Origin of the sequence: Kistimonas asteriae, assembly GCF_018263925.1 — a bacterium.
GTDB lineage: Bacteria > Pseudomonadota > Gammaproteobacteria > Pseudomonadales > Endozoicomonadaceae > Kistimonas > Kistimonas asteriae.
In genome coordinates, this window is record NZ_JAEVHF010000011.1 from 57,672 (window position 1) to 173,014 (window position 115,343).

The 115,343-nt window shown below is 52.1% G+C and carries 113 protein-coding genes (2 of these 113 cut by a window edge); 29 read left to right on the forward strand and 84 right to left on the reverse strand.

Annotated elements, in window-relative coordinates; translation table 11 throughout:
* The 10 genes from KHS78_RS13240 to KHS78_RS13285 form a co-directional block, all read right to left on the reverse strand.
* A protein-coding gene (locus tag KHS78_RS13240) for a D-alanyl-D-alanine carboxypeptidase family protein (protein ID WP_246506465.1) crosses the window boundary here: on the reverse strand, nucleotides 1-97 show its beginning. The gene continues 1,064 nt to the left of window position 1, outside the view; 97 of the gene's 1,161 nt are visible here — the first part of the coding sequence; the start codon lies at nucleotides 95-97; its stop codon lies beyond the left edge, outside the window.
* Between the two features lie 246 nt (nucleotides 98-343).
* Complete coding sequence (locus KHS78_RS13245) at nucleotides 344-1,192, reverse strand: septal ring lytic transglycosylase RlpA family protein (protein ID WP_211828952.1); 849 nt, start codon at nucleotides 1,190-1,192, stop codon at nucleotides 344-346.
* A 20-nt stretch (nucleotides 1,193-1,212) separates the two neighbouring features.
* Nucleotides 1,213-2,331, reverse strand: a complete 1,119-nt coding sequence (gene mltB, locus KHS78_RS13250) for a lytic murein transglycosylase B (protein ID WP_211828953.1) — start codon at nucleotides 2,329-2,331, stop codon at nucleotides 1,213-1,215.
* Between the two features lie 298 nt (nucleotides 2,332-2,629).
* The gene (gene rodA / locus KHS78_RS13255) at nucleotides 2,630-3,775 is read right to left on the reverse strand and encodes a rod shape-determining protein RodA (RefSeq protein WP_211828954.1); all 1,146 of its coding nucleotides are present in this window, start codon (nucleotides 3,773-3,775) and stop codon (nucleotides 2,630-2,632) included.
* On the reverse strand, nucleotides 3,772-5,640 hold the full coding sequence (gene mrdA / locus KHS78_RS13260; protein WP_211828955.1) for a penicillin-binding protein 2: 1,869 nt from the start codon (nucleotides 5,638-5,640) through the stop codon (nucleotides 3,772-3,774). The genes rodA and mrdA overlap by 4 nt, the downstream gene beginning before the upstream one ends.
* Before the next feature lie 14 nt (nucleotides 5,641-5,654).
* On the reverse strand, nucleotides 5,655-6,122 hold the full coding sequence (gene rlmH, locus KHS78_RS13265) for a 23S rRNA (pseudouridine(1915)-N(3))-methyltransferase RlmH (protein ID WP_211828956.1): 468 nt from the start codon (nucleotides 6,120-6,122) through the stop codon (nucleotides 5,655-5,657).
* On the reverse strand, nucleotides 6,122-6,466 hold the full coding sequence (gene rsfS, locus KHS78_RS13270) for a ribosome silencing factor (RefSeq protein ID WP_211828957.1): 345 nt from the start codon (nucleotides 6,464-6,466) through the stop codon (nucleotides 6,122-6,124). Before rsfS ends, rlmH begins: the two co-directional genes overlap by 1 nt.
* Nucleotides 6,467-6,582: 116 nt before the next feature.
* Nucleotides 6,583-7,821 (reverse strand): glutamate-5-semialdehyde dehydrogenase, encoded by a 1,239-nt coding sequence (locus KHS78_RS13275; protein ID WP_211829069.1) that lies wholly within the window; start codon nucleotides 7,819-7,821, stop codon nucleotides 6,583-6,585.
* 278 nt (nucleotides 7,822-8,099) lie between these two features.
* Nucleotides 8,100-9,665, reverse strand: a complete 1,566-nt coding sequence (locus KHS78_RS13280; protein WP_211828958.1) for an ATP-binding response regulator — start codon at nucleotides 9,663-9,665, stop codon at nucleotides 8,100-8,102.
* 94 nt (nucleotides 9,666-9,759) lie between these two features.
* Nucleotides 9,760-13,503, reverse strand: a complete 3,744-nt coding sequence (locus KHS78_RS13285; RefSeq protein ID WP_211828959.1) for a PAS domain S-box protein — start codon at nucleotides 13,501-13,503, stop codon at nucleotides 9,760-9,762.
* 194 nt (nucleotides 13,504-13,697) lie between these two features.
* On the opposite strand from KHS78_RS13285, the gene KHS78_RS13290 reads away from it, so the two are divergent.
* Nucleotides 13,698-14,579 (forward strand): SDR family oxidoreductase, encoded by an 882-nt coding sequence (locus KHS78_RS13290; RefSeq protein ID WP_211828960.1) that lies wholly within the window; start codon nucleotides 13,698-13,700, stop codon nucleotides 14,577-14,579.
* Nucleotides 14,580-14,659: 80 nt separating this feature from the next.
* Here the strand turns inward: KHS78_RS13290 and KHS78_RS13295 are convergent, their stop codons facing one another.
* Nucleotides 14,660-15,367: an OmpW/AlkL family protein gene (locus tag KHS78_RS13295; protein ID WP_246506466.1), complete on the reverse strand. Its 708-nt coding sequence runs from the start codon at nucleotides 15,365-15,367 to the stop codon at nucleotides 14,660-14,662.
* 241 nt (nucleotides 15,368-15,608) lie between these two features.
* On the opposite strand from KHS78_RS13295, the gene KHS78_RS13300 reads away from it, so the two are divergent.
* The 10 genes from KHS78_RS13300 (at nucleotide 15,609) to KHS78_RS13345 (ending at nucleotide 25,725) form a co-directional block, all read left to right on the forward strand.
* On the forward strand, nucleotides 15,609-16,391 hold the full coding sequence (locus tag KHS78_RS13300) for a DUF3450 family protein (protein ID WP_211828961.1): 783 nt from the start codon (nucleotides 15,609-15,611) through the stop codon (nucleotides 16,389-16,391).
* The gene (locus KHS78_RS13305; protein ID WP_211828962.1) at nucleotides 16,388-17,743 is read left to right on the forward strand and encodes a MotA/TolQ/ExbB proton channel family protein; all 1,356 of its coding nucleotides are present in this window, start codon (nucleotides 16,388-16,390) and stop codon (nucleotides 17,741-17,743) included. The genes KHS78_RS13300 and KHS78_RS13305 overlap by 4 nt, the downstream gene beginning before the upstream one ends.
* Nucleotides 17,737-18,285: a MotA/TolQ/ExbB proton channel family protein gene (locus tag KHS78_RS13310; protein ID WP_211828963.1), complete on the forward strand. Its 549-nt coding sequence runs from the start codon at nucleotides 17,737-17,739 to the stop codon at nucleotides 18,283-18,285. Before KHS78_RS13305 ends, KHS78_RS13310 begins: the two co-directional genes overlap by 7 nt.
* 15 nt (nucleotides 18,286-18,300) lie before the next feature.
* Nucleotides 18,301-18,711, forward strand: a complete 411-nt coding sequence (locus tag KHS78_RS13315) for an ExbD/TolR family protein (RefSeq protein ID WP_211828964.1) — start codon at nucleotides 18,301-18,303, stop codon at nucleotides 18,709-18,711.
* Nucleotides 18,708-19,334 carry an energy transducer TonB gene (locus KHS78_RS13320; protein ID WP_211828965.1) on the forward strand — a complete coding sequence of 209 codons (627 nt, stop codon included), beginning with the start codon at nucleotides 18,708-18,710 and terminating at the stop codon, nucleotides 19,332-19,334. Before KHS78_RS13315 ends, KHS78_RS13320 begins: the two co-directional genes overlap by 4 nt.
* Nucleotides 19,331-20,590, forward strand: coding sequence for a tetratricopeptide repeat protein (locus tag KHS78_RS13325; protein ID WP_211828966.1), 1,260 nt, complete (start codon nucleotides 19,331-19,333; stop codon nucleotides 20,588-20,590). The genes KHS78_RS13320 and KHS78_RS13325 overlap by 4 nt, the downstream gene beginning before the upstream one ends.
* Nucleotides 20,591-20,603: 13 nt before the next feature.
* Nucleotides 20,604-23,156, forward strand: coding sequence for an ATP-dependent helicase HrpB (gene hrpB, locus KHS78_RS13330; protein ID WP_211828967.1), 2,553 nt, complete (start codon nucleotides 20,604-20,606; stop codon nucleotides 23,154-23,156).
* A gap of 129 nt (nucleotides 23,157-23,285) precedes the next feature.
* Nucleotides 23,286-23,849 carry a DNA-3-methyladenine glycosylase I gene (locus tag KHS78_RS13335; RefSeq protein WP_211828968.1) on the forward strand — a complete coding sequence of 188 codons (564 nt, stop codon included), beginning with the start codon at nucleotides 23,286-23,288 and terminating at the stop codon, nucleotides 23,847-23,849.
* Nucleotides 23,850-24,249: 400 nt separating this feature from the next.
* Nucleotides 24,250-24,711 carry a hypothetical protein gene (locus tag KHS78_RS13340; protein ID WP_211828969.1) on the forward strand — a complete coding sequence of 154 codons (462 nt, stop codon included), beginning with the start codon at nucleotides 24,250-24,252 and terminating at the stop codon, nucleotides 24,709-24,711.
* A 552-nt stretch (nucleotides 24,712-25,263) separates the two neighbouring features.
* Nucleotides 25,264-25,725, forward strand: a complete 462-nt coding sequence (locus tag KHS78_RS13345; protein ID WP_211828970.1) for a hypothetical protein — start codon at nucleotides 25,264-25,266, stop codon at nucleotides 25,723-25,725.
* A 96-nt stretch (nucleotides 25,726-25,821) separates the two neighbouring features.
* Here the strand turns inward: KHS78_RS13345 and KHS78_RS13350 are convergent, their stop codons facing one another.
* Nucleotides 25,822-26,607, reverse strand: coding sequence for a ParA family protein (locus KHS78_RS13350; protein WP_211828971.1), 786 nt, complete (start codon nucleotides 26,605-26,607; stop codon nucleotides 25,822-25,824).
* A gap of 197 nt (nucleotides 26,608-26,804) precedes the next feature.
* Here KHS78_RS13350 and KHS78_RS13355 point away from each other — a divergent pair, with 197 nt between their 5' ends.
* Together KHS78_RS13355 and KHS78_RS13360 are read left to right on the forward strand one after the other, a co-directional pair.
* Nucleotides 26,805-27,590: a threonine/serine exporter family protein gene (locus KHS78_RS13355; protein WP_211828972.1), complete on the forward strand. Its 786-nt coding sequence runs from the start codon at nucleotides 26,805-26,807 to the stop codon at nucleotides 27,588-27,590.
* Nucleotides 27,587-28,096 (forward strand): threonine/serine exporter family protein, encoded by a 510-nt coding sequence (locus KHS78_RS13360; RefSeq protein WP_211828973.1) that lies wholly within the window; start codon nucleotides 27,587-27,589, stop codon nucleotides 28,094-28,096. The genes KHS78_RS13355 and KHS78_RS13360 overlap by 4 nt, the downstream gene beginning before the upstream one ends.
* A gap of 2 nt (nucleotides 28,097-28,098) precedes the next feature.
* Here KHS78_RS13360 and KHS78_RS13365 read toward each other — a convergent pair whose 3' ends face one another.
* Nucleotides 28,099-28,569 (reverse strand): methylglyoxal synthase, encoded by a 471-nt coding sequence (locus tag KHS78_RS13365; RefSeq protein ID WP_211828974.1) that lies wholly within the window; start codon nucleotides 28,567-28,569, stop codon nucleotides 28,099-28,101.
* Nucleotides 28,570-28,632: 63 nt separating this feature from the next.
* Entirely contained in the window at nucleotides 28,633-29,892 is a 1,260-nt protein-coding gene (locus KHS78_RS13370; protein WP_211828975.1) for a 6-phosphofructokinase, read from the reverse strand.
* Between the two features lie 390 nt (nucleotides 29,893-30,282).
* Here KHS78_RS13370 and KHS78_RS13375 point away from each other — a divergent pair, with 390 nt between their 5' ends.
* A complete protein-coding gene (locus KHS78_RS13375; protein WP_211828976.1) occupies nucleotides 30,283-31,482 on the forward strand; it encodes a hypothetical protein in 1,200 nt (399 codons plus the stop codon).
* Between the two features lie 91 nt (nucleotides 31,483-31,573).
* On the opposite strand, the gene KHS78_RS13380 is transcribed toward KHS78_RS13375, so the two are convergent.
* Entirely contained in the window at nucleotides 31,574-32,392 is an 819-nt protein-coding gene (locus tag KHS78_RS13380; protein ID WP_211828977.1) for a hypothetical protein, read from the reverse strand.
* A gap of 190 nt (nucleotides 32,393-32,582) precedes the next feature.
* Between KHS78_RS13380 and KHS78_RS13385 the strand changes: the two genes are divergently transcribed.
* Nucleotides 32,583-33,824 carry an NAD(P)/FAD-dependent oxidoreductase gene (locus tag KHS78_RS13385; RefSeq protein WP_211828978.1) on the forward strand — a complete coding sequence of 414 codons (1,242 nt, stop codon included), beginning with the start codon at nucleotides 32,583-32,585 and terminating at the stop codon, nucleotides 33,822-33,824.
* A 216-nt stretch (nucleotides 33,825-34,040) separates the two neighbouring features.
* Nucleotides 34,041-35,495, forward strand: a complete 1,455-nt coding sequence (locus KHS78_RS13390) for a pectin acetylesterase-family hydrolase (protein ID WP_211828979.1) — start codon at nucleotides 34,041-34,043, stop codon at nucleotides 35,493-35,495.
* A gap of 60 nt (nucleotides 35,496-35,555) precedes the next feature.
* On the opposite strand, the gene KHS78_RS13395 is transcribed toward KHS78_RS13390, so the two are convergent.
* The 4 genes from KHS78_RS13395 to KHS78_RS13410 all read right to left on the reverse strand — a co-directional run bounded on the left by KHS78_RS13395 (nucleotide 35,556) and on the right by KHS78_RS13410 (nucleotide 39,831).
* Complete coding sequence (locus KHS78_RS13395; protein ID WP_211828980.1) at nucleotides 35,556-36,179, reverse strand: hypothetical protein; 624 nt, start codon at nucleotides 36,177-36,179, stop codon at nucleotides 35,556-35,558.
* 168 nt (nucleotides 36,180-36,347) lie between these two features.
* A complete protein-coding gene (gltS, locus tag KHS78_RS13400) occupies nucleotides 36,348-37,547 on the reverse strand; it encodes a sodium/glutamate symporter (protein WP_211828981.1) in 1,200 nt (399 codons plus the stop codon).
* 343 nt (nucleotides 37,548-37,890) lie between these two features.
* A complete protein-coding gene (locus KHS78_RS13405; RefSeq protein WP_211828982.1) occupies nucleotides 37,891-38,853 on the reverse strand; it encodes a Tim44 domain-containing protein in 963 nt (320 codons plus the stop codon).
* Between the two features lie 114 nt (nucleotides 38,854-38,967).
* Nucleotides 38,968-39,831, reverse strand: a complete 864-nt coding sequence (locus KHS78_RS13410; protein ID WP_246506468.1) for a tetratricopeptide repeat protein — start codon at nucleotides 39,829-39,831, stop codon at nucleotides 38,968-38,970.
* Between the two features lie 324 nt (nucleotides 39,832-40,155).
* Here KHS78_RS13410 and mpl point away from each other — a divergent pair, with 324 nt between their 5' ends.
* Both mpl and KHS78_RS13420 read left to right on the forward strand, forming a co-directional pair.
* Nucleotides 40,156-41,523, forward strand: coding sequence for a UDP-N-acetylmuramate:L-alanyl-gamma-D-glutamyl-meso-diaminopimelate ligase (gene mpl, locus KHS78_RS13415; protein ID WP_211828983.1), 1,368 nt, complete (start codon nucleotides 40,156-40,158; stop codon nucleotides 41,521-41,523).
* Nucleotides 41,520-42,140, forward strand: a complete 621-nt coding sequence (locus tag KHS78_RS13420) for a flavin prenyltransferase UbiX (RefSeq protein ID WP_211828984.1) — start codon at nucleotides 41,520-41,522, stop codon at nucleotides 42,138-42,140. The genes mpl and KHS78_RS13420 overlap by 4 nt, the downstream gene beginning before the upstream one ends.
* A gap of 13 nt (nucleotides 42,141-42,153) precedes the next feature.
* Here KHS78_RS13420 and gap read toward each other — a convergent pair whose 3' ends face one another.
* From gap to KHS78_RS13465, 9 genes are all read right to left on the reverse strand, one after another.
* Complete coding sequence (gene gap / locus KHS78_RS13425; protein ID WP_211828985.1) at nucleotides 42,154-43,161, reverse strand: type I glyceraldehyde-3-phosphate dehydrogenase; 1,008 nt, start codon at nucleotides 43,159-43,161, stop codon at nucleotides 42,154-42,156.
* An 81-nt stretch (nucleotides 43,162-43,242) separates the two neighbouring features.
* Nucleotides 43,243-44,175, reverse strand: coding sequence for a hypothetical protein (locus KHS78_RS13430; RefSeq protein ID WP_211828986.1), 933 nt, complete (start codon nucleotides 44,173-44,175; stop codon nucleotides 43,243-43,245).
* Nucleotides 44,176-44,181: 6 nt separating this feature from the next.
* Nucleotides 44,182-44,523, reverse strand: a complete 342-nt coding sequence (locus KHS78_RS13435; protein ID WP_211828987.1) for a cupin domain-containing protein — start codon at nucleotides 44,521-44,523, stop codon at nucleotides 44,182-44,184.
* Between the two features lie 88 nt (nucleotides 44,524-44,611).
* On the reverse strand, nucleotides 44,612-44,923 hold the full coding sequence (locus KHS78_RS13440) for a hypothetical protein (protein WP_211828988.1): 312 nt from the start codon (nucleotides 44,921-44,923) through the stop codon (nucleotides 44,612-44,614).
* A 97-nt stretch (nucleotides 44,924-45,020) separates the two neighbouring features.
* Nucleotides 45,021-45,356 carry a tRNA-binding protein gene (locus KHS78_RS13445; protein WP_211828989.1) on the reverse strand — a complete coding sequence of 112 codons (336 nt, stop codon included), beginning with the start codon at nucleotides 45,354-45,356 and terminating at the stop codon, nucleotides 45,021-45,023.
* Between the two features lie 155 nt (nucleotides 45,357-45,511).
* A complete protein-coding gene (locus KHS78_RS13450) occupies nucleotides 45,512-46,570 on the reverse strand; it encodes a polysaccharide deacetylase family protein (RefSeq protein WP_211828990.1) in 1,059 nt (352 codons plus the stop codon).
* Nucleotides 46,571-46,800: 230 nt separating this feature from the next.
* On the reverse strand, nucleotides 46,801-47,664 hold the full coding sequence (tesB, locus tag KHS78_RS13455) for an acyl-CoA thioesterase II (RefSeq protein WP_211828991.1): 864 nt from the start codon (nucleotides 47,662-47,664) through the stop codon (nucleotides 46,801-46,803).
* Between the two features lie 59 nt (nucleotides 47,665-47,723).
* Nucleotides 47,724-48,455 carry a tRNA (guanosine(18)-2'-O)-methyltransferase TrmH gene (trmH, locus tag KHS78_RS13460; protein ID WP_246506471.1) on the reverse strand — a complete coding sequence of 244 codons (732 nt, stop codon included), beginning with the start codon at nucleotides 48,453-48,455 and terminating at the stop codon, nucleotides 47,724-47,726.
* 48 nt (nucleotides 48,456-48,503) lie between these two features.
* Nucleotides 48,504-49,478, reverse strand: coding sequence for a D-alanine--D-alanine ligase family protein (locus tag KHS78_RS13465; RefSeq protein WP_211828992.1), 975 nt, complete (start codon nucleotides 49,476-49,478; stop codon nucleotides 48,504-48,506).
* 75 nt (nucleotides 49,479-49,553) lie between these two features.
* On the opposite strand from KHS78_RS13465, the gene KHS78_RS13470 reads away from it, so the two are divergent.
* The gene (locus KHS78_RS13470; RefSeq protein WP_211828993.1) at nucleotides 49,554-49,937 is read left to right on the forward strand and encodes a DUF4870 family protein; all 384 of its coding nucleotides are present in this window, start codon (nucleotides 49,554-49,556) and stop codon (nucleotides 49,935-49,937) included.
* A 133-nt stretch (nucleotides 49,938-50,070) separates the two neighbouring features.
* On the opposite strand, the gene KHS78_RS13475 is transcribed toward KHS78_RS13470, so the two are convergent.
* On the reverse strand, nucleotides 50,071-51,648 hold the full coding sequence (locus tag KHS78_RS13475) for a hypothetical protein (RefSeq protein ID WP_211828994.1): 1,578 nt from the start codon (nucleotides 51,646-51,648) through the stop codon (nucleotides 50,071-50,073).
* Nucleotides 51,649-51,958: 310 nt separating this feature from the next.
* On the opposite strand from KHS78_RS13475, the gene KHS78_RS13480 reads away from it, so the two are divergent.
* Complete coding sequence (locus KHS78_RS13480) at nucleotides 51,959-53,239, forward strand: alpha/beta fold hydrolase (RefSeq protein WP_211828995.1); 1,281 nt, start codon at nucleotides 51,959-51,961, stop codon at nucleotides 53,237-53,239.
* A 27-nt stretch (nucleotides 53,240-53,266) separates the two neighbouring features.
* Here KHS78_RS13480 and KHS78_RS13485 read toward each other — a convergent pair whose 3' ends face one another.
* Nucleotides 53,267-54,136: a class I SAM-dependent methyltransferase gene (locus tag KHS78_RS13485; protein WP_211828996.1), complete on the reverse strand. Its 870-nt coding sequence runs from the start codon at nucleotides 54,134-54,136 to the stop codon at nucleotides 53,267-53,269.
* 144 nt (nucleotides 54,137-54,280) lie between these two features.
* Here KHS78_RS13485 and KHS78_RS13490 point away from each other — a divergent pair, with 144 nt between their 5' ends.
* Entirely contained in the window at nucleotides 54,281-55,639 is a 1,359-nt protein-coding gene (locus KHS78_RS13490; RefSeq protein ID WP_211828997.1) for a bifunctional DedA family/phosphatase PAP2 family protein, read from the forward strand.
* A 9-nt stretch (nucleotides 55,640-55,648) separates the two neighbouring features.
* Here the strand turns inward: KHS78_RS13490 and KHS78_RS13495 are convergent, their stop codons facing one another.
* The 7 genes from KHS78_RS13495 to KHS78_RS13525 form a co-directional block, all read right to left on the reverse strand.
* Entirely contained in the window at nucleotides 55,649-56,449 is an 801-nt protein-coding gene (locus tag KHS78_RS13495; RefSeq protein ID WP_211828998.1) for an SDR family oxidoreductase, read from the reverse strand.
* Nucleotides 56,450-56,528: 79 nt separating this feature from the next.
* Nucleotides 56,529-57,266: a ferredoxin--NADP reductase gene (locus tag KHS78_RS13500; protein WP_211828999.1), complete on the reverse strand. Its 738-nt coding sequence runs from the start codon at nucleotides 57,264-57,266 to the stop codon at nucleotides 56,529-56,531.
* A gap of 76 nt (nucleotides 57,267-57,342) precedes the next feature.
* Nucleotides 57,343-59,478, reverse strand: coding sequence for a two-component system response regulator (locus tag KHS78_RS13505; protein WP_211829000.1), 2,136 nt, complete (start codon nucleotides 59,476-59,478; stop codon nucleotides 57,343-57,345).
* A 7-nt stretch (nucleotides 59,479-59,485) separates the two neighbouring features.
* The gene (locus KHS78_RS13510) at nucleotides 59,486-60,061 is read right to left on the reverse strand and encodes a chemotaxis protein CheB (protein ID WP_211829001.1); all 576 of its coding nucleotides are present in this window, start codon (nucleotides 60,059-60,061) and stop codon (nucleotides 59,486-59,488) included.
* Nucleotides 60,058-60,990 carry a CheR family methyltransferase gene (locus KHS78_RS13515; protein ID WP_343216915.1) on the reverse strand — a complete coding sequence of 311 codons (933 nt, stop codon included), beginning with the start codon at nucleotides 60,988-60,990 and terminating at the stop codon, nucleotides 60,058-60,060. The genes KHS78_RS13510 and KHS78_RS13515 overlap by 4 nt, the downstream gene beginning before the upstream one ends.
* Nucleotides 60,991-61,039: 49 nt before the next feature.
* The gene (locus KHS78_RS13520) at nucleotides 61,040-65,230 is read right to left on the reverse strand and encodes a response regulator (RefSeq protein WP_211829002.1); all 4,191 of its coding nucleotides are present in this window, start codon (nucleotides 65,228-65,230) and stop codon (nucleotides 61,040-61,042) included.
* A gap of 122 nt (nucleotides 65,231-65,352) precedes the next feature.
* The gene (locus KHS78_RS13525; protein ID WP_211829003.1) at nucleotides 65,353-65,655 is read right to left on the reverse strand and encodes a hypothetical protein; all 303 of its coding nucleotides are present in this window, start codon (nucleotides 65,653-65,655) and stop codon (nucleotides 65,353-65,355) included.
* Between the two features lie 122 nt (nucleotides 65,656-65,777).
* On the opposite strand from KHS78_RS13525, the gene KHS78_RS13530 reads away from it, so the two are divergent.
* From KHS78_RS13530 to oppF, 5 genes are all read left to right on the forward strand, one after another.
* Nucleotides 65,778-67,421 (forward strand): ABC transporter substrate-binding protein, encoded by a 1,644-nt coding sequence (locus KHS78_RS13530; RefSeq protein ID WP_211829004.1) that lies wholly within the window; start codon nucleotides 65,778-65,780, stop codon nucleotides 67,419-67,421.
* Between the two features lie 110 nt (nucleotides 67,422-67,531).
* Nucleotides 67,532-68,455, forward strand: coding sequence for an oligopeptide ABC transporter permease OppB (oppB, locus tag KHS78_RS13535; protein WP_211829005.1), 924 nt, complete (start codon nucleotides 67,532-67,534; stop codon nucleotides 68,453-68,455).
* Between the two features lie 6 nt (nucleotides 68,456-68,461).
* On the forward strand, nucleotides 68,462-69,400 hold the full coding sequence (gene oppC / locus KHS78_RS13540) for an oligopeptide ABC transporter permease OppC (protein ID WP_211829006.1): 939 nt from the start codon (nucleotides 68,462-68,464) through the stop codon (nucleotides 69,398-69,400).
* Nucleotides 69,401-69,411: 11 nt separating this feature from the next.
* On the forward strand, nucleotides 69,412-70,386 hold the full coding sequence (gene oppD / locus KHS78_RS13545; RefSeq protein ID WP_211829007.1) for an oligopeptide ABC transporter ATP-binding protein OppD: 975 nt from the start codon (nucleotides 69,412-69,414) through the stop codon (nucleotides 70,384-70,386).
* Nucleotides 70,383-71,387 (forward strand): murein tripeptide/oligopeptide ABC transporter ATP binding protein OppF, encoded by a 1,005-nt coding sequence (gene oppF, locus KHS78_RS13550; protein WP_211829008.1) that lies wholly within the window; start codon nucleotides 70,383-70,385, stop codon nucleotides 71,385-71,387. The genes oppD and oppF overlap by 4 nt, the downstream gene beginning before the upstream one ends.
* A gap of 55 nt (nucleotides 71,388-71,442) precedes the next feature.
* Here oppF and KHS78_RS13555 read toward each other — a convergent pair whose 3' ends face one another.
* From KHS78_RS13555 to ssb, 4 genes are all read right to left on the reverse strand, one after another.
* On the reverse strand, nucleotides 71,443-74,673 hold the full coding sequence (locus tag KHS78_RS13555; protein WP_211829009.1) for a PAS domain S-box protein: 3,231 nt from the start codon (nucleotides 74,671-74,673) through the stop codon (nucleotides 71,443-71,445).
* Between the two features lie 140 nt (nucleotides 74,674-74,813).
* Nucleotides 74,814-76,433 carry a long-chain-fatty-acid--CoA ligase gene (locus KHS78_RS13560; protein ID WP_211829010.1) on the reverse strand — a complete coding sequence of 540 codons (1,620 nt, stop codon included), beginning with the start codon at nucleotides 76,431-76,433 and terminating at the stop codon, nucleotides 74,814-74,816.
* A 178-nt stretch (nucleotides 76,434-76,611) separates the two neighbouring features.
* Complete coding sequence (focA, locus tag KHS78_RS13565; protein ID WP_211829011.1) at nucleotides 76,612-77,475, reverse strand: formate transporter FocA; 864 nt, start codon at nucleotides 77,473-77,475, stop codon at nucleotides 76,612-76,614.
* 207 nt (nucleotides 77,476-77,682) lie between these two features.
* The gene (ssb, locus tag KHS78_RS13570; RefSeq protein ID WP_211829012.1) at nucleotides 77,683-78,243 is read right to left on the reverse strand and encodes a single-stranded DNA-binding protein; all 561 of its coding nucleotides are present in this window, start codon (nucleotides 78,241-78,243) and stop codon (nucleotides 77,683-77,685) included.
* Nucleotides 78,244-78,708: 465 nt separating this feature from the next.
* Here ssb and KHS78_RS13575 point away from each other — a divergent pair, with 465 nt between their 5' ends.
* A complete protein-coding gene (locus tag KHS78_RS13575) occupies nucleotides 78,709-79,767 on the forward strand; it encodes a mannan-binding protein (protein ID WP_211829013.1) in 1,059 nt (352 codons plus the stop codon).
* Nucleotides 79,768-79,837: 70 nt separating this feature from the next.
* Here KHS78_RS13575 and KHS78_RS13580 read toward each other — a convergent pair whose 3' ends face one another.
* From KHS78_RS13580 to KHS78_RS13615, 8 genes are all read right to left on the reverse strand, one after another.
* Nucleotides 79,838-81,214 (reverse strand): ADP-ribosylglycohydrolase family protein, encoded by a 1,377-nt coding sequence (locus KHS78_RS13580; protein WP_211829014.1) that lies wholly within the window; start codon nucleotides 81,212-81,214, stop codon nucleotides 79,838-79,840.
* A complete protein-coding gene (locus tag KHS78_RS13585) occupies nucleotides 81,211-82,158 on the reverse strand; it encodes an ABC transporter permease (protein WP_211829015.1) in 948 nt (315 codons plus the stop codon). The genes KHS78_RS13580 and KHS78_RS13585 overlap by 4 nt, the downstream gene beginning before the upstream one ends.
* The gene (locus KHS78_RS13590) at nucleotides 82,142-83,227 is read right to left on the reverse strand and encodes an ABC transporter permease (protein ID WP_211829016.1); all 1,086 of its coding nucleotides are present in this window, start codon (nucleotides 83,225-83,227) and stop codon (nucleotides 82,142-82,144) included. Before KHS78_RS13590 ends, KHS78_RS13585 begins: the two co-directional genes overlap by 17 nt.
* Nucleotides 83,224-84,774 carry an ABC transporter ATP-binding protein gene (locus tag KHS78_RS13595; RefSeq protein ID WP_211829017.1) on the reverse strand — a complete coding sequence of 517 codons (1,551 nt, stop codon included), beginning with the start codon at nucleotides 84,772-84,774 and terminating at the stop codon, nucleotides 83,224-83,226. Before KHS78_RS13595 ends, KHS78_RS13590 begins: the two co-directional genes overlap by 4 nt.
* 65 nt (nucleotides 84,775-84,839) lie before the next feature.
* Nucleotides 84,840-85,898, reverse strand: coding sequence for a BMP family lipoprotein (locus KHS78_RS13600; RefSeq protein ID WP_211829018.1), 1,059 nt, complete (start codon nucleotides 85,896-85,898; stop codon nucleotides 84,840-84,842).
* A 207-nt stretch (nucleotides 85,899-86,105) separates the two neighbouring features.
* The gene (locus KHS78_RS22595) at nucleotides 86,106-86,699 is read right to left on the reverse strand and encodes a GNAT family N-acetyltransferase (RefSeq protein WP_211829019.1); all 594 of its coding nucleotides are present in this window, start codon (nucleotides 86,697-86,699) and stop codon (nucleotides 86,106-86,108) included.
* 162 nt (nucleotides 86,700-86,861) lie between these two features.
* Complete coding sequence (locus tag KHS78_RS13610; protein WP_211829020.1) at nucleotides 86,862-88,214, reverse strand: MFS transporter; 1,353 nt, start codon at nucleotides 88,212-88,214, stop codon at nucleotides 86,862-86,864.
* Between the two features lie 78 nt (nucleotides 88,215-88,292).
* Nucleotides 88,293-89,918: an inositol phosphate phosphatase SopB gene (locus KHS78_RS13615; protein WP_211829021.1), complete on the reverse strand. Its 1,626-nt coding sequence runs from the start codon at nucleotides 89,916-89,918 to the stop codon at nucleotides 88,293-88,295.
* 347 nt (nucleotides 89,919-90,265) lie between these two features.
* On the opposite strand from KHS78_RS13615, the gene uvrA reads away from it, so the two are divergent.
* Entirely contained in the window at nucleotides 90,266-93,106 is a 2,841-nt protein-coding gene (gene uvrA, locus KHS78_RS13620) for an excinuclease ABC subunit UvrA (RefSeq protein WP_211829022.1), read from the forward strand.
* Between the two features lie 55 nt (nucleotides 93,107-93,161).
* Here uvrA and KHS78_RS13625 read toward each other — a convergent pair whose 3' ends face one another.
* From KHS78_RS13625 to rpsL, 33 genes are all read right to left on the reverse strand, one after another.
* Nucleotides 93,162-94,340 carry a pyridoxal-phosphate-dependent aminotransferase family protein gene (locus KHS78_RS13625; protein WP_211829023.1) on the reverse strand — a complete coding sequence of 393 codons (1,179 nt, stop codon included), beginning with the start codon at nucleotides 94,338-94,340 and terminating at the stop codon, nucleotides 93,162-93,164.
* A 182-nt stretch (nucleotides 94,341-94,522) separates the two neighbouring features.
* The gene (gene rplQ, locus KHS78_RS13630; protein ID WP_211829024.1) at nucleotides 94,523-94,906 is read right to left on the reverse strand and encodes a 50S ribosomal protein L17; all 384 of its coding nucleotides are present in this window, start codon (nucleotides 94,904-94,906) and stop codon (nucleotides 94,523-94,525) included.
* Between the two features lie 30 nt (nucleotides 94,907-94,936).
* Complete coding sequence (locus KHS78_RS13635) at nucleotides 94,937-95,938, reverse strand: DNA-directed RNA polymerase subunit alpha (RefSeq protein ID WP_211829025.1); 1,002 nt, start codon at nucleotides 95,936-95,938, stop codon at nucleotides 94,937-94,939.
* Nucleotides 95,939-95,968: 30 nt separating this feature from the next.
* Entirely contained in the window at nucleotides 95,969-96,589 is a 621-nt protein-coding gene (gene rpsD / locus KHS78_RS13640; RefSeq protein WP_211829026.1) for a 30S ribosomal protein S4, read from the reverse strand.
* A 16-nt stretch (nucleotides 96,590-96,605) separates the two neighbouring features.
* A complete protein-coding gene (gene rpsK / locus KHS78_RS13645) occupies nucleotides 96,606-96,995 on the reverse strand; it encodes a 30S ribosomal protein S11 (RefSeq protein WP_211829027.1) in 390 nt (129 codons plus the stop codon).
* Between the two features lie 44 nt (nucleotides 96,996-97,039).
* The gene (gene rpsM, locus KHS78_RS13650) at nucleotides 97,040-97,396 is read right to left on the reverse strand and encodes a 30S ribosomal protein S13 (protein WP_211829028.1); all 357 of its coding nucleotides are present in this window, start codon (nucleotides 97,394-97,396) and stop codon (nucleotides 97,040-97,042) included.
* Between the two features lie 150 nt (nucleotides 97,397-97,546).
* Complete coding sequence (gene rpmJ / locus KHS78_RS13655; protein WP_211829029.1) at nucleotides 97,547-97,663, reverse strand: 50S ribosomal protein L36; 117 nt, start codon at nucleotides 97,661-97,663, stop codon at nucleotides 97,547-97,549.
* 33 nt (nucleotides 97,664-97,696) lie between these two features.
* The gene (gene secY / locus KHS78_RS13660; protein WP_211829030.1) at nucleotides 97,697-99,022 is read right to left on the reverse strand and encodes a preprotein translocase subunit SecY; all 1,326 of its coding nucleotides are present in this window, start codon (nucleotides 99,020-99,022) and stop codon (nucleotides 97,697-97,699) included.
* Entirely contained in the window at nucleotides 99,023-99,457 is a 435-nt protein-coding gene (gene rplO / locus KHS78_RS13665; protein ID WP_211829031.1) for a 50S ribosomal protein L15, read from the reverse strand.
* 1 nt (nucleotide 99,458) lies between these two features.
* Nucleotides 99,459-99,644: a 50S ribosomal protein L30 gene (gene rpmD / locus KHS78_RS13670; protein ID WP_211829032.1), complete on the reverse strand. Its 186-nt coding sequence runs from the start codon at nucleotides 99,642-99,644 to the stop codon at nucleotides 99,459-99,461.
* Between the two features lie 7 nt (nucleotides 99,645-99,651).
* A complete protein-coding gene (gene rpsE / locus KHS78_RS13675) occupies nucleotides 99,652-100,155 on the reverse strand; it encodes a 30S ribosomal protein S5 (RefSeq protein WP_211829033.1) in 504 nt (167 codons plus the stop codon).
* Nucleotides 100,156-100,167: 12 nt separating this feature from the next.
* Entirely contained in the window at nucleotides 100,168-100,518 is a 351-nt protein-coding gene (gene rplR / locus KHS78_RS13680; protein WP_211829034.1) for a 50S ribosomal protein L18, read from the reverse strand.
* Nucleotides 100,519-100,532: 14 nt separating this feature from the next.
* The gene (rplF, locus tag KHS78_RS13685) at nucleotides 100,533-101,066 is read right to left on the reverse strand and encodes a 50S ribosomal protein L6 (RefSeq protein WP_211829035.1); all 534 of its coding nucleotides are present in this window, start codon (nucleotides 101,064-101,066) and stop codon (nucleotides 100,533-100,535) included.
* Between the two features lie 12 nt (nucleotides 101,067-101,078).
* A complete protein-coding gene (gene rpsH / locus KHS78_RS13690) occupies nucleotides 101,079-101,471 on the reverse strand; it encodes a 30S ribosomal protein S8 (RefSeq protein ID WP_211829036.1) in 393 nt (130 codons plus the stop codon).
* 26 nt (nucleotides 101,472-101,497) lie between these two features.
* Nucleotides 101,498-101,803, reverse strand: coding sequence for a 30S ribosomal protein S14 (gene rpsN / locus KHS78_RS13695; protein ID WP_211829037.1), 306 nt, complete (start codon nucleotides 101,801-101,803; stop codon nucleotides 101,498-101,500).
* Nucleotides 101,804-101,831: 28 nt separating this feature from the next.
* Nucleotides 101,832-102,371 (reverse strand): 50S ribosomal protein L5, encoded by a 540-nt coding sequence (gene rplE / locus KHS78_RS13700; RefSeq protein WP_211829038.1) that lies wholly within the window; start codon nucleotides 102,369-102,371, stop codon nucleotides 101,832-101,834.
* 11 nt (nucleotides 102,372-102,382) lie between these two features.
* Nucleotides 102,383-102,700 carry a 50S ribosomal protein L24 gene (gene rplX, locus KHS78_RS13705; RefSeq protein ID WP_211829039.1) on the reverse strand — a complete coding sequence of 106 codons (318 nt, stop codon included), beginning with the start codon at nucleotides 102,698-102,700 and terminating at the stop codon, nucleotides 102,383-102,385.
* A 10-nt stretch (nucleotides 102,701-102,710) separates the two neighbouring features.
* A complete protein-coding gene (gene rplN, locus KHS78_RS13710) occupies nucleotides 102,711-103,079 on the reverse strand; it encodes a 50S ribosomal protein L14 (RefSeq protein ID WP_211829040.1) in 369 nt (122 codons plus the stop codon).
* A 53-nt stretch (nucleotides 103,080-103,132) separates the two neighbouring features.
* Complete coding sequence (gene rpsQ / locus KHS78_RS13715) at nucleotides 103,133-103,396, reverse strand: 30S ribosomal protein S17 (RefSeq protein ID WP_211829041.1); 264 nt, start codon at nucleotides 103,394-103,396, stop codon at nucleotides 103,133-103,135.
* Nucleotide 103,397: 1 nt separating this feature from the next.
* Entirely contained in the window at nucleotides 103,398-103,589 is a 192-nt protein-coding gene (gene rpmC, locus KHS78_RS13720; protein ID WP_211829042.1) for a 50S ribosomal protein L29, read from the reverse strand.
* Nucleotides 103,589-104,002, reverse strand: coding sequence for a 50S ribosomal protein L16 (gene rplP / locus KHS78_RS13725; RefSeq protein WP_211829043.1), 414 nt, complete (start codon nucleotides 104,000-104,002; stop codon nucleotides 103,589-103,591). The genes rpmC and rplP overlap by 1 nt, the downstream gene beginning before the upstream one ends.
* A gap of 12 nt (nucleotides 104,003-104,014) precedes the next feature.
* Entirely contained in the window at nucleotides 104,015-104,713 is a 699-nt protein-coding gene (rpsC, locus tag KHS78_RS13730) for a 30S ribosomal protein S3 (RefSeq protein ID WP_211829044.1), read from the reverse strand.
* Between the two features lie 4 nt (nucleotides 104,714-104,717).
* Nucleotides 104,718-105,053, reverse strand: coding sequence for a 50S ribosomal protein L22 (gene rplV / locus KHS78_RS13735; protein WP_211829045.1), 336 nt, complete (start codon nucleotides 105,051-105,053; stop codon nucleotides 104,718-104,720).
* 13 nt (nucleotides 105,054-105,066) lie between these two features.
* Nucleotides 105,067-105,345: a 30S ribosomal protein S19 gene (gene rpsS, locus KHS78_RS13740; RefSeq protein ID WP_211829046.1), complete on the reverse strand. Its 279-nt coding sequence runs from the start codon at nucleotides 105,343-105,345 to the stop codon at nucleotides 105,067-105,069.
* Nucleotides 105,346-105,367: 22 nt separating this feature from the next.
* Nucleotides 105,368-106,189, reverse strand: a complete 822-nt coding sequence (gene rplB, locus KHS78_RS13745) for a 50S ribosomal protein L2 (RefSeq protein WP_211829047.1) — start codon at nucleotides 106,187-106,189, stop codon at nucleotides 105,368-105,370.
* 14 nt (nucleotides 106,190-106,203) lie between these two features.
* Nucleotides 106,204-106,500 carry a 50S ribosomal protein L23 gene (gene rplW / locus KHS78_RS13750; RefSeq protein ID WP_211829048.1) on the reverse strand — a complete coding sequence of 99 codons (297 nt, stop codon included), beginning with the start codon at nucleotides 106,498-106,500 and terminating at the stop codon, nucleotides 106,204-106,206.
* A complete protein-coding gene (gene rplD, locus KHS78_RS13755; RefSeq protein WP_211829049.1) occupies nucleotides 106,497-107,099 on the reverse strand; it encodes a 50S ribosomal protein L4 in 603 nt (200 codons plus the stop codon). The genes rplW and rplD overlap by 4 nt, the downstream gene beginning before the upstream one ends.
* A 13-nt stretch (nucleotides 107,100-107,112) precedes the next feature.
* The gene (gene rplC / locus KHS78_RS13760; protein ID WP_211829050.1) at nucleotides 107,113-107,784 is read right to left on the reverse strand and encodes a 50S ribosomal protein L3; all 672 of its coding nucleotides are present in this window, start codon (nucleotides 107,782-107,784) and stop codon (nucleotides 107,113-107,115) included.
* A 100-nt stretch (nucleotides 107,785-107,884) separates the two neighbouring features.
* The gene (rpsJ, locus tag KHS78_RS13765) at nucleotides 107,885-108,208 is read right to left on the reverse strand and encodes a 30S ribosomal protein S10 (protein WP_211829051.1); all 324 of its coding nucleotides are present in this window, start codon (nucleotides 108,206-108,208) and stop codon (nucleotides 107,885-107,887) included.
* A gap of 178 nt (nucleotides 108,209-108,386) precedes the next feature.
* Nucleotides 108,387-109,580: an elongation factor Tu gene (gene tuf, locus KHS78_RS13770; protein WP_211829052.1), complete on the reverse strand. Its 1,194-nt coding sequence runs from the start codon at nucleotides 109,578-109,580 to the stop codon at nucleotides 108,387-108,389.
* Between the two features lie 33 nt (nucleotides 109,581-109,613).
* A complete protein-coding gene (fusA, locus tag KHS78_RS13775; RefSeq protein WP_211829053.1) occupies nucleotides 109,614-111,728 on the reverse strand; it encodes an elongation factor G in 2,115 nt (704 codons plus the stop codon).
* Between the two features lie 21 nt (nucleotides 111,729-111,749).
* On the reverse strand, nucleotides 111,750-112,220 hold the full coding sequence (gene rpsG, locus KHS78_RS13780) for a 30S ribosomal protein S7 (protein WP_211829054.1): 471 nt from the start codon (nucleotides 112,218-112,220) through the stop codon (nucleotides 111,750-111,752).
* Between the two features lie 141 nt (nucleotides 112,221-112,361).
* Nucleotides 112,362-112,736 carry a 30S ribosomal protein S12 gene (gene rpsL / locus KHS78_RS13785; protein WP_211829055.1) on the reverse strand — a complete coding sequence of 125 codons (375 nt, stop codon included), beginning with the start codon at nucleotides 112,734-112,736 and terminating at the stop codon, nucleotides 112,362-112,364.
* Between the two features lie 365 nt (nucleotides 112,737-113,101).
* Between rpsL and KHS78_RS13790 the strand changes: the two genes are divergently transcribed.
* Entirely contained in the window at nucleotides 113,102-113,446 is a 345-nt protein-coding gene (locus KHS78_RS13790; RefSeq protein ID WP_211829056.1) for a hypothetical protein, read from the forward strand.
* A gap of 1 nt (nucleotide 113,447) precedes the next feature.
* On the opposite strand, the gene KHS78_RS13795 is transcribed toward KHS78_RS13790, so the two are convergent.
* Entirely contained in the window at nucleotides 113,448-114,002 is a 555-nt protein-coding gene (locus KHS78_RS13795; RefSeq protein WP_211829074.1) for a GspH/FimT family pseudopilin, read from the reverse strand.
* A gap of 212 nt (nucleotides 114,003-114,214) precedes the next feature.
* Nucleotides 114,215-115,343, reverse strand: partial view of a DNA-directed RNA polymerase subunit beta' gene (gene rpoC, locus KHS78_RS13800; RefSeq protein ID WP_211829057.1) — the end only. Its footprint extends 3,077 nt past the window's final position; only the last 1,129 of its 4,206 coding nucleotides appear in the window; its start codon lies beyond the right edge, outside the window; it ends in the stop codon at nucleotides 114,215-114,217.

Consider the following 115,343-nt stretch of genomic DNA (forward strand, 5'->3'; position numbering starts at 1 on the left):
TATACCCATCCGCCGCCACTTGAGGGGGAGACGGAATCAGGCCGGCCGGCAGCGCCTGGGCCACACTGGAGAAGGTCAACAGGGCCATGACAGCCATACAGGCTGAAAAAACCTGTCCTTTCCGTAGAAAGTGCAATGAGATCAGGTGTTTCATATTGTTCGCTGTAGATAACTGCGGATGAATAGCCGGGCATTATAACAACAGGTCAAGCCCGCTTTAATACGACATAACCGACTATTGCAGTAAAGTTCAGTAAAATAGTGCCAGACATCAACCTTCTGTCGCCAAAGGCTACTCGCTTGTCGGAACCATAAGGATAAGCGCGATTGTCAGTATTGAAGATTATTCAAATACCAGGTGACCGCGCTCAATACTGGCTTCTGCCAGAAGTTCTCCCACCTTCAACGCATCACTGCGATTGGGTAAGGGACCCACCCTGACACGGTACAGTGCATCGGTCTCATCTTCCACCCGGCTCACCCGTACAGGTTGGGTGATGACCTGCTGCAACCGCTTTTGCAAGGCCTCCGCCCCCGTCCGGGAGCTGAGTGCCGCTACCTGAAGATAAATCGACAACGGCGTTAGCGCAGCCGCTTCATCACTATTTCCTGCTGCAGGAGCTTGGGCGACCTGGCGCACAGGCTGAGTGGTATCAACCGCTTCAATCACGACATTGGCCGTGCCTTTATTCTGGAAACCCAGCTTCTTGGCGGCAGCATAGGAAAGATCAATCACCCGGTTACCATGGAACGGACCACGGTCATTCACCCGCAGCACGACACTGCGACCATTGGTTTTGTTGGTAACCCGGACGTAAGATGGCAATGGCAAAGTCTTATGGGCCGCAGTCATGGCATACATATTATAGGTTTCACCATTCGCGGTTTTGCGACCGTGAAACTTGGTTCCATACCAGGAAGCAACCCCTTCCTGCCGAAAACCTGCCGCAGACGCCAGCGGTTGATAAGACACCCCCGCCAACTGATACGGAGAACTTTTCAGAGGCCCGTAATGCGGCTGTGGCACCGCATCCGGTATCTGGCTGACATCCACATCCTGTGACGGTGCGCCATCACGCACCATGGGCGGGGCAGAGCACCCTGCCAGTAGTATCAGAATCATCCCTGCCAACACAATCCATGGTTTCCCTGTTTCGGCGCCCGTACTGGCGCGTTGTTCAATACTTTCCATTGAACTGCACTGCATACACATCATGGTGTGGTATCGGCCTTTGCCTGCAAGTTATCCTGCGATTGTTCCTGCAACTGCGCCTGGTACTGGGACTGCACCTGCCTGCCCAGCTGATAAACTGCCATTGCATAGAGGTTACTGCGATTATATCGGGTAATGACGTAGAAGTTGTCCAGTGTCAGCCAGTATTCCGACGCATCCTTACCCTGGAGCTTCAAGCCTCGCACCTTTGCAGAAGACGGTACATCCTGCAGAGCCGTCCAGCCCGCCTCTTTGGCACGACTCATCAACATGCCAGGCTTAGGGTTATCCTCAAGAATATCACCAAACTGTTTACCCTTGACCCTGGCCTGCGTCGCTATGGGCTTGCCTTCCGCCCAACCGTGCCGGCTCAGATAGGAGGCAATACTGCCAATCGCATCCGCCGGGGAATCCCAGATATCCGCCTGACCACTGCCATCAAAATCAACCGCATACTCCCGGTAGCTGGATGGCATGAACTGGGGAATACCCATCGCTCCCGCATAAGAACCTGTCAGTGATAATGGATCAAAGCCCTGTTCCCGCGACAGGATTAGAAAAGCTTTCAGCTGCCCCTGAAAATAGGTTGCGCGCCGAGGATAGTTAAAACCCAGTGTCGACAAGGCATCCACCACCCGGAAACCACCACGGAACCGCCCATAATGGGTTTCCACACCCAGAATGCCCAAAATGACATAGGCAGGTACGCCGTAGGTTTTTTCTGCATCTTCCAGAGTTTTCTGGTTCTTCTTCCAGAATTCAACGCCACGCTGAACCACCAGATCACTGATAAAACGGTTGCGGTACTCCCACCACTCCAGGCTGCGCTCTGCCGGACGATCCATCAGTTCAATGATACGGTCCTGATTCTCAACCTGCTTGAACAGGGACTCCAGCGCCTGCTGATCAAACCCTTCATCCTTGACGAGTTCATCAATAAACAGTTTCACTTCGGGCTGACCGGCAATACCGTCAGCCTGCACCGGCATCACCACACTGCTGCCGACCAGCACACCACCCATCAGCCATGTGCGAATACGGTGATCCGTGACCACCGACAATGGCCGGGAAAGACACTTCACAGTCAGGGATAAGCCCCGTGACAGCAACGATTTCATACAATCACTCCTGGCGCTCCTGGCCATCAAAACTGCCGCCGATAATGACTATACCTGTCGGCGGAAGCAGTAACTTCTACAAGAATAACACTCTACGCCAGCCCTCTGGCTACTGTGTTTTTCCGGTAAGGCTCACCATACCTGGATCAATCACTATTCTTCTGTTCGAATTTCAAACTACAGGATCTCATGACATTGTATCGTCATCTGGGGGGCAGAAATATTACAAGATGTTGCAGGCATTCAGGATTTTGTCAGCAGAACGCCTGAAATGTTTCTGGCTATCAATGGGAGAGTATCAGGTATAACGCCCAAGGAAATTCTTGTGGGTGTGTACTGACATCAAGACACCAAAGCCCGCCATCAGGGTCACAATCGAGGTTCCTCCGCGACTGACCAGCGGAAGCGGCACACCGACTACCGGAAGAAGTCCACTCACCATACCGATATTCACGAAGACGTACACAAAAAACGTCAGCGTTATACTACCTGCGATCAAACGCCCATACAGCGTCTGGGCATTCATGGCGATATAAATGCCGCGACCGATAATCAGCGCATAAGCTGCCAGCAAGACTGTCACACCGAGCAGCCCAAACTCTTCTGCAAGAACGGCAATAATAAAGTCGGTATGACTTTCAGGCAGAAAATCGAGGTGCGACTGAGTACCCAACAGCCAACCTTTCCCATAGAGGCCGCCTGAGCCAATCGCGATTTTCGACTGAATAATATTCCAACCGGAGCCCCACGGATCACTTTCCGGGTTAAGAAACGTTAATACCCGCTGTTTCTGATAGCCGTGCATGACAAAGTGCCACATCGCCCAGATCACCGGTATCGCCAGCAACACCGCCGTACCTATGATACGCCAGCGCAGTCCCGCCAGAAGCAGAACAAAGATGCCGGACACTCCAATCAGCAACGCTGTTCCGAGATCAGGCTGCTCCAGAATCAAAACAACCGGTATACCAAGCAATAGCAGACTGACACCAATTTCCTTATACCCAGGCGGCAATGGATGACGGCTTAACCACCCCGCAATCGTCAGAGGCATGACCAGCTTAAGAATTTCAGACGGCTGAAACCGGAACCCAGGGAGGCTGATCCAGCGCTGCGCGCCCTTGGACTCAATACCAACGATCAGTACACCAACCAGCAGCACCACCGCAGCCCCATATGCATAGGGCGTCAAACGCTGCATCAATCGTTGGGGTACCTGGGCTACGACAGCCATCACGACAAACCCGATCGCCAGGTAAGTCGACTGACGCATGATCATGTCCATGTCCCGGCCATTCGCACTGTAGAGTACAAACAACCCTGCCGCGCAAAACATCAGCAGCATTAACAGCAGTACAGGATCCAGTCGGAGACGATTCCATAACGACTGCGTACGGCGTAAGTCATGGTTATCATCCAGCTGACGGATAAAATCACGGCTCATCCATTCCCCTCCTTTACCGCCAGCTTCGCCGATGACTTGCCGGCCTGTTTACCCTGACGCGGCAACAAGTAAGCATCCATGACTTTTTTGGCGATAGTAGAGGCCAGAGACGAATCATTTTCTACCACCACCGCTACCGCAATCTGCGGGTTTTCAACGGGAGCAAAACCAATGAAAAGGCCGTGGTCACGCTGGAACTCTTCAAGCTGTGCGGCATCATACTTTTCACCCTGCGCAATACCGACCACCTGGGCGGTACCGGTCTTACCAGCCATGGAGTATTTCAGATGACGCCCGATACGCCAGTAGGCTGTGCCACGGGGAGAGGCCACCACATCCGTCATGGCGTCAATAATCGCATCCCACTCCTTGGCAGAACGATCCTGAATCACATCCGGCTCCGGCACCAGCTCATCGGGGCCGGGCTTGGCAAGCCGAGGCCTGTGCACCAGCCCACGATTGGCGATCACACTGGTGGCAGCTGCCAGCTGCAATGGGGTTGTCAACATATAGCCCTGACCGATGCCACTGATCACCGTTTCACCCGGGTACCAGGGACGCCCGCGGGCACGCCGTTTCCATTCCGGTGAAGGCATCAGCCCGGGGCGTTCAGACGCTATATCCAACCCCGTGCGATCACCAAAGCCAAAGCGGACCATGTAATCATGGATCGTATCTATTCCCATTTTGACCGCAACGGTATAGAAATACGTATCGTTGGACTCAACGATAGATCGATGCAGATCCACAATACCGTGCCCCTGTCGCTTCCAGTTACGGTATTTGTGATCATCACCAGGAAGTTGGAAATAACCGGGATCATTCACCTTAAAGCGACGATCGACCGCTTTACTGTCCAATGCAGCCAGCCCCATGAAGGGCTTGATCGTTGATGCTGGCGGATACTCACCCAACGTCGCACGGTTATAGAGTGGCCGATGAATACTGTCGCGCAGTTCGCTATAACTCTTGTAATCAATGCCTGTAACAAAAGGGTTGGGATCAAAGGCGGGTGTGCTGACCAGCGCAAGCACGCCCCCTGTATTAGGGTCTATCGCGACAACAGAACCCCGCTTACCAGCCAACGCCTTACCTGCAGCAACTTGCAGATCGAGATCAAGATATAGCTGCAGATCTTTCCCCGGCTCCGGGTCAACCCGCTTCAGTACCCGCAGAATACGCCCACGGGCATTCGTTTCTACTTCCTGGTAGCCCGGCTTACCCAGTAACACTGACTCGTAATACTTTTCCACGCCGGTCTTGCCAATCACATGGGTTCCGCTATACAGCGCCGGATCCAGTGCCGCCAGCTCCCGATCGTTGATACGGCCAACATAACCGATCGCGTGGGCAAACGCTTGATTATAGGGATAGTGACGGATCAGCTGAGCCTCGACTTCCACGCCGGGAAGGCGGAACTGATCGACTGCAATTCTGGCAATATCTTCTTCCGACAAACGGTACTTGAGTGGTACCCCCTCGAACGGACGCCGCTGCCGCAAACGCTGGCGAAATTTATCCAGCTCATTATCAGACAAGGGCAGAATCTCACCGACAGCCTGTAATGTAGCCTCAAGATCCTTCACCCGCTCACGGACAATGGTCAGGGTGTAACTGGGCTGATTTTCAGCCAGCAAACGCCCCTTGGTGTCATAGATCAGTCCACGTATGGGAGGCACAGCCTGCAGGTGAATCCGGTTTTCTTCTGACTGGGTGGCCAGGTCACTGTAATTCATCACCTGCAAGTAAAACATGCGCGCCAGCATGCCGCCGGTCATGATCAACATAACCAGTACGGACAGCCAGAGCCGGAAGTTGACCAAGCGGCGTTCGCTGTAGTGATCCTTGAACGTATCAGGCGCCATGTATCCCTGAACTGTCAGCGGTGATAAGGATGATTATTAAGGATGCTCCATGCCCGATACAACTGTTCTGCGATCAGAACCCGTACCAGGGGGTGGGGAAGCGTCAGTGATGACAGGGACCAGCGGAGATCCGCACGGGCCGATACCTCAGGCAACATCCCTTCCGGCCCTCCGACCAGTAAACTGACATTCTCACCCAGATCATGCCAGCCGCCCAACTGGCCGGCCAGTTTCTCCGTCGACCAGTTTTTGCCATTCACTTCCATGGCAATCACCTTGTCGCGGGGATCAATGGCCGCCAGCATCTGCTCGCCTTCCTTGCGCTGCATCCGGGCAATATCCGCCCCGCGGGTTCGTTTACCCAGCGGGATTTCACGGAGTTCCAGGGAGAAATCGGCCGGCAGACGGCGGGCATATTCGCTATAGCCCTCAGTCACCCAGCCGGGCATCTTCTGGCCGACCGCAATCAGACGAATACGCATCAGGGCGTCGCAATGGCTTCAGGCGCCGATTCCCACAGGCGTTCGATGTCATAGAACTGGCGGGTCGCCGGCAGCATGATGTGAACCACCGCATCGCCAAGGTCAACCAGTACCCACTCGGCCTTGTCGTCACCTTCCACGCCAATCGGACGTAACTGGTTTGCCTTGCAGCGATCCACCACGTTATCCGCGAGAGACTTCACATGACGGTTGGACGTGCCGGAAGCGATAATCATAAAATCGGTGACGCTGGTCAGACCACGGACGTCCAGCACCTTGATATCATTGCCTTTCAGCTCTTCGATGGCGTCAACCACCAGTGCTCTCAATTGTTCAGAACCCATGTAAGCAACACAATCCTCGTTGGGAGAATGAAAAATGACCTGAGTGTATCAGGGACGCTCAGGTCATAAAGCCGTATTCATACGACAATTCGTCGTACTGACACACCGACTGACACTTACTGCCGGACATGCCCATCACCCAGGACAACGTATTTCTCCGATGTCAGCCCCTCCAGCCCGACCGGGCCACGGGCATGAATCTTGTCGGTTGAAATACCGATTTCAGCACCCAGGCCATACTCAAAACCATCCGCAAAACGGGTGGATGCATTGATCATCACAGAACTGGAATCCACTTCACGCAGGAATTTACGTGCCCGAGAGAAATCTTCCGTCACAATAGCATCGGTGTGGTGGGAACCGTAGTGGTTGATATGGGTGATCGCATCTTCCATGCGATCCACTACCTTGATGGACAGCACCGGCGCCAGGTATTCCGTGCTCCAGTCTTCCTCGGTCGCTTCAATCGCGGAAGGGATAATCGACCGGGTACGGGGACAGCCACGCAGTTCAACGCCTTTCTCCGCGTAGGCATTGGCCAGCACGGGCAGGACGCCACCGGCGATATCCTTGTGCACCAGCAGGGTTTCCATGGTGTTGCAGGTTCCATAACGGTGTGTCTTGGCGTTAACGGCGATGCGTTCCGCCTTATCCGGGTCGGCACGATCATCAATATAAACGTGGCAGATGCCGTCAAGATGTTTGATCACTGTCACCCGGGCATCCCGGCTGACTCTCTCAATCAGACCCTTGCCACCACGGGGAACGATGACATCCACATAGTCCGGCATGGTAATGAGTTCACCCACCGCCTCACGATCGGTAATCTCAAGGACCTGCACCGCATCCACCGGCAATCCCGCGGATTCCAGTCCTTCCCGAATGCAGCGGGCAATTGCCTGGTTGGAATGAATCGCCTCGCTACCGCCCCGAAGGATCGTGGCGTTACCAGACTTCAGGCAGAGACTGGCAGCTTCCACCGTCACATTGGGGCGGGATTCATAAATAATACCGATGACGCCCAGCGGCACGCGCATCTTGCCGATCTGAATGCCACTGGGTACGTAATGGAGATCAGAGATATTACCGACCGGATCCGGCAGCGCCGCAACCTGCTTCAACCCTTCAATCATGCCATCAACACGATCTGGCGACAGCGCCAGTCGATCCAGCATGGCATCGTTAAGACCGTTCTGACGAGCGTTCTCCAGATCTTTCTGGTTGGCCACATGGATCTGTGGTCGGGAAGCGTCCAGAACAGCAGCAATCTTCAGCAGCGCAGCATTTTTCTGCCCCGCATCCGCACTGGCGACAACAGTCGCCGCAGCCCGGGCCTGCTGACCCAGACGCTGCATATAGGCTTTTACATCTCCGGACAAGTTCGCCTCCATCATGACAGCGTCAACGCCGGCTGAGCGAATCAACCCACACTTAACTGCTCATTTTGTTGTTCAGATATCGGGCGATTATAACTTGTCCACCAGACAGCGCCATAGCGGACTTTCTTGGTGAGTGACCAATCCGCTCCATTCTTATTGGCTGATACTGAAACAAGGCATACTGTTTTTTTAAACACAATATGCCTTGCCAATGACTGATAAAACAGAAAGATTTTATTTGCGGGTGCTTGTGATTAAATTTCTGCCACCGGAACAGTGAACCAAAACGTGGCTCCTCCCTCCGGGTTTCGAATAAAATTCAACGTACCACCATGAGTCTGGATGATACTATGGCAGACGGATAACCCAATCCCCATACCATCATCCTTGGTTGTATAAAAAGGCGTAAACAACTTCTGTTCAGCGTCATCCGCCAAGCCATAACCTCTATCAATCACAGCGATACGAACGAACTCACGATCCAGCCGCTCTGTACGAACCCAGAGACCGACATTCTTGTCCGGCATATCGCGCATTGCCTCCATGCCGTTTCTGACCAGGTTAAGCGCCACCTGCTGGATCTGTACCGGATCGACTTTAATGGCAGAGATGTCTTCAGCGAGATCCAGGTGGATTTCCATGCCATTATGCCGAGCATCCACTTCCGCGAGTTTAACGACATCCTGCACCAGCCGGTTACAGTCGACAACCTGAAGACAATGATCAGGCTTTTTCACAAAACTGCGAATACGGGCAATGATATCGCCGGCACGCCGTGCCTGAACGCCGATTTTTTCCAGCCCGTCGCGCAAGGATTCCATATTGATAGGATCACGCTGCATCAGGCGCAGGCAGACCTGGGCATAATTATTGATCGCCGTCAGCGGCTGGTTCACTTCATGGGCAAACCCGGACGCCATTTCCCCCATACTGCTCAAACGGGACATATGCATCAGCTTGTCCTTCTGCTCCTGCAATTCGTCCAGCGCGTTCTGCAGTGCATCCTGATGCCGCTTTTTCTCGGTAATATCCCGAAAAACAATCACCGCGCCATCCGCTTCGCCATCACGCATAAAAGGCGTACAGGAATAATCCACAGGGAAGCTGGTTTCATCCCGCCGCCAGAACACATCATCCTCCACGGCCTGGATGATATTTTCTGTTAGCGTCGTATAAAGTGCCGTCTCTTCACGGGGACGGATGGCTCCGTCGGCACAACGGGGCATTAACAGGCCATGGGCGTCAGCGCCAATCAACTCTGCCGCTTCCCAGCCCGTGATCCGGCTGGCCGCCGGGTTGGCAAAGGTAATCTTGCCGTGACCATTGATCCCGACAATCCCTTCCCGCATTGACTCAAGAATATGTTCATTCTCAGCCTCCAGCTGGCGGTTCCTGCGGGCCAGCGCCTGCTCCAGACGATGAATCTTGAGGTGGGTCTCCACCCGGGCAATTACTTCCTCGGCCTGGAAGGGCTTGGCAATGTAATCCACCGCACCGGTTTCCAGCCCACGGACCTTGTCACGGGTATCATCCAGGGCGGAAAGGAAAATGACTGTCACGCCCGAGGTCGCCGGATCATCCTTCAGGCGCTTGCAGACTTCATAGCCGTCAATACCTGGCATCATGATATCCAGCAGCACCAGCGCGGGCCGGACCTTGTGGACAATTTTCAGGGCATTGTCGCCATTTTTGGCTATCAGCAACTTGTAGCCGCGCCCACTGAGTGTCTGCAGCAGCACCTGCAGGTTGGTCGGATTGTCATCGACCAACAGAATTTTTTCTTCCTCGTGATCCGCCGCCAATGGCGCTAACTGCCTCATACCACCACTCTTACTGCTGTCATGTCGAAACCGTGCACCATACGCCGGTTCATCACCAACGCCAACCTTGGCCCGTATTTTTCGTTGCCAGTGGTCAGGCTACATCCTGGGCCTGCCGTCGGAGACTCATCAACAGCGTTTCCAGCTGTCCTACCGCAAAGCTGTCGCACAATGTGTCCAGCCGCTCCCCCCAGGCTTCAATACCAGGCATCGCAGCGTAATGATGCGCCAGCCCACGGATCGCTTCGATATCCCCCATTTCCATCGCATTTTCCAGAGAGTTGGCAAAATCTGTCGCAATATCGGGCGTCAGTATCGGGAGATCAGGCAGGGCTGATGACGATTCACAGTCACTGCAATACTGTAGGCCCAGATGCTTCTGCAAGGTGTCAAAAATCTCATCGGCACGGAACGGTTTACCCACAAAGTCTGTAAACCCATGCAGGTGTACCTTTTCACGCAACTCACTGTAAACACTGGCCGTGACAGCAATGATAGCCGGGGCATGTGTGCCTTCAAGGCTTCGAATGGCATTGGCGGCGTCGAAGCCATCCATGACGGGCATGCGTAAATCCATCAAGATGGCATCAAATGCCTCCTGCTGCGCGCAATCCAGTGCAACCTGCCCGTTTTCTGCCTGCCGGACAGTAAAACCAGAACTCTGCAACAACGTCACCAGAATATCCCGGTTAACGGCATTATCATCCACCACCAGCACTTTCACCTGCTGCCCCGGCGCTAGCACTTTACGACAGTGACCATCATCCGATGGAGAGCCTGACGCCAACACCTGCACTTCGTCATTGCAGCGAATCAGCGGCAAATCAAAATGAAAACAGCTGCCTGTCCCCAGAATGCTTTCCACACGAATCTGCCCACCCATGATTTCGACCAGGCGACGACTGATCGCCAATCCAAGCCCTGTCCCGCCCGCCTGGCGTCCGCCTTCGGTCTGGCGGAAAGGCTCAAAGATAAGCTCAAGGCTGTCTTTATCGATACCGATACCGGTGTCTTCCACCCGGAAACACAGCCGATCGTCCTGATTGTCACCATGGCACTCCAGAGATACTGACAACAACACCTGGCCAGATCGGGTGTATTTGATGGCATTGCCTGCCAAATTGATCAACACCTGTCGCAGGCGCGTACTGTCGAGCCAGATCATACGGGGCAGCGCTGTCTCCAGACTGTCCGGATCAAACTCAACATGATTGATTCTCTGGCCGCCAAGATTCAGCTTGAACTGAATGCCTTTGTTCTGTGCCCGCTGAAACAGCATCTGGTGCACTGACAATACCAGCCGGTACAAATCCACTGGCTCCGTAATCACTTCAAGGCCGCCTGCCTCAATTTTGGCAAGATCCAGGATGTCGTTAATCAAGGTCAACAGGTGCTGGCCACAGTCTTCAATCGCCACCAGGCTGCGGCGATGCTGTGGACTCAACTGTTTATCCCGCAACATAACCTGCGTATAACCCAGTACCCCATTAAGCGGTGTGCGCAACTCATGACTCATGTTAGACAGGAACAGACTCTTGGCATGACTGGCCGCTTCAGCAGCATCCCGGGCGCGGCGAAGATCCTCCTGCGCCTTTTTGTCACTGGTGCGATCCCGGGCAATGCCTTCTACGGCCTTAACCTTGCCGTCACTGCCAAAGGCAGGCACTTCAAGCACTTCCAGTACACTGACCGCACCGTTGCCGCGGTAAATCTTGACTTCATAGCTGGGCCGGATCTGCCCATTGGCCACTCTCTGGGTGTTTTCCTGTACCCAGGTACGCTCATTGTCGTCGTACAGATAATCACGGGAATGTTTCATGAAGTCCGCCGGGCGATACCCCAGAATTCGCTGCACGGAATCCGTGACATAGATATAACTGCCGTCCGGATTCAACGAATAGAAGAAATATTCCTGCTGCAAACCTTCCACCAAACGGCGGAACCGCGCCTCACTCAATCGCAACGCAGCCTCAGCCTGCTTGCGATCCGTGATATCCCGCACTGACACCGAAAAGAGCGTACCTTCCCAGGTTTCCAGTGGACTGAGTGTATACTCGACGGGGAACTCTTCGCCCGAAGCCCGTCGGCAAGCGCCTTCACGCCCCCGGTTGATTTTCAGCGTTGCACGCTGCTCCAGCGGCGTTGTCAGCAATGGAAAGATGCCGGACTGATCATGATCCGGGAAAAGACAAGCGACAGACTGACCGATCAGATCATCCCGCTCCTGTTCAAACAGGGTTTCGGCCCGCTCATTGACGATAAGAATCTGACCCTCAATATCCGTGATGACCATGGCATCCGGCGCAGACTCCAGCAGCCCGCGGAATTTTTCCGTATCGCTCACCCGCGCAGTGATGTCATGAGCCAAACCTTCAATACCGCTGATGCTGCCATCCGGCTCAAACATCGGCACCTTGAAAACTTCGATATAACGCCTGCGACCTTGGCTATCGAACATCTCCACTTCATAACCATTGGCCTGACCTGTCGTCAGTACCTGGTCTGTAATAGTCAATGAGGTGCGGTTTGATTTCTTTCTGGTCTGATGCGTAGTGAAATGCTGGCAATACTCTTCCACCGTGAAACCCAACACATCCGTCACCGAAGGACTGGCTGATGTGATATTGCCGTCCCGATCATGGCTGAAATAGAAATAGCGCCCTTTCAGGCCCTGCACAATGCTGTCAATGGCGAAGTTCTTGGACGCACGCAACGCCTCTTCACGCAGCGCCAGTTGCCCCGTCATTTCTGAAAAATAGCGGGCAAGGCTACCGGTTTCATCCCGGTTGGGAATATGCACACTGGCATTCAAATCACCGGATGCCACTCGGCGTACCGCACGCTCAAGTTGGCGGATGGGACGAGAAATACGCCCTGAGATAAACCAGACACAACCAAAAATCAAAACCAGCGAGATGAGTAGAATCACCGCCTGGGTTACGGCATGTGCACGTAAATCAGCCAGAGCCCGGGAACGCGGTACCGACGCAGCCAGCATCCACCCCGCCGAGCGTACCGGTGCATAAAACAGCCAGTGATCCTCATCCCCCATTTTAAGGCGGATCTTGCCAGACTGACTGCCGGTCATGATATTCGCAAACTTCAGGTAATCCGGATGATTCAGACGCTTTGCGGTATCAAAAACGCTTTCTCCCCGCGCAATGGCATAGGGGGCGTAGATATAGGAACCATCATTGGCAACCACCATGAAATCCATCTCAGATGACGATTTCCAGGACGATACATCATTCAACTGGTTTAGATTGACATCCAGTGCCACCATACCTCGAAGCTGTCCATCCCGATAAATGGGTTCCAGGAATGTTGAGATCTGTTGTGGATGATTAGGATGCTGCTCAGGTGGGCACCACTGCCGCCGCAGGTACGATTTATCGTTCAGCCACGCATCAATCCGGCTCCGAAAATCTGTATCGCTGCCCCGATCCCGAAACAGGACTGAGCCACTGTTTCGCCAGGCCGTTGGCGCAAACAGCGGCTGATCAGGCCCTCTCATGTCCGGCAGGAATATCAGACTGGCGCTGACCAGCATGGGATTATCCGACACGCTGTTTGCCACAAGACGATACAGATGTGCATCATCCAGTCGGGGGCTGATCTCAATAAACCCGGCAATAGAACGGGCAACCTGAGAGGATTCCATCAAGAAGTTGTCAAATTGACCGGCGTATCGCCACGCCGTTTCTGCCATCCGGTTCTCAAGCGCCTGCGACGAACGTTGAACGGATTGATACAGGTTTATTCCGAACAGCAGGTTATAGATGACGGTGACAGGCACCACCGTAAAAAGTATGATTTTCTGCCGTATCGTGGAGGTCACAGTTTACGTTCTTTGAGAAGGGGTTATCAGGTAAGACCCGCTAAGGTAACGTGACTCCGGCAAACGGCTGAATAAGTAATACTTCGTAGCCAACACACCCTTACCGTACCAATGACAGTTGTCGCACATAGTCAGCCTGTCACAATACCGGTATCAGCCAGTGAATCAGCGCACCGTTTCCAGGAAATATACAGATGAAGGTTCTTATCATAGGCGGTAATGGACAGATCGGTTATGAACTCCGGGCACTACTGAAGGGAGCCGGCATCCCTCACTACGCCCCGGGACGTGACCAGCTGGACCTGACCGTCCCACGCCAGATTGAGGAAGTGATTGCCGAATACCGGCCGACGATTGTCGTCAATACCGCTGGCCACCGGAACCCGGCACGGGCAGAAACCGAACCCTCACGCTGCTTTGCCCTGAACCGTGACGCTCCTGCCGCACTGGCCAAAGTCTGCGACCAATACAAATCCGTTCTGATTCATATTTCATCCTGGCGGGTTTTTGATGGCATGAAGCAGGAGGTGTATACCATCAAGGATATCCCCAATCCTTCCGGCGTACTGGGCGGCAGCTTCTGGCAGGGCGAACAACAGATCCGGGAACACTGCTCACGCCATGTCATTCTTCGCCTGTCATGGGTCATCAGCCCCCAGGGACGCAACCGCCTGACAGGCATTCTCAACAGCCTGACCCAGGGTGAACCCGTCCTCGCTTCCGCCAACAGCCGGGGACGTCCGACGCCGGCCGATGATGTTGGCCGGGTGATCTTGGCTATCATGCGACAAATCGATTGTGATGCGCAGGTCTGGGGAACCTATCACTACAATGCGGCGGAAACCGTTGATGAGGAGTCTCTGGCAGAAGTCATACTGGCAGAAGCGTCGCAGTACCGTGATTTCTCCCCCAACACGACAGAGCCGTTTCCGGAATCAAGCAACAACGGTAAAACCGTTAACGCCTGCCTCGACACAACCCATTTGCGCAATACCTTTGGTATTCACAGTAAATCCTGGCGCAGTGGTGTCGCACGACTCGTGAGGGATATTTACGTCACGGGCAAGGAGGAGTGACGTTTAAAGCAGAGAAAATTTATACCCAAGAAACAAAAGTGCAGGCAAACGCCTGCACTTAATCGAACACTAGAAATTTTTTAGAACTTGTAGGCAATGCCAACCATGTAAACCATGGGATCCAGCTCTACATCAACCTTGTACTTATTACCGGCTGTATCCTTAAACTTCGCTTCAGTATCGATATCGACATACCAAACAGCAGCATTCACGCTCCAGTTATCATCGATTCGATAGTCGGCTCCCAGTTGCGCTGCGAGACCCCAAGAATCTTTCAACTCCAATCCACTGTATGTTGCTTTGTGCTGACTCTTAAATTCTTCATCAAAGAACGTAGTGTAATTCAAGCCAAGTCCAACATATGGTTGAAAAGCCGAAGAGCTCTCCATTGGATAGTATTGAAGGGTCAGAGTAGGCGGCAAGTGCTTAACATCAGCCAACTTACCCAGTGCGGGACCCAAGCCACCTTTGGTTTTAATAGTATGCTGGAAAGGCGTTGCAGCAAGTAATTCAATACCAAACTTGTCATCCAACATATAGGTCATTGAAAGACCAAGTTGTGTATCAGAATCGACATCAACGGTCGTTGTTGCACCATTAGTAATATTTGCTACGCCATTGACCTTCAACGCGCCACTATCAACATCCGGATCAACAGTCGCAGCACCGGCACGGACAATCACATCACCGGCCTGGTAAGCCATGACAGGACCAGACAACGCAGCAACGACAGCCATTACCGCAGCAGCAACAGGCAATTTTTTCACAGAAGACCCCTCCAGTTTCATAGAAACCCCCTAACAATTCCTTGTGATTTGTTGTTCATCTGCCGGCCCCTTCAACTATGAAGGGCCGACACGATACTTATTGTCTACTTATGGTAATCCGTACAAACCGAGGGTCTTTTGATCTGGCTCAACAAATCATCCCTTTCACGCCAGTGAATAGTCTTCTTGCACCAGCTATCTGCGGAGCAGCATAATAGACAAGCACTAGCCTATAACGCATTCATCAGAACAAACAATAACAATGCAAGCTATTGTCAGAATCTCTATCGCCATTGTCTTACTGGCTTCATCTCTGCAGGCAAAGGTCATCGCTGCCGATGCTGCCACGCTGGACGATGCCATCAGCCTGCAGAAAGATACCCAGCAGCGCTCAGCCCATTCTCAGCAGGCGATCAACCGTCTGGATGATGATACCCGGCGCATGCTGGCAGAGTACCAGTCGCTTCAGGACGCCATTGATACCCTCCACCAGGAAAATCGTCACCTGGACAATCAACGTCGAAAAATTGCCCAAAAGCGCGCCTCGCTGGAAGCTGACATCCAAAAAACGACACAGCTGCTGGCTACGCTGCCATCCCTGAACCAACAGATTCATGAAATTTATGGCCATTTTATTGCCCTGGATCTCCCCTATCAGGGCAATCGCCGTGAACAGGAACATCGGTTTCTGGGTGAACTGTTGAACGACGCTGACCAGACACCGGTGGAAAACTATCTCGCACTTGTCCGTCAACTACGGGAAACAGCTGAACAGGGACTCCATATTCAACACTGGACCGGCAAACTGTCCGATAAGCGACAGGTCACCTTCTTCCGACTCGGTCACATTGCCCTGTATTACCTGACGCCTGATGGCGAGGAAGGCGGCATCTGGGATCGAACCACAGAAACCTGGTCCACCCTGCCCATGGAAGACCGGCACAAACTGTCACGCGCTATCCGGGTAGCGGCCAAGCACGAGCCGGAAGGCTGGCTTGTCCTTCCGCTACCGACCCATCGTTCGCTACCGGAGGGTGATGCATGAAATCTCTCCTGATCCTGATGGGTACTGTGCTTGCCTTAACCGCACAGACCAGCGCCGCCGAAACAGCAGCCTCCAGTACGCCGCTGGATGAACTGGTAGCCTCTGTACAGGAAGCACGAAAAAAGGAAATCGCACGAAACAGCGAACGGGAACAAAAGTTCCTGAATGCGCACCAGCAACAAAAAGCGCTGCTTAAAGAAGCTCAAGATACATTTTCCGCACTACAGAAAAAAAACAGCAACCTCAAACAATCACTGGCCGAAGACAAGAAAATACTGGCTAAGCTGGAGCAGGAACAACAGACACTGCTACACGAAAGCCGCCTGTTAACGGAAGCTATCAAAGACGAAGCCGGACGCCTGAGTCGCAGCTTCAACCATTCCGTTCTCCCTGCATTCAACGCTGACCGATCAGCGCGTCTCAACCAGCTGGCACTGAACCGCACCGTCCCGTCCCGTGAGCAGCTTTATCAGTATTGGGAAGACCTCAACACCATCCTGGCGGACAGTAGCCGTATAACCCGGACAACAACCACCATCACACGAAGTACCGGTGACCCCATCACTGCCCCTGTCACCTTTATTGGCCCCTTTACAGCCGTCAGTAATGGTAACTTTCTGCGTTACTACCCTGAAACCGGTCAGCTTGGTATTCCGGTCAAACAACCCCGTTTCAATCTTCGAATCGATGCAGAAGGCTTCGAACGGTCTCATGAACCCATGGCATTAATGGCCATTGATCCAGGCCGCGGGAAACTGCTGGAACAGCTGGAAACCAGCCCGTCCATCATTGAACGAATTGACCAGGGCGGCTTTATTGCCTGGCTGATTATCGCTCTTGGGGCTTTCGGTGTCGGGCTTCTCATCACTCGTCACATGAGCCTGATGCGTGAAAATCGTCGTATACAGCAGCAACAGGTGCATATGGACGACCTGAGCCGCAGCAATGCCCTGGGCAGGGTGCTGATGGCCTGGGAAAAACATCGTCAGCAGGGATCACCAGAGAATCTCGAACTCCGCCTAGACGAAGCCATCATGGCGGAAATACCGCGCCTCGAAAGCTGGCAAAGCGCGATCAAACTGATGGCAGCTATTGCCCCCATGCTGGGTCTGCTGGGCACCATTACCGGCATGATCCGAACTTTTCAGGGTATGTCTGGCAATGCGGGTCAGCACCTGATGGCCGTCGGGATATCCCAGGCACTGATCACAACCGCCATTGGCCTGATGGTCGCCATTCCACTGCTGCTGGGACACGCTTTCCTGACCAATCGCAGCCGGCAACTCGTCCTCCTGCTGGATCGTCAGGCGGCAGGACTGATGGCTGAGCACCTGGAGAAAAAGGCATGCTGATCCCCTTGCCGATTCTCGACTACCTCACCCGTGGCGGCTGGGTACTCTGGATCGTGTTCGGACTGACCAGTGTCATGCTGACGCTGCTATCTGAACGCTTTACGTACCTTGCCTGGCACTGGAAAAAGCGTCATCGCAAAATCATTACGCTCTGGCGAACCAGAACAGATCGTTCATCATGGCGCGCGCGCAAGGTACGTGAAACGCTGCTGGCCCGCGAACAGGCCGTAATGGAAGCCGGGTTCCCTGTCATTAAAGGCTTGATTGCCATCTGCCCTTTGACCGGATTGCTGGGAACAGTCTCCGGCATGATCACACTGTTTGAACGGATGGGTTACCACGGCCTCACCGTTGGCCCGATGCTGCTGGAAAGTCTGTCGCGGATAACCCTCCCCACCCTGGCGGGCATTCTGGTCACCATTGTCGGCGTATATGCCTACACCTGGTGCCTGCGACTGGCTGAACGCCGGCAACACCGATTGGCGGATGCGCTCACACTGTCGGATCCAGCCGCAAGCCTTCGTTCGGCCAACGCAGGATAATCAGAGGGATACCGAATGCGTGCCCGACGCCATATCACAACGGACGCTGAAGACACCGGCATCGATATGACGCCAATGCTGGATGTCGTCTTTATCATGCTGATTTTCTTTATCACCACGGCGACGTTTATTCAGCAGTCAGGCATTACGCTGGAGCGTCAGGAAGCCGTGACCGCACAACCTATTCAGGGTCAGGCGACAACGATCAGCCTGACAGAAGCCGCCAGCATCCATATTGATGGCGATACCATCGAACCGACCAACCTGAAACGCTACCTGATCAAACGCCTCCTGCCCGGCACCGCCATTATCATTGATTCTGATCGCAAGGCGCCTGGCGGCCTGTTAATTCAGGTGATCGATATTGTCCGCCAGGCCGGTTTTGACGACATTACGCTGGCGGCAAAACCAGGGCATGTGCAATGAACCATGTGCTGGCCGGGCTGTCCGTGACCCTGCTGCTGTTTCTCATGATGCAGTGGATGGTTGAACCGGACAAATCGGCTGACAGCGGCACTCAAACCGTTTCAGTCAATGCCCCAAGGGTCAATCAGGCGTTGGCAGGAACAACATCGGACAATCACAGGTCTGAGAATCAGGTAAAAAAAGCACCCGATAGCCTGCCACGGCCTGGCTTCACGCCGTCGCTCAGTACGGTCAGCAGCTTGCACTCAGGCGTCAGTGGTAGCCTTTTTGCGCCACCGGACGCCGAATCCCTGCTGAGTACTCTCGAAGCGCCGGGGTTAGCCGGAAAATCCGGAAGCAATATCCCTACCATCAACCCCGACGCCCTGCCACTGGCCAGCCTGGATCCAGACTATCCGCGTCAAGCCGTCAATCAAGATCAAAGCGGCTGGGTGAAAGTCCGTTTTACCGTGACCGAACAGGGAACTGTGGATGACATCCGGATCATTGAAGCCAACCCGAAAGGTGTGTTTGAGCAGGCCGCCCTCAAAGCCGTTCGCGAATACCGTTTCAGGCCCCGTATGGTCAACGGAAAAGCGGTTCCTCAACGGGCAGAGCGAACCATCAGGTTTCAACTGCAATGACTATTTTGGGGATCATTCGAACACTGGTCGTGAATAAGCGCATATCCCTTGTTCGGGCATTCCAGCTCTACATTCTGCTGATACCAGCACTCTCGCTGATCACACCCGAAGCCCATGCTGGTAAGGCGCTACAACAACTGCTGGCTGACATACAGCTTTTCATCACAGCCGGGCGTTACGAGAAGGCACAGATGGATGCGGAAGTCTTGCTGGAACAAACCAAACCCGGCTCACAAAAACGGGCGATGGTACTGCGTACCCTAACCCAGATTGCCATGCTGCAGGGCGACTATACGACAACCAGCAATCATATCCTCGAATTGCTGGATAATTACACGTTGCCCAATGACCTGCGCATTACCCTGGAAACGTCCCTTGCCCAGGCCTGGCTGCAACAGGGCAAGGTGGATAACGTCATTGACCGTTTAACGCCTTTGCTGAATAACGAACAATTGTCTGTTAACAATCCCCTGCCCTGGATGATTCTGGCGTCAGCCCTGGTATCCAAGGAACGTTATGCCGAGGCCCTGCCAACCATGACAAAAGCCATCGCCCTCCATCGTCAACCGCCTATCGCCTGGCATGAATTATTACTCAGTATTCAGTTTCAGCTTGAAGCCTATGAGGACAGTATTGTCACCGTTAAAACCCTACTGGATTACCGCCCGAATCGGGCACGCTACTGGCGTCAACTGGCCAGCCTCTACCTGATGCTTGATCAAACGGATGAAGCCCTGGCCATCATGGAAACAGCAGCATCACATGATCTTCTGAATCGACTGTCTGATATTGGCCAGATGACCTGGCTGCGACAAAGCAATGGCCAACCCTCTGAAGCTGCCAGACACCTTGCCCGCGCCCTTGAAAACGGCACCCTTGCCAACCATGCTCAACACTGGGAGCAACTCGGGGAACTCTGGCTCAGTGCCCGAGAAACTGAGCGGGCTATCAGCGCCTTTGCCAAAGCGGGAGAACACGCCGACAACGGTCAGCCGTGGCAGCGTCAGGCCGAATTACAAATACATATCCAAGACTGGCAGGGTGCTTCTGCCAGCCTTTCCAGGGCCATTGAGAAAGGCGAACTGCAAGATTCTGGCAAAGCGTGGCTACTGCTGGGCTATCTGTATCTCAAGAGTGATAATATTGATCAAGCGACCAAAGCCTTCCAGAACGCCACTGACTGGGAGACCGTGCAGGATGATGCCCGACAATGGCTGACCTGGCTCGCCCAATCCAACGGCCAACCGAACGACTGATAACGATTCCCTGATGAGCAACACCTTGTCCTCCACCTTGCCCTCACTGCCTGTGACCGAGGTACTGCCCGATATTGCCCATGCACTCTCACAGCATGACCGCCTGTTATTAAAAGCGCCTACCGGGGCCGGAAAAACGACACTGGTACCACTTTACCTGCTCGACGCGGCCTGGCGTGGTGACGGCAAGATCCTGATGCTGGAACCCCGCCGACTGGCCACCCGGGCGGCCGCATCCCGCATGGCGCAGCTTCTGAACGAACCGATCGGCAAAACCGTTGGCTACCGCATGCAGCTGGACAGCAAAACCAGTGGCGAAACCCGTATCGAAGTCATCACCGAAGGGATACTGACCCGCATGCTGCAGCATGACCCGGCACTCAGCGGTGTCAGCCTGGTGATCTTTGACGAATTCCATGAACGATCCCTGCAGGCGGATCTCGGACTGGCACTGGCGTTGCAATCCCAGCAAGGCTACCGCGAACCCGACGATCCATTAAAACTGCTGGTCATGTCCGCTACACTGGATACCCCCGGGCTGGCTGAATTGCTGGATTGTCCGGTCATTCACAGTGAGGGCCGGAGCTATCCGGTAACCGTCCACTACAGTGAGCGTCCACTCCCTCCCGGCGATATTCGTGCTGCCTGTGATTGCATGGTGGATACCATTCGCCAGGTAATACATGAAGAAGAAGGTCATCTGCTGGCTTTTTTACCGGGTACTGCAGAAATCCGGAGAGTCGCTGACAGACTTCAGGACTATGGATTACCTGCACATGTCGATGTTTACCCATTACATGGCAGCCTTTCCCAGTCCGAACAGGATCAAGCCATACAACCGTCACCTGCCGGTCGCCGAAAAATCGTGCTGACCAGCGCCATCGCAGAAACCAGCCTGACCATTGAAGGCATCCGCCTGGTGGTGGATGCCGGATTGATGCGCATCCCCCGCTTTGATCCACGTACCGGAATGACCCAGCTGGATACCATCCGGGTATCAAAAGCGAGTGCCGACCAACGCAAGGGCCGTGCCGGACGACTAACATCCGGCAAATGCTACCGTCTGTGGACAGAACAGGAGCACCAGCAGCTCTTACCCTTCTCTCCGCCTGAAATTACCGATGCGGATCTGGCTCCGGTTGTCCTGGAACTACTGAACTGGGGCATGTCGGACTGTGATGAACCGAATTGGGTCACAGCACCACCGAAAGCAGCGGTTGAACAGGGGTATCAATTGCTCGAAACACTCGGTGCGATTGAGCACAAACATCATCGCTTGAGTATCACACCCCATGGACGAGCTATGGTGGAAACAGGACTTCATCCTCGCCTGGCCCATATGGTGTTAATCGCACGCCAACAGGGACAGGATTATCTGGCGGCGCAATTATGTGTACTGCTGACGGAAAAAGATCCTGTCCGAGGTTATGCGTCAGAACGTCCGCTGGACATCCGGTTACGACTGGCACTACTGGATGGTGAGCCCGTTTCCGGCCTCAGTGTTGATCAGCCAGCCGTTAAACAGATGCGACGACTGACTGCCCGCTGGGCACGACGTCTGCAAGCCAAAAGGCCAGCAGCCTACAGAACAGAGACCATTGCGACATTACTGGCATGTGCTTACCCGGATCGCATTGCACGTCGCAGAGCACAATCCGGACAGTTCCTCCTGAGTGCAGGACAAGGCGCTGCTGTGCCCGATCACGATCCACTGTCAGCGTCTGATTACCTCGTCATCCCCGCATTAGGCGGCCAACGGAAACAGAGTAACGCCACAGCCTTTCTTGCCTGTGCACTGCAACCGGAACAGATCTCTGCCCTCTACCCTGATCGTCTTGAAACGCACGATAACATTGGTTGGGATAAATCCACCAAAAGCGTTATCGCGAACAGGGAGATTCGTTTTGGCGCTCTGGTTCTGGAGCGTCAGCCCCTAGCCTCCCCCCCTGCCGAAGCAATGAGTACCGCGCTTATTGAGGGGATACGCCAAACAGGACTTCAGGCCTTACCCTGGACACGCGAAAGCGAACAAATACGGCAGAGAATCTGCTGTGTGGCGCAATTTGAACCTAGCTGGCCTGATGTCACAGAGGCTGCATTGCTGCAGTCGTTGGAAGATTGGCTTGCTCCCTTCCTGACAGGTATGACCAAGCTTGACCATCTGAAAAAAATCGACCTTATCGCCTGCCTGAAAGCGCTGCTGGACTGGTCTTCCCAACAACACCTTGAACAGGAAGCACCTGATCGATTCAAAGTCCCCAGCGGCTCGCAAATCCGTATTGACTACAGCAATCCCGCTGACCCCAGATTATCCGTCAAACTTCAGGAGCTGTTTGGCTTACTGGAAACCCCTGTGATCTGTTCAGGAAAGCTGCCGGTAACCATTGAGTTGCTGTCACCGGCCATGCGTCCGGTACAGACTACGCGGGATTTAAAGAATTTCTGGCACACCACCTACCACGAGGTCAAAAAAGACCTGAAAGGACGCTACCCCAAACATTACTGGCCTGATGACCCATTCACGGCGGTGGCAACACACCGGGTTCATCCTGACAAACAACGGTGAATAGCCATCATGGTGCACCGTTGACACAAACGGAGAGCGCTTCATGCGCTCTTTGGTTTGCCGCCCTTGACCTTATCATGGCAGTTATTATTTACTCTTCGACTCATGCTCAACGATTGGCTGCCACGAATGAACAAACAACGCTGCGAATGGTGCACGTCGGATCCACTGTATCAACACTACCATGATCATGAATGGGGACGCCCTGTGCATGATGATCGCACGCTGTTTGAATTACTGATCCTTGAAGGGGCACAGGCAGGTCTCAACTGGCTGACGGTTCTGAAAAAACGGGAAGGCTATCGGGCAGCATTTGATAATTTTGATGCTGAAAAGATCGCCCGTTATGATCAGGAAAAAATTGAAACACTGATGGCTGATAGCAACATTATTCGTAACCGGCTGAAAATATTGTCAGCGATCAAAAATGCTCGCGCCTTTTTAACCATAGTTGATGAATTTGGCTCATTTAACGACTTCATGTGGCAATTTGTTAATTACGAACCTCGCCTGAACCATTGGAGTACTCAGGCGGAAGTCCCAGTCGTTTCACAAGAGTCAGAAACAATGAGTAAAAAATTGAAGAAGCAGGGATTCAGTTTTATTGGTCCAACAATCTGTTACGCCTATATGCAGTCCAGCGGTATGATAAACGACCATACTCAATACTGTTTTTTATACCATGGCAATTGAAAAGAGGGCGTCACTGGTTATCCAGATAGCATTCTAGACATCAGAACTCTATATATCCCTAAAGATTAGACACAATAAAATAATTGCATTGAAAACTTGATTTGCATGCTAGCCATGCAATATAAATCATGTAAGTAGCATCAATATAATCCTCGTTTTCACGCAGCCAAACCCCAAAATAAATCCCTAAAAATTCATCCTGCAATCTGGCAATATCAACAGCATCACCTACACTCCAGCATCAAGTCGATATTGCGTGAAGTCTAGCCATATCGACTACACCAGCAGACTGCTTACTATATACAAACCTCTCTTTTGGCATGGGTTGAATATAGAAAGCAAGCGGCTTGGGCACGTGCAATGGATTTTGTGTTAATACTGATATTGGGTGAGATGTACCATGAAGATAGTCCGACTATATCCCTTATTTTTTTTCTCGCTGCTTTTGGCCTTATTTTCAAATGCCCACGATGAGCCGATTGAAAAAAGTGCCAATCACAATGACCGAACGCTAGTTCGCCGGGCAGATTTAGCAGAAATTTCAGTAAAATTTTTACCAGGCACTGCTTATTTGGCTTACATCTACGCACGCAACAGTGAAACTGGCGTTCTCCATAATTATGGAACTTATTATGTTAACTCGCACTGGCATACCTTTTTGCCCGTTGGCTCAAGGTTCAAGATCACTGTGCTCGGTGCAGGAAAGCACTGTCGCTTTTTCACTGTAGTCAATCCTACACACTCACAACTTGAGTTTTGGGGATCGTCAGACCATTCAAAATATGAACATGTTTCTGGTGATGCTGTAGTGCTTGATGATTTTTACACAACACACGCTGTTTATGGATGCCCTGATCCGTAAATGGTTATACCAATCACGTGGATACTCTACAATAGCACTCGAACAAACCTCACCTATGTGAGGTTTGTTCATAGCAAGAAAAAGTTATATCCTGCATTTTTTATAATCACATTTCATTCATGAAAAATCAAAAAATAACAGACAGCTGTCATAAATTATGAAATAGATTTATGCAGGCAAAATTGAAGCTATCCCAGAAGATTCCTACCCGCACCACTCTCTTTAATTTTGCAAAAACCCTTTAAACAAAAAAATTCATTTTTGGCAAACCACAATAAAACTCAAGATGCTTTTCCAGCATACAGCATAGTCACGAGCCTGTTTTTTGATATAGACGCAGAAATTGCCTCCTCTCTTCTGGCAATATTAAAGCCATCACCTACACTCCTGCATCAAGCCAATGATATGAACATGGGACACATTGGCTATAGCAGCATTGTGAATTGCACCATTCCAACCCTGTGATTTTCATCCGCATGGCGCGAATGATGCAAACAATAGACTGAACACATGCCGCGGGTTTTTAATCCCAAAATTTGAGTGAGATGTACGATGAAAACAAACCGATTATTTCTATTCTTTTTTTTCTCACTAAACATCGTTTTTTTTGCACACGCTAGCGAGGAAGATATTAATGATGGTAATCACCACGCTTACAAGGTGTCCGGAAACCTCGATGACCGAGCAGAGGTTTCTGTCAAGTTTCTACCCGGTACGGGTTTTGTATCATGGATTCTTACTCGAAACAGTGAAACGGGTGTTTTAGATGACTATGGACGATTTTATGTTGATGACCATTGGACCGGGTATTTGCCAGAAGACTCACGCATTCTCATCGCAATGCGGGGTAATGGCGTAAACTGTTATTATTTCAGAGTCGTCAAACCCACATTTGGCCATGTTGAGCTGGTAGGTGCATCTGGAAGTCCCAGTATTGAAGTTGCCGCAGGTGACGCGCTTGTTATAGAAAGGCTGTATAACACACACAGTGCGGCATGGTGCCCTGATCCGTAAACGCATTGTCCTAAGGTTCACTTTTGGACGAACCGTAGGATTTTCCTTTCATACGGTTCGTCATTAATATGCATAAATGGACTCAATTATGATTTATCAATCGACATTCTCAACGATACCATCAAGACAGCAATGCAACGCTAGATATTGTCGTGATAGTTTGTGGTTAGGCGCTAAAAATACGAGGGGAGTACAAGCATAGTGTGACTCTCTCATTTTGACTGACTGATTGAGATAGGTGGGTAAGACAGGGTACCCTTCCTCAATGAGTTCCTCTATCAGCTGAAGAGGCAGCTTAGCCTGTGGCTGAAACTGATTAACAATAATCCCTTCAATCATCAATTTCTGGTTATGGTCTTCTTTTAGCTCCTGGATTTCCCCCAGAATACCGAACAAAGCCTGACGTGAAAACGCATCACAATCAAAAGGAATCAAACAGCGTTCGGTAGCAATCAAGGCTGAGCGGGTATAGAAGTTCAACGCAGGTGCCGTATCAATGTAAATGCGGTCATACTTAGCCGAGAGACTCTTAAGAGCATCACGCAATTTGTATATTTTATGCTTACTTTCTAACTTATGCTGGAGTTCTTCCAGCTTCTGGCTGGCGGGCATAATATCCAGACTTTCAAACGGTGTTCGATGGACAAAGTCTGTCGGCTCCTTGGCAAAGAGATTAAACGAAAGCGTCTGCTCAAAGAGGTCAGCGACCGTATTTTTTAATACCTCCGCGCCTTTCCCCAACAGATAATGCGTTGCATTTCCCTGAGGATCTAAATCAACGACCAGGGTCTTCAAGCCTTCACTGGCACTAATTGCGGCCAGATTACAAACAATGCTGGACTTTCCAACACCACCCTTTTGATTAAATATCACCCGCCGCATGTTATTCCCCCTGGTTACCTGGCTAAGCCATCGCATGACGTTAACTGCCATGCAGCGGCAATTCAATAGTTTACGACTCCGGACACACTAAAAGCTTCAAGGATTCAGCCGGTAGCTCTACGTATTGTCACGCACAACAAATGGACTAGGATACGTTAGCGAGCCCAACAACAATCAACAGATGTCGTGTTCCAGCCATGCTGCCAACCAATGAGACGGAACCGTTTGCACCGCCACGCGAAACTGCCAACCTGTTACTGGATATTGCCATATTGCAGCTGCGGTGTGGTGCCCATACCGAACGGGTCAATCGTAACGTCAAACGGTTTGCACGTGCCCTGGGGTATGAACCAGAACTGTTCTTTTCCTTTTCCGGCGTCACACTGACCCTGCAAAATCAACAGCACACGATCACCCTGTTTCGTCGCGTCGAAACCCACGGTATCAAATTAAGTGTTCTAGTCGGCATCAGCCGCCTTAGCTGGCGGGCACAGGAAGAAAAGCTGTCCATTGATGAAATCAGGGAAGAAGTCTATCGACTCAAAGAAAGCCCTGCCTATCCATTTCCCCTGATTGTCGCACTGGTCTCCCTGGCCTGTGCCAGTCTGGCGCGTCTTTTCGGTGCGGATGCGTTAGTCATGCTGACAACGGCCGTCGCCACCATGGCCGCGCTGGTTACACGTCATACCCTTCAGCAATGGGGATTCAATATTTTTCTTGTCATTGCCTGTTCCGCCTTTATCGCTGTCACTGTCAGCGGCATGGGGGTTCATCTGGCAATAGGAAGCGTCCCTCATTTGGCCATAGCGACCTCGGTGCTTTTTCTTGTGCCCGGTGCACCACTGATCAATGCTGTTATCGACCAGATCAATGGCCATATTCTGGTGGGTGTTGCCCGGGGCATCATGGGCACGGTGATCGCTTTCGCCATAGCGCTCGGCATGCTGGTAGCGCTTAACCTGCAGGGACTCGGACAACCATGATGCCTGGTTTTGAAGCATTCCTCGAAGCCGCCTTCTGGTCAGCCGCTACGGCCACCGGATTTGCCGTACTGTTTCATGTACCGCATCGTTCACTCCCGCTGGTTGCTCTATTGGGCGCCCTTGGCTATTGCCTGCGAGTGGCGTGGCTGGCGCATGGTGGCAGCATCGTGCCGGGAACACTATTGGCCTCATGCAGCATCGGTGTTGGCAGTATGGTGCTTTCCTATTTCATTCATTCTCCCGCCGTCGTTTACTCCATGCCCGCCGTCATCCCGATGGTGCCTGGCACTTACGCCTATAAAACCATGATTGGTCTGATGCAGATCGCTGATAATGGCGCCACGCTCGACGTGCTGATTAAAACTGTCAACAATGGACTGATTACCGGATTTATCCTGGTTGTGCTGGCGATTGGCGTCTCGATTCCCAACCTGTTACTGAGAGGCAGGAGTATTCGGGAGATTCGCTGGCTGTCAGCCAAAAAATCTGACAGCCCTCCGGTATAACACTATGAGTCCGCGGACAACGCACGCTCTCGCTGATACGCCTCATAATCAGGCACAAGCCGCTCAAATGGCTGGTTAAACAGCGGTGATGAAACGATAAAGTCCGCAGAGGAGGCGTTGCAGGCAACGGGAATATTCCAGACAGCGGCCAGACGCAACAATGCTTTGACATCCGGGTCATGCGGTTGTGAGGACAGCGGATCCCAGAAGAATATCAAGGTATCCAGACGTGATTCGGCAATCATTGCGCCAATCTGCTGGTCGCCGCCCAGCGGGCCGCTCATGAGGGGATGAACCGGCAAATCAAGCTGCTGATTCAATAGCTCTCCCGTTGTACCGGTCGCATAAAGATGATGCGATGCCAGTTGGGCCTTATGGCGCTGGCTCCACGCCAACAGGTCCGGTTTCTTGTTGTCATGGGCAACCAGCGCGATATGCCGACTCTCAGGCATGGTCACAGTTTTATAGCGCATAGCATCGGCTCACATAAACAGGTCGATATAAAAAAGGCTGCCAGATGGCAGCCTTATATTTGCTCAAACATCAAAGGCAGGTAATTTCTTTTCCACACAGGCCCGGTTCAAACGGGTATGCACCGGCACGCCATTTTTGAAGGGAGGATAGTCTTCTCCCATGATCAGAGGCGCGAGGTAACGCCGGCACTCTTCAGTGATATGCAACCCATCCCCACGGATAAAGTGACGGGGCATTTTCATTTCCACGTTGGCGACCATTTCCAGTGGTACTTCACCGATTGACCAGTTGTATTCAGGGCCTTCACCACGAACAATGGTAGGCATAATGCCATTTTTGCCCTGTACGGCATATTCAACCGCCGCCGCGCCAACCGCATAGGCTTGCTCCACATCCACGGCTGAAGCCATGTGACGGGCAGCACGCTGCAGATAATCCACAACCGCCCAGTGATACTTGTAGCCTAGGGAATCCTTGATCATTCGAGCCAGGATCGGTGCTGTCCCCCCCAGCTGAACGTGGCCGAACGCATCGGTGGAACGTGAGGCTGACAGGAAGGTACCGTCACCATAGTGCGTACCTTCTGAGGCGACAACCACACAATATCCATGGTCTTCGACGGTCTGTTCGACCTGAGCAAGGAACGTTTCCCGGCAGAAATCGATCTCCGGGAACAACAGCATATGGGGCGGGTCATTTTCCTTATCCATGGCCAGTGCCGCGGCGGCAGTGATCCAGCCGGCATGGCGCCCCATGACTTCCATGATGAATACCTTGGTCGAGGTTTCATGCATGGATTCAATATCCAGCGAGGCTTCCTTGACCGATGTCGCGATGTATTTCGCGACAGAGCCGAAACCGGGGCAGTTATCCGTTGCCGGGAGATCGTTATCAACGGTTTTGGGAACACCGATACAGGTGATGGGGTACCCCATTTCCTTGCTGTACAGGGAGACCTTATGGGCGGTATCCATGGAATCCCCACCGCCGTTATAAAAGAAATAACCAATATTATGGGCCTTGAAGACTTCAATCAGGCGCTGATATTCGACCGGTTTGTCTTCAGGGGTTGAGAGCTTGTAACGGCAGGATCCAAAAGCACCGCCCGGGGTGTGGCGCAGTCCCGCAATCGCATCAATAGACTCGAGACTGGTATCAATCAACTCTTCCTTCAGGGCACCGAGAATGCCGTTATGGCCGGCGTACACCTTGCCGATCTGATCCGGATACTGGCGAGCGGTTTCAAGGACGCCACAGGCGCTGGCGTTTATGACAGCGGTGACACCTCCGGATTGGGCATAAAAGGCATTTCTGACGGGCATCCAAGACGCTCCTGTTACTTGTGTCTATCCTGTTGGGCAGCACACCATGCTGCAAGGGCTCAATGATGGCGTGGCAATCATACTGGAAAACAGCGGTCTGAGCCAAAGTGATAGCCATGTGGCCGGTCGTTTTTCCTAGTCTGCGATATTTGACAACGGCCTGAACAGAAATATCCTTCTCGCCCGCAGAAATAGCTGAAAACCTTCATGTCCGGAATACACCGAATGATATAACCGGATTCTCACTCAGATGCATTGATCGTTGATTTGACAGACAGGGAGCAAGCTTCTATTTCTTTCTCTGTCCTTTCAGCGGAGGGCTGAAATAAAGTCGTTTCTTTTTCAAAAAGGCCTTCACTGGATTCCCTGTATCCACTGGTGGATGTTGTCATGATTAAATGCGCTGCACGTTTTCTGGTTCTTTGCTGTCTTGTTTCGGCCTCCTACAGTACGGCCTCAACATCCTCTTTTAACTGCGATTCATTTCTCAGCCAGCCTATCGAAAAACAGCGAGCGGAATTCACAAAAGCCAGGGACTTATTCATCCGGAATTTCAGCCAGATAAAAGACGTCGATAATTCTGCCTGGGAGCTTACCAGGCTCCTTCAACAAAAGCGTTTTGACCCGGATATTGAAAAAGGCATCTATCTGGCCCACCTTCCTGGCCACCTGCTGAATTACAACGAAAATATAGACACCATTTTTTTAAAAAACCTGCAACAAGCCATCAACAATCTTGAAGACATCGGTAAATGTTTCCATTACCGAAAAAATAATACTAAAAAGAAAAACCCATTAATGGCGCTAAAACTCTATGAGAATGACAGTGCCCAATCCCAGGATGATGTTTCTCATATTTTCTTTGGCTATACCACCTCTGCAATGCAACAGGGAAATGCTATAAAAGTTGCCCGGGGTGCCGACACCAGAGAATGCTCATTAGCAAATTGTGTTTTCAAAAACATTCCTATTGAAAAGGCCCGTGAGTTTGTAAAATCCCATACGGTCATCCGCCTTGTTCATAGCCCGGTCGAGCTTCAACGCATACAGGCTAATGCCCAGGCACAACCCCATGAAAAACAATTACCGGCCAAAAGCTGGCTGACCGGCGTCAAGCTTTATAAAACCGGGGAGATATTTACCAGTCCTGAAATTTACGTCAACATTGGTTACTATGCAGGAGAACAGCTGATTGGCAAAAATGTCCTGCAATTACCCTGGGTTACCAAGAAAGGCATGAACCGTGGCAACACCTTGCTACTCGACTGGCCCATCGGCAGTGACAAAGCCAAGGTCGTCGTCATGGAAAGTGACGTCGATATTCCCTATGACGTGATGCTGGATGCAGCCTTTGGTATTGGAAAATATTTTACTGACGAAACCTCAACAACCGGTTCTTTGCTGAGCAGTCTACACAGCGCTATTTCCGGCTGGTTCAGTGGTACGGGCTGGGGGGAAGATGACTACATCGGAACCGTTGTGATTGACCGGAATGCGCAGATGCCTGAAATCGCTACGGATGAAGGTTCTGCCATATTGCAACTCCGCCATGAAGTCACCGCGAAACGTTATCCTGTCTATGGTCAATAGATCGCTTCAGAAAGATTAGGTGACATAATTAAAAAAGCAGTACCTCGATGGGTACTGCTTTTTTAGTGTGCAAAATCACTACAAAATGCTTTTAAGCAGCAGATGCAGCTTCAAAGAACGCTTTCATCCTTTCAACATGTCCTTTAAAACTCTCATTGCCCTTGGTCTTAGATACTGTCAGATGCTTGCTGACAGCTTCTTTGACTGGAACTTCAGAAACCGTACGCTCTGACGCAGTTTCATTTTCCATCTGCTCCAAGAAATCGACATCTTCGACACTATCAATAAAAAGGTCAAAATCTTTAATAGCATTTTGTGCACGCGCTCTTGCATCAAATACTGCGACTTCATCTTCCATAGTGAATTCATCATCAGTAATAGCATCTTCAGCATCGTCGAGATCAAGATCAAAAGCCAGTGCGTAATACCCATGTGTCAATGGCATTTTCATGGCATCAACTGTTGCTGTTACTGATAAATCTTCTTTATAGTCACTACATTGTGACGAGCCGGCTTCTTTTGAATAATGCTTCAGATCAATCTCCGCCTTCTCAGCATCTTCTTTTAACTCACGCTCAAGCTTATCGACTTCTTCTGTGATAGTATCCCACGTAACCCAACTTGATTTACTTCCCCCGGGATGAGAAAAGTCATTATTTTCGACAGCTACAGAGCGACTTGTGAGATTTAGATCCATATCACACTCATCACCAGCAGAGACAGTACGCTTTTCAAGTGACGGTGCAACTTTATCAAATTTCAACGCCATTGCTAAAACAGAACCCACACTTACTGGAGTTAAGTATCTACCATTTAGTTCACCCTTAACTTCAGGCTTCGCACTAACAGCACTATCATAAGCCTTAAAGATAGAAAGCTTTTCTTTAAAATTAAGATTTTCTATACTCATCGGAATTCCTCCTTCATTATTGTGAGTTAAAGATACCCTAGCTATTGAAACAGAGAAATTAGACCAACGCTCAATAGTGCAAACAGCTATAATAATTAACTGATTAATTTCCCTATTAAATATTGCTACAACACCAAAATTGATTGAATACCGGTTAGACGCAAACGTTATCAACTAGATCTTCTATATAATGCAAAATAATATTACGGTTCTTGGCGCTGGCATGATAGGCACCTGCTGTGCAATACAGCTGGCAGAACGGGGTTATTCCGTCACGCTGATTGACAGGCAGCGACCCGGGCACGGCACCTCCTATGGCAATGCCGGCCTGATCAACCGGGGCTCTGTGTTTCCGCTGGGTATGAACGAATTGGTACACCACCTGTTTCCAGCCCTGCTTAAGCAGACACCCCATGTTCATGTCCACCTACGCCACCTGCCCACGTATTGGCGCTGGCTCGTCACTTTGATCAAAAACAGCCGTACCCGTTTAGCCTATCAAAACACGGTGATTTCGCTTGATGCACTGTTTCAACATTCTCTGGACGAACATAAGCGATTACTGCTTAAAGCCAACGCCTGGGACATGCTGCTCGAGGGCGGCTGGCTGAAACTCTACCAACATGAAGACGCCTTTCAGGACAGCCATCGCGAAAGAACCTTTTATGATCAGCTGGCCATACAGTACGACATCCTTTCCCCCTCGCAGATTAGCGAGCTAGAGCCCGCCATCCTCCCAAGTTACGCCAAAGGGATACTGATTAAGGACACCGCCTCTTTGTCAGACCCCTGTGCCGTCGTTAACCGTTATGTTGACCTGTTGCTGTCACTGGGGGGCAAATACCTTCAGAGAGACATCCAACGACTGATTCCACACCATCAAGCCTACACAGTGGAAACGACACAGGAAACATTCGAAACCGACCAGGTCATTCTGGCTATGGGCCCATGGAGTGACAACCTGCTTCAGCCACTGGGTTACCACTATCCCATGGCCTGGGAACGAGGTTACCACCAGCACTATCAACCAGAAGATGGTTGTCGTTTGAATCGTCCCATCTACGATGTCGAAGGGGGTTTTGTTATCGCTCCCATGGTACAGGGACTTCGCTTAACCACCGGGATAGAGCTCACCCACCGTGATGCACCCGCCTCTCCCCGCCAACTACAGCAGGCAGCATTGGCAGCACTACGCTGCCTTCCCCTTGGAAACCCGATAGGTGACACATGGCACGGCAGTCGTCCCTCCATGCCTGATAGCTTGCCGGTGATCGGTGCAGCCCCCAAGCATCCCGGCCTGTGGTTTGCGTTTGGCCATGGTCATGTCGGGATTGGCACCGGCGCTCTTACTGGGCGGTTACTGGCAGAACAGATCAGCAACGAAAAACCACTCATCGATATGACACCGTTTTCCCCCTTGCGGTTTCTGTAACCCGCACACCCACTGCTCATTATTTGTGCACCATCGTTCAATTTATATACACTGTGTTAACGATTGGTGCATCGTTCGCCCTGCCGAACACCACAACCGTGCACATCACCCATGATGATTAACCAATCGACGCCGTAGCGATCCGTAATAAAGGAGTAGTCACCCAGCAGTCATTACGAATGAAGTACCCACGATAACAATGAGAGAGGGTATGACATGCAATTCCGCACAAGAGCACTGAGTACAACCATCCTTACACTGCTTATGCTGTTTGGCAGTCTTCCAGCCCATGCCGAAGAGGGCGATTATTCCTGGTGGCGCAGTTTTCTGAATCTGTTTAATCCACCGGGTGCTGACAATCCCGTAAACGACAGTGATACCCAGGGAATGTATCCTTTGGCAAAACCGGAATCCGGTTTCAACGACGGCTATGATCCCAAGCGCTATTATGCGTGGCAAAAAATTGAGGTACCGGTCAGCACCGGAGCAGTCTGTGGGAATGGCTCGCCCTACAAGTTCTTTGTCAGTACGGTGCCCAATACCAAAAACACCCTGATCTACATGGAAGGCGGTGGCGCCTGCTGGGACTACGAGAGCTGCTCCGGACAATCCGGCATACGTGGCGCACGGAATCCCAACGGAATTCCGGATAACTATATGGAAGTGCTGGATCCAACCACCATCATCAATACCGGTTCCATCGCGCAGGTGGCTGTGACACCGTTTATTTTCCGAGCGCATCCCTGGGATCGAGTGAAAACCCAGAACTGGAATCTGGTTTATATCCCTTACTGTACCGGTGATATCTACGTCGGTGACAAGGCGGCGGTTTACCAGGATCCCAAGGGGGAAAAACCCGATCTGGTCTGGCTGCACAATGGAATCAAAAATACCCGCTCAGTGATCACCTGGTTAAAAAATAATTTACCCAGACCAACGCAAATGATGACGGCAGGATGTAGCGCAGGCAGTGTCGGTGCCCTGCTGAACTATATGCACCTGCGTGAGGACATGGCGCCCACCAGAAGCTATCTGTTTGACGACTCCGGCCCTGTATTCCAAGCGCCATACAGCAGCAGCGACTCGGCAACCTATCCACAACTGCCACTCCAGAAAACAATCATTGACGCCTGGACCACATGGACACCAAACGGCGGCCCGATGGATGAAAATCCACTCAATGCGCTTCTGGAGCGTTATTCGGCATTTGATACCAATGACTGGTCGTCCATCTACAGCAGCCTTGCCAATCGCTTCCCATCGGACCGTCTGGGCATGACGCATTTCCTGGATGACGCTAACTATTCCTCTTACTCCTATGAGCGTTTTTATGAGGATATCTACAATGATCCGGATGCCACCTCACGGCTGGAAAAAATCAAGACACTCTGGCAACAGGATACGTTTGACAACCTGATCCCCCTGCTGGATCAGACCCATAACTGGGGATACTACTTCCCGAGATACCGGAACGTGAACGAATCCCACTGCACTTCCATCATTGAATTCGGCAATGCCGATATTCAGGAACAGAATCTGGTTCTGAAGGATTTTGTGAATAACATCATGGACGGTAACGGTCCCCTGATGCGTGCCCATGAAACCGATGAAGTCAGTGATTACCAGAAGCCTTTCAACCTGCTGTACTGGCTGGTAGGTCAACTGCTCTAACGATTGGCTGCCGGACGATAACGTCCGGCACTGCCTGTGCCCTTACCCTCTTATGCCGAACTACTGCGCATACACGTTTTCACGCAACGCCTGCAGTTTCTTCGCCAGATAGCGTGAACGACTTTGCTCATCAGGAAACTGCTCCATGGTCATCACTTCTTTGACCAGTTCTGCTTCCAGTGTCTTATATTCCTGAAACTGTGGATTATCCGTTGGATCCTGTTGTTGCAGTGCTCCGGCCTGAACGGAAGCTTCAATAAGACGGGCGGCTTTTTCCTTGAGAACATCGGTATCAGTTTCTGTCTGGTTCAACCATGCCAGCTTCAGGAACAAGGATTCACCGGCTGAGATTTCAGCGCGCTCTGCCATAGTAGTAATATCGGTCATAACCTGTTCAGCATCGGTCTTTTCACCATTAAAAAAACCGATGACATTGTCATACTGCTGCTGACGCGACATGAGTTGCTGATAAGCCCTTTCCGCTTCTTCCGGGCTGACACCGGCTTCCTGGGCAACCGTTGTCCAGTTAAATGCGACATCGGGGGATTCATCGGCCTCTTCAGATGTCTGACCCCTTTCAACAGTCAGATTGGAAGCATCAAGCGCAGGTTCAGGCAGTAACAACTGCCAGCCCGCTACCATCATCACCAGTAATACCAGAAATCCTGTTATTCTTGTCTTCATTGTCATCTGCCTGCAGGTATCAGATTATTGTTGTTAAGGTAACGAACAGCAATGACAGCATTTATCCACACTACAAAGATCACTGGACAGATGGCAAGTAAGAAATACAAAAGCGGCTATCTTCAGCCGCTTTTCAGGGAAACCGCACAACTCGTTAACGATGCATATTCATACCAGCAGGTCCATAAACAGACGGATCACAACGCTGTTAACAATATCAATAAAGAACGCTCCCGCCAGTGGCACGACGATAAAGGCTTTGGGTGACGCACCGTAGTGTTGTGTCACTGCAGTCATATTCGCCATGGCATTCGGTGTTGCGCCCAGACCGATACCGACCATACCGGAACTCATCACGGCGGCATCGAAATTCCGGCCCAGCAATCGATAAACGACAAACCATGTAAATGTCAGCATCAGGCATGTCTGGACCATTAGCAGGATAAACAATGGCCCAGCCATGCTGGCGAGAGTCCAGAGCTGCATGCTCATTAGCGACATCGCCAGAAACAATCCCAGGCAAACATCACTGATCACCGCCAAGGAAGGCACGGTTGACGACCACTGTTGTTTACGGAAAACCTTGGGAATCAAATTAGTGACCAATATGCCGGCAAACAGACACCCGACAAACTCCGGGATCTGAATTCCCTGACTCACCAGAAAGCGGGCACTTGTCGCACCAGCCACCATGGCCAATACCAACGTAAACAAGGCTAACAGGGTATTTTCCGCATCAATCGGTTCATGTTCCTCGTTATAGCGGCTACCGATCGTGATATGTTCTTTGCTGCTCGACTTAAGGCGATTGATGCGAATCAACCGTTCGGCCAACGGGCCGCCGGTAAATCCACCCAGTACCAGACCAAACGTGGCACAAACGGTGCCCAGCTCCATGGCATTGGTAATCCCGTATTTCTCAAACACCGGCGCCCAGGCGATCGCCGTACCATGCCCGCCACTCAGAGAGACCGAGCCGCTGATCAGCCCAATCAATGGATCAAGCCCCAGCAGGCTGGCAATCGTGACACCGACGGTATTCTGGAACAGCAACGCCAATATCAGCAACCCCAGGAAAATCACCAGTGTTCTGCCACCCTGTACCAGGGTATCCACCTTGGCAGATAGCCCAAGGCTGGTGAAAAACGCCAGCAACAGGGAATCGCGCAAGGTGGTGTCAAACAGAACATCCACCCCTTCAACGGCATGAAACAGACCCAGGATCATGGAGGCAAACAACCCGCCCGTCACCGGCTCGGGAATATCATAATTACGGAAAAAAGGGACGCGTCGGTTAATGAACTTGCCGATAAACAGCACCAGAATTGCAATCAGCAGTGTCCTGTGGGTAGACAGCTCAACTACCAAACCAGACTCCTTTATCAGATGGAAAAGGCTGGTCGTCTGCCAGCACTCCCTCCCGACAGTGTTCAGTCGCCTGCGCAGTCTGGGCGGGCATCACTCATGGGAACACCGAAAGATTGTGCAGATAAACAACGCTCACTGTGCACAAACCATGATCAGGCTCGGGGAATTTACGGGAATGGAAACAAAGTACCAGGAAAAAAGGCTGGCAACGCTAACACACAGTAGGACACGTGTCATTGCTTTCCATGGTAACGACTATAGACCCGTTATCATGGTTTAGCTGGCTTGGACCGCTAAAAAAGCCGGATAAATCCGGCTTTCTCATTGTTTGAATCCGTCAGGATCAGCCTTCGATACCAACAATCAACCAGGGTGCATTGGGCTGATTGATATCCCGCTCCAGGTGCCAGATATCGTGAATATCATCTTCCGTCCCTTCGGCAGTATCCCGATAACGGCCACTGAAACGGATACTGACCTGCGCCTTGCCGGACAGGGTGTCGGCACGCACCAGATCAGCATCCACATACATCACTTCGGTGTACTGGTCACCCGCAAGCGATTGTCTCTCCTGTACCAACTGCTCAAAGAGCTCTGGCGCCAGGTATTCCCGCAGGACGCTCTGGTCATTGCGGTTCCAGGCTTCCTGCAGGGTACGGTAATGCTCACGGGCGCCTTTCAGGAAAGCAGTCAGATCGAAACCCGGCGGCAGGCTCATGGGGACATCACTGTCTGAAAATCCCTGCCCTATTTCGGAAACAGGTGTATTGCTGCCACCCGCCAGTCGCTCGGTATCAAAACTGGCATCCTGAGCGGTATAACGGTTATCCATTGGAGCACCCATCGTGCTGCCAAACGGGCTGGACGGTGTATGTCCGGCGAAAGCCGCACGGCGTTTCATATTCCGGAACAGGACAAAAAGGCCAAATGCCAGCAAACCGATGATCAGGAAATCCATGATCTGCAGTCCGTTAAACGCCCCACCGCCGAATAGCGAGGCCAGCAAACCACCTGCCAGCATACCGCCCAGCAATCCGCCCCACAGGCCGCGATTAGAGGACTTCTGCGTGCCCTGCGCCGACTGCTGCGAAGATTTCTGTGCATTCTGGGTGGTTGTCGATTTCTGGCTATTCTGGGAATTGCCAAACAACCCACTGCCCGGCTGGCTCTTGCTGGGCGCCGGCGCCGTCTTGAACGACTTGCCGAAGCTCTTGCTGCCACCGAATTTCTTGGCTTCCACCATAGGAGCGGAAATCATCAAGGTGGCGGCCAGGAAAACGGTGAACAATGTTGTTATACGCTTCATGGTGCTCTGTTACTCACTGAACCAGAGTCGCCATGCTATGAGGTTTGCATATTTTTTCAACGTTTTTTACAGATAAACGATGTTGACCCGCTCGTCACACACGGAACCCTGCTATCAAGCAACATCCGCATTGAGTAATGCTAAAAATGACGGAACCTCCCGCAAGTTCCTGAATGCATCCTCATTATCCAGTTCGTCTTTCAACGCCGGTGATTTTTCAATAGCGATCGTGATATCACGCACAGCAGCCTCCTGCTGGCCCAGCTCTGCCTCGGCGCAGGCCCGTTGCCAGTAAGCCAGTGGATACTCCGCATCGTGTTCAATGGCCTGATTTGAGAGTGACAACGCCCAGCGGGTTTCGCCCAGGTCCATCAATACATCCGCCTTGTAAGTCAGTGCTTCCACGTCTTCGGGGTGAATTTCCAGAATCTGGTCATAAATGTTGACCTGCTCATGCGGGCTGGATTCCAGCCCCGCCCGCATCCAGAGTGAGTGAATCTGATTCGTTTCCGAGATCTTTTCCTGTGCGGCAATAATCTGATCCGAACGCACCTTGAGTTTGTGCTCCACATCATGCAGCCTTTGCTCATATTCACCGGTCAGTTTGGAGACCTTGCGCTCAACCGTCGCCTCAACGTTTTCCTGGACTTCGCGCAGGGAACGCCAGCCCAGCAAGACCAGAATGGAAGCCGCCCCGGTGATGATAAAAAAGATATTGTTGGTGGTGTCCGTGGTATAGCGCATGGCGCGATCCGAGGCGTCCAGCCGGGCTTCCGCCACTTTTTCCGCCATCTCTGCCCGCATAGACTGCAACTGCTGACGCAACAGTTTCAGCTCATCCAGTATGTAACGCTCAATAAACGGCTTGTAGAGGGGTTCATCAATGGGTTCAACTACAGGAGTTTGCTCTTGTGCATGTACATTACCCAGCGTAATCAGGATAAGCGTCAGGGTTGCCAGCAGAGAGTGTTTGATCATGTCAGGCCTATTCCTTCAGTCCATAAAATACAGCCTAGAACGCCTGTTCAAATTAAAAAGGCTTTTCCTGTCACGGCATGAAGATTAACGTCGTATCTGCCAAAAATTCAGTGTTCGAATCCACCCCTGTTATCTTTTAGTCTCATTTTTAACCTTATCCGTCTAACGTTATCGTGACAGAGAAACACCACGGAACCGGTGCGATATGTCGCACTCTAGTCACGCGAAACCGCTCTGTTCTTGCTGTCACCAGACTGCCCCCGTTAATATCAGCTATGTTTTCGGCCATTTTCATGGTCTGCGATCATTTCCGAGGACGATCTCTTGCACGTACATATTCTGGGTATCTGTGGCACCTTCATGGGCAGCCTGGCGCTCCTGGCCAGGGAGCTGGGCATTCATGTCACCGGTTCGGACCAGAACGTCTACCCCCCCATGAGCACCCAGCTGGAAGAGCAGGGCATTGCACTGGTGGAAGGCTACAACCCGGAACAGTTCAATCCCCGTCCCGACCTCGTTGTGATCGGGAATGCCATGTCCCGCGGCAACCCAGCCGTCGAGTTTGTACTGAACGAAGGGATTCCCTATACCTCCGGCCCCCGGTTCATGGCTGACCATATCCTCAGGGATCGCTGGGTCATGGCGGTTGCGGGCACCCACGGTAAAACCACCACGTCTGCCATGCTGGCTGTCATCCTTGAGCATGCCGGCATGTCACCGGGATTCCTGATTGGCGGCGTACCGGCAGATTTTGGTCTTTCAGCCCGTATGGGAAGTACTCCTTTCTTTGTGATCGAAGCGGACGAATACGACACCGCCTTTTTCGACAAACGTTCCAAGTTTGTGCATTACCGGCCACGCACGGCCATCCTGAATAACCTGGAATTTGATCATGCGGATATCTTTGAGAACCTCGGCGCTATCCAGAAACAGTTCCACCATCTTGTTCGCACCATTCCCGGCAATGGTCTGATCATCAAACCGGCGGATGACGCCAACCTGAATGCCGTCATCGATATGGGCTGCTGGAGCGACGTCAGCAACATGGGGCCAGACAGTGACTGGCAGGCCATTCCCATTGCCGACGATAGCTCTCATTTTGCCATCAGCCATTGCGGCACAACGCAGGGCGAAGTCTGCTGGAGCCATACGGGGCGTCATAACATGCATAACGCACTGGCTGCGATCATTGCCGCACGGCATGTCGGCGTGCAGCCAGCCATTGCCTGCGAGGCTCTGTCGGGATTTCGCGGAGTGAAACGCCGAATGGAATTACTGGCAGAAATCGGCGGTATCTATGTGTATGACGACTTTGCTCACCACCCCACCGCCATTGCCACAACGCTGGAAGGTCTGCGGGCCAAGGTTGGCACAGACACTACGATTCAGGCCGTTATTGAGCCTCGCTCTAACACCATGAAAATGGGTATCCATAAAGGCCACCTGGCAGCAGCGACGGCCACCGCCAGCCATGTCACCTGGTATGAGCCCGAAGGGCTAGGATGGTCATTATCAGACGAAATCGCCCACAGTCCGGTACCGGCTAATGCCGATGCTGATATCGACCATATCGTTGCCACCCTGGCCTCTCAGGCCAAGCCGGGAGATCACTTGGTGATCATGAGCAACGGGGGTTTTGGCGGCCTGCACCAGAAGCTGATTTCCGCACTGAACCAAAAGGCATCCGCATGAGTCAGATGCCCGAACAGCCACACACCGTAACCCTGGCGTTGACCGGTGCTTCCGGTGTGCAATATGGCCTGCGATTGCTGGAATGCCTGATTGCGGCCAATCGACAGGTGTACTTCCTGCTGTCCAAGGCAGCCCGGGTGGTTATTGCCACGGAAACCAAACTGAAACTTCCCTCCAATCGCCAGGAGCTTCAGGCATTCCTGACAGACCGCTACCGGGCCAAACCTGACCAGATTCGTGTACTGGGCAACGAACAATGGATGTCAGCCGTCGCCTCCGGCAGCGGGGCGCCGTCACAAATGGTGGTTTGTCCAGCCAGTACCGGCACACTGTCAGCCATCGCCACTGGCGCCAGTAACAACCTAATCGAGCGCGCTGCTGATGTTGCCCTGAAAGAGCGGCGTCAGTTGATTATCGTGCCCCGGGAAACCCCCTACTCAGCGATACACCTGGAACATATGCTGTCACTGACCCGCATGGGTGCGGTGATTCTTCCGGCCAGCCCCGGTTTTTACAACCAGCCCCAAACCGTGGATGACATGGTGGACTTCATTGTCGCCAGGATAATGAATCATCTGGGAATCGATCATAACCTGATGCCCCGGTGGGGGGAGTAATTCTCGCCCCCCATCAGGCGGCATTGATCAAGGCCAGCGTGTTGTCCAGCATACGAACGGAAAATGCCCATTCATTGTCGTACCAGGCCATCACCTTGACCTGCTGCCCCTGTACCTGTGTCAGGCTCGCGTCAAACACTGACGATGCCGGGTTATGGTTAAAGTCCATGGAGACCAGCGATACGTCATTGACGGCCAGCACAGGGCTTTTCTGACTGCCGCTTCGCACTGCGTCATTCACCTCTTCAACCGTTGTCGTACGGCTGGCGACAAAGCACAAATCCACCAGCGATACATTGATAGTGGGAACCCTCACCGCCAGCCCGTTTATTTTTCCCGCCAGCTCAGGCAGTACCAGGCCAACCGCCTCCGCCGCACCGGTTTTCGTGGGAATCATATTCAATGCCGCGGCCCGTGCGCGATAAAGATCGGAATGGTAGACGTCAGTCAAACGCTGATCATTGGTATAGGCATGAATGGTCGTCATCAGGCCGGACTCAATACCCACGGCATCATGCAATACCGCCGCGACCGGCGCCAGGCAGTTCGTGGTACAGGATGCACAGGAAATAATCCGATGCGCTGATGTGAGTACACTGTCATTCACGCCGTACACAATGGTGGCGTCAGGATCCTTGGCAGGGGCTGAAATAATGACTTTTGAAGCCCCTGCCTCCAAATGCTTTCCGGCACCGGCCTGATCCCGAAACACACCGGTACATTCGTGGACCACCTCAACGCCCAGGGATTGCCAGGGCAAACGGGCAGGATCTTTTTCTGAATAACAACGGATGGGCTCACCATCAACAGTGAGACAATCGCCTTCTACACCGACGCTACATCCAAACCGGCCATGGGTCGTATCATACTGAAGGAGATGCGCATTGATCCGGGCATCACCCAGATCATTGATAGCCACCACCCTGATGCCTTTCTGCCGATAACCGTGCTCATAGACCGCTCTGAGCACATTGCGTCCGATTCTGCCGAAACCGTTAATTGCCAGATTGATTTCGCGCATCTTACACACCTTTTGTCGTTTATTAGCTCACGCAAGCAACAGGTACACCTGGTTGCTTCCTGGCTTTTAAAAGTAGATGACTCAGGGGGAAAGGGCAGGATTTAGTCCCTGGGCAGGATCCAATTGCTTCAGCCAACTGGCGACAGCATCCAGCATCACGGCCAGTGACTGATCTTTCGTGCTACCGGGCGCAACCGTTTCCAGATAAAACCCGTCAGACAGTTCATCACGCACCACCGCATGTTGATAGGCGGCATGGGGCTGTGTAGACACCATCAATACCGAACCTGCGACTGGACGATTCTGCAGCCAGCTCTTGACTGTATCCCGGGTGTTCGGACGGAGCCAATGCTGGTGCTGCCAGGTTCTCGCGGTATCAATAAAATCCACGGGGAGTTTGCGCATGGACTGGGGCAGATCCGCATAAAGGTACAACAACCGCGCGGCTTCTGTTTCATGCATGGGAGCTGCATCACCGGAAAAGTGGGCAACATCGGTTTTCTGCTGGAGAGACTTCATCAATGACTGGAAATGATCGGCGGAGGGATCCAGCGGTCGCTGCCCCGTCAGAAAGACCAGACGGTTGAACCGTACCCCTTCACGCCATAATTCCGCCAGATAGTGAATACGCTCTAACATGCCCGGACTGGTTGCCCCCAGGATAACCCCATACTCATACTGTTCTTTGACAGGTTTGAGCGCCTGAACAAAACCCAGTTGTCGCAGGTCTTCGTGTACTCGGGTTTCTTTATCGGGTGACAAGTCCAGCTCAGCCAGCTCCCAGCGTTCCTGCCCCGGCTTACGCGCCCAGCGTGAAAACGCCTGAGCGGCACCCTGCCAGTCCCGGTTGACTGGCATATCCAGATGTTCCTGTAATGAGACTAGCGCCTCCGGCACTGGCAATTCCTCTGTCATTCCCTGACCTGTAAGGAAGAGTGTGATCAATAGCAGTACCACCGCCATCACGCCGGATTGATAGACCGTTTGATGCCTGTGAATAACTGCTTTCTTCATACGCGTTTACTGCTTGTCTGACACCGCATCCAAATGAAGTGCCAGCCACACGGTTTCCTCTTCGGGTGATGTCCATTCCACCCGATGGCGGCAATGGGCTGGCAGGAGAATATAGTCGCCAGCTTCCATGTTTACCAACGCATCCCGACCGTCAATGCACAGCTGTGCGGCGCCCTTAACGACCATGACCCATTCATCCTGTGCCTGGTCATACCACTCACCTTCTGGCGTGATGTGCCCACGGGACAGGATACGCTCAAGCTTCACGCCCTTGCGTTCCAGCAAAGGCTCGAAATATTCATCATCGGTTTGATACTGGCGTTGCGCAAAGAGGTTTTCGAGTTTCATGGTCTGGTGAAGTTCCGAAACGGCAAATACTGACCTACTGAATTATCAGGTTTGAGACGACACTGGCAAGAAAAGGAATGCGCCCTCTCTATTGAGGGCCATTATGCGGCATCTGCACAGCCTTACCGGCGATCTCGGTGAAATGGGTGTCCAGCTCAGGGAGCGACCAGTCCTCTGGATATTTTTGTGCCAGGGCTTCAAGCAGCGCGGAATACTGTTGAGATGGTTTGTTCAAGAGGTACAGCAGGAAGGTGTAGATCCTGTCCCCCACCTGCTTGTTAAATGCCTGTTTCTGCTCATCGGTAATCGTACCCTTACCGTGAAGCTCATCAACAATGCCATTTTCGAGACAGTTGGCGGCAATGATCAGCGCCAGTTGCTTGACGGTATCTTCGTTCATCCTGAACGCACCTTCCTGATGGTTATATATAAAAGCTAGCTGGAAACCACCGTTGATCAAGCCATCACCGGATATTTCCCAGCCGCATCAAACCGACTCAGGTCACAGGACAACCGGCCGCCATGGATTGTTCAGGCATCAAAAGGCGACATTGGCTGCCATCCTCGGTTTCCGCACACAACAACATGCACTCAGACAGCTCGCCGCGCATTTTGGCCGGTTTCAGGTTAGTCAACACAACGACTTCACGTCCCAGCAATTCATCTGACGTGTAATAGTCGACCAAGCTGGTCACTGTCTGCCGGGGCTTTTCCTTTCCGATATCAATATGTACCTTGTAGAGCTTTTCCGTATCAGGTACCCGCTCAACAGATAATACCTTGCCAACCCGAATATCGAGCTTTTTGAAATCAGCAAAACTAATCTCTGACATACCCTCTCCCGGTCGAATACAGAAAAAAGAATGATTATGAATACTGGCGGGAGAACCTGGAAACGGACGATTCAGCCTATTTGGCCGATTCATGACGCACATCAACAAAACTGCCGCCAGAACGGCGGCAGTGATCATGAAGAACAACCGCCTGGTTAATCGAGCGCCTTACCCTCTGGAGTCAGACGCAGCCAGTCATGAGAATACCAGTAATAACGACGACCACTCTGGTCTGGCGCCGTACAGTTAAAACGGGAACGTCCCGGCTGAATCGCCTTTTCTGACTGAATCTGGAAAGTCGTTTTTTCCTCATCCAGCCAGTTGATTTTGAGACTTTCTCCCAGACCATAACAGGCCAGCAGTTTTTTCTGATAATCCCCACCAGCCAGCGTCAGCTGTAAAACCGGGGTTGTGTTGTTTTCATCAATAAGACTGCTGTCTGGCATTTTACCACTGACCGGCAGCGGCAGTGTATTGACCTTGGTGATAAAGGAATCCATCGCCGCATAAGCCCCCCCCATGGGGAAGCGGGGCAGCTTGGTGAAATCAGATAATGCCCCAATCGGACCTGACTGTTGGCCAAATCCCACAAAACCCATCTGCCCAATCAACTGCCGCAAGGGAGGTACTGTCTCACCGTAAGGCCAGGCAAACATCTGCAGATCCTGCCCGGTCTTTTCGCTGATAATCTTCTCTGCGGTCTCGATATCCTTGTGGATCCTGTTTAACCAGGCCTGCTCATCTTCACCTTTGGTACGCTCAACGAGGTGCCCATGGCTAACGCCATGGTTGGCAATAGACGCACCCGCTTTGACCATGTCACTCATCTGTTGCCAGTTCAGTGCGTCGCCAAAACCACGACTCACCGCATCCGTGTTCACAAAAATGGTGAACGGATAGCCATGTTTCTTCAGCAGGGGAAAAGCTTCGCGATATATCGAGATATAAGCATCATCAAACGTAATCGCCACCGTACGGTCTGGCAGCGCCTGATGCGTGCGTATCCGCTTGATGACGTCCGGCAACGCCATCACGGTGAAGCCGTTATCCTTCAGGTAGGATAAATGTTCTTCAAACTGCGCAGGCGTCACGCTGGTGCTGCGCGGAGTGTCATCACTGACATGGTGATACTGCAGAATCACCGCATGATCAGCCGCAAAAGCGCGAACTGAAAGCAGCAGTAACAACGAAAGAATGGTTGATAAGCGCAGCAAACTCGAGATTCCTTCAGGCAATTATTATCGATATTGTCTCAAAGTTGTCCGATGACGGTTATTGCCGTACACGACCGTAATGCTGCGGTTTCTAGCAGGATGGCCGACGGAAACCGTCTATTCAGGGCATCATAACGTCAGTTTTGACGAAAGCACACCCCAATAGACGCGATCGCATCGGCAATGATCGTATTTCTGTTGGCGATGCCTGAATACAGCAGGCACCGGGTTCAGGCCCACTTGCGGATCAGGCCTTCCTGCGTAGACGACGCCACCAACCGCCCCTGGCGATCAAACAACTGTCCCCGGACAAAGCCGCGTCCCCCCGAGGCAGAAGGGCTTTCCATGGCATACAGTAACCAGTCATCCATCCGAAAATCCCGGTGAAACCACATGGAATGGTCCAGGCTGGCGACCTGCATGTTCTTCTGCCAGAAAGACACCCCATGAGGCTCCAGCGATGTCGGCAGGAAATTAAAATCTGACGCATAAGCCAGCAGGTATTTGTGTACCCGCAGGTCATCCGGCAACTTGCCCGCCGACTTCAGCCAGATGTAACGAACCGGATCGCGCTTTTCCGGCTGCAGTGGATTGTTGGGATTCACAGGACGTATATCAATCGGCTTATCGCAGGTCATTTTGTCGCGGATGGATTCCGGAATAAACTGCTCAAACCGTCTGACCAACTCCAGCTCAGAGGTCACGCCTTCAGGCCCATCCACCTCTGGCATCACCGGCTTCTGGTGTGCAAAGCCTTCCTCTTCTATCTGGAAAGACGCCGCCAGGTTAAAGATGGATTTGCCATTCTGGATCGCCACCACTCGACGGGTGGTAAAACTCTTACCATCCCGGGCATTGTCCACTTCATAGACAATCGGCTGGCGTGCATTACCGGGACGCAGGAAATAACAGTGAAAGGAATGCAGGCCGCGATCCTCACTGACGGTCTGCTTGGCGGCAGACAACGCCTGCCCGATAACCTGTCCGCCAAACACATTGCCGAAACCGAGATCCTGACTCTGGCCTCGAAAAATACCTTCTTCAATACGTTCCAGTTTTAACAGGTCCAGAAGCTCTGTCAGTACACTGCTCATTCAAAAACTCCTTGCACTTCGCCTGCCTGTACAGGTCATGCCTGAGGCCTGGTCGGTTATTATGATTTCCGATGTTTTCTCGACGACTGACGGATGCTTTCATACCAGTCGGAAGGGTCTACCAGATGACCGTTGTCATCAATGGCAGGATAGGCCGTCTGTCGTTCGTCACAGTAACGGGCCAGTTCCGGGTAACACCAGCGGAAGAGTGTTTTGTGATAACACTCTTGTTCCAGGCGACTACAACGGTACAACCCTTCTCGTTCGCGCTGGCGCATGGCCTCCGCAAGAATGATCGCCGCAGCCACGGAAACATTGTACGACTCCACCATCCCCTGCATGGGAATGATGACATGCTCGTCTGCCAGTTCCGCGCCGGTTTCGCTCACGCCGTATTTTTCAGCTCCCATCAGCAAGACACAGGGCATCGTAAAATCCAGTTCATGATACGGCTTTGCCCGCTCAGAGAAATGCGCAGCATAGACTTTGAAGTGCCGTTCCCGAAAATGCCGAATGCCGTCGTCAATGCTGTTGTGTGTGGCGACATTGACCCAGCGGTTACTCCCCATGGAGCGACGCCGCAACTGACGAACCCGTACGGGCGATTGGGAAAGATGAACCGTATCAATACCCACGGCATCGCAGGTACGCAGAATGGCGGCCAGGTTATGGGCTTTGTGCACCTGATCAGTCAATAACGCCAGATCAGGCTGACGACGGTCAAGCGCGGTCCGCAGCTTCTGGAAACGTTCCGGTGTCATGGTGGTCTGCATCGGGTATGGGACAGGCATTGTAAAAACATTGCCTGCAACAGGGCAACCGATACGTATAACTACCGATCAACTGTTTTGACGAATGGCGGGCCCACGGGCCAATGCCCGTTCCACTAATGCCACCAATACATCATCAAACGCCAGCCCCGCCGCCTCAGCAGCATCGGGTAACAGGCTGGTAGGTGTCAGCCCGGGAATGGTGTTGATCTCAAGAAAAACAGGATCCTGATCGTCCGGCACCATAAAATCCACACGGGCAAAGTCCCGGCACCCCAGGACCTCGAAGGCCTTAACCGCATAGGCTTCACAGAGTTGATACTGATGATCCGTCAGCCGGGCAGGAATAATGTGCTCGCTCCGCCCCGGCGTGTATTTTTCATCATAACCGTAACCGGTTAGGCGAGCGTCTTCAGGCAAGCAGATTTCAATGACAGGCAGCGGCATGACCGTCGGATGTTCCAGAACTGACACCGTGGCCTCTTTCCCCGGCACCATGGACTCCACCAGCACATCGGATTCGACGGAAAACGCCTCCCTGAATGCGACATCCAGTTCATCAGCCTGCCTGACCAAGGATGTGCCAAGGGACGATCCCTGCGAACGGGGTTTGATCACAACCAAACTCCCCAGCTGTGCCAGTGTGGTTTGAACGGCTTTGTCGATCCCGTCCTCCCGCTTGACCACCAGATCACTGGCAAGGGGAATGCCATGTGCTTTCAGTAACTGTTTGGTGAGCAGTTTATCCATGGCCAGGGCGCTGGCTGTAACACCTGACCCGACATAGGGAATCTGCATAATGTCCAGCAATCCCTGGATGGTGCCATCCTCACCCGGCGGGCCATGCAGTACAGGAAAGGCGACATCCGGCGCGAGGCGGTGCAGATCCACCGCAATAGTGGGGGTCAATTCCAACACATGCAGATCAGGATAATGATGCCTGAGCGCCGCCTGTACCCTCCCTACAGATAGCCGCGACACCGCCGCCTCTGACGAAGGACCACCACAGATCAACGCAACTCGGGGGCAGGACAGGCCGGACATGATTCACTTCCAGAAACAGGGACTGCCGTCATACAGACATGGCAAAGCAGTAAACATAGAAACGAACGGCCGAAGATGCCACTGGCAATCCCGCACGCTCTCATCGACAATAGCGCCCATGCCTGTGCCGGAATGACAACCATGATTGAAAGCCGTACCCCGTCCCATGTAGCCTATGCCCTGATTGCCCTGAGCATTCCCACGGCATTTCCGATGTTGGTCGCCGTCATCATGGCCTATGTCTACCGCGCCCGGACGGATGACGCCCTGCTCTATGCCCACTATACATGGCAGATCAGAACCTTCTGGATCAACCTGCTGCTGGCGATTATCGGTCTGGGCCTGACCCTGTTGCTGGTTGGTTATTTGATCCTGTTTCTGAATCAGCTCTATCTCTTATATCGTTTGGTGGTGGGATGGTACCGGTTATCGCAGGAACGTTATCCGGTTGAGTGGTAATAGTATTTTACGCGTATAATTATCCATGGATCTGAGGTAGTAGTTATGGACAACACCCTCAGAGGGTAAAATAAGCATCAACATAAAAAAAACAAGAAAAAGGCAGCATCAACATTTCGGATTCTCAATCTTTTCAATTCGGCCAGAACCTTTCGTCTTCCAAGCAAGCTTCTTTATCACACAGTAACTTTGTATTTTTTTCATATACCATTTTATAAAAATCATAATAATAGCTGTCGTCTCTGGTCACACCACACTGCGCAACCTCCTGCCCAGTAACTTCTTCTACGTTTTTACTTGTTAATTTATTCATCCATTTGGGTTTTTTCCTGCCAGGATCAAGAACAGACTGCGCGGTTTTAACAAGAAGATCCTCAATACTGCATTTCTCCCTTAGATACGCAACTGCCCTCTTCTGAACATCTCTGCATTCAGTAGTTCTCAGTAGAGGAAAATTAGCCTCCTTCATATTTCTGGGCTTAAATTCGTCTCTTCCAACAAGCATATTCGCACTGAAATAAACATCTTTATACTTACTTTCAAGGGCTGAATCAGTACATGAGTTGTGAATTACCATTTTGTAAAATTCAAGATAAAAATCATAAGAGGAGAATTCGTGAAGCGGGAGCTTTCCTATGGCGACAGCATCAGAAAATGAAATATCGCCAGTCAACGTGCAAGTATTGGCCAGTTTCGTCATTCTATGGAAATCTCTATTTGTTATAGGGAATGGGTCAATAAAATCGACTCTCTTTCGCTTTCTGGAAATGTTCTCACTCGATTGACTAAATGGCTTAATAGTAATTATTTTACTCGTCTCTTTTTTTTCAGAAAAGCACATATGTATCTCTATTTCATGCTCATCAAATATCCTCTCCCAATGTTTCATAAATTCATCGATTACTCTTTCCGATTGATCTATTTCATTAGCGACAATAGTGATACCTCGATCTTCATTATTTTCCATTAATAATACAAGCGTCAGAAAATGTAAACACTTGGGTATATCTTTCCTTGTATAACAAAAATATAGGGTATTATCATTTAATGCTTCATGGGAAAGGGTTGGAAAATTATCGTTTGTGATCGTCTGAGCCAACAATTCACTATCAAAAGCTAAAGGCTCAGAAATAACGTCAATTTCCCCAAAATACATCTTATAGCGTTTATCATTACTCTCACAGAAACAAGGTAAGAACCTATTCATACCACTAATATTGTGTCTAAATCCCTTGATTCCAAAGTATTCATTTATCAAAAGTGTTTTATCTACATAGCATTCTTCATCACAAAAACTGATTGGTTCTATACGACCGTGAGGCCCGCTATGTATATACAATGCAGCATCAAGCAACATTCTGATTTTTGTGAAAGTGTCTTCTATCTGTGGTAAAGGCCTATTAATCCATATGACCTGTACATCATCATCGGCCAGAAAGAGCGGGCGACCTATGCTCTTTTCACCGCCAGCTGTCTGAATGACGATACAGATACTCCTATCCGGAAACGCCTTACGATAAACGGAAGCGGCTTTATAGGCATGAGCAATATCTCCATATTCTCCATATCCTCCATAGGTTCTGCCGCAAACCATAATGTCACTCGTTCTTATAGTTTTACCCTGAAATTCAAATGCTGATGGTGAACCTGTATGGGGCAGTTGCGCGCTACTGGTTACGCTTTTTGCTGCTGCACCCACAGATGTTGCCATTATTAACTACCTCTTATGTGTCTAGTACACCGTCTGATAGCATTTGATATGTATTGATTCGCTAAATCCGTTGACAGGCAAGGCTTGTGGATATGTCAACCATATCAAGTGCTGAAAGGCGCTGAATTATCCTTCTCTAATACAGACACGCTAACTGGAAAAATGTTCAATTCAAAGTGTCCCTTCACGCCGCGGGGTATACACATCGATAGAATATGTATACTATCCAACACTATCGTACCAATGGATGTTCGGTACAACACAACAATAAGAAACCACTGCCAAAAAGTGGGCCGTCAGGGACAATATCATGGAATATACCCGCTCCTTCAGTCCTCGCATGTTGGACGCAGAGCCTGTCTCCATAGAGTTCGGGCAATGGCTGTTGCAATACCAGGCGTTTTCCAATCCTGTAAATGATCATCGAACACCAGTTGTTTTCCTTTCCGGCGCATTTCAGAACTTTCGTAGTTTTCGACATGAAGTCGAAGTATTTCTTCAGGATTTCCCGGTTATTCTTCTGGATCTTCCCTCCCAGGGTTCCAATCCCCAACTGGTGCCTGACCTGTCGCTGGAGGATATGGCCTGTCTGCTGAAAGGGTTTCTGGACGTCTGCGGTATCGAACGTATCAACCTGATCGGTATTTCTTACGGCTCACTGCTTGCCAGCCTGTTTGCCACCGAGTTCCCGGAACGCATTGAGAAACTGTTACTCAGTGGCACGACGCCCATGGGCCGCCCTGCACTTATGCGTACACTGGAAGAGTCACTGCACCTCTGCCGGGAAGGCCGTATCAAGGAGTTCGCGGCAGGTTGCGTCACCACCATGATCAACCATTATCATGTGGAACAAACAGGGTTGGGACGGACACACCAGAAGCTACTATTTCGCCAGGTTTCCCGCCTGGATGAAGCCGAACGTGAGCGCTTTCTTCAGAACACGCAGCGCCTGATCGACTTCAAGGGCTTCGATAAATACCCGCAATGCCCCACCCTGGTCGCTACAGGTGAATACGATCACTTTACACTGCCCTGTGAAAACGCAGCCTTTGCCCTGCGCTGCCCTCGCTCAACGTTTGCACTGATACACAATGCCGACCACATGAGCATCTTTTCCCGCAGGGAAGGTACCTGCAGGTTGTTTTACCATTTTCTGACCGGACGCCCACTCAGTAGCTGCAAGGATTTCCAGGTCATGAATCGGGTCGCCATGGTTACCATGGAGCGCCGGATCAGCCCACGGCTCGTTCCCATTCGTAACGGCGCCTGTATTCTGAAAACAGAGAGCGGTGAAAAAATCGCAGCCCGCATTGACGATATCAATTTCTTTGGAACCCGGCTGTCACTGAAAGAGAACCGTACGCTGGATTTAGACGAACGCAATCTCGAATTGCAGATTGACAGCATTGGCGTATCACTGTCGGTTCACGTTCTGGAACAGGATGATGACCAGTTGCGAGGCCACTTTATTCATATTGACCTGCAAACCGCAGAGCATTTCAGACAGTATCTCAATGATGACAGCTATTTCATGGACCAACAGCCATTGGCGCTGTTTGAGGAAGAGCTTGTCGCCGATATTGCGGGATAACCGTTAACCTGGAAGCCGTTGTCGTCATCAGACGGCGGCTTCTACGATCCTCACGGCGCTGGGAATATCAAGCCGTTTCAAGGGCAGGCTGTCATAATAGCTGGCAGGGTTATGTACCTTGATATCGGAAAAACCGCAATCGGAAAACCCGGTCTCTATTTCCTGATCATCACGATAATGTAATGGGTAGCCCCCCCGGGTGAGTAAACCCACAACCTTTTGCGCAAACTGCACCCAGCGATAGAGCGGGTGTTCCTGAAGGTCTGGATAAATTTCAGTCAGATACATACCTTTGGGAAACGTCACCAGATTATCTGCCAGCCGTTTCCAGAAATCTGTAATGACCGGTAATTCAAAATAGTTCACCAACCCTTCGGTAATGACCAAGACCGGCTTGCTGGTATCAAGGCGGGAAAACAATGCAGAAAGGCTATCAGCCCCTTCCTGCGCCAGAATATTGCATTCAGTCACCTGATGCTGGTCAGACAGCAGACCATGCTGCGAAAGATAACGGCGTTTTCTGGCGGCCATATCCGGCAAATCCGCTTCAATATAGCGCAGTGAATCGCCATACTTCCGCATGAAGCAGGCGCCCCTCGGCGACATGCCTGCCGCGATCTCAACGATCTGGCCAACACCTTGCTCTTCAATGGCACGGGTGAGAAGTTCATCAATGATGACATGCCGTTCCAGCAGGAAGGTTTCAATATCTGCCCCGGCGACAGCGCGAATCAAGGCATTCACCGGCGCCAGTGCCCCGTAACTCAATTTTCCCTTAAACGAATAGAGTTCTGGTAACGACAAACCGTGACGAAACCAGACATGACCGGTATAAAGTGCGCTAATACTGATACGGGACGTATCCACTTCAGGGGTGAAATTTGCAGAGGGAGACATCATAGTCTTCTTTATATACGCTTTTATCATTATTTTAAGGGCGAGCATAACGAGGCGTGATTCAGCACGCAAGTTCCGATTAAGCAGTGGAAAGATACCCATGACACAGCGTTTGCCTGTTCACGTGGTTCCGGCAGGTACCGTATGGATCTAACTGACATCCAGCCCATGCTTGAGTGGCTGCGCAGCCACCACGAGTGGCTTGCGATCAGCATAATGCTGATCGCACTGGTCGAATCCCTGGCCATTGCAGGCATCGTTCTGCCCGGTGTGGTGATGCTGTTCGGCGCAGCAACCATTGCCGGTAGCGGTGTACTGGATGTCTGGACAACCCTGATTGCCGCCTTCATTGGTGCGGTGCTTGGGGATGGCATCAGCTTTATCCTTGGTCGGGTGTTTCATCGCCATATCGCCAACTGGTGGCCATTTACCCGCCATCCCCAGTGGCTGGAGGACGGCGAGCATTTCTTCCATCGCCATGGTGGGAAAAGCATTGCCTTTGGACGTTTTATTGGGCCGGTCAGGCCCATCATCCCCCTTGTGGCAGGGATGCTGGATATGCCGGCAACCCGCTTTTATGTCGTCAATATTATTTCTGCCATTGCCTGGGCGCCTGTCTATATCCTGCCAGGCTACCTGGTCGGTGCATCCATGCAGGTTTCTCCACCAGTTTCCGAAGATGTGTTGATTATCCTTGCCATGCTTTTTGGCACCAGTCTGTTTTTTGCCTTCATGAGTGGCTATATCCATGACAAGATTCAGTCACCGGCTAATCCGTCAATAGCTTCTGGCAGGCTGTTTATCAGCGGGCGCTATTTGATGTTGGCCAGTGGCATCAGCCTTATACTGATTACCTGTCTGGTCGTCATTGGTGAACTGAAATTTGCGAATGCCGCCATTACCCAATGGCTGGTTTTCAACCATACCGGGCTGATGAACCAGATCATGGTGGCCATTACCCTCATCGGGAACCACGAAGTTCAACTGGTCTGGTTTGGGCTCGCCGCTATCTGGCTTGTCATCAACCGCCAATGGAAGCTGGCTCTTGCGCTATGCATTCTTATTGCGAGTGTCGAGAGCGTGTTGTGGTTGATGAAATGGGGACTGGATATGAACCGTCCCGATAATCCTGCCGAACTGGTTCGCTTCTCTTTTCCCAGTGGTCATACGACATTAACGACGTTTCTGTCACTCTGGTTTGCCCGCTACATCGCTCTGGCAATTCCCGAGGTGAAACGTCCCTGGATCTGGAGCATCGGTATCATCATCGCCATGCTGGTTGGCTTTTCACGGCTCTACCTCAGTGTGCATTGGACAACCGATGTCCTGGGAGGTGTGGCGCTGGGAACGTTGGGTTTTTCACTCTGGCTCATTACCTGCGGTCGCTTCTCCGACACACAGCCGCCCCAACATCCTGTGATTCTGATAGCAACCCTGCTGATCAGCAGCACTGTAATGATTGCCCTGATGCTTCCAGCGGCGCGAATGACCTATCTTGGGTAACGCGTAGAGCTACATGCCGCCAATCCGATGGGCAAGGTAACGCTCAAAAAAGACGGGAAAAAAGCGGGCGAAGAATCGAGCCCGCCAATCAACATTGGACAGGAGTAGCAAACGCTTGCGTTTGACTGCGCCAGCAAAAGTCTCTTCTGCAACATCGGCAGGGGAGGCTGTTTTTCCGCTCAGTGTGAACGGCTTCTTGACGATACCACCATCCCCCTGCAAGGCGTTCTTATAAATATCCGTTGCGGTAAATCCCGGACAGACCATCATCACATCCACTCCACGGTCCATCAGTTCAACCCTTAAGCAGTTAAACAAACCATGCAGTGCATGTTTGCTTGCACTGTAGGCACTCCGAAACCGCAATGGCGCAAAGCCAGACATACTGCTCATGGTAATCACCAATCCCTGGCTATTCAGAAGGGCGGGCAATGACTCCCGGGTACAATAAAGCGCTCCAAAATAATTGACCGCCATCAGGCGATGATGAACCTCAGCATCGGTGTCTTCAAACAGGCTTCGGTGGGTGATACCGGCATTATTGATTAATACATCAATGTGCTGGAAGTCTTCCACGATTCGATTAATCGTTTCATGAACGCCCTTCTGGTCACTAACATCGCACACGTATCCCCGTGCCTGGATACCCCGACTTTCCAAATGATCAACACACGTCGCAATCTGCTCACGGTTCAGATCAATCAAGGCGACGCGCGCACCGGCCATACCGAAACGCTGACTCAATGCCCTGCCAATGCCGGCACAGGCGCCGGTGATCACAACAGTCTTGTTTCTGAACGAGTGTGGCATCGTCTAACTCCCTGCTCATGGTAGGGTTATTATTATCGAAATTGATCAATCTGCCTGACAGTTAATCCGGCACAGCTAACTAACGCGAAAATGTGTACTTCTCTCGTTTGATCTGACGAGGGCCAAACCCTGCTTCACTGAGCCAGGCCACAGCATCATCAATCATGGCGGGATTCCCACAGAGAAAGGGAAGATCCCGTTCCGGGGATAAGTTCAGATGGGCGAAGCGTGTTTGAACATAGCCAGGATATTCCTGTATCCCGACATCCGGATTCGCTTCCCGGCTTAAGCAAAGCTCGAACGTCACCTGTTCAAATCGTGATGCCAGTGAGGAGAATTCTTCACGATATATCACATCCTTCCTGTGTCTGCTCCCCATCAGGATATGGAGTGCTATTCCGCTGGCAGCGATCCTTTCCAGCTCTGGCAGCATGGCACGATAAGGCGCCATGCCTGTACCTGTGCCAACCAGAACCAGACGTTCCGGCAAGCTGTCCGGCAATACCAGAAGTCCGAAGGGGCCACTGATGCCAAAGTGCTCGCCCGGCACGGCTTCCTGAAAGCGACGACTGGCACGGCCATCCGGCAGCAACGCAATGGCAATATCAATCTGACGCATCGATTGAAAGACACCAGGCGCACTGGCAATACTGTAGCTGCGCTTGAGGTTATCACCATCCAACTCAAACTGAATGGAAACAAACTGCCCGGCCTGAAAGGAAAAGCTGTCATCGGCAAGCTGAAAGGTCAGCTGAAGCGTATCGTCGGATAGCTGTGTCTTACTGAGCAGTTCAGCTTCGAATACAGGCCGGGGCATGGAGAACTCCGTGGCTTATGAAACAGGGTGTTCCATAAGAATGCGGGATATCACCCGGCTGTCAACTCTCGCCCCATCAACCGCTGCTGTTTTTATCCGGCAGCACAACCGTATCTTCCAGTCGTGTGACCGGGTTGGCCGCGCCCAGCAACAGGCCTTGCCCACGGTCATAACCGAGATCCCTGACAAACGCCAACTGGGCTTCACTGTCGATACCTTCAGCCACCGTCTTAATGCCCATATCCTTGGCCAGGAAGGTCATGGCGCGAATAATCCCTTCTGTCGCGCTGTCACGCCCGATTTCATGGATAAAGCCAGGATCAATTTTGACCACATCAACCGTCAGTCGGCGTAAGTAGTTCAGTGCCGATGTCCCACTCCCGAAATTATCCAGAGCCACATGGACGCCGACTTTCCTCAGTGCTTTCAACTCATTAACCACTTTGCTGGGGATTTCGTTCAGGAAGCGCTCTGAGATTTCTATCTCCATAACCTGAGGGTCAATATTCTGCTGCTCCAGCAAGGTTTCAATCATGGCCTGAATATTGACATCCTTGCACTGGCTTAAGGATAAATTCATCGCCAATAGCGTTTCTTTTCGGCCTGGATCAGCATGGCGCCATTGCGCTATTTCCCGGCAGGCATTGTTCAACATCCATTCCCCGAATGGCGTCATTTGTCGAAGCTCTTCCACCAGCGGCAAAAATTCATCCTGCAAGCGTAATCGGCCATCGTAATCCCAGCGAACTTCAGTCTCAAAGCCAATCACACGCCCGGATTCCAACGCCACCATCGGCTGATAAAACAGTTCAAAATTCCCCCGCTGCAAATCCGTTGTGAGGGCTTGCTCCATAAAGGCCTTGCGGCGGTTCTCTTCCCGCATCGCATCCGTGAAATACTGGTATCCCCTGCGGCCATTCTTTTTGGTGACATACATGGCCGTATCCGCCGCCTTGACCAGCTCATCCGGCTCCTTACCACATTCAGGCCAGACGGCAATCCCGACACTGGTACTGACATGCAGCTCCCGCCCCCCAAGATGATGCGGACGACAAACGGCTTCCACGACCTTTTCAGCCACCAGTTTCACATCGTCAGGTCTCGCGACATCATCCAGCACAATGGCGAACTCATCACCGCCGAGGCGAGCGACAAGGTCACCACGACGAACACTCTGCTGTAATCGCTCTGCCACGCTTTTCAGCAATTCGTCACCCACATCATGACCCAGACTGTCATTAATGGGCTTGAAGTGATCAAGATCCAGATAAAAGACTGCCGTAATATGCTGGCTGATTTCACTACGCGTAATGGAGGCCGTCAGAAATTCCATAAACAATGTCCGGTTGGCCAGTCCGGTCAAACTGTCGTATTTCGCCATTTTCAGGAGATGTTCTTCGAGTTTCTTACGCTCGGTAATGTCCTGAAAAACCAGCACGCCCCCCATGACGACGCCATTTTCCGTCTGTGTGGGAGAAGCACTGAACTCCACCGGAAGGCTGCCATTCTCACCCTGTTGCAGCGCCGACGTTTTGGAGAAAATACTTTCTGGGTCGTCATCACCCGCCGTCCACTGCTGAATAATACTTTCAATCCCCGGTTCCACGAAAAAGGGAGTGATGGATGTGCCCAGTAGTACCTGTTCATCCTGCTGTAGCAACTGGCAGGCTGCAGGATTAGCAAAAGTGATGTTGCCTTCTGGATCAATCCCAAGGATCCCTTCCGCCGCACAATCCAGCAGCAGGTGATTCTGCTCACTCAATGCACGAAGCTCTGTTGCCAGATCTTCCAATTCCCGCCGCTGTTTATCGAGCTGAAGAAAAACGCGGACTTTGCTCAGAAGAATGTCTTTATTAACCGGTTTATACAGATAATCCACCGCCCCGGACTCATAACCTTCAGTGACATGCCTGTCTTCCTTGCTGATGGCTGTCACAAAGATAATCGGGATGGTTTCCGTCGATTTATTGTCACGCAGGAACCGGGCGGTTTCGAAACCGTCCATGACTGGCATTTGAACATCCAGCAGGATCAGGGCAAACTCGTGCCTGAGCACCAGGCCAAGCGCCTCTTCGCCAGACAATGCCTTGAAGATCTCAGCCCCCACCGGCTTCAGGAGTTTCCCCATTGCCAGCAGGTTCTCTGGTTTGTCATCCACCACCAGAATCTTGGGTAACTTCGGTTCCTGTGTGTTTTCTTCCATGTCGTCCATGAAACGGTTACTGTCCTGTCAGTTCATTCAGGCGGGCCGCCAACGCCGGCAGCGCCATCACTCCATCAACGTCTGTATCGGCAAGAGTGGCCTTTGGCATTACCTCATGTTCAGCCGTTGCCGGGTCCTGTACCAACACAATCCCTCCCTGCTGTTTGATCAGCCGTGCGCCAGCGCTGCCGTCCCGGTTGGCACCGGTCAGCACCACACCGATCAGGTGGGAACCATAGGCTTCCGCGGCCGACTCAAATAACACATCCACAGAGGGCCGGGAATATGTCACTTTTCTGTCGACACACAGGCTGATACTGCAATCCTCTTCAATCAGCATGTGATAACCCGGTGGCGCCAGATAGATATGGCCGTTTTCGACAGGTTCCTGATCATCAGCAAACGTAACGGGTAGACAACTGCTTTTATCCAGATAACGGACGATGCTGTCATCGGCTTCGGCATCAATATGTTTGACCACAAAAACAGGCACCGGAAACGTCGACTGTAATCCGCTAAACAAGACATTAAGGGCTTCAATCCCTCCGGCTGAAGCACCAATGACGACGGCAGAAAAAGACTGTTTCCTCATTCTGTCATCGCCTTTTTCCGATAGATTTTCTGGTAGATATCCACGGTTTCATACAGCGAATCAATATCCGTAAAGCGGATACTTTCCCGGGTTCCCAGGCACAACATCCCTTTCGGACACAAGCTGCTATTGAAAAGTTGAAACACCCGGTTTTTCAACTCCCGGTTAAAATAGATCAATACATTCCGGCAAATGATCAGGTGCATCTCACCAAACACACCATCGGTGACCAGGTTATGATTGGCGAAGGTCATATTGGCGGAGAGTCGGCGGTGAAACTTCAGGGAGCTGTAACGCTGATGGTAATAATTGCTCAACAACCCTTCACCACCTGATTTCATGTAATTTTCTTCGTATTGGGGCAGGCTTTCCGTGCGATAAATCCCCCGTCTAGCAGTCTGCAACGACTCCTCATTCAGATCCGTGGCATAGATCTGCGCACGATCCAGGATACCCGCCTCATCCAGCAGAATCGCCATTGAGTAGACTTCTTCACCCGTTGCGCACCCGGCATGCCAGATTTTGATAAACGGCCAGGTTTTCAGCCAGGGAATCACGTCTTCACGGAGTTTCAGAAAGAACGCCGGATCCCGAAACATCTCCGTCACGGTGACCGACATATGCCGTAATAACAGCGCAAATGCAGAAGCATCATGCAGCACGCGTGGAATCAGGTCAGCAATCTGCTCACAACCGATATCATCCCGAAATTCCCGGATACGGCGTTTGAGGGACGCAGGTGCATAATCATGAAAATCATAGCCATAGTGCTGTTTTACCGCATCCAGCAGCAGCCCGATCTCCAGATTTTCCAGAGCCCTGGTGTCATCCTTCGAATCCGTCTCTTCCGGCGTTTCCAGCAACGCATCACTGTCTGTCGGTATTAACAGATTGGAGAGCGTGTCAGATTCATCCTTCCTCTCATCCACTGAGGCAAACTTCCTTCAAATGACGCCATCAAACCGGTCTGCGTGATGGCTAGGCTGTATCATCCGGTTTCTGCTGTAACCAGAGCTTCAACATGGCTACCATCTTTTCCATATCAATCGGCTTGGTCATATAGTCATTGGCCCCTGCCTCAATACACTTCGCCCGGTCATCGGACATCGCCTTGGCGGTCAATGCAATCACCGGCAGGTTCTTGAGACGGGGATGGGCCCGAATGCGGCGGGTCGCTTCATACCCGTCCATGACCGGCATCATGATATCCATCAGCACCAGCTCAACATCCGGTTCCTTTTCCAGTTGCTCAAGCGCCAGCTCACCATTGTCGGCCAGCACGATGTCCATATGATATTTCTGCAGGGCCTTGGAAAGGGCAAAGGTATTACGCAGATCATCATCCACCAGCAGAATCTTGCGTCCTTTCAGGGCACTGTCATCAACTGCCGCTGGCTTCGCCACCGGTTTTTTGGGTTTTCCTGGCTGAATACTGTGCAGGAAGAGGTTGACCTCATCGACCAGGCGATCTTCAGAATGCTCACCTTTCATGACCATGGTGCCGGCGAACTCTGCCAGCTCCCGATGTTCTTCACGGTCAATCTCCCGCGATGTATTAATGATCACCTGAGGCATGCTGTCGCCCAGCTGATCATGCAGTTCATGCAACAATGCCGTGCCGTCTTCATCCGGCAGATCGATATCAATGACAAGGCAGTGGTACTGCGTTTTTTTCAGGGCTTCCCTCAAGTCATGACCATTAGCCACAACATCGGTTTCAACTCCCCGGCTGCCCAGCATGGCAATGGTTTTTTGACGGCTTTCTTCATCGGCATCAATAATCAGGACTTTCTGGATTTCATGAGCGCGCTTTTTCTCCAGTTTGCCGAAGAGGTTATGCAGCTGCTCTTCAGAGACCGGTTTCTTTAATAGCGCTGTCGCCCCTTTGTGAAGCAATGATGTATCCAGATCACGCCCTGAAATGATATGAACAGGCATGGTGTGATTCCCAGTCTGCTGTTTCAGCTGCTCAAGAACCTGCTCACCATCCATATCCGGTAAACCAAGATCCAGAATGACAGCCTGAGGATGCACTTTTTGGGCAATATCAAGCGCATCCTTGCCGGAATGCGCAGTCATGCATTCATAGCCTGAGCTTTCGGCGACTTTTTTCAGAACAGCCGCAAAAATCTTGTCATCTTCAACAATCAGTAACGGCCGGTCAGAACCATCAGGCTTCATACCAACCGGCTGCACGCTGAGCACGGTATCGTTGGAGGCACGAGTGATAGCGGAAGACTCAGACAAATCACTAATGTCATCCTTCCCATCAACCTCATCAGACTCTTCATGGTTCGCCGCTTTTTTAGGCATATCCGCCAGATATAACGTGAAGGTTGCTCCCTTTCCAGCCTCACTGACAATTTGCATCTCACCGCCCAGTAATAGCGACATCTCACGGGAGATGGAAAGCCCCAGTCCCGTGCCACCATATTTTCGACTGGTTGATCCATCTGCCTGCTGGAAAGCCTCGAATATCGCCGCCTGTTTCTCTGGCGGGATGCCAATACCGGTATCTTTCACAGCAAAACCGATCACACTGTCGCTGTTCCTGAGGTTTTCATGGGTAAAGTGGACATCATCACCGGCTTTGAACATCCGGAGCGTGACACTGCCTTCTTCCGTGAACTTGATTGCGTTGGACAACAGGTTCTTGATCACCTGCATCAACCGCTGACCATCGGAATGGATATATTCCGGCAGGCCTGGATCGCGGGTCACGATATAGTCGAGCCCCTTGTTTTCAGCGACAGCACTGAATTGATCCTGCATCTGCCGTTCAATGGATTCCAGCAGCATATCTTCCGGATTCAGGATCAATTTACCGGCTTCGACTTTGGAAAGGTCAAGGATATCGTTGATCAGGTTCAACAGGTCATGGCCCACCTTGTCGATGACCTGGGCCGACTCCACCTCATCCTCAGACAGATTCTCTTCATCATTGTCTGCCAGCATTCTGGCCAGAATCAGCATACTGTTGAGGGGCGTTCTCAGCTCATGGGACATGTTAGCCAGGAACTCTGACTTATAACGGCTCGCTTCTTCCAACTCTTCCGCCTTGGTTTCCAGATCGAGACGGGACTCTTCAATTTCAGCATTCTTGATTTCAATCTCGGCTTTTTGCCGGAACAGGGATTCCGTTTTTTCCTCCAGCTCCGTATTGGCGCGCTGAAGCTCCTCACTCTGGCTTTTCAGTTCTTCTTCTGACTCCCTCAAAATCCGGGTCTGGTGTTCCAGCTCCTGGTTCGCCGTGCGTAAGTCATCCTGCTGCTTGGTCAGCGCCTCCGTCTGCCGGGTGGTCTGCTCCAGCAGTTCCTGTACCCGCTCCCGCGCCTGTACCCGATTCAAAACGATGGCAATGCTTTCCAGTGACGCATCAATAAACTGCTGTGCGCGGTCATCAATACTGCCCAGCAGGCCAAACTCCAATACCCCTTTCACGTTGTCATCAAACACAATCGGGATGACTAATACCCGATCAGGTCGGCTGGAGCCCAACCCTGAGGCAATCGGGAAATAGTCATCCGGCACACTGACATACATTGTCTGCCGGTCCTCAGCCGTCTGCCCCGGTAGTCCCTCGCCAATGACAAAGGACACCGGGTGCGCACTGGACATGGTGTAGGCATAACTGCCCATCATCACCAGCCGGTTCCGCTCCGTAAGCACGTACATGGCGCCCACCTGGAAGCGCAGGTAACGGCACATAAAACTCAAGGTATTCTGGCAGAGCTCTGTAATCGACAGTTCACCCCGTAATGCCTCGTTCAAGCCGGTGATGCCACTCTGCAACCAGTTTCTGGCTTCATTTTCTGCACTGACCCGTCGCAGTTGCTCGGTCATGATGCTGAAACTTCGACTCAACTGACCAATTTCATTCTGCTGGTCAATGACTTCACCTTTGACGTACTCACCCGACGCCACACGGTTAACCCAACCATTGATCCTGACCAACGGCTGCGCAATCCGGCGTGTCGACACCATGGAAATCAGGAGAACAACCAGACTGGTGATCACCAACACGGTAAAAAACTGGTTCCTGAACCGGGTGACAGGCATTAACGCATCATCCAGATTCACTTCGGTCAACAGAACCATGGGGGTTCCCATGATCTCCATGTGCCGGTAAACCCCGAGCACCATATCGCCTCGGTAATTACTGTATCTCTCGATATGGGCTATGGCAGTACCGTCATCCATGTCTTCCAGAATGTCTTCGTCACCATCATGCTCGTGCTCGTCATCATTCATGACCGCATGCTCGTGTTTCTCACCATGCTCATCCCGGCGATTCCGGTACTCTGCAAAATGCTCAAGAGATTCCGTATATTCACCGGTGACAGGATCAATATGATTCAGCCAGTCCATCACAGCGGCTGTATTAATTCGCTGCCCATAGAACAGGCCTTCTTCTTCCGCCCAGAAGCGGACCTTTCCATCCACGCCGACAATGTACGATGAGACATGATCGCCGGTGTCCATTCCCTGATGGAGTAGAAGTTTGAGATCATCTTGAGAACGTGTTTGCACCGCAATCGTACCGGCGACTTTCCGCTCTTCGTTGATCAGTGGCATGACAAAAAAGCTGACGACTTCGCCACCTAACGGTTCGTAAGGTTCCAGATCGGAATAGTGTGGTTCTCCGGTCTCCAGTACCTGTTTGACAGTAGCGCTCAGCCGGGTATCGGCCAGAACACCATCAAACAGGTTTTCACCTAGGTCCCGGTATTTATGAATGGTGTAGAGAACGTTACCTTTCTCATCAATCAACAAAATGTCGGAATATTTGAAGAAATAAAGGAAATCCACAAATTCACGGGCATGCCAGTCCACCACTTCCTGGTACTGGATTCCGGAAAGGTACTCCCGCAAGGGAAGATCGGAGATTTCCCAGCTGCTTTTCAGGTCCAGAAGGAAATCTGTTGCCTGTCCCGCCCGAAAAAACAGGTTGGTAATGACGCTGTCATGGTAATTATTGATTTGCCGGGACAGGAGCAGGTTCACATGGGCGAGTTCATCGTGCTTGTTACGGGTGATACTGTTGCTGGCATTGTTATATTCGATCAGCCCCACGATCGTCAGCGGTAACAAGGACAAACCGATAAACCAGGACAACAATGTACGTCCCAGCCCTTTGCGGTAGGTGCTCCAGTCATCCTTGTGCTTCATACTCGGTTTCCAGAAAGCCTTTTTCTACGGATTAACAGCCTTCTCTGGTTATCGGCATGGAAGCATCTGTCTACAGCCTATCGTGATAGCGCGCTATACCCCTTTCTGATTCATGCACTTTGTCAAAAATCCTGCGGTTTGAGCCTGTTTTGGGACAACTGAAACCATAAATATCCCTTTCTGGACTTGCCAGCCTTCCCGACAAACCGATATATTGCTGCCAAGCCCTTAAATAACAATAAAAAAGCCCCTTTAGATAAGGATTTTCCAACCGGGTGCAACCTTAAGTCTGTCGAAAAAAGACAGGCGGCCGCTGCCTGCAGCGCCAAGGGATGCCGGTATTGATAGTCTTGACTGGGGGGACAGTTGCCCATCGGCAGTGATCCACACCTGAATCGCTGTAGTGCCAGAATCATGGCGCTCATGCAGCACTCCCACCCCAAGAACCGGATCAGTGAACACTGATCTCACCGGCCCCCCTTTCGTCAAATTCAGGCAGAGAAAAACGTAAAACATTAACAACGATAACGGGTTAAGGCGATACAGAATGAAAAAGACGCTACTAACAAGCCTGATTCTGGCCACGTCGGCGACGCTGGCGGCCCTGCCGCTGACCGCCACCCTGGCCGCTGAGGTACCCGCGGGAGTCAAGCTGGCCAAGGTGCAGGAACTGGTTCGGGGGAATGGTGCAGAACCGGCATCGCTGGATCCGCAGAAGATCGAAGGTTCTCCGGGTTCCCGTATTGCCAAGGACCTTTTTGAGGGACTGGTGTCACAGGATGCCAATGGCAATATCATCCCGGCGGTTGCCGAGTCCTGGGAAGCGTCATCGGATAACAAGGTCTTTACCTTCAAGCTCCGTAAAGACGCCCGCTGGTCCAATGGTGAACCCGTTACTGCCCATGATTTTGTCTATGCTTTTCAGCGTGCCGTGGATCCCAAGCTGGCGTCACCTTATGCCTGGTACATGCAGATTCCCGGTATCGTGAACGCGGATGCCATTATTGATGGTAAGAAAACGCCAGACGCACTGGGTGTTGCCGCACTGGATGACCATACCTTTCAGGTAACCCTGAATAAATCAATCCCTTTCTTTGCCAAACTTCTGGCACACCAGACAACCTTCCCAGCGCCTCGAAAGACCATTCAGAAGTACGGTGAGACCTGGACAAAGCCCGGCCATATGGTGTCTAACGGCGCCTATGTTCTGAAGTCCTGGGTCGTCAATGAGCGCATTGTACTGGAACGCAATACCCAGTACTGGAACAACGCCAAGACGGTTCTCGACAAAGTCTCCTACCTGCCTATTGAGTCCGAGAATTCTGAACTCAGCCGCTATCGCGCCGGTGAGGTTGAAATGACCAATGGCAGCACCCCGATTCCACTGGAGCACTTCAAGAAGCTCCAGAAGGAAATTCCTGATGAAATCCGGGTCAGCCCACAGATCGGCACCTATTACTATGAGTTCAATAACCGCCGTGCACCGTTCAGTGATGCCCGGGTCAGAAAAGCCCTGTCATACACCATCAATCGTGAAGCCATCGCCAACTTTATCGTCGGTCAGGGGGAGAAGCCCACTTACAGCTTCACGCCCGATAACGTCAACAGCTTCGTAAAGCCTGATCTGAACTGGGAAAACCTCAGCTATGACCAGCGTGTCGAGTCGGCTCGCACGCTGCTGAGCGAAGCCGGCTACGACAAGTCCAATCCGCTGGAAGTCACCATGCTCTACAACACCAGCGATGCTCACAAAAAAGTCGCCATTGCCATCGCCCAGATGTGGAAAAAAGCCCTCGGCGTGAAAGTCACCCTGGAAAACCAGGAATGGAAAACTTTCCTGGATACCCGTCGCGAAGGCCGCTTTGACGTTTCCCGCGCCGGCTGGATCGGTGACTACAATGAAGCCTCAACCATGCTCAGCCTGCTGATGACAGAAAACGGCAACAACTATGCCCGTTGGAGCAACAGTGAGTATGACAACCTGCTGAACAAGGCCATGACGGTCGCCGACGAAAGCCACCGCGCCGAGCTCTACCAGCTGGCCGAACAGCTGATTGCCGAGGAAATGCCGGTGGCACCGGTTTACCAGTACGTCACAGGCCGTCTGGTAAAAAGCTACGTCGGTGGCTACCCCATGAATAACCCGGAAGACAATGTACTGGCCAAAGATCTTTACATCATGGCCCACTGACCCCTGACACACGCTGAACAGTTCCCCCTTCCCCACTATGGGGAAGGGATCTGACTCCCAGACACGTCTGTCGCAAGTGCGGGTCATGTGCCGCCTGATAAGGTCACTGTATGCTGAAATTCATCATCAAGCGTCTGGCGATTGCCATACCGACGTTACTGGTACTGATCACCATTTCATTCTTCCTGATGCAAATGGCGCCCGGTAGCCCGTTTACCGGGGAGCGCGCCCTGCCGCCGGAAATCCTCAAGAATATCGAGGCCAAGTACCACCTCGACAAACCCCTCTACCAGCAATATTTCTACTATTTACGCGATCTTGCCCACGGCGATCTCGGGCCCTCCTTCAAGTACAAGGATTACACCGTCAATGAACTGGTGGGCCAAAGTTTCCCGGTTTCCCTGAAAATTGGGGTGGCGGCCTTTATTGTTACGGTGCTTGTCGGTGTTGGCGCGGGGACACTCGCAGCATTGAAACAGAACAGCTGGGTCGATTATCTGGTCATGTCACTGGCGATGACCGGCGTTGTCCTGCCCTCGTTCGTCATAGCGCCGCTGTTAGTGCTGGTGTTTGCCGTAACACTTCACTGGTTGCCTGCTGGCGGCTGGCATGACGGCAGCTGGCAATACATGGTACTGCCGGTAACCGCCATGGCGATTCTCTATATTGCCGCCATTGCCCGGATCCAGCGCAGCAGCCTGATCGAAGTACTGAGCAGTAACTTCATCCGGACGGCCAAGGCCAAAGGCCTGCCTTTTCACCACATCATCCTGCGACACGCCTTGCGTCCGTCACTGCTGCCGGTGGTGTCCTATATGGGACCGGCGTTTGTCGGCATTATCACGGGCTCCGTAGTGATTGAGACCGTGTTTGGCCTCCCCGGTGTCGGCCAGCATTTTGTCAACGGCGCACTAAACCGGGATTATTCCCTGGTACTCGGACTGACCATCATCATTGGCGCACTGACCATCCTGTTCACAGCGATTGTCGATATTCTCTACGCCGTCATTGATCCCAAGATACGCTATGAGTAATTGCTGATGTCGTTAACCAATAACAAGTCCGGCCCCATACTCAATACCGGCGCCATGGAAGCACTGGCGGACAAACTCACCCCGTCCATCGAAATCGAAGGACGCAGTCTTTGGGCAGATGCTAGGGCCCGATTCTTAAGAAACCGGGCTGCCATTGCCAGTCTGGTCATTCTGACCCTGATCGGTCTGCTGGTGATCTTCGGCCCGATGCTCAGCCCTTACAGCTACGATGAAATTGACTGGGCCAACATGTCAGTTCCCCCCAGCCTGGACAGCAGCCACTGGTTCGGTACCGACAGTTTGGGACGAGACCTGTTTGTCCGCACCCTGATGGGCGGCAGAATCTCCTTTATGGTCGGCATCATGGGTGCCCTGGTAGCCGTTCTGATTGGCACGCTGTATGGCGCCATCGCCGGCTTCAACGGCGGCAGAACCGACAGTATCATGATGCGAATACTGGAGATTCTTCAGTCTTTCCCATTCATGTTCCTGGTCATCCTGATGGTGACGTTCTTTGGCCGCTCAATCCTCCTGATCTTCATCGCCATTGGCGCGGTCTCCTGGCTGGATATGGCGCGTATTGTGCGCGGCCAGACCCTGAGCCTGAAAAACAAGGAGTTCATTGAAGCGGCGAGAGTCTGCGGTACGCCCACCCATCGCATGATCCTGCAGCATATCGTGCCCAACGTACTGGGTATTGTGGTGGTGTATGCCTCCCTGCTGGTGCCGGGCATGATTCTGTTCGAATCCTTCCTCAGCTTCCTGGGACTCGGCGTTCAGGAACCCATGACCAGCTGGGGCGCACTGGTCAACGAAGGCGCCCAGGCCATGGAAGTGGCCGCCTGGCAACTGGCGTTCCCGGTCACCTTCCTGGTGATAACCCTGTTCTGTTTCAATTTCGTGGGTGACGGTCTGCGCGACGCCCTGGATCCCAAAGACCGTTGATGGAGTACCCGATGAATCTGCTGGATGTCAAAGATCTGCGTGTTCACTTTTCAACCCCTGACGGGGAAGTGACCGCAGTTAACAATCTGAATTTTTCTCTTAAGGCGGGTGAAACCCTAGGGATTGTCGGCGAGTCAGGTTCCGGTAAGAGCCAGACCGCCTTTGCCATCATGGGTCTGCTCGCCAAAAACGGACAGGCCATGGGATCAGCCCAGTTTGAAGGGGAAGAGATCCTTAACCTGCCGGAGAAAGTGCTCAATAAAATCCGGGCGGAGAAAATCGCCATGATTTTCCAGGATCCCATGACCTCCCTGAACCCTTACATGAAAGTCGGCAAGCAGCTGATGGAAGTTCTGATGCTGCACAAAGGCATGAGCAAAGACGCCGCGTTTGCTGAATCCGTCAGGATGCTCGACGCGGTCAAAATGCCTGAATCCCGACAGCGAATGGCCATGTATCCTCATGAGTTTTCCGGCGGCATGCGACAGCGGGTCATGATTGCCATGGCGTTGCTGTGCCAGCCGAAACTCCTGATTGCCGATGAGCCCACAACGGCACTGGACGTGACGGTACAGGCGCAGATCATGGCGTTATTGAATGAACTGAAACAGGACTTTAACACCGCCATCATCATGATCACCCATGACCTGGGCGTAGTCGCAGGCATCTGTGACAAGGTGCTGGTCATGTATGCCGGCCGCACCATGGAGTATGGCTCTACCCGGGATATTTTCTATGCGCCTGAGCACCCATACACCATTGGACTACTGGAATCGATTCCACGCATTGATAACAGCGACGCCACATTGCCAACGATTCCTGGTAACCCCCCCAACCTGCTCAGGCTGCCTGAAGGTTGCCCGTTTCAGGATCGCTGCCCCCATGTCATGACAGAATGCAGGGAATCAGCCCCCGTACTTACAACCCATGGCGATCGTCAAAAAGCCTGTTACTGGACCCACAAGACGACGGAGGATGTCTTATGAGCACAAGACAGCCGATTCTCCAGGTGAAGGACGTCCGGGTTCATTTTCCCGTACCGAAATCACGCGATTGGCCATGGGATCCCATGCCCATGCTGAAAGCGGTTGATGGCGTCAGTTTTGATCTTTATGCGGGCGAAACGCTGGGTATTGTGGGTGAATCCGGTTGTGGCAAATCCACTCTGGCGCGCGCGCTCATTGGTTTGGTGAAAACCCGGTCTGGCAAGATTTTCTGGCAAAACCAGAATTTAGTCGGCTGTGACGACAAGACGTTCCGCACCGTCCGGAAAGATATCCAGATGATCTTCCAGGATCCGCTGGCGTCACTGAATCCCAGGATGACCATTGGCGACATCATCGCTGAACCTCTTCGCAACTATTATCCGGATATGCCCCGGGAAGACATACGACAACAGGTTCGCCAGATGATGGATCGCGTAGGCCTGCTACCCAATGTCATCAACCGTTATCCCCATGAGTTTTCCGGCGGACAGTGCCAACGGGTTGGTATCGCCCGGGCACTGATTCTCAAACCAAAACTCGTTATCTGTGACGAGCCGGTCAGCGCGCTGGATGTGTCGATTCAGGCACAGGTGGTGAATCTGCTGAAAGAGCTGCAGGAGGCCATGGGGCTTGCGCTGATATTCATCGCCCATGATCTGAGCGTGGTGAAACATATCAGCGACCGTGTGCTCGTCATGTACCTGGGTAACGAAGCCGAGTTGGCGACAGCAGACGCGTTATACAGTAATCCCCGGCATCCCTATACCAGGGCACTCCTCAGTGCGATACCAGTCCCTGATCCGGACAAGGAAAAAGGCAAACAGATTGAGTTACTGGAAGGCGATTTACCCTCGCCTATCTCACCACCGTCCGGCTGTGTCTTCAGGACCCGCTGCCCTATTGCCCTGGCCTCCTGCGCTGAAAGCAAACCGGATGCCGTAATCCTCAACGACTCCCAACACAGAGTCGCTTGTTTGCGAGCAGATTTCACACCTGGATAAGGCCTTCATCACTACCTGGTTCCTGTCGTCCACAGGATCCAGGGTAACACCGGGGCTATAGAACGATCGGGGTCTCCATCTCTGAAGTAAAACGATGACAAAGATTTTCAAGTCGATCGAAACTGAACGTACGACATAAAAAATCTATCAGTCTGGCAAGCTGTCGGGTACCTTTATGAACCTGTAACTCTCCCACCACTTTCATTATCTGATGGATATCGCCCAGTTCTGCAGCCTTGGACAATACAACAAAGAGACTTAGATCCAGTTTGATATCATGCGATGAATAGAAAGCACTGATATTATCAAAGCTTTTCGTAATGCATGTTTCTACCAAACAGATGAATTGTTCAAGCGTGAACGGATTGGTCAGGTAGCCATCAAAACCATCCCCCTGAATATGACGGGAGAAAGACTTGTGGGTTTCTGAAAACATGGCAATGAACCATACCCTCTCATCCTCCCGCATAGCCCTGACCGTTTTCATCACTTCCAGATCATGGCTGACGGGCACAGTATCAGCCAGTAAAACCATATCGAGCGACTGTCTACGTATTTCAGAGAGAGCTGCATCAAGGTTTGCTGCCTGGTATACGATCCCGCCAGTATGATCCAGACAGGTAACAATAATCTCTCGATGTGCCTGGGAAGGATCAACAACCAACACTCTCAATGCACTTGCTGTCTCTCCCACACCGAGGTCACCGCTTGGATCGATAACGGCCTGAGTCATAGCGTCAGGGGTTGCCATGGTTGAAGCTGTCAGCGGCAAGCTGAAATTAAAGGTGCTGCCACATCCCGGCTGACTACTCACACTGAGCTCCCCACCTAAAGCGTTAACCAGCCAACGACTGATAGCCAGCCCCAGCCCGGTTCCTCCTGGATGACTGCGGGCATTAATTTGCAGAAAAGGGGCAAAGATATGCTGCTGATCATCCTGGGCAATACCAATGCCACTGTCACAGACAGAAAACGAAACCTGTCGTTCATCAAGTGATAATGTCAGCATGACATAACCACTCTCCGTAAACTTGATGGCATTGCCTAACAGATTGATGAGAATCTGGCGTAATTTGGTGGGATCCGTCACGATCAAATCAGGTAAACCACTATCCACCACAACCCTAAGATCCAGCCCTTTCGATTCAGCACGCTGTCCGACGATACGCTTGACACTTTCAACCAGCTTCTGAAGCTCTACCGGCACCATACGTACCTTGACACCATTGGCCTCCATTTTGGACAAATCCAGGATGTCGTTGATCATGGTCAGCAGATGCTGGCCGCTACTCTCTATGGCCAGTAAACTCTCGCGCTGCTGTTGTGTCAGGGGTGTTTTTTTCAGCAGGATCTGGGTATATCCCAGCACCCCATTCAACGGTGTGCGCAACTCATGACTCATGTTTGAAAGGAATACGCTTTTGGCATGGTCTGCTACCTGCGCATCATCACGGGCCTGCCGTAACGCAGCTTCGGTTGTTTTTCGCTCTGTGCTATCCCTGACAGCAATGGAAACCAGACGCTCGTCATCAATATCCAGTCGATTACAGGTAATGTCGGCCGGGAAGCTCATTCCCTGCCGGGTTTGCAGGGTCGTTTCAAATCCAGCGACTGGCTCATTGCTTACAGCCCGGTAAACCAGCTCCGCAATATTGCCGCCCTCCTCTGAGGTTCCCAAAATCGCCAGCGAATGCCCCAGCAACGCCTTTCGGTCATAACCGAACAACTCTTCAGCCCGGGCATTGGCCATAGTGATGTCACCGGCATCCGTGGCAATCACCATCGCATCTGGCGCTGACTCCAGTAAGCTGCGAAAGCGCCGGGAATCACTGACAATATTAGTAATGTCATGGGCCATGCCTTCCATCCCGGAAATACGCTTGTCCGGCTCAATCACCGGCACACCAATGACCTCCATCGTGCGCAAAGTGCCGTCCCTGTGTGGCATGTCCAGCTGCATGAATCGATCCATCGCCCGGCCCAAAAGAACATCATTCATGACGCACTTGCCGTCTGCATCCAGCGCATATGCCTGAAACAGTTCCGCCTGACGCGCCAGAAACTCCGTCGGCGTATATCCCAGAATCTCTGATATGGATGGACTGACATACGTCATACGGCCCGTGGCATCAAAGACAAAATAGACATACTTGCCCCGTAACCGCTCAGCAATACGGCTGATATTGCTGGCCCGCAGTTGACGAAGGCTCTCTTCCCGATCTTCCAGCCGTCTGCCCATGGTCGACAGGGTTCTGGCCAGGTGGCCCGTTTCATCATCCGCATAACTGTCGGTATCCATCAGCCAGACGCCATCGCCCAAACGCCGAACAGCCTGGCGAAGACGCGCCAACGGACGGGTGATCGTGCTGGACACCTTGCAGATACAGCAACTGATGACAACCAATGACAGAATCATCAAAACGGCACTCACAATCGCATAGCGTATATGCTCAGCCAGTGCAGCCGTTTCCCGTATCTTGACCACCAGTGCCCACCCGGATACCGGTACAGGACTGGAGAAATACCAGACTCGCCAGTGCTTATACTTGTCCGTCGTGTGCGCCTCCTGACCATCACGCAAGGGGCCATTAATCAGTGCTTCAAGCGCTGGTGCCCCGAGCCTTCGTGCTGTATCCAGAAACGTTCGATCAACAATCGTGGAGCGAATATCGGAATGAATGAAATTTCCCTGCCGGTCAACAAGGACAAATTTCAGTTTTCTGGGATTATCCTCTTTTAACAAATTGACCAGGTCGGAAACCCTCACCAGCAGGCCTATACCTCCTCCCTGCTCCAGTGGCTGATGGTGGAATATGACCTTTTGTGTAGAAAACGGGATATCAATCGGATGACTCCAGCTGCTGCGATAGGGATACGTCTCCGGAAACTGCCATGTATCAATCATCCGGTTGGTCACAAGCTGGTTATCCACAAGCTGGTAAAGTAACGGTTCATCATGCCTATCCGGATCATTCATCACGATCCCGTATATCAAGGGGTTTTCTTCCAGTATCTCCTTAACGATTGGCAGCACCCCATATTTGGCGCCAGGTAAGGTGGCATAACGGAGATAGCGATTCAGGGAAACGCCCTGCAGTTGAATCTGACGTAACTGGGTATCAATCGATTCTGCGTAGTATCGAGCCTCATCAAACAGAATCTCTTCTAAATCATGACGGGAAAGAATGAATGTGTGGTAGATGTGAAGGCCGCTAATCAATCCATAGAGCAGGGTAATCGGGACAATGGTAAACAGAATGATCTTGTTCCGGATCGACGACCACATAGATTAAGGAATCCATACGCCTGTCAGTGCTGACTGATGAAATCCAGTCAGCCTAGTCGATGCCGGTCACTCGTGCCAAACAGGATGCCACACAGGCCGTTACCGGATGACCATCCACAGCCTGTGCGGTTATCCGTTTATCAGGTGCTGACGAACTGTTCCCTCAACGCCAGCTTTTTCACTTTACCGGTGGCGGTATGGGGTAATTCCTGGACGAATATTACCTCGTCCGGTATCCACCACTGTGCCACCTTGCCTTCATACCAGGCCAGCAGACTTGCCTGGTCGAGTGACTCCCCTGCCTGTTTCACCACGATCAACAAGGGACGCTCATTCCACTTTTCATGAGGCACGGCGATAACCGCGGCTTCAGCCACACCGGGGTGACTCATGGCCAGGTTTTCCAGTTCGATGGAACTGATCCATTCACCACCGGATTTTATGACATCCTTACTCCGATCAGTAATGTGCAAATAACCTTCACTATCAATGGCAGCCACATCTCCAGTAGCAAACCAACCCTGACTATCATGGGTGTGGTGGGTTTCTGCTTCCCGTTGATAATAGGCTTGGCACACCCCCGGACCACGAACATAGAGATCCCCGACGGCAACGCCATCATGCGGCAAACGCTCACCGGTATCGCTGACGATTTTCATCTCTACCCCAAAGATGGCGCGTCCCTGTGACAGGCGTAATGCGTCCTTGGTGTCCTGAGCCAACGCTGACAAGCTGGCCTTGAGATTATTCAAGGTGCCAATGGGACTCATCTCCGTCATCCCCCAGGCATGATGAGTATCCACACCGTATTCACGCAACCTATCCATAATACTTTGCGGGCAGGCTGCGCCACCGACAATGACCCGGCTCAGGCTGTCCAAGCCCTTTCCACTGTCTTTGAGGAAATTCAGTAACGCCAGCCAGACAGTCGGAACCCCCAGGGCCAGGGAAACCTGTTCCTGGGTAATCAGCTGATGCAAGGCTGCACCATCCCCCATCTTAGGCCCAGGTAATACCAGTCTTGCACCCGCCAGAGGCGCGGTATAGGGCAGGCCCCAGGCATTAACATGAAACATGGGCACCACCGGCATCACTACATCACGGTCAGACAACCCCACCACCGAGGGCATCACCGCCGTGATAGCGTGAATCACGGTAGAACGATGACTGTAAAGCACGCCTTTGGGATGGCCTGTCGTGCCCGAGGTGTAGCAGAGTGAACTGGCTGTCTGTTCATCCAATACCGGCCATTCGTACGCATCCGATTCATCACTGATCAGTGCTTCATAACTGATGGCATTCTTCAGTGTGGTGTCTGGCATCTGCGCCTGATCGGTCAGAACCACAAAACCTTCCACGCCGGTTAACTGTTCCTGCAAACCTTCCAGCAAGGGGATAAACAGTGGGTCTGTAAATACCCAACGGTCCTCCGCATGGTTAATGATATAAGCCAGTTGATCCGTAAAGAGCCGGGGATTAATGGTATGTAACACGGCCCCAGAACAGGAGACACCGTAATAAAGCTCAAAATGGCGGAAATCGTTCCACGCCAGTGTGGCTATGCGATCTCCCTGCCGCATGCCCAGACGATCAAGGGCATTGGCCAGCTTGCGGGATCGTCGGAACGCATCACGATAGGTATAGCGGTGCTCAGGGTGATCATGGGTAACCGACACCACTTCCGATTCCGGAAACGCCTGCTCGGCATACTTCATGATCATGCTGATCAATAACGGCTGGTCCATCATCAGGCCATGCATACCCGTACTCCTGTTTTATTTTTCTTTTTCGTGAAAAATCAGTGTAACGGGCAGCCACGCCAGTAGACAAATCACATCCTGTGATTACGAGAAATACATGTATTAACAGACGGAATGAATAAAAAGAAACCGGCTGTCATCGCCGGTTTCCAAACAGCATCAACGCAACGAATCAAACTCAGTGTTTTTTGAGGAACACAAACCAGTTGCTCAAACCCACCAGGATACCGCCGCCAATAATATTGCCGATGGTGGCAGGAATGATGTTGTTAAAAATCATGTTATGCAGCGTGATATGCGGGAAGTCAGCCGGTGTCATACCCAGGCCCTGCCAGAACGCCGCATCACCTAGGTTATGCACCATCCAGCCCATCGGCAGCAGATACATATTGGCGATAGAGTGCTCAAAGCCTGCTGCAATAAAAGCAGCCACCGGCAGGATCATGGCCAGCATCTTGCCACTGGCACTGCGGGCGCTGTAGCTCATCCAGACACTCAGACACACCATGATATTACACATAATGCCCAGCACCAGCGCCTGACCGAAGCTATGTCCCATCTTGGCATCAGCAATGTACATGGCAGACGCACCCACCTGCCCATGGGCTCCCAGCCACTGGCCGGTGTAGATGATCATCGACACCATCACAATGGAACCCACAAAGTTGCCAAGATAAACCACACACCAGTTGCGGACCATGGCAGAAAACGGCACCCGGCCGGATGCGCAGGGAATGGAGATCATGGTGCTGCTGGTAAACAGCTCAGCGCCGCACATGACTACCAGCATCAGCCCCATGCTGAATGAGATACCGCCAATCAGCTTTGAGATGCCGTAAGGCAGCGCATTAGGACCATGAGAACCGGTGGAAACGATGGTATAAAACATACCGGCCAGGGAGATAAATACACCAGCCATGATCGCCAGGACAAAGGTTTTGTATAACGCTTTCTCAGCCTTGCCAATCGCGACGTTTTGCGCCAGCTCGGCCATGGCGAGAGGCGAACGCGCCTCAAAGTAGGAAGGTTCGATGCTGTTCATAAAAATATGGGGAATTCAGAAGACAAAAGAGAGTTTAAAGTTTAAAAAAACCTTGAACGCAGACTGTTGACTTATATCAATGCCCTGCCAATCCCCTGTCAGCAATAACCCGTAACGGGAAACCGCACCATGGATGCCATGACACAAAAAAAAGGGCCGAAGCCCTTTTCTCATCCGGTTATTAAAAACCGGTGATTCGATAGCCGTTTAGAACGGGATATCATCATCAAAATCATCAAAGCCACCAGCCGGCGCTGATTGCGGCTGCGCCTGGGGAGCCTGTTGCGGCGCCGCCTGCTGCTGGGACTGGCCACCAAAGCCACCCTGCTGCTGTTTGGGCTGCTGTTGCTGCGGCTGATAAGACTGCTGCTGTTGACGAGGCGCACTCTGCTGCTGGTAATCACCACCGCCCATGCCGTCCTGACGGCCATCCAGCATCTGCAGCTGACCATTGATATCCACCACGATTTCGGTGGTATAGCGATCCTGGCCCTGCTGATCCTGCCACTTGCGGGTCTGCAGCTTGCCTTCGATATACACTTTGGAGCCTTTGCGCAGGAATTGTCCCGCAATCTCCGCCAGCTTGCCAAATACCACAATCCGGTGCCACTCGGTCCGCTCGACCGGCTGGCCGGTCTGGCGATCCTTCCAGGATTCACTGGTCGCCAGACTCAGGTTGCAGACCGCACTGCCATTGGGCGTGTAGCGGACTTCCGGATCGCCACCGAGATTGCCTATCAGGATAACCTTGTTAACACCACGAGCCATGTAACTCTCCCACCATTCAAGAATCAATAACCAGTTCTCTGGGCCAGACCATTCACTTCAGTCTACCCCGGATCGTCAAAACGCCGACACCTCGTACCTGACCTGCCACAGCCCGTGAACCCATGCCATCGTCCACCCAGAGTCATAGGGTAACTGTTTATTATCCCAGACTCAGCGCATTTGCCAATTGGGAAATCATAGTATTACCCGTTTAGCCCTACTTATCTGACCCATTATCCCGATACGGGTTCACCGTCCCGCCCTATGAAAAAATAAATATATTTAAAAACAATGAGTTACAAAAAAAACAATCGCTAAAACTTATAACCTTTTGATTTTATTGAATCTTTCACATTTCCCGGTTTCCCTCAAGGATTCCAGCACCTTAAATACGCCTAAACTCAACATATTAGGAGCAGTCTTTTATGGCACAGGCCATAAATAGCATCAGAAGCCAGTACCAGCGTGAATAAAGGACAGCATTCAATCCAGGGGATCAGTCTTGTCGAAGCCATGATCGTGCTCTTCGTTATGGGCGTGGTCTCGGCGTTTGCTGTCACCACCTACCAGAAATACACCACACGAGCAAAGGTCATGGAGGCCAGCCAGCTGGCCTATGAGGTCAGGCAGGCCGTAGAAGCGCATGTCTCCACCCGCCGGACATTGCCCTCCAACCTGAGCCGAGTCTACAGTAGCAAAAATATGAAGGTCGTGGAGCGCCTGGAAGCCATCCGAACCGGGCCTACGGAATTCAGAATCAATGTTTATATCAGAAAGGACGTTTTTCCGGATAAAGCTGAGCAGCAGGTCTTTACTCTACACGGTAATCTTGTTGATGGTGCCATTCGCTGGAATGATTGTGGCGCTAATAATTGTATTACGGATGTTTCCAGTCTGCCTGTACCGCAGTCAAACCTGCCCCCCATAGCCACGGCGGGAGATATCGTCATTGCCACAGCACCACCTGCTCCAGCCCCGGCTCCAGCGCCTACACCATCACCAACGCCAACACCTGGGCCAGTTCCAGCACCTGTTCCAGCACCTGCTCCAGCGCCGCCACCGGTTCCAGCCCCCAAACCGACACCTTCTCCAAAGCCTGTGCCGGCTCCCGTGCCTACACCGTATCCAGCCCCTGTACCGGCACCAGTGCCAACACCATCGCCAAAGCCTGCGCCAAACCCGTCTCCCGGGGGGGGCGGATCAGAGACCTTTGTCACCAAAAACAAAGATCCTATCTGGAGCAATACGCACGCGCTATCCGAGTGCCCCGGTCGCTGTGGCGCAGAACACGGTAAGTGGAATGGCCAGTGGTGGACGATCGTCTACGGCAAGCATTCTGTGTGTCAGTGCACCCCCCTGGATGTCTTTATCACAACCAATACCGCGCCGATCTGGAGTGATCCGGATGCTGAGGCTAAATGCCCTTCACGCTGTAATGCAGAAGATGGCAACTGGACAGGGCATTGGTGGACCATCGTGTATGGCGCTCGCTCTGTTTGCCAATGTGAAGAGCAGTATCCCTGACGTTTCGATCCGATGAAAAAAATGCCGTGAAACACTCTGTTGCACGGCATTTAAAAGAGCGAATGAAAGGTCAGACAATCAACGAAACCGTCTGACGCGCCAATTCAGAAATCCGGACTTTCTCATAACCTGGCACGTAGGTTTCTAGCTGATCCGCCAATGGATCAGCCCACTCCGGCGTCACACAGGCCGGGTTCATGACACCCAGCACTGTTCCCACTTCACCGGCATTGCAATCCACATCTTCACCACAATCCCCCAGAATCCGCATGGCACAGGTAAAGTCGTTGCCGCAGAACCACAGCGAAAGCACAACCGCCACCATATTGGGGAACGTGTGAATCCAGTTGTAGGTCCGCAGCTCATTCTGCTTCATAGATTGCCAGACTTCCCGGTGATCACCATATTGCTCAGCCAGTTCGATGGTCCGGTCAAACAGACGCGCAAATAACGTGCTATCGGGAATATAGCCACGGGAGGCCTGCACAATGGCGCGTGCATCATCCATGATGAACGCCAGCGATGTCAGAACCGCCGCATGAATACCGCCATAGACACCGTTTTTCTCATGGGAGATCACACTATCGCGATACGCCAGCTCAGCTGCACGCCAGGGCTTACCGGGCGCAAGCATACCGTGAACCATGGTGCGCATCTGCGCCCCAATCCACTCGGAATAGAAATTCAGATATGTTCCTGACAGGGGAGGCATGATGCCACGACGCAGGTTCTCCAGGGCAAAATGCTCAGCCGACCAGCCATAGGGAATATAACGCAACCACTCTTCCGCGATATCCTGGCTGGAAAAATCCGCATTCTTCCGTGCCGCTTCCAGGACACACAGCTCATAGGTCACATCATCATTCATGGTTTCCGGTTCCCGGACATAGCCGTTTAACCGATCCCCATAGAATGCATTCAACTGTTCCCCTGAAAAGCCTTCAAGCGCTGTGCCATAAGCGCCACCGGCAATCTGTCCCAGCCAGCCACCATAAACCTTTTCATTCAGGCAATCACCAGCCGTATCACCATCCTGCTTATCCACAGCCGGGCAGGCAGAACGAATCGCTTCAAGGGTTGCCGGTGTCTGATATTGCCAATACACACTGCTTTCATCCTTAGGGGCATTAGCAAGAGCCTGCTGAATTCTCGCCCCCAGCACTTCCATGGTACCGTGATCATCCTGCTCACGGGCGTCACGGCCGATAGAGAGCCATTGTTCCGCTTCACTGACATCGTAGCCCCGGTTGTGCCAGGCCTGGATCATTTCCATGAAGGGGATTTCCGGCGCATTGGAGCCGGGCACTTCACTTTTCCAGAACTTGGCCATCATGTTGCGGCGCGCCTTCAGGATGCCGTCCACAAACGACCAGTCAGAAGGCTTTTCCTCAAACGGCTTAGGTACCGCATTGAGACGAATTTCCCGATCTTGTTCCCAGGCTTTCATACTGCAACTGCCTCTTTATCCATACCGGCCTGATGACCAGCATTTACTTGTTTTCCGTTACGTTTCTGTTTTTCCCGGGAATACCAGTACAACGCCAGCAAGGTCACGATATACGGCACCATCTGGGTAAATTCAGACGGAATGATGGAATCCTGCAACGCGAATCCGAGACCATCCGTAAAGCCGAACAGCAGGGATATGGCCAGGATACCGATGGGACGTCCACGGGTCAGGATGATCACAGCCAGAGATATCCAGCCCCGTCCGTTCGACATATCTTCGGCAAACAGGCGGACATACCCCAGTGACAGGAACACACCCGCCAAGCCACACAGTGCCCCGGACAATAACAACGACTGGATCTTGAGCCGGTCGGAACTGATACCCACGGCATCGACAGACCGGCTTTCTTCACCCGCCGCCCGCAGCCGTAGACCGAAACGCGTATGGAACAGGTGGAAATGCACCAGGAAAACCACGACAAACGTCACATACAACAGAAAGGGGTGACCGCTCACAATATCGCCAATAACGGGAATATCCTGCACCAATGGGATATTCCAGACAGGCAAACCCTCAATACGCGGAGACACAAATGCCCCTTTCACATGAAACAGCTGTCGTAGAAGGTAGGTTGTGCCGCCTGCTGCCAACAGGTTCATGGCGATACCGGTGACAAACTCATCCGTTTTCATCTTCACGGCAAAAAAGGCTGTCACGGACGCTGCCAGCAAGCCGCCGGTCATACCGAACAACAAACCGCCCATCCAGGAACCCGTCACGTAACTCCCTGCTACGGCACAAAAAGCACCAATCAACATCATCCCTTCCATGGCGATATTGAAAACATTGGCGTGATGGGTATACAAACCACCCAGTGCCGCCAGCAAAATAGGCACCGCGGCAGGCAGGGTTGCGCGGAACAACTCAAGAAACAGATCCATGAACCCTCTCCTCAGCCGGCTGCCGGGTAGTGGCCAGCACATCACTGGCGACACGACGGGCGATCAACAGGTTCACTAACCGCCTTGAAACTTCCCGCGACGCAACAACAAACAAAACGATAATGGCCTGAAATACCATAATGAACTCAGACGGCACCCGGGTTTCCAGCTCCATACCCAGCGCACCATTTTGAAGGACAGCAAACAACAACGCATACAATGATGTCGCCAGTACCTGACAGTTGGCGATAATCGCCAGCATGACGCCATCCCACCCATAAGTGCCTCCAATACCGATCAGGAACTGATGCTGGATGCCCCCCATAATCAACAGCCCGCCCGCAAGACCGGCCAATGCACCGGAAATCATCATAGCGCGGGTGAAATTCTCCCGATTATGGCAACCACCGATCCGGGTAAAGACCGGGTTCAATCCCATCATCCGCATTTCATACCCGACACGTGACCGGTTCCAAAGGATATACATACCTCCCAGAGCGACCAGTGCGACAAGAATCGAACTGCTGATACTGCCCAGCGCCGGTAGATGACCACCGTCAGCAATCGGCGGCGACATCGGGGTATTGGCATTGGTCATTTTGACGGGGCCGCGCACCATCCACAGGGTGAAGTACTCCGCCAGAAAGTTGAGCATTAGGGTTGAGATAAACTCATTCATGTTAAAGCGATTGCGCAGCCAGGCCGCGATTCCACACCACAGCCCACCAGCGATCGCAGCTGTCGCTAACAACAACGGCAGCATCAATGGCGCAGGCAGATCCACAACTAATCCGACCGTGGTCACCGCCATGGCGCCCATCAGCACCTGCCCCAGCTGCCCCAGGTTGACGGCGTTGCTACCAAAGGCGACAGTGGCCGACAATCCGGTCAGAATCAGCGGTGCAGCCCGTTGCAGGGTGCCTCCAAACGACATGTCCGACATCAGGCTGTATTCAATCAGCGCCATGAATCCTCGCGGCGCGTGATAACCCTGTGCCGCCAGAATGGCCATACCTGCCAGGAAGGCGCAGAGCACACCGGCCAGGGCGATTAACAGGTCTTTTTTCATGCGGCTTTCTCCCTGGAGCCCAACATGTACTCCCCAACCTGCTCCCGCGTGACGTCAGCCGGGTTGAGATCCGCCACAATACTGCCTTCGTAAATAACCAGTATCCGGTCACTCAGGCTGAACAACTCATCCAGGTCAGCAGAAATCAGGAAGCAGCCTGCACCCGCATCCCGCTTTTCCACTATGCGTTGCTGAATGTATTCAATGGACCCCACATCCAGTCCGCGCGTTGGCTGATCAAGAATGATGAAGTGGTTATCTAATTCAAACTCCCGCCCGACGATGACCTTCTGCTGGTTACCGCCGGAAAGATCACCAATCGCCGTCTCTGGCCCAGCAGCCACGACACCAAAGTGCTGCATCAGTTGTTGAGTAAATTCACGACACCGGCTCCGTGACAGTAATCCCTTCATGCCATTACCGAGTGAGGGATTGCTGTAGTGATGGGTCATTACCGCATTATCAATAAGGCTGGATTTCAGCGAGCTGCCAGATATTTTGCGATCCTGCGGTACGTACGACATCAAACGACGGCGAGAACGAATATCCCAATCCGTAATATCCTGACCTGACAGGTAAATACGGCCGGCAGCAACCGTCGCCTGCCCCGTCATCGCCTGAACCAGCTCAAACTGACCATTGCCTTCTACACCCGCTAACCCGACGATTTCACCGGCATGAACCTGCAGGCTGATCTCATGGAGACGTAATTTTTCCTGCGAGTCCCGCGCTTCCACCAGCTCCATTTCAAAGACAACATCACCGGGTGCTGCCGGTGCTTTGTCGATCGCAAAGACCACGTCACGCCCAACCATGGCACGGGCCAGGTCAGCCTTGGTCAGACCCGGTGTGTTTCGGAAAGTCCGAATATGCTGCCCCTTGCGCATGACCGTGATCGTATCGGAAAGCGCCAGTACCTCGTCGAGCTTGTGACTGATGAACACGACAGTTTTACCATGATCCCGCAGGGTCTTGAGCCGCTCGAACAACTGCCGAATTTCCTGTGGTGTGAGGACAGCGGTGGGCTCATCCATGATCAGGACGTCCACATCCCGATAAAGCAGTTTCAGAATTTCCACTTTCTGCTGAGCGGCAACGGACAGGTCTTCCACCTTATCAGTCACACGCAGATTCAGTGCATACTGGTCAGCGATGGCCTGGACTGCGTCCCTATCCTTCTGTCGATTAAGAATACCGGCAGACCAACGGCCAGAGTGCTTGACCGATTCCATCCCCAGCACGACGTTTTCATAAATGCTGTAGGACGGCACCAGCATGAATTCCTGATGAACCATACCAATACCTGCAGCAACCGCTTCCATGGGATTGCGAAAAGCGACCTGCTGGCCGCAGTACCACATTCCCCCCCCGTTGATGCTGTTTATGCCGTAAAGGACTTTCATCAACGTGGATTTGCCGGCACCGTTCTCGCCGATGACGGAATGGATTTCACCGGCATTGATTGTCACGGAGACATCATTCAACGCCAGCGTCGCTGGCGGATACACCTTGACCAGGTGTTTCAGTTCAATAAGGGGATCAGACATCAGGGGCTCCTGACAGATCGGGTATAACAGCGGCCTCCGCAGAGGGAGGCCATAGGTGAAAGCAATCAGGCGCCCTTGTAAGGCTCTACTGTAATGTCGCCGGCAACAACTTTTGCCTTGATCTCATCCAGCTGCTCCAGCATGGCCGCTGGCAGGATCGCACGACTGTGTTCATCAATGGCCAGACCCACACCATCCTGTGCCAGACCGGAATGAATGACAGCGCCTTTTTCAAAAGAACCGTTTTCCATAGCAGCAAATGTGTCATAGATCGCGTTACCCACATTTTTCAGCATGGAGGTGGGAATGTGGCCCGGCTTGATACCATTCTGGTTGGAGTCGACACCGATCGCATACCGGCCACTTTCAGCCGCGGCTTCCAGCACACCGGTACCGGTCAGAGCCGCCACCTGAAACACGACATCAACGCCCTGTGAATAGAGTTGCTTGGTCGCCTGCTTGCCCTTCACAGGATCAGACCAGCTGCCTACATAGATATTCTTGTATTCAATGGTGTCATCAATGTAGGCCACACCCTGACGAAAGCCATGCAGGAAGGCGTTGACGACCATATCATTCATGCCGCTGACCGTACCGACTTTTTTCTCTTCGTTAATCCCCTTAATGGACGGATCTGACGTCATCAAGGCCGCAGCAACACCTGCCATGAAAGAACCTTCTTCCTCAGAGAAATTGATGCTGGTAATCGTGCTATTGCTGTTTTCTACGACGGTATCAATGTTGACAAAGGTGATATCCGGATAACGATCCGCATACTGGCGCACCAGTTCTTCGTAGCCATAAGAAATCACATAAATAACATCCGCACGCCATTTAACGGCAGATTCCAGTGACTGGGGGTATTTGGCTGCGTCAAAGTTATTTTCAATCGTGATGGTCTCAATGCCGTAATCCGCTACCAGACGATTGATACCTGCCTGACCGGAGTCATAGAACGACTGATCACCCAGTGCACCATTCAACACATAGGCGACACGCACCGGGTCCGTCCCCTTTTCCTGACCATCCGCAGCCGTTTCATTGCTGTCGCTGCAGCCTGCGATCAACACGGCCATACAACTGCCCAGAACCAGGCTCCAGATCGACTGCCAGCGCTTAAACATGATTTTCTCCGCACAGGAACGCATGCAATGGTTTCAACCAACCTGTCCTTTTGACCGATCGGTTAAACGCCACGTGTAGAAGGAAATAAATTGCGCGGATTATGACGAGCAAGCCCGCTGTTCATCTTTGATAAAAATCAAACAGATTGCATTCAAGACAAACAAAAATAACCATTTTTAGAGGTTATTTGTCAGCAGGCAGTGTTTTTATACTACCAGACCCGGTGTACGGAGCATTCCCCAGAACGGCAGTTTCCCTCCCGGTGTAAAACAGTGCTCGACCACACGGAACCCCATTGACTGGTACAAATGCGTGTTTCGCTCTCGTTGCGTCTCCAGATAACAAGGCTGCTGCCGTCGATCCAGATCCTGCAGTTTTTCACTTAACAACTGTTTGCCAATACCGCGTCCTTGCGCGTCAGGATGGACAGCAAGAAGGTTAAGATACCAATGTGGCCAGGGCATATGATGGAAACGCACAGCCTGACAGAACAGGGAAAAAGCCTGCATCCGACTACGGTACTGCTCCTCTAACGCATAGGTGTGCATAAAGGTCAGCTGAGGCAGCATGGGAGATACCGAGGGTGGCAGCCAGACAGCGACACCACAGACCGCATCAGAATCTGCATAGATCTCCGCGGTTTCCGGTAATGCCTTAAGATAATGGAGAAAATCCTGCTCCAGAGACGCCCTCAGATCAGGGATAGCCTGTCCATATTCAGCGAATAACTCATAATGCAGAAAAGCGGCAGCCAGAGTTTGGGCGGCTGCCGAAAAATCTGAGGAAAAAAGCCGTTTCACGCCAAAACAACCCTGATTTAATCTCAATATTGGCGCAGTCTATGATGATCGTCACCGGATCATGTTGACGCGAATCAGTCTCCGGGGTGCCATTCTTCTCAGTGCATGATGTTGCTCAAAAAAGGGGGGTTTATCCATCTATCCACACCTTTGTGCAAGCAATCACCACTCTCCAAAGTGCCGCAGGCGTTGCTGGTCAAGGTGTCGTTTATCGACCTTCAAATAGGCGGTTTGTTCTTCCACGATGACGGTCACTTCCTTTACCCCTGAGACAGAAGCGATCTGTTCATGGACACGGACGGCTTCGGTGGGTACAACAGGAAATAAATCCATGACCAGGCTGGTGACATAGCGAGGCTGACGCATGGTCATCACCAACAACCACCAAATGGCTGTCGCGGAACCACACACCACCAGCACACCAAGATGTCCGTAAGACTGATAGGCAACCCCACTCAGTGCCCCACCCAAACCTGCACCCAGAAACTGGCAGGTCGAATAGGCGCCCATTGCCGTACCACGATTTCCCGCCGGTGCCTGACGGCTCACCAAAGATGGCAATGTGGCTTCAAGGAAGTTAAAGGCGGCAAAAAAGAGGAAAACACTAATGATCAAGCCGATCAAACTGTCTCTCTCTGACCAGGCAACAATCTGGGCAACCAATAATAATGCAACCGCCCCGACCATCACTTGTTTCAGGCACTGCTTCCGTTCGCCGATCACAATGAGCGGCACCATCGCAACAAACGACAGAACCATCGTCAACAGATAGACCCACCAGTGTTGTTCACGCGGCAAGCCTGCAAGGTTCTGCAGATCCAGCGGGACAGTAATGAATAGCCCCATCAGAACAAAATGAAGGATGAAAATCCCGACATCTAAACGGAGCAATTGCTGATCTTTCAACGTGGCGCTGAGTTGCCCGGTAATGGTGGCGGTTTCACGATTAAACTTCTGAATGGCGGGAGTCGGAACTCCCCATGCAACAATCACCATCGCGGCCAGGGCAGCAACAGCCGTGACCATAAACAGCCCATCTATGCCTGTCAGTCGTGTAATCAGCGGCCCCAGCACCATCGCCACACAAAATGAGACACCAATACTCATGCCAACCATGGCCATGGCCTTGGTCCGATTCTGTTCACGGGTGAGATCAGACAATAGTGCAGTAATCGCTGCTGCGACCGCTCCCGCCCCCTGAAGGAAACGTCCCGCAATAATGCCAACTATGGAATCAGAAAATGCCGCCAACAGGCTGCCCAGAAAGAAGATGGCCAGCCCGATGAGGATAACGGGTTTTCTACCGATCCGGTCTGATAACAATCCGGCAGGAATTTGTAACAGCGCCTGGGTAATACCATAGGCGCCAATCGCCAGTCCGATTAATGCGGGCGTGCTGCCCTCAATCGTATCGGCATAAACAGCCAATACCGGAAGCAACATGAACAACCCCAGCATGCGCAGGGCGAACACAGCGGATAATGACAGCGAGGCTCTTACTTCCAGTTGATTCATACAAGCTACTTATCATTCTTTAGTCGGCGAAACAGCAGCATTGTATCAGTTGGAAGACACCTTATAGCAAGTACAGTGTTATGAAGCAGCTGCGCCCGAAGCCCCCCGCACCTCACGCCGGACAGTTTCATCATCAATGCGCTGATCGATGGATTTGATATCCTCAGTTTTATATCCCTGCAAGCCGGTATTATATTCCTGGATCTCCAGGTTCCCGCTATTAAGCAGTATGGAATGCCACAATTCCTGCTCTTCGGGTGTCAGCGGGGCACCCGGTTCAGGGACGTCACCACGCAGCTCACAACGTGCAGCCAGAAACTTCACCTCCGCATCCAGCATTCCCGTACGGTCTTTACCACTCTTGCAGTTCGACAACGGAATCCCCTTTAGAAGATGGGTGAGCAGCAGGATACGGGAAGGCATTTTATAGGCTTCTCCACGATCTTTATGATGCAGTTCTTTCTGAAATATCGTTCTGATCTGCCGCTCAAGCTGCCTGACGACCCTGAACTCTCTCCGTAAGGCAGCAATGCGACCTGAAATAACCTCAAACTCCTGAGAAGTCGCCATTGAGAGCCTGCCTTCCAGTGCCTCAAGTTTGGCCGCCTGATTATTGATATACTCCATGACCCATCCTCCGGGGATATCCGTTTTCTCTTCAGGGTTACCAATCAACCTCTCAAGGCTTGTTCGGTTCATAGCATCTGATACGTCCCATCCGACCAACGCATCAGGCACTGAAGGACCAATAGCGAAATAATTAACGCCAAAATTGAAACACAACATCCGTGTTGTCAGTCTGATCACCTGAGGGGTTCCATCCGGCCCCATAATATCCAGTATTATTGGCTGTTTCCCCGTCAGCTGACTGAAGGCTTCAGTCTGATCAGCCAGCATTCTCCTTTCATTATCCAACCCAGATCGTATCAAGTCAGGCGTCACCAACGATGTAGATACCAAATCGAGGTGTACTGACTTTTCAGGATGAGCAAAAGCCTGCTGCAACAATTCAGGGCGGAGACTAAGCGCAGCCAGTAATGATTCCTTCGCGCGCTGTAGATTGGCGACCTTTCGTTCGTCGCCTTCTATTCCATAGGCGGAATGAATGCCGTGCCGAACCCCCTGATAGAGCACATGCCCGGTCTCACGACTTCGCAAACTGGATGTCCAGAGATTCACGGCATGGTCTGCAGAAGTTATGGTCAATGAAGAAACACCGCCCCCCTGGTAACTGACCGGAAAAAAATCCTTATCCGTCGATACTGAGGAACGCATTTCAGCAGCAGGCGTCTGCTGACTCTCCAACATGCCAAGCGATCGATTTTCAATGGTTCCTTTTACTGCCTGCCACTTTTTTTGATTTAACCCCCTTATGATTTTGCCTTTCATTAACGGTTTCAAGTCTTTAGGGGGATACCCTGCCTTAACAAGGCGCCGCCTCAAGCTCACAGGATGCCCTTTGACTTCACGGATCAATCTTTTATCCGTCACTGGTTCGTGCGCTTGATCTTGCTCATTGGCCGTTAACAGACTTTGCAGCTCAGCTTCCAGTACATCGCGCAGTGCTAACAGTGGACGCGACATAAACCGGTTTTCATTAATCAGCTCTATCGCGACTAACAGATTCCGAACCCTGGCTTCATTTAACGCCCCCAGGCTGATAGAACTCTTCCACTTACCCGGACTGACTCGCCTTGTTGCCAAAAAGTGATCCAGGGGCTCAGATCTAATCGTACGCTCAGACAATCTCCGCGGCGTATTACCTGCACGAAACCTTGCTCTTAAATACGTAATAGGATTTCGAACGCTAATTAAACGACTAAGCCCTTGACGCCAACGAGTCCATCGTGAATTCGTCGTTTGTGTCTGATGTGAGCGATTGGGTCGCTGGTTGGAAGGGTTAACGCCTCCTGGCCGCATGTTGTCGTCCGTGTTTATTCCCCATTCTCAACACTATAGGATTACTGTTCGCAAGCAGTCCACATTAAAACCTGCATGACCTGACTGTAGCGCTTCTTTATAATAGCCGGTTCTCTGTAAGGAGTTGGCTTGTGGACCAGATAACTGTCCGTGGTGCAAGAACCCACAATCTCAAGAATATCAATCTGGATATTCCCCGCGATAAACTGATTGTCATCACTGGGCTGTCCGGTTCCGGGAAATCCTCACTGGCGTTTGACACCCTTTATGCGGAAGGTCAGCGACGCTATGTGGAGTCTCTGTCGACTTATGCACGACAGTTTCTGTCTATGATGGAAAAGCCGGATGTGGATCACATTGAAGGCTTGTCACCCGCAATCTCCATTGAACAGAAATCCACCAGCCATAACCCGCGTTCAACGGTTGGTACGATTACGGAAGTTTACGACTATCTTCGTCTTCTGTTTGCCCGCACCGGTATTCCCCGTTGTCCCAGACACCATCACCCACTGGAAGCACAAACTGTCAGCCAGATGGTTGATCAGGTGCTCGCCTTGCCAGAGGGTGAAAAAGTCATGATCCTTGCGCCGGTTGTACGGGACCGGAAAGGCGAACACCTGCACATTTTCAGTGAGCTGAAAAGTCAGGGCTTTATTCGCGCCCGCATAGACGGCATTGTGACCGATCTGGATACGCCACCGAGTCTGGACAAAAAACGCAAACACACGATTGAAGTTGTCGTTGACCGTTTCAAAGTGCGCGCTGACCTGCAGTTGCGTATTGCAGAGTCCTTTGAAACCGCGCTGGGTCTGACTGATGGGTTGGTTTCAGTCAGCTTCATGGATAGCGACCAGGACGACATTGTCTTCTCTGCAAAATATGCCTGCCCAGAGTGTGGCTACAGCCTCAATGAACTTGAGCCAAGGTTGTTTTCCTTCAACAATCCAGCCGGTGCCTGTCCGACGTGTGACGGCCTGGGGGTTCGGCAGTTTTTTGATCCGGACAGAATCATCCAGCATCCGGAACTGACCCTGGCGGAAGGCGCTATCCGTGGCTGGGATCGCCGCAGTGTCTACTATTTCCACATGCTGAAATCTCTGGCTGCCCATTGCGGCTTCGATATTGATACACCCTTCGATGAACTCTCTGCGGCACATCAAGAAGTCATTCTGCATGGTTCAGGGCATGAAGAGATCGATTTCAGCTACATCAATGATCGTGGCGATATATACCGCAAACGGCATCGGTTCGAAGGCATCATCCCTAATTTTGAACGACGTTACCGGGATACAGATTCGCAATCCGTTCGCGATGAGCTATCCAAATTCCTGGCTACGCAGGCCTGCCCGAAGTGTAAAGGCACCCGCCTGCGAGAAGAGGCACGGAATGTGTTTATCGAAGACAACACTCTGCCCGATATTACACGGCTGCCTGTTGAAAAGTCCCTTGCCTACTTCCAGAACCTGAGTTTACCGGGCCGTCGTGGTGAAATTGCGTCCAAAATACTCAAGGAGATTTCCGATCGTCTGAGTTTTCTGGTGAATGTTGGCCTCAATTACCTGACACTGGATCGCAGTGCAGAAACGCTGTCCGGTGGTGAAGCCCAGCGTATCCGACTCGCCAGCCAGATTGGCGCAGGTCTGGTAGGCGTCATGTATATCCTGGATGAGCCGTCTATCGGCCTTCACCAGCGTGACAATGACAGACTATTGAAAACCCTGACCCGTCTGCGTGATCTCGGTAATACTGTTATTGTCGTGGAACATGATGAGGACGCGATTCGCTCAGCAGATCATGTAATCGATATTGGCCCCGGTGCGGGTGTTCATGGCGGTTGCGTTATTGCACAAGGGGCACCGGACGACGTTATTGCGTCCCCCCAATCCCTGACTGGCCAGTATCTTTCGGGCGTTCTGGAAATTGCGATTCCAGCCAACCGGCATCCTGTGGATAAAAAGAAACTATTAAGCCTGTCAGGCTGCACGGGCAACAACCTGAAAAATGTAAACCTGGAGATCCCTGTTGGTCTGATGACGTGTATTACCGGTGTATCTGGCTCGGGTAAATCGACATTGATCAACAGCACGCTGTATCCCATTTGCGCCCATCACCTGAATGGGGCTACGACGCTCTCCTCTTCACCTTATCAAAAAATCACTGGTTTAGATCACTTCGATAAATGCATTGATATCGACCAGAGCCCCATTGGCCGGACACCTCGCTCTAACCCGGCCACCTATACGGGCATATTCACGCCTATCCGGGAGCTTTTTGCCGGCACCCAGGAAGCACGCTCGCGGGGCTACAAACCGGGTCGGTTCAGTTTTAATGTTAAAGGAGGCCGCTGCGAAGCGTGTCAGGGCGATGGCGTCATCAAGGTTGAGATGCACTTCCTGCCGGATATTTACGTCCCCTGCGACGTCTGTAAGGGCAAACGTTATAACCGTGAAACCCTGGATATCCAATACAAGGGTAAGAGCATTGATGAAGTGCTGGATATGACTGTCGAGGATGCTCTGGTGTTCTTTGATGCTATTCCTGCACTCAAGCGTAAACTGCAAACACTTATGGATGTCGGGTTGTCGTATATCCGGTTGGGCCAGAATGCGACAACACTCTCTGGCGGTGAAGCGCAACGGGTTAAGCTTGCCAAAGAGCTGTCCAAACGGGATACCGGCAAAACGCTATATATCCTGGATGAGCCGACCACCGGACTTCATTTTCATGATATCCAGCAATTGCTACAGGTACTCCACCGGTTGCGCGACCACGGCAACACGGTCGTAGTTATAGAGCATAACCTGGATGTTATCAAAACCGCTGACTGGTTGGTGGACCTTGGTCCGGAAGGGGGCGATGGCGGCGGTGAAATCATTGCAACGGGAACCCCGGAAGACGTTGCTGCAATCTCTGCATCACATACCGGTCATTTTCTTAAGCCCATTATTCAGAAGGCCAAAGCGGTGGCCTGACAAAATAAAAACCCGGCTACATGCCGGGTTTTTATTTTATATCTGAATTACGCCCTTATGCGTAAATCGCATTCGCTGCCTTGATTGACTCACCGGCTTTAAAGTTATATCCCTGCTTAAGCAATGCGGCTTCAAGTGCAGACAGACAGCTCAACACATTGGACTTGTTCGCAGCATAGCCCATTAATCCAATGCGCCAGACCTTACCGGCAAAAGCGCCCAGTCCTGCTCCAATTTCCAAGTTATAGTCCTTTAAAAGCTGGTTTCTTACTGCAGCATCATCGACCCCATCAGGTATGACAACGGCGTTAAGTTGAACCAAACGTTCTTTTTCAGGAACCAGCATCTCCAAACCAATGGCAGCCAAGCCAGCTGTTAGCGCACGGTGATGCAGCGCATGGCGCTCCCAGGCATTTTCCAGCCCTTCCTCCTGCAAAATGCACAAAGCCTCATGCAGAGCGTACAACTGATTCACAGGTGCTGTATGGTGGTAGGCGCGCTTCCCCTCACCTCCCCAGTAACCCATGATCAGGCTCATATCAAGGAACCAGCTTTTTACCTTGCTCTTCCTACCGTTAATCTTCGCGATGGCTGCGTCGCTGAAGCTGACTGGGGACAAACCCGGCACGCACGATAAACACTTCTGTGAGCCGGAATACACAGCATCAATACCCCATTGATCAATATTCAACTCACAACCGCCCAACGATGTGACACTATCGACAATCGTCAAACAGTCATGTGCTTTCGCCAAACGGCAAAGTGCTTCTGCATCGGATAATGCACCGGTTGATGTCTCTGCATGGACGAAGGCAAGAATGGCTGCATCCGGATGCTGAATCAGCGCGTCCTCAACGCTGGCCGGATCAACCGCACGCCCCCATTCAGATTCAACGATGATGGGTACACCACCAAAACGCTCGACATTCTCCTTCATCCGTCCGCCAAACACGCCATTGATGCAAACAATAACCTTGTCACCTTCGTCTACAAGGTTTGCAAAGCAGGCTTCCATACCCGCTGACCCTGGTGCTGAAATCGGTAATGTCAGGCGATTTTCCGTTTTGAACGCATACTGAATCAGTACCTTAAGTTCATCCATCATGCGGATAAATTCAGGATCCAGGTGACCGATCGTCGGACGGGAGAGTGCTTCTGTGATTCGCGGGTTAACATCGGAAGGGCCTGGGCCCATGAGTGTACGGCGTGGCGGATGGAATGAAGTAATTGTCATGCTCTTGTATCTTTTCGTTTTTTGGGAGACAAGCTGCCAGCAGGGTTCACATGGCAGAGCAACATTCGGTAGGCAGGATACACCAGAAAAAGGTTAAGTGCGCGCCCCTCAAGGATATTCATATCGGCACTGAATTTCAGGCATAAAAAAACCGGGCTTAAAGCCCGGTTTTTTTTGCTGATTTACTCTTCGTCAGCTGCAACATCTGCAGGACGATCAACCAGCTGTACGTATGCCATAGGTGCATTGTCACCGTTACGGAAACCACACTTCAGGATACGGATATAACCGCCAGGACGATCCTTGAAACGGGGTCCCAGATCGGAGAAAAGCTTGCCTACGGCTGCTTTGCTGCGAAGACGGTCAAACGCCAAACGGCGGTTGGCTACGGAGTCTTCCTTAGCCAGGGTGATCATGGGCTCTGCTACACGGCGAAGTTCTTTCGCCTTGGGCAGAGTGGTCTTGATCATTTCATGTTCAACCAGGGACGCAGTCATATTACGGAACATCGCGGTGCGATGTGAACTCGTCCGGCTGAATTTTCGTCCACTTTTACGGTGACGCATAACTCTGATTCCTTACCAGTTGCCTGGCACTTAAGCTGAAACCTTGTCGTCGCTCTTGAGGCTTGCCGGCGGCCAGTTGTCCAGGCGCATGCCCAGACTCAGACCACGAGATGCCAGCACGTCTTTGATCTCGGTGAGTGACTTTTTACCCAGATTCGGGGTCTTGAGCAGCTCTACTTCGGTACGCTGAATCAGGTCACCGATATAGTAGATGTTCTCTGCTTTAAGGCAGTTTGCACTGCGTACAGTCAGTTCGAGATCATCAACGGGACGCAGGAGAATAGGATCGACTTCGTCTTCCTTATGCTCCGGCTCAGGTTCAGCGTCGCCTTCCAGGTCTACAAACACCGCCAGCTGCTGCTGGAGGATAGTAGCCGCACGGCGAATCGCTTCGTCTGGCTCAATCGTCCCGTCGGTTTCAAGATCAATGACGAGCTTGTCGAGGTTTGTACGCTGCTCAACACGCGCGTTTTCTACTACGTAGGAAACGAGATGAACCGGGCTATAGGTGGCATCCAGCTGCAAACGTCCGATTGAGCGGCTCTCATCATCATCTGAACGACGTGAATCAGCAGTTTCATAACCACGACCACGACAAACCTTAAGCTTCATATTGAAATCAGCTTTTTCGCCGAGGTGAGCAATGACGTGATCCGGATTCAGGATCTCGACATCGTGGTCAGGCTGGATATCAGCAGCTGTTACCACGCCCTCACCCTTTTTGCTTAAGGTCAAGACCGCTTCATCACGACCTGCCATACGAATTGCCAGACCTTTCAGGTTCAGCAGAATATCGATGACATCTTCCTGTACGCCTTCAACAGTACTGTATTCGTGCTGGACGCCGTCGATCTCGGCTTCGACGACAGCACAGCCAGGCATTGAAGACAGCAGGATACGGCGAAGCGCATTGCCCAGAGTATGACCAAAACCACGCTCAAGAGGCTCAAGCGTAATTTTCGCTCGGGTCGGGCTGAGCTCCTCAACATCAATGTGACGAGGAGTCAGAAATTCTGTAGCCGAGTTCTGCATGGATGAACACCCCACCTAGTTATCTATCCCTTACTTGGAGTACAGCTCGACGATCAAGTTCTCATTGATGTCGGCTGACAGATCACTCCGCTCTGGCAGCGCCTTGAAGGTGCCTTCTTTCTTCTTGGCGTCCACTTCTACCCAAGTCGGGAAACCACGCTGAGCAGCCAGTTCCAGAGCAGCGCCGATGCGCAGCTGGGTCTTGGACTTCTCACGGATGGCTACAACATCGCCGGCCTTGACCTTGTAAGAAGGAATGTTAACAGTTTTGCCATTAACGGTAATAGCCTTATGGCTGACCAGCTGGCGAGACTCCGCACGGGTAGAACCGAAACCCATACGGTAAACAACGTTATCAAGGCGGCATTCGAGCAGCTGCAACAGGTTGGAACCTGTTGCGCCCTTGATGCGATCTGCATCCTTGTAGTAGCTACGGAACTGCTTTTCCAGTACGCCGTAGATACGACGAACCTTCTGCTTCTCACGCAGCTGAACACCGTAGTCGGACAAACGACCACGACGCTGACCGTGCTGGCCAGGAATGACCTCAGCGCGGCATTTTGATTCAAACGGACGAACGCCGCTCTTCAGAAAAAGGTCTGTGCCCTCACGACGAGACAGCTTGCACTTAGGACCTGTATATCTAGCCATTTATCGTGACTCCTGCTTATACTCGACGCTTCTTGGGCGGACGGCAACCATTATGGGGAATGGGTGTAACGTCAGTGATGTTAGTAATCTTGTAGCCGCAAGCATTAAGCGCACGAACAGCAGATTCACGACCCGGGCCGGGTCCTTTAACACAGACGTCCAGATTCTTCAGACCGTATTCGGCAGCCGCACGACCGGCACGCTCAGCAGCAACCTGCGCTGCAAAAGGCGTGCTCTTACGGGAACCACGGAAGCCGGAGCCGCCGGAAGTTGCCCAGGTCAGGGTGTTGCCCTGGCGATCGGTAATGGTCACGATGGTGTTGTTAAAAGAAGCGTGGACGTGTGCTACACCATCCACTACCGTCTTTTTCACCTTTTTCCGTGAACGAGTACCTGGCTTTGCCATATCAGAAATTATCCTGTGTCAAGACAACTGGTTAAACCAGTGTATTACTTACGGATCGGCTTACGTGGGCCCTTACGGGTACGCGCATTGGTTTTAGTGCGCTGGCCACGAAGCGGAAGGTTACGACGATGACGGATGCCGCGGTAGCAGCCCAAGTCCATCAGTCGTTTGATGTTCATGTTGATTTCACGGCGCAGATCACCTTCGACGGTAAAGTTACCGACTTCGGTACGCAGCTTTTCAACTTCTTCTTCGCTCAGCTGACCCATTTTGGTCTCAGGCTTGATGCCTGTCACTTCACAGATCTTTTGAGCAGTCTGGCGACCTACGCCATAAACATAGGTCAGAGAGATAACAGTATGTTTGTTATCCGGAACATTGACGCCAGCAATACGGGCCATTCAATCGTCTCCGTTAAAGGTTTATCGCCTAGTGCAACGCGAAGGGCAAACCCTAGCCCGAAAAACGGTTAAGGATACATTTCGCACGCAAACAAATCAACCGCCTGATCAGATAAGATCAGGCGGAGTGTGATTCAAAACCCGAAGAACTCAGCCTTGGCGCTGCTTGTGTCGGGGTTCTGCGCTACAGATCACCCGAATGGTGCCGTTACGCTTGATGAGCTTGCAATTACGGCACATCTTTTTCACAGAAGCACGTACTTTCATCATTCTCTCCACTATCGGCAGAGCTATGGGCGATCAGCGCAGAAGGCCGCCTGCTCCATAACCCTTAAGATTAGCTTTCTTCATCAGCGACTCATACTGATGCGACATCAGGTGCGACTGGATCTGGGACATAGTGTCCATGACCACAACCACCACAATCAGCAGCGAAGTACCGCCGAGGTAGAAAGGCACATTAGCCGAAACCACCAGGAATTGTGGCAGCAGACACACTGCTGTCATATAAATCGCACCAACCATGGTAAGACGGGTCAGCACACCATCAATGTAGCGGGCTGAATGCTCACCGGGACGAATACCGGGAATAAAGGCGCCGGACTTCTTCAGATTATCTGCCACATCCTTCGGATTGAAGACCAGGGCAGTATAGAAGAAACAGAAGAAGACGATACCGGCCGAGAACAGGATGATGTTCAGCGGTTGGCCAGGACCTAACGCAAGAGCAACATCCTGAAGCCAGTCCCAACCTTCTCCCTGACCAAACCACTGTGCAATCGACGCCGGGAACAGCAGAATGCTTGAGGCAAAGATGGCCGGGATAACACCCGCCATATTCACTTTCAGCGGCAAGTGGCTGCTCTGAGCAGCATAGACTTTACGCCCCTGCTGCCGTTTGGCGTAATTAACCGTGATTCGGCGCTGGCCGCGCTCGACGAATACCACACCGGCAATGATGGCGATGGCAAGAATACCAATCATCAGCAGAGCCAGGATATTGATATCGCCTTGACGCGCAGACTCAAACGACTGCCCGATCGCGCCGGGCAATCCGGCGACAATACCTGCAAAAATCAGAATCGATATACCGTTACCAATGCCACGCTCAGTGACCTGTTCACCGAGCCACATCATGAACACGGCGCCAGTCACAAACGTAGTAACAGCAACAAAGTAAAACCCGATATCAGTGGAGAACGAAACTCCCTGATTCGCCAGGCCGACCGTCATACCAGTACCCTGAATAAGCGCCAGGAGTACGGTACCGTAGCGGGTGTACTGACTGATTTTACGACGTCCGCTTTCACCTTCCTTTTTCAGCTGCTCCAACTGGGGGCTAACCACTGTCATCAGCTGCATGATAATCGATGCAGAGATGTAGGGCATGATCCCCAGGGCCAGAACTGACATCCGCTCCAGCGCACCGCCGGAGAACATGTTGAAGAGACTGAGAATAGTCCCCTCATTCTGACTGAACAACTGAGCCAGCCGTTCCGGGTTAATACCGGGAACGGGGATATGAGCCCCGATCCGGTAAACCAGAATTGCCAGCAGAACAAACAGGACGCGAGATTTCAGCTCGCTTAACCCACCCTGATTTCCGACAGGTAATGTCTTAGCCATTTAGTCCTCGACTTTCCCACCAGCTGCTTCAATAGCGGCACGGGCACCCTTGGTGACACCCAGTCCCTTGATGGTGACAGCTTTGTTAAGCTCACCAGACAGGATCACCTTGGCACGCAGAATGCCAGAAGTAATCAGGTTGGCGGCCTTCAGGGCTGCCAGATCGATTACATCCGCTTCTACAGAAGCCAGCTCAGCAATGCGGATTTCCGCAGTCTGACGCGCCATGCGGGAAGTGAAACCGTACTTCGGCAAACGGCGCTGCAGAGGCTGCTGACCGCCTTCGAAACCGGGCTTCACAGAACCACCGGAGCGGGACTTCTGACCTTTGTGACCACGGCCACCGGTCTTGCCCAGGCCACTACCGATGCCGCGACCGACACGCTTGCCGGATTTACGGCTGCCTTCAGCCGGAGACAGAGAATTCAGATGCATTTTATTCTCCTTCCACGCGAACCAGGTAGTTAACCTTGTTGATCATGCCACGAACAGCTGGAGTATCTTCTACTTCAACAGTGTGATTGATGCGACGGAGACCCAGACCACGAACGCAGGCCTTATGGCTTTCCAGACGGCCGTTTGTGCTCTTGACGAGGGTCACTTTGATTTGTTTCTCAGCCATGACTACCTCACAGGATCTCTTCAAGCGTCTTGCCACGCTTGGCAGCCACATCTTCCGGAGAACGCATGTCACGCAGACCTTTGTAGGTCGCCTGAACCACGTTCACAGGATTAGTGGAGCCGTAGCACTTGGCCAGAACGTTTTGCACACCAGCGACTTCCAGAACGGCACGCATTGCACCGCCGGCGATAACACCAGTACCTTCAGAGGCGGGCTGCATGAAGATCTTGGACGCACCGTGACGAGCCTTGGCCGGATACTGAATGGTAGAACCATTCAGATCAACCTGGATCATGTTCCGGCGAGCCGCTTCCATAGCTTTCTGGATAGCAACAGGCACTTCACGCGCCTTGCCGCGACCGAAGCCTACCTTACCTTTGCCATCGCCGACAACAGTCAGGGCGGTAAAACCGAAAATACGGCCACCCTTGACTACCTTGGCAACGCGGTTCACCTGAACCAGCTTTTCGATAAGGCCTTCGTCGTTGTTTTTACGATCGTCTTTTGCCATGACTCCCACCCTTTAGAATTCCAGTCCGCTTTCACGGGCTGCGTCGGCAAGAGCCTTGACACGACCGTGATACTTGAAGCCGGAGCGGTCAAAAGCCACTTTGGAGATACCGGCCGCTTTGGCGCGCTCAGCGATGAGTGCACCGACTTTCTTCGCAGCTTCGATATTACCAGTCGCTTCACCACGCAGCTCTTTCTCTACAGTGGAAGCCGCTGCCATCACCTGCTCGCCATTAGGTGCAATCACCTGGGCATAGATGTGGCGAGGAGTACGGGTCACAGTCAGGCGATTAACCCTGAGCTCCCGCATCTTCATCCGCGCGCGGCGAGCGCGGCGCAGACGGGCAATTTTCTTGTCGCTCATGATGTCACCCTACCTTACTTTTTCTTGGCCTCTTTGCGACGGACACGTTCGTCAGTATAACGAACACCCTTACCCTTGTAGGGCTCAGGACGTCTGAAGTCGCGAATTTCAGCGGCCACCTGACCAACCAGTTGCTTGTCGATACCCTTGATAACGATATCAGTCTGGCTGGGCGTTTCAGCAGTGACACCTTCCGGCAGAGCATAGACAACCGGGTGAGAGAAACCGAGGGACAGATTCAGAGTCTTACCCTGAAGCTGCGCACGATAACCAACACCTACCAGCTTCAGGCTCTTAGTAAAGCCTGCGCTGACACCAGCTACCATATTATTCACCAGAGCCCGGGTGGTACCGGACATGGCACGGGACAGCTTGCTGCCGTCACGGGCCTCGAAGATCAGGACATTTTCTTCCTGCTTAACTTCGACAGCCATATGGATATCCAGATCCAACTGACCCATACCACCTTTGATAGCGATATGCTGACCAGCCAGCTTAACTTCTACACCAGCAGGGATTTCAACTGGGCTCTTTGCTACACGAGACATATCAGCCCTCCCTTAGAATACGGTGCAGAGCACTTCACCACCAACACCCGCAGCACGGGCGGCGCGATCAGTCATCACGCCCTTGTTAGTGGATACGATAGCGATACCCAGGCCGCCGTTAACTTTCGGCAGCGCGCCGGTGGCCGCGTAATTACGCAGACCAGGACGACTTACACGCTTGAGCTCTTCGATTACAGGCTTGCCTTCGAAGTACTTCAGATCAATGTTGAGCTGAGACTTGGCTTCACCTTCGACTTTGAAGTCTTCGATGAAACCTTCGTCCTTCAGTACTTTTGCAACGGCAGCTTTAATTTTGGAAGCTGGCATGCTGACAGACGCATGTTCTGCCATTTGGGCATTACGGATTCGAGTTAGCATGTCAGCTAACGGGTCCTGCATACTCATTCTTGCACTCTCCTAGATCAGCGCGCTTACCAGCTGGCCTTAGTCAGGCCAGGAACATCACCACGCATGGCTGCTTCACGCAGCTTGATGCGACTCAGGCCAAACTTACGCAGGAAAGCGTGAGGACGACCGGTCTGACGGCAACGGTTGCGCAGACGCGCAGGACTTGCGTCACGTGGCAGTTTCTGCAGAGCAACCTGTGCTTCCCAACGCTCCTCTTCACTCAGATTCACGTTGACAGCAGCAGCCTTGAGCTCGGCGCGCTTTTTAGCATATTTCGCGACTGTCTGCTGACGCTTCAGTTCGCGCTGCTTCATGGATGTTTTAGCCATAAGCGTAGCTTCCTCTCGTCTTTATTAACTAGCCGCGGAACGGGAAGTTGAACGCTTTAAGCAGCGCACGTCCTTCCTCGTCAGTCTTGGCAGTAGTTGTGAAAGTGATATCCATACCACGGAGAGTATCGATTTTGTCGTAATCGATTTCCGGGAAGATAATCTGCTCTTTCACACCCATGCTGTAGTTACCGCGACCGTCAAAAGACTTGCCATTCACGCCACGGAAGTCGCGGACACGAGGAAGAGCAATGTCAACCAGACGCTGCAGGAACTCATACATGCGATCGCTACGCAGAGTTACCTTGACGCCGATTGGCCAGCCTTCACGAATCTTGAAACCGGCAACGGAATTGCGGGCACGAGTCACAACGGGCTTCTGGCCAGCGATCTTTTCCATATCCGCCAGAGCGTGCTCGATGATTTTCTTGTCACCGACCGCTTCACCCACACCCATATTCAGGGTGATCTTAGTGAGGCGCGGCACCTCGCTCACGTTGTTCAAACCCAGCTCTTTTTGCAGCTCAGGTACGATCTTTTCTCGGTAAACTTTTCGAAGTTCAGCCATCTTACCTGACCTCACGCATCAACCGGATTGCCATTAGACTTGAACACGCGCTGCTTCTTACCTTCTTCAGAGAAGGAGAAGCCGACACGGTCAGCCTTCTGGGTCTCGGAGTTCCAGATAGCAACGTTGGAAGCCTGAATAGCCGCTTCCTTTTCAACGATGCCGCCAGGCTGGCCCAACATGGGATTGGGCTTTTGGTGCTTCTTGACCATATTGACGCCTGAAACAATCAGACGACCATCAGTGGCCACTTTCAGCACCTTGCCGCGCTTGCCTTTATCTCTGCCAGCAATTACGACAACTTCATCATCACGACGGATTTTTTTCACAGCAGCCTCCTTACAGCACTTCGGGTGCAAGTGAGATAATCTTCATGAACTGCTCACCGCGCAGCTCGCGAGTCACGGGCCCGAAGATACGGGTACCGATCGGCTGCTGGTTAGCGTTCAGAAGAACCGCTGCGTTACCGTCGAAACGGATCAGGGATCCGTCGGGACGACGAACGCCCTTTCTGGTACGAACGACCACGGCATTCATTACCTGGCCCTTCTTTACCTTGCCACGTGGGATGGCTTCTTTCACGGTGACCTTAATAATGTCACCGATTCCGGCATAACGACGGTGGGAGCCGCCCAGTACTTTAATGCACTGAACACGACGGGCACCGCTATTATCCGCTACGTCGAGTACTGTCTCGGTCTGAATCATTACCTTCTCCTCAAACTGCAGACCCAAAGCCGGCCCTGAAGGCCGGTATAGCCTTAGATTTGAGTCGCACGCTCAACAATGGAAACCAGCTCAAAAGACTTAGTCTTTGACTGAGGACGAGTTTCCTTGATAGTGACGACATCACCCATACGGCAATCGTTACTTTCATCGTGCGCGTGCAGCTTAGTAGACCGCTTTACGATTTTACCGTAGAGCGGATGCTTTACACGGCGCTCAATGAGGACAGTGATGGTCTTGTCCATCTTGTCACTCACGACCTTACCGGTCAGAGTGCGGACTTTCTTGTCTTCGGCCATCTTATTCACCTGCCTTCTCATTCAGGACCGTTTTAACGCGGGCAATATCCCGCTTGGTCTGCTTCAGCAGATGAGTCTGCTTCAGCTGACCAGTTGCCTTCTGCATGCGATAGTTGAACTGATCGCGCAGCAGGGTGAGCAGCTCAGCGTTGAGCTCCTCGGCAGATTTTCCACGCAATTCTGCAGCCTTCATTACATCATTCCCCGCTTGACGAAGGAGGTTTGAACCGGCAGCTTAGCAGCAGCCAGGGCAAATGCCTCACGCGCCAGCTCTTCGGATACACCTTCCATCTCATACAGGACACGACCAGGTTGGATCTGGCATACCCAGTATTCGACGGCGCCTTTACCTTTACCCATACGAACCTCGAGAGGCTTCTTACTGATGGGCTTGTCAGGGAAGATGCGAATCCAGATTTTACCAGCACGCTTAACGTGACGAGTCATCGCACGACGAGCTGCTTCAATCTGACGAGCCGTTATACGGCCACGGCCAGTTGCCTTCAATGCGTATTCGCCGAAGCTAACCTTGGAGCCACGCTGAGCCAGACCGCGGTTACGGCCCTTCTGCATCTTGCGGAACTTAGTACGCTTAGGTTGGAGCATCGTTATTACTCCTTACTTCTTTGCCGGCTTGCGACGCGGACGCCGAGCGGGTTTCTTCTGTTCTTTTTCCTCTTCATGGACGCCGCCGATGACTTCGCCCTTGAAGATCCAGACCTTGATACCGATCACACCGTAAGTGGTGTGCGCCTCAAACGCAGCATAATCGATATCGGCACGCAGGGTGTGCAGAGGCACACGACCTTCGCGGTACCACTCGGTCCGTGCGATTTCAGCACCGCCAAGACGGCCGGAAATCTGAACACGAATACCCTTGGCGCCCAGACGCATGGTGTTCTGTACCGCACGCTTCATAGCGCGACGGAACATGACACGACGCTCCAGCTGGCCGGCAATACCTTGCGCTACCAGCTGAGCATCCAGCTCAGGCTTGCGTACTTCTTCGATGTTGATGTGCACAGGCACATTCATCATCTTGTTCAGTTCCTTACGCAGACGCTCAACGTCTTCACCCTTCTTGCCAATCACGATACCGGGACGGGCAGTGTGGATAGTGACGCGTGCGCTTTGTGCAGGGCGCTGAATATCGATACGGCTAACAGACGCGTTCTTCAGCTTCTTCTGCAGGTACTCACGCACCTTCAGATCAGCGATCAGGTTGTCTGCATAAGCGCTGCCTTCGGCATACCACACAGAGGTGTGGTTCTTAACGATGCCCAGGCGAATTCCCGTTGGATGTACTTTCTGACCCATCTGATTACACCTCAGCAACCTTGACAGTGATATGGCAAGTCCGCTTCAGAATGCGATCAGCACGGCCTTTCGCCCGAGGCTTGATGCGCTTCATGGTCATGCCTTCGTTAACGTAGGCGCCGGATACCTTCAGCTCGTCGATATCCATGCCATCGTTGTGTTCCGCATTGGCGATTGCGGATTCCAGAACCTTCTTGACCAGAACAGCAGCTTTCTTGTTGCTGTAGGTCAGGATGTCCAGCGCTTCAGCCACCCCTTTGCCGCGAACAAGGTCAACGACCAAGCGAGCTTTCTGGGCAGAAATGCGAGCGCCTTTGTGCATAGCAGCTACTTCTTTCATCTCTTATCCCTTCTTAACGCTTCTTGGCCTTCTTGTCCGCTACGTGACCACGATAGGTACGCGTTGCGGCAAATTCACCCAGCTTGTGGCCAACCATTTCTTCGGACACATAGACGGGTACGTGCTGACGACCATTATGAACAGCCAGGGTCAGACCAACCATTTGCGGAATAATCATGGAACGGCGCGACCAGGTCTTGATCGGGCGCTTGTTTCCAGACTCTACCGCGTCCTCCACCTTCTTCAGCAGGTGCAGGTCAATAAAAGGACCTTTTTTAAGTGAACGTGGCACTGTCGTATCCTCTATCTCTCAATTACTTGCGGCGACGGACAATGAACTTGTCAGTACGCTTGTTCGAGCGAGTCTTCCGACCCTTGGTGGGCACACCCCACGGAGTAACCGGATGACGACCACCGGAGGTACGACCTTCACCACCACCATGCGGGTGATCAACCGGGTTCATGGCAACACCACGAACGGTCGGACGAACACCACGCCAGCGCTTGGCACCAGCCTTACCCAGTGAGCGCAGGCTATGCTCGCTGTTGGAGACCTCACCGAGAGTCGCACGACAGTCAGCCAGCACCTTACGCATTTCGCCGGAGCGCAGACGCAGGGTCACATAAGCACCGTCACGGGCAACCAGCTGAGCAGAAGTACCGGCGGAACGCATCATCTGCGCACCCTTGCCAGGCTTCAATTCAACACAGTGAATGACAGAGCCCAGAGGGATATTACGCAGAGGCAGAGTGTTACCTGCCTTGATCGGCGCATCCACACCGGAAAACAGCTTGTCACCAGCCTTCACACCCTTGGGAGCGATAATATAGCGGCGCTCACCGTCCAGGTACTTCAGCAGGGCAATATTTGCCGTACGGTTCGGATCGTATTCCAGGCGCTCAACAGTCGCAGGAATACCATCTTTGTTACGACGGAAGTCGATCACACGGTAGTGTTGCTTATGACCACCACCCTTGTGACGGGTCGTGATACGACCGTTATTGTTACGACCACCGGTCTTGCTTTTCTTCTCTAACAGCGCAGCGAAGGGTTTCCCCTTGTGCAGGTCAGGGTTAACAACCTTGACTACAAAGCGGCGCCCGGGAGAAGTGGGTTTACACTTAACAACAGCCATCTGTCGATCTCCTCTTACTCAGCGTCCGCGAAGTCAATTTCCTGACCCGCTTCCAGAGCAACGTACGCTTTTTTCCAATCTGAACGCTTGCCCAGACCACGCATGGTGCGCTTGGTCTTGCCCTTCACATTTACAGTGCGGACAGACTTGACCTTGACTTCAAACAGCTGCTCAACAGCCTTTTTGATTTCAAGCTTTACAGCGTCTTTTGCCACTTTGAAGACGTATTGATTACGCTCTTCAGCGACTACCGAAGCCTTCTCGGAAATGTGAGGCCCAAGCAGCACCTTCAACAGACGTTCCTGGTTCATCCCAGCATCTCCTCGAACTTCTTCACGGCTGCCACGGTCATGACGACTTTGTCATGAGCAACCAGGCTGACCGGATCCACACCCTGCACGTCGCGAACATCGACGTAAGGAATGTTGCGCGCAGACAAATACAGGTTTGCATCAATTTCTTCAGATACAAACAGTGCATTATTGGTTTCCAGCTCTTTCAGCTTGGCAACCATCTGCTTGGTCTTCGGCGCTTCCAGCTTCAGGCTTTCAACGATAACCAGACGCTCCTGGCGAACCAATTCAGACAGAATGGAACGCAGTGCACCACGGTACATCTTGCGGTTCAGCTTCTGGGAATGATCCTGAGGACGAGCCGCAAAAGTAGCACCACCCCCGCGCCAGATTGGGCTACGGATAGTACCAGCACGTGCACGACCAGTACCCTTTTGGCGCCAAGGCTTACGACCACCGCCGCTTACATCGCTGCGAGTCTTCTGCTGCTTGGTGCCCTGACGGCCGCCAGCCAGAAAAGCCACAACCGCCTGATGAATCAGTGATTCATTGAATTCGGCACCGAAGGTTGCATCAGAAACCTGCAGAGCGCCTGAACCCATTACATTCAGATCCATACTTCAAATCCCCTCAGGCTGCGGAGCCAGCTTTGACAGCAGGCTTGATAACAACATCAGCACCAGTAGCACCCGGCACCGCACCCTTGATGAGCAGAAGGTTACGCTCTTCGTCGACACGAACGATTTCCAGCGACTGAACAGTCACACGCTCATCGCCCATATGACCAGCCATCTTCTTACCCTTGAACACACGTCCGGGAGTCTGACACTGACCAATGGAACCAGGCGCACGGTGAGACAGAGAGTTACCGTGAGTAGCGTCCTGAGTACGGAAGTTCCAGCGCTTAACAACACCCTGGAAACCCTTACCCTTGGAGCGACCGGTAACATCAACCTTCTGACCTGCTTCAAACATGGAAACTGGCAGAACGTCACCGACTTTCAGCTCGGATTCTTCAGAAGTACGGAACTCAACCAGCACGGAACCGGCTTCAACGCCAGCCTTGGCGTAGTGACCAGCTTCTGGCTTAGTGAGACGAGATGCTTTCTTGGCACCAGCCGCAACCTGAATAGCGCTGTAACCGTCAACATCGACAGTACGCACCTGGGCAATACGGTTAGGACCAACTTCAACGACAGTAACCGGCAAAGAAGCACCATCTTCGGTGAAAATACGGGTCATCCCGCACTTCTTGCCGATCAGGCCGAGGCGCGGCTTCTTGCCGTCAGCTTGATTTGACATGATTTACCTCATTTCGTGTACGGGGCTATCACCCGCTATGGCCGCCCATCTCAGAGCGTTACACACGACGAGACACGCAGAACGCGCTCTCGCCAGACAATTAGCCGAGGCTAATTTGAACTTCAACGCCCGCAGCAAGATCCAGCTTCATCAGAGCATCAACGGTTTTTTCAGTTGGCTCGACGATATCCAGCATGCGCTTGTGAGTACGAATTTCGTACTGGTCACGGGCATCCTTGTTGACGTGCGGAGAAATCAGCACGGTGAAGCGTTCCTTGCGAGTAGGCAGGGGGATGGGACCTCGAACCTGAGCACCAGTGCGCTTGGCAGTTTCCACGATTTCCTGTGTGGACTGGTCGATCAGGCGATGATCAAAAGCCTTGAGTCGAATTCGGATTTGTTGAGCTTTAGGCTGCTGACTCATCTTCATGACCTAATAATATTTAAAGAACAAAGTCCGCCCCATCATTGGTGGGCAGACAGCAAAGAAAGCGGGATTCTACGCGGCGTCAATATTACTGTCAATATTTTATACAGTAAAAGCCCCGAACCTAAGCCCGGGGCCATTTTATTTACAGCAGCAAAATCAGATCAGATCGGTATTAAGCGATGATCTTGGCAACAACACCGGCGCCAACAGTACGGCCACCTTCACGAATCGCGAAGCGCAGACCTTCTTCCATGGCGATAGGAGCGATCAGAGTCACAGTCATCTGAACGTTGTCGCCAGGCATAACCATTTCAACGCCTTCCGGCAGTTCACAGGAACCGGTCACGTCAGTGGTACGGAAGTAGAACTGAGGACGGTAACCCTTGAAGAACGGAGTATGACGACCACCTTCGTCCTTGGACAGAACATAAATTTCTGACGTGAACTGGGTGTGAGGAGTGATGGAACCGGGCTTCGCCAGAACCTGACCACGCTCTACGTCTTCACGCTTGGTGCCACGCAGCAGTGCACCAACATTCTCACCGGCACGACCTTCGTCCAGCAGCTTGCGGAACATTTCTACGCCGGTAACGGTGGTCTTGACGGTGTCCTTGATACCGACGATTTCGATCTCTTCACCAACCTTGACGATACCACGCTCAACACGACCGGTAACAACGGTACCACGGCCAGCGATGGAGAATACGTCTTCGATCGGCATCAGGAAAGGCTGATCGATCGCACGCTCAGGCTCAGGAATGTATTCGTCCAGAGTTTCTACCAGCTTCTTAACAGCAGTAGTACCCATTTCGTTGGTGTCATCGCCGTTCAGAGCCATCAGGGCAGAACCGATGATGATCGGAGTGTCGTCACCTGGGAACTCGTAAGTGTCCAGCAGCTCACGAACTTCCATTTCTACCAGTTCCAGCAGCTCTTCATCATCAACCATGTCAGCCTTGTTCAGGAAGACAACGATGTAAGGAACACCGACCTGACGAGACAGCAGGATGTGCTCACGAGTCTGCGGCATGGGGCCGTCAGCAGCGGAACATACCAGGATAGCGCCGTCCATCTGAGCAGCACCGGTAATCATGTTCTTGACGTAGTCAGCGTGCCCTGGGCAGTCAACGTGCGCGTAGTGACGAATCGGAGAATCGTATTCTACGTGAGCAGTAGAGATGGTGATACCACGCTCACGCTCTTCAGGTGCGTTATCGATCTGGTCGAAAGCTTTCATTTCGCCACCCCAGACTTCCGCACATACGCGAGTCAGGGCTGCAGTCAGAGTGGTTTTACCATGGTCAACGTGACCAATAGTGCCGACGTTTACGTGCGGCTTGTTACGTTCAAACTTTGCCTTTGCCATTTTGACTTACCTTATCTGGACAATAAATTACAGTTAACCTTGGTTATTCTTGATCACCGCTTCCGCGATGCTCGCAGGTGTTTCGGCATACTCGGAGAATTCCATGGTGTATGTCGCACGACCCTGAGTAGCAGAACGCAGATCTGTGGCATAACCGAACATCTCAGCCAGAGGCACCTGAGCACGGATAACCTTGCCGGAAGTACTGTCTTCCATACCCTGTACAAGACCGCGACGACGGTTCAGGTCACCCATAACATCACCCATGTAATCTTCGGGTGTGACAACCTCAACAGCCATCATCGGCTCCATCAGGACAGGCTGAGCCTGAGGGGCATACTTCTTCAGGGCCTGAGATGCGGCGATTTTAAACGCCATCTCGTTGGAGTCAACCTCGTGGAAGGATCCGTCATACAGACGCGCCTTCAGGCCAAGCAGCGGATAGCCGGCGATAACGCCGTTCTGCATCTGCTCCTCGATACCCTTCTGAACCGCAGGAATGTATTCCTTAGGAATCGCACCCCCAACGATTTCGTTGACAAATACCAGACCCTCTTCACCCTCATCAGCCGGGGCGAACTCAACAACAACGTGACCATACTGACCACGACCACCAGACTGCTTGGCAAACTTGTGGTTGGCAGTAACACTGGCCTTGAGCTTTTCACGGTAAGACACCTGAGGCTTACCGATATTTGCTTCAACCTTGAACTCACGACGCATACGATCAACGAGTACGTCAAGGTGCAGCTCACCCATGCCGGAGATGATGGTCTGACCAGTCTCTTCGTCAGTCTTGACGCGGAAAGACGGATCTTCCTGAGCCAGCTTGCCCAGAGCAATACCCATCTTCTCCTGGTCAGCCTTGGATTTCGGCTCAACAGCGACAGAGATTACCGGCTCAGGGAACTCCATGCGCTCCAGAACGATCGGATGATCTGGATCACACAGGGTCTCACCCGTGGTCACGTCCTTCATACCGATTAGAGCAACGATATCACCCGCCAGGGCCTCTTTGATCTCTTCACGGTTGTTGGCGTGCATCTGCACCATACGACCGATACGCTCTTTCTTCATCTTGACGGAGTTAATAACCGACTGACCAGAAGCAGCAACACCGGAGTACACACGGGCAAATGTCAGAGTACCAACGAACGGATCGGTAGCAATCTTGAATGCCAGCGCAGAGAAGGGAGCCTTATCATCAGCAATACGCTGTTCCATGATGTGGTTGCCTTCAGCGTCTTCGCCGACGGAACCCTCAATGGCCTTAACTTCCAACGGAGAAGGCATATATTCGATAACAGCGTCAAGAACGGCCTGAACACCCTTGTTCTTGAATGCAGAACCACCGAATACAGGAATGATCTCATTAGCCAGGGTCCGCGCACGGATACCCGCCTTGATCTCCGCCTCGGAAAGCTCGCCGCCTTCCAGGTACTTTTCCATCATCTCTTCGGTAGCTTCAGCAGCCGCTTCAACCAGGAACTCGTGCATTTCCTGGCAGATATCTTCCATATCCGCAGGAATGTCACCGTACTGGAAGCTCGTGCCCTGGTCTTCTTCATTCCACAGAATGGACTTCATCTTGACCAGATCGACAACGCCCTTGAATTCGTCTTCTGCACCGATAGTCATCTGCATCGGTACCGCGTTAGCGCCCAGGCGCTCACGCAGCTGACGAACCACCATGCCGTAATCAGCACCGGTACGGTCCATCTTGTTGACGAATACCATGCGCGGTACTTCGTACTTGTTCGCCTGACGCCATACCGTTTCAGTCTGAGGCTGAACACCGGAGGAGCCACACAGAACAACAACAGCACCATCCAGAACACGCAGGGAACGCTCTACTTCGATCGTGAAGTCAACGTGCCCAGGCGTATCAATAATGTTGACACGATGCTCATCAAACTGAGCATCCATACCACGCCAGAAACAGGTGGTAGCAGCAGAAGTAATGGTAATACCACGCTCCTGCTCCTGCTCCATCCAGTCCATGGTAGCAGCACCGTCGTGTACTTCACCGATCTTATGGCTCAGACCGGTGTAGAACAGGACCCGCTCAGTAGTAGTGGTCTTACCCGCGTCTACGTGGGCGCAGATACCAATGTTACGGTATCGGCTAATCGGGGTTTTACGAGCCACGACACAATCCTCTGTATTATCTTAGAAACGGTAGTGGGAGAACGCCTTGTTAGCTTCTGCCATACGATGCACGTCTTCACGCTTCTTGACCGCAGCACCCTTATTGTCCGCTGCGTCAGCCAGCTCACCTGCCAGACGCAGGTCCATGGATTTCTCACCACGCTTACGTGCAGCGTCTACCAGCCAGCGCATGGCCAGTGCAGAACGACGCGCAGGACGAACTTCTACGGGTACCTGATAGGTAGCACCACCAACACGGCGGGACTTAACCTCGACCATAGGCGCAACAGATTCCAGAGCGGCTTCGAACACCTCGAGAGGGTCCTTATTAGTACGCTCCTGGATCTTTTCCAACGCACCGTACACGATACGCTCGGCGACAGATTTCTTGCCGCTGACCATCACGTGGTTAATGAATTTGGTCAGTACCTTGTTACCGAACTTCGGATCCGGCAACACATCGCGTTTCGCTACGACTCTTCTTCTAGGCATTGATAAGTCCTCAAACTTGGTCTTCAGGTTGTTTCGAGATCAGGCTTCGACTCGACCTTACTCTTATCAACCAGATACTCTGATTAATAGATAAAACTATGACAACTGTTCAGGCAATTAATTCCCCTGAACAGAAAAGCCTCAGGACTTGGGCTTCTTGGTGCCGTACTTGGAACGGCCCTGCTTACGATCGTTAACACCCTGGGTGTCCAGCGTACCGCGGACGGTGTGGTAACGAACACCAGGCAAGTCTTTTACACGACCGCCACGGATCAGAACAACGCTGTGTTCCTGCAGATTGTGACCTTCACCACCGATATAGGAAGTCACCTCAAAGCCGTTGGTCAGGCGCACACGGCACACCTTACGCAGGGCCGAGTTAGGCTTCTTAGGGGTAGTGGTGTAAACACGGGTGCAAACGCCACGGCGTTGCGGGCAGCTCTGCAGAGCAGGCACGTCGGTCTTTTTGACCTTGCGCTTGCGCGGCTTGCGAACCAACTGGTTAATGGTTGCCATTTAAGCAATTTCTCCGAAGTTTCTAAGTACAAAGAGGTTACGACGCCCAGAGGATTAAGCATCGCGACCCGAGCCTGACCAGCAGATACTGGCCAGACACTGGTTTTCACAAAAGGTTTTGTGGAAACCGGCGCCCAAAGGCAGCCTTGACAAGAGACAAAGGCGGGGCACACTAAAAGGCACCGGATTTTAAATAGGCCAGCGGCCTGCGTCAAGGAATGTGACAGACTTTCAGATCAGGGGAAACGCCGAGAAATACGCAAACATGCCACCACTCACCCGAGACAACTACGGATTGACTACCACAAACAATGGACAAACTACGCCTTTATAGCACCTTCAACCTGATTTTTCTGTTTTTTATAATGCAAAACCTGTACTCACCTGCAGCTTATGCCTCAGGAGTTGGAAAGTATGAATCCTGGTATCAGGATGTCTGGTGCGAAGGCTATGACGGCCGAACTGAAGTTAAACAGAATGACGGGACGCGTGTTGACTGTCTGACCAGCAAACATGCCATCGAAATGGAGTTCGCCCGGAAATGGCGTGAAGCCATTGGCCAATCGCTTCACTACGCCCTTAAAACCGGCCGCAACGCAGGTATTGTATTGATTCTGCAGAAGCCATCAGATGAGCATTACTGGAATAGTCTTGAAGCAGTTATTGAGCAATACAAACTGCCTATTACACTCTGGCGCCTTGGTCCATGACTCACGGCGTACAACCTACATCCGACCCTCTCACGATACGTGTTCTGCCTATGGCATTAATGCTTATACCTTTAGCAAAGGCATGATCAGTATCATCAGCCACACAATAGCGTATCGTATTCTGGCTACCCCCATTGGTTACACCACGAGGCCCATACGATAACCTGGTGATATCTCGCGACCACTCAATGGATAGATCTTCAATATTTGTAACACGCGCACGAAGCATTTCTTCGCCAGCCGTTGCCAGCAAAAAACCATCATTATCCTGATCAGTAAACAGCTGCCAGCCACCGTTCCACATAGATTTGGGGGCAGTGGTATCTCTTGCCCCATTCTCCCTTATCGTTACCCACATATTACGACTGAGAGCCTCAGAACGCGCATATGCCAAGGCACTCCTTAAGGAAGCCACCTCTGCATCAACACGATTTTTAAGCACCCAGTCAGAAATAGCAGGCCCAGCTGCCGCCACCAGTATAATCACAATACCCATACTGACCAGTAGCTCCACCATCGTAAAACCGGCAGATCTTCTCGAGAAATCCCTTCTCATCCCTGAATACCTGAAAGCTATTCCATTGCCTATTTAATTCACTCTAGCAACTGGATCGGCCGAGACTGACAGGTATCTGCTGTTTATGTTACATCACATGAATCTACAGATTTTTAATTAAAAATATGCATAAAAAACGGAGCCATATGGCTCCGCTATCTCAATCGACTAACCAAGGGCTTACTGATTAAGCAAACCCTTGCTCAGTATTATCAGGCATCACCCGAGTTCAAGGCTTCAGACAGCGCCTGCTCTACTTCAGAAGCAGAAACCGTAGGTGTCACAAACTCGACAGGTTCCATCCTCTCTCTGCGATCCTTGTGGTAGGTTAGACCAGTTCCCGCCGGAATCAGTCGACCGACCACCACGTTCTCTTTCAGACCGCGCAGGTAATCACGCTTACCAGTCACTGCCGCCTCAGTCAGCACCCGTGTAGTTTCCTGGAAGGAAGCCGCAGAGATGAACGACTCAGTCGCCAGAGAGGCCTTGGTGATACCCAGCAGGACACGCTCGAACTTAGCCGGGAACTTATCTTCACCGCTGAGCGTATCATTAACCTCAAGCACCCTATTGTACTCCATCTGCTCACCGCGAATCAGGTCAGAATCACCGGCATCGGAGACTTCAACCTTACGCAGCATCTGGCGCAGAATCGTTTCAATGTGCTTGTCGTTAATCTTGACGCCCTGCAGGCGGTAAACGTCCTGGATTTCGTTGACAATATACTTCGCCAGCTCACCCACGCCCAGCAGTCTTAAAACGTCGTGCGGGTTGGTCGGACCATCAGAAACAACTTCACCCTTGGTAACCTGCTCACCCTCGAACACGTTCAGGTGACGCCACTTCGGAATCAGCTCCTCGTACGGATCACTACCGTCAGTCGGGGTGATCACCAAGCGCTTCTTACCCTTGGTTTCCTTACCAAAGCCAATGGTTCCCGAAATTTCTGCCAAGATAGCAGGCTCTTTCGGTTTACGGGCTTCGAACAGGTCAGCAACCCGTGGCAGACCACCGGTGATATCCCGGTTACCACTGGACTGCTGCGGAATACGGGCAAGAATGTCACCCACTTCCACATTCACGCCATCTTTCAGACTCAGCAACGAGTTAGCCGGCAGGAAGTACTGGGCCGGGATGTTGGTGTTTGCCATCATCAGCTCATTGCCATTCTCATCAACCAGCTGGATTGCGGGACGCAAATCCTTACCGGCAGACGGACGATCCTTCGGATCCATAACCTCGATATTGGATAGACCGGTAATTTCATCCGTCTGTTTCTTGATGGTAATACCATCTTCCATACCGAAGAATTTCACCTTACCGGCAACTTCTGTCACGATC

Coding starts and splice junctions, on each gene's coding strand:
- KHS78_RS13790 (WP_211829056.1), top strand. CDS start 113,102: ATGCAAAACCTGTACTCACCTGCAGCTTATGCCTCAGGAGTTGGAAAG.
- mrdA (WP_211828955.1), bottom strand. CDS start 5,640: ATGGCGCCTGATACGTTCAAGGATCACTACAGCGAACGCCGCTTGGTC.
- KHS78_RS13370 (WP_211828975.1), bottom strand. CDS start 29,892: ATGCCCGTCAGAAATGCCTTTTATGCCCAATCCGGAGGTGTCACCGCT.
- KHS78_RS13610 (WP_211829020.1), bottom strand. CDS start 88,214: ATGAATCAACTGGAAGTAAGAGCCTCGCTGTCATTATCCGCTGTGTTC.
- KHS78_RS13345 (WP_211828970.1), top strand. CDS start 25,264: ATGAAAACAAACCGATTATTTCTATTCTTTTTTTTCTCACTAAACATC.
- secY (WP_211829030.1), bottom strand. CDS start 99,022: ATGGCTAAGACATTACCTGTCGGAAATCAGGGTGGGTTAAGCGAGCTG.
- tuf (WP_211829052.1), bottom strand. CDS start 109,580: ATGGCAAAGGCAAAGTTTGAACGTAACAAGCCGCACGTAAACGTCGGC.
- KHS78_RS13510 (WP_211829001.1), bottom strand. CDS start 60,061: ATGAGGAAACAGTCTTTTTCTGCCGTCGTCATTGGTGCTTCAGCCGGA.
- KHS78_RS13525 (WP_211829003.1), bottom strand. CDS start 65,655: ATGAGCGCCATGATTCTGGCACTACAGCGATTCAGGTGTGGATCACTG.
- rpsJ (WP_211829051.1), bottom strand. CDS start 108,208: ATGAGTCAGCAGCCTAAAGCTCAACAAATCCGAATTCGACTCAAGGCT.
- rodA (WP_211828954.1), bottom strand. CDS start 3,775: ATGAGCCGTGATTTTATCCGTCAGCTGGATGATAACCATGACTTACGC.
- ssb (WP_211829012.1), bottom strand. CDS start 78,243: ATGGCTCGTGGTGTTAACAAGGTTATCCTGATAGGCAATCTCGGTGGC.
- KHS78_RS13290 (WP_211828960.1), top strand. CDS start 13,698: ATGAAGGTTCTTATCATAGGCGGTAATGGACAGATCGGTTATGAACTC.
- rpsN (WP_211829037.1), bottom strand. CDS start 101,803: ATGGCTAAAACATCCATGAAGCAGCGCGAACTGAAGCGTCAGCAGACA.
- rpsD (WP_211829026.1), bottom strand. CDS start 96,589: ATGGCTAGATATACAGGTCCTAAGTGCAAGCTGTCTCGTCGTGAGGGC.
- KHS78_RS13435 (WP_211828987.1), bottom strand. CDS start 44,523: ATGAAACTCGAAAACCTCTTTGCGCAACGCCAGTATCAAACCGATGAT.
- KHS78_RS13335 (WP_211828968.1), top strand. CDS start 23,286: ATGAACAAACAACGCTGCGAATGGTGCACGTCGGATCCACTGTATCAA.
- KHS78_RS13320 (WP_211828965.1), top strand. CDS start 18,708: ATGAACCATGTGCTGGCCGGGCTGTCCGTGACCCTGCTGCTGTTTCTC.
- KHS78_RS13315 (WP_211828964.1), top strand. CDS start 18,301: ATGCGTGCCCGACGCCATATCACAACGGACGCTGAAGACACCGGCATC.
- KHS78_RS13480 (WP_211828995.1), top strand. CDS start 51,959: ATGGAATATACCCGCTCCTTCAGTCCTCGCATGTTGGACGCAGAGCCT.
- oppF (WP_211829008.1), top strand. CDS start 70,383: ATGAGCACAAGACAGCCGATTCTCCAGGTGAAGGACGTCCGGGTTCAT.
- KHS78_RS13500 (WP_211828999.1), bottom strand. CDS start 57,266: ATGCCCCGGCCTGTATTCGAAGCTGAACTGCTCAGTAAGACACAGCTA.
- KHS78_RS13490 (WP_211828997.1), top strand. CDS start 54,281: ATGGATCTAACTGACATCCAGCCCATGCTTGAGTGGCTGCGCAGCCAC.
- rplE (WP_211829038.1), bottom strand. CDS start 102,371: ATGGCTGAACTTCGAAAAGTTTACCGAGAAAAGATCGTACCTGAGCTG.
- KHS78_RS13485 (WP_211828996.1), bottom strand. CDS start 54,136: ATGTCTCCCTCTGCAAATTTCACCCCTGAAGTGGATACGTCCCGTATC.
- KHS78_RS13505 (WP_211829000.1), bottom strand. CDS start 59,478: ATGGACGACATGGAAGAAAACACACAGGAACCGAAGTTACCCAAGATT.
- rplO (WP_211829031.1), bottom strand. CDS start 99,457: ATGCATCTGAATTCTCTGTCTCCGGCTGAAGGCAGCCGTAAATCCGGC.
- KHS78_RS13635 (WP_211829025.1), bottom strand. CDS start 95,938: ATGCAGAACTCGGCTACAGAATTTCTGACTCCTCGTCACATTGATGTT.
- KHS78_RS13300 (WP_211828961.1), top strand. CDS start 15,609: ATGCAAGCTATTGTCAGAATCTCTATCGCCATTGTCTTACTGGCTTCA.
- rplQ (WP_211829024.1), bottom strand. CDS start 94,906: ATGCGTCACCGTAAAAGTGGACGAAAATTCAGCCGGACGAGTTCACAT.
- KHS78_RS13280 (WP_211828958.1), bottom strand. CDS start 9,665: ATGAGGCAGTTAGCGCCATTGGCGGCGGATCACGAGGAAGAAAAAATT.
- rlmH (WP_211828956.1), bottom strand. CDS start 6,122: ATGCGTATTCGTCTGATTGCGGTCGGCCAGAAGATGCCCGGCTGGGTG.
- rplC (WP_211829050.1), bottom strand. CDS start 107,784: ATGTCAAATCAAGCTGACGGCAAGAAGCCGCGCCTCGGCCTGATCGGC.
- rplR (WP_211829034.1), bottom strand. CDS start 100,518: ATGAGCGACAAGAAAATTGCCCGTCTGCGCCGCGCTCGCCGCGCGCGG.
- trmH (WP_246506471.1), bottom strand. CDS start 48,455: ATGCCTGTCCCATACCCGATGCAGACCACCATGACACCGGAACGTTTC.
- rpmD (WP_211829032.1), bottom strand. CDS start 99,644: ATGGCTGAGAAACAAATCAAAGTGACCCTCGTCAAGAGCACAAACGGC.
- rplW (WP_211829048.1), bottom strand. CDS start 106,500: ATGAACCAGGAACGTCTGTTGAAGGTGCTGCTTGGGCCTCACATTTCC.
- KHS78_RS13560 (WP_211829010.1), bottom strand. CDS start 76,433: ATGCATGGCCTGATGATGGACCAGCCGTTATTGATCAGCATGATCATG.
- rplN (WP_211829040.1), bottom strand. CDS start 103,079: ATGATTCAGACCGAGACAGTACTCGACGTAGCGGATAATAGCGGTGCC.
- rpsL (WP_211829055.1), bottom strand. CDS start 112,736: ATGGCAACCATTAACCAGTTGGTTCGCAAGCCGCGCAAGCGCAAGGTC.
- KHS78_RS13245 (WP_211828952.1), bottom strand. CDS start 1,192: ATGGAAAGTATTGAACAACGCGCCAGTACGGGCGCCGAAACAGGGAAA.
- KHS78_RS13465 (WP_211828992.1), bottom strand. CDS start 49,478: ATGTCCGGCCTGTCCTGCCCCCGAGTTGCGTTGATCTGTGGTGGTCCT.
- rplD (WP_211829049.1), bottom strand. CDS start 107,099: ATGGATCTGAATGTAATGGGTTCAGGCGCTCTGCAGGTTTCTGATGCA.
- KHS78_RS13405 (WP_211828982.1), bottom strand. CDS start 38,853: ATGAAGCGTATAACAACATTGTTCACCGTTTTCCTGGCCGCCACCTTG.
- KHS78_RS13365 (WP_211828974.1), bottom strand. CDS start 28,569: ATGCGCTATAAAACTGTGACCATGCCTGAGAGTCGGCATATCGCGCTG.
- oppC (WP_211829006.1), top strand. CDS start 68,462: ATGTCGTTAACCAATAACAAGTCCGGCCCCATACTCAATACCGGCGCC.
- rplB (WP_211829047.1), bottom strand. CDS start 106,189: ATGGCTGTTGTTAAGTGTAAACCCACTTCTCCCGGGCGCCGCTTTGTA.
- rpsC (WP_211829044.1), bottom strand. CDS start 104,713: ATGGGTCAGAAAGTACATCCAACGGGAATTCGCCTGGGCATCGTTAAG.
- gap (WP_211828985.1), bottom strand. CDS start 43,161: ATGCGCGAAATCAATCTGGCAATTAACGGTTTCGGCAGAATCGGACGC.
- KHS78_RS13625 (WP_211829023.1), bottom strand. CDS start 94,340: ATGACAATTACTTCATTCCATCCGCCACGCCGTACACTCATGGGCCCA.
- KHS78_RS13380 (WP_211828977.1), bottom strand. CDS start 32,392: ATGAGTATAGAAAATCTTAATTTTAAAGAAAAGCTTTCTATCTTTAAG.
- KHS78_RS13430 (WP_211828986.1), bottom strand. CDS start 44,175: ATGAAGAAAGCAGTTATTCACAGGCATCAAACGGTCTATCAATCCGGC.
- KHS78_RS13495 (WP_211828998.1), bottom strand. CDS start 56,449: ATGCCACACTCGTTCAGAAACAAGACTGTTGTGATCACCGGCGCCTGT.
- tesB (WP_211828991.1), bottom strand. CDS start 47,664: ATGAGCAGTGTACTGACAGAGCTTCTGGACCTGTTAAAACTGGAACGT.
- KHS78_RS13445 (WP_211828989.1), bottom strand. CDS start 45,356: ATGTCAGAGATTAGTTTTGCTGATTTCAAAAAGCTCGATATTCGGGTT.
- rpsH (WP_211829036.1), bottom strand. CDS start 101,471: ATGAGTATGCAGGACCCGTTAGCTGACATGCTAACTCGAATCCGTAAT.
- KHS78_RS13340 (WP_211828969.1), top strand. CDS start 24,250: ATGAAGATAGTCCGACTATATCCCTTATTTTTTTTCTCGCTGCTTTTG.
- rpmJ (WP_211829029.1), bottom strand. CDS start 97,663: ATGAAAGTACGTGCTTCTGTGAAAAAGATGTGCCGTAATTGCAAGCTC.
- KHS78_RS13440 (WP_211828988.1), bottom strand. CDS start 44,923: ATGAACGAAGATACCGTCAAGCAACTGGCGCTGATCATTGCCGCCAAC.
- KHS78_RS13585 (WP_211829015.1), bottom strand. CDS start 82,158: ATGGATCTGTTTCTTGAGTTGTTCCGCGCAACCCTGCCTGCCGCGGTG.
- rpmC (WP_211829042.1), bottom strand. CDS start 103,589: ATGAAGGCTGCAGAATTGCGTGGAAAATCTGCCGAGGAGCTCAACGCT.
- KHS78_RS13580 (WP_211829014.1), bottom strand. CDS start 81,214: ATGAAAGCCTGGGAACAAGATCGGGAAATTCGTCTCAATGCGGTACCT.
- rpsM (WP_211829028.1), bottom strand. CDS start 97,396: ATGGCCCGTATTGCTGGCGTCAATGTTCCGGATAACAAACATACTGTT.
- rpsQ (WP_211829041.1), bottom strand. CDS start 103,396: ATGGCCGAAGACAAGAAAGTCCGCACTCTGACCGGTAAGGTCGTGAGT.
- KHS78_RS13310 (WP_211828963.1), top strand. CDS start 17,737: ATGCTGATCCCCTTGCCGATTCTCGACTACCTCACCCGTGGCGGCTGG.
- rpsG (WP_211829054.1), bottom strand. CDS start 112,220: ATGCCTAGAAGAAGAGTCGTAGCGAAACGCGATGTGTTGCCGGATCCG.
- oppD (WP_211829007.1), top strand. CDS start 69,412: ATGAATCTGCTGGATGTCAAAGATCTGCGTGTTCACTTTTCAACCCCT.
- KHS78_RS13275 (WP_211829069.1), bottom strand. CDS start 7,821: ATGCAGCGTCTGGGTCAGCAGGCCCGGGCTGCGGCGACTGTTGTCGCC.
- KHS78_RS13305 (WP_211828962.1), top strand. CDS start 16,388: ATGAAATCTCTCCTGATCCTGATGGGTACTGTGCTTGCCTTAACCGCA.
- KHS78_RS13795 (WP_211829074.1), bottom strand. CDS start 114,002: ATGAGAAGGGATTTCTCGAGAAGATCTGCCGGTTTTACGATGGTGGAG.
- KHS78_RS13395 (WP_211828980.1), bottom strand. CDS start 36,179: ATGAAGACAAGAATAACAGGATTTCTGGTATTACTGGTGATGATGGTA.
- KHS78_RS13355 (WP_211828972.1), top strand. CDS start 26,805: ATGCTGCCAACCAATGAGACGGAACCGTTTGCACCGCCACGCGAAACT.
- KHS78_RS13325 (WP_211828966.1), top strand. CDS start 19,331: ATGACTATTTTGGGGATCATTCGAACACTGGTCGTGAATAAGCGCATA.
- KHS78_RS13375 (WP_211828976.1), top strand. CDS start 30,283: ATGATTAAATGCGCTGCACGTTTTCTGGTTCTTTGCTGTCTTGTTTCG.
- rpsK (WP_211829027.1), bottom strand. CDS start 96,995: ATGGCAAAGCCAGGTACTCGTTCACGGAAAAAGGTGAAAAAGACGGTA.
- KHS78_RS13360 (WP_211828973.1), top strand. CDS start 27,587: ATGATGCCTGGTTTTGAAGCATTCCTCGAAGCCGCCTTCTGGTCAGCC.
- KHS78_RS13385 (WP_211828978.1), top strand. CDS start 32,583: ATGCAAAATAATATTACGGTTCTTGGCGCTGGCATGATAGGCACCTGC.
- KHS78_RS13520 (WP_211829002.1), bottom strand. CDS start 65,230: ATGAAGCACAAGGATGACTGGAGCACCTACCGCAAAGGGCTGGGACGT.
- KHS78_RS13600 (WP_211829018.1), bottom strand. CDS start 85,898: ATGTTTAAGCGCTGGCAGTCGATCTGGAGCCTGGTTCTGGGCAGTTGT.
- KHS78_RS13590 (WP_211829016.1), bottom strand. CDS start 83,227: ATGAAAAAAGACCTGTTAATCGCCCTGGCCGGTGTGCTCTGCGCCTTC.
- KHS78_RS13530 (WP_211829004.1), top strand. CDS start 65,778: ATGAAAAAGACGCTACTAACAAGCCTGATTCTGGCCACGTCGGCGACG.
- rpsE (WP_211829033.1), bottom strand. CDS start 100,155: ATGGCAAAAGACGATCGTAAAAACAACGACGAAGGCCTTATCGAAAAG.
- rplP (WP_211829043.1), bottom strand. CDS start 104,002: ATGCTCCAACCTAAGCGTACTAAGTTCCGCAAGATGCAGAAGGGCCGT.
- KHS78_RS13470 (WP_211828993.1), top strand. CDS start 49,554: ATGCCACTGGCAATCCCGCACGCTCTCATCGACAATAGCGCCCATGCC.
- KHS78_RS13295 (WP_246506466.1), bottom strand. CDS start 15,367: ATGAAACTGGAGGGGTCTTCTGTGAAAAAATTGCCTGTTGCTGCTGCG.
- KHS78_RS13410 (WP_246506468.1), bottom strand. CDS start 39,831: ATGATCAAACACTCTCTGCTGGCAACCCTGACGCTTATCCTGATTACG.
- mltB (WP_211828953.1), bottom strand. CDS start 2,331: ATGAAATCGTTGCTGTCACGGGGCTTATCCCTGACTGTGAAGTGTCTT.
- hrpB (WP_211828967.1), top strand. CDS start 20,604: ATGAGCAACACCTTGTCCTCCACCTTGCCCTCACTGCCTGTGACCGAG.
- KHS78_RS13475 (WP_211828994.1), bottom strand. CDS start 51,648: ATGGCAACATCTGTGGGTGCAGCAGCAAAAAGCGTAACCAGTAGCGCG.
- rplF (WP_211829035.1), bottom strand. CDS start 101,066: ATGTCTCGTGTAGCAAAGAGCCCAGTTGAAATCCCTGCTGGTGTAGAA.
- rplV (WP_211829045.1), bottom strand. CDS start 105,053: ATGAAAGAAGTAGCTGCTATGCACAAAGGCGCTCGCATTTCTGCCCAG.
- focA (WP_211829011.1), bottom strand. CDS start 77,475: ATGAACAGCATCGAACCTTCCTACTTTGAGGCGCGTTCGCCTCTCGCC.
- oppB (WP_211829005.1), top strand. CDS start 67,532: ATGCTGAAATTCATCATCAAGCGTCTGGCGATTGCCATACCGACGTTA.
- KHS78_RS13350 (WP_211828971.1), bottom strand. CDS start 26,607: ATGCGGCGGGTGATATTTAATCAAAAGGGTGGTGTTGGAAAGTCCAGC.
- KHS78_RS13595 (WP_211829017.1), bottom strand. CDS start 84,774: ATGTCTGATCCCCTTATTGAACTGAAACACCTGGTCAAGGTGTATCCG.
- KHS78_RS13555 (WP_211829009.1), bottom strand. CDS start 74,673: ATGTGGTCGTCGATCCGGAACAAGATCATTCTGTTTACCATTGTCCCG.
- rsfS (WP_211828957.1), bottom strand. CDS start 6,466: ATGGGTTCTGAACAATTGAGAGCACTGGTGGTTGACGCCATCGAAGAG.
- KHS78_RS13420 (WP_211828984.1), top strand. CDS start 41,520: ATGAGTCAGATGCCCGAACAGCCACACACCGTAACCCTGGCGTTGACC.
- KHS78_RS13390 (WP_211828979.1), top strand. CDS start 34,041: ATGCAATTCCGCACAAGAGCACTGAGTACAACCATCCTTACACTGCTT.